Source organism: Allorhizobium borbori (assembly GCF_014196535.1).
Taxonomy (GTDB): Bacteria; Pseudomonadota; Alphaproteobacteria; order Rhizobiales; family Rhizobiaceae; genus Ectorhizobium; species Ectorhizobium borbori.
In genome coordinates, this window is sequence record NZ_JACIDU010000004.1 from 1 (window position 1) to 111,723 (window position 111,723).

At 61.9% G+C, this 111,723-nt stretch carries 113 protein-coding genes, 1 tRNA gene and 1 pseudogene (1 of these 115 only partly in view); 51 read left to right on the forward strand and 64 right to left on the reverse strand.

Annotation, left to right across the window (positions count from 1 at the left end; translation table 11 throughout):
- Positions 1-286: 286 nt before the first annotated feature.
- Positions 287-377, reverse strand: a tRNA-Ser gene (locus tag GGQ66_RS05725).
- Positions 378-931: 554 nt separating this feature from the next.
- Here GGQ66_RS05725 and GGQ66_RS05730 point away from each other — a divergent pair.
- Positions 932-1,924, forward strand: coding sequence for a porin (locus GGQ66_RS05730; RefSeq protein WP_183790372.1), 993 nt, complete (start codon positions 932-934; stop codon positions 1,922-1,924).
- A 485-nt stretch (positions 1,925-2,409) separates the two neighbouring features.
- Positions 2,410-3,402, forward strand: coding sequence for a porin (locus tag GGQ66_RS05735; protein WP_183790374.1), 993 nt, complete (start codon positions 2,410-2,412; stop codon positions 3,400-3,402).
- Positions 3,403-3,664: 262 nt separating this feature from the next.
- On the opposite strand, the gene GGQ66_RS05740 is transcribed toward GGQ66_RS05735, so the two are convergent.
- The gene (locus tag GGQ66_RS05740) at positions 3,665-5,719 is read right to left on the reverse strand and encodes a lytic transglycosylase domain-containing protein (protein WP_183790375.1); all 2,055 of its coding nucleotides are present in this window, start codon (positions 5,717-5,719) and stop codon (positions 3,665-3,667) included.
- Positions 5,720-5,932: 213 nt separating this feature from the next.
- Between GGQ66_RS05740 and dapA the strand changes: the two genes are divergently transcribed.
- The 4 genes from dapA to GGQ66_RS05760 all read left to right on the forward strand — a co-directional run bounded on the left by dapA (position 5,933) and on the right by GGQ66_RS05760 (position 8,479).
- On the forward strand, positions 5,933-6,820 hold the full coding sequence (gene dapA, locus GGQ66_RS05745) for a 4-hydroxy-tetrahydrodipicolinate synthase (RefSeq protein ID WP_183790376.1): 888 nt from the start codon (positions 5,933-5,935) through the stop codon (positions 6,818-6,820).
- A gap of 89 nt (positions 6,821-6,909) precedes the next feature.
- Positions 6,910-7,389 (forward strand): SsrA-binding protein SmpB, encoded by a 480-nt coding sequence (gene smpB / locus GGQ66_RS05750; RefSeq protein ID WP_183790379.1) that lies wholly within the window; start codon positions 6,910-6,912, stop codon positions 7,387-7,389.
- 132 nt (positions 7,390-7,521) lie between these two features.
- Complete coding sequence (locus GGQ66_RS05755; protein ID WP_183790380.1) at positions 7,522-7,938, forward strand: DUF3830 family protein; 417 nt, start codon at positions 7,522-7,524, stop codon at positions 7,936-7,938.
- Between the two features lie 163 nt (positions 7,939-8,101).
- Positions 8,102-8,479 (forward strand): VOC family protein, encoded by a 378-nt coding sequence (locus GGQ66_RS05760; RefSeq protein WP_183790381.1) that lies wholly within the window; start codon positions 8,102-8,104, stop codon positions 8,477-8,479.
- A gap of 71 nt (positions 8,480-8,550) precedes the next feature.
- Here GGQ66_RS05760 and GGQ66_RS05765 read toward each other — a convergent pair whose 3' ends face one another.
- A complete protein-coding gene (locus GGQ66_RS05765; RefSeq protein ID WP_183790382.1) occupies positions 8,551-9,117 on the reverse strand; it encodes a LabA-like NYN domain-containing protein in 567 nt (188 codons plus the stop codon).
- 276 nt (positions 9,118-9,393) lie between these two features.
- Between GGQ66_RS05765 and rpoZ the strand changes: the two genes are divergently transcribed.
- The 7 genes from rpoZ (at position 9,394) to recO (ending at position 16,048) form a co-directional block, all read left to right on the forward strand.
- The gene (gene rpoZ, locus GGQ66_RS05770; RefSeq protein ID WP_183790384.1) at positions 9,394-9,798 is read left to right on the forward strand and encodes a DNA-directed RNA polymerase subunit omega; all 405 of its coding nucleotides are present in this window, start codon (positions 9,394-9,396) and stop codon (positions 9,796-9,798) included.
- Between the two features lie 228 nt (positions 9,799-10,026).
- Positions 10,027-12,270, forward strand: a complete 2,244-nt coding sequence (locus GGQ66_RS05775; protein WP_183790386.1) for a RelA/SpoT family protein — start codon at positions 10,027-10,029, stop codon at positions 12,268-12,270.
- Positions 12,271-12,301: 31 nt separating this feature from the next.
- Positions 12,302-12,721, forward strand: a complete 420-nt coding sequence (gene acpS / locus GGQ66_RS05780; protein WP_183790388.1) for a holo-ACP synthase — start codon at positions 12,302-12,304, stop codon at positions 12,719-12,721.
- Between the two features lie 81 nt (positions 12,722-12,802).
- Positions 12,803-13,546, forward strand: coding sequence for a signal peptidase I (gene lepB / locus GGQ66_RS05785; RefSeq protein ID WP_183790390.1), 744 nt, complete (start codon positions 12,803-12,805; stop codon positions 13,544-13,546).
- On the forward strand, positions 13,543-14,262 hold the full coding sequence (rnc, locus tag GGQ66_RS05790) for a ribonuclease III (protein WP_183790392.1): 720 nt from the start codon (positions 13,543-13,545) through the stop codon (positions 14,260-14,262). The genes lepB and rnc overlap by 4 nt, the downstream gene beginning before the upstream one ends.
- 7 nt (positions 14,263-14,269) lie before the next feature.
- A complete protein-coding gene (gene era / locus GGQ66_RS05795; protein WP_183790395.1) occupies positions 14,270-15,232 on the forward strand; it encodes a GTPase Era in 963 nt (320 codons plus the stop codon).
- A gap of 54 nt (positions 15,233-15,286) precedes the next feature.
- Positions 15,287-16,048, forward strand: a complete 762-nt coding sequence (gene recO / locus GGQ66_RS05800; RefSeq protein ID WP_183790397.1) for a DNA repair protein RecO — start codon at positions 15,287-15,289, stop codon at positions 16,046-16,048.
- Here recO and GGQ66_RS05805 read toward each other — a convergent pair whose 3' ends face one another.
- From GGQ66_RS05805 to GGQ66_RS05820, 4 genes are all read right to left on the reverse strand, one after another.
- A complete protein-coding gene (locus GGQ66_RS05805) occupies positions 16,049-17,269 on the reverse strand; it encodes an MFS transporter (protein WP_183790399.1) in 1,221 nt (406 codons plus the stop codon).
- Positions 17,270-17,344: 75 nt separating this feature from the next.
- The gene (locus GGQ66_RS05810; protein WP_183790401.1) at positions 17,345-18,475 is read right to left on the reverse strand and encodes an MFS transporter; all 1,131 of its coding nucleotides are present in this window, start codon (positions 18,473-18,475) and stop codon (positions 17,345-17,347) included.
- Between the two features lie 87 nt (positions 18,476-18,562).
- Complete coding sequence (locus GGQ66_RS05815) at positions 18,563-19,408, reverse strand: MOSC domain-containing protein (RefSeq protein WP_183790403.1); 846 nt, start codon at positions 19,406-19,408, stop codon at positions 18,563-18,565.
- 19 nt (positions 19,409-19,427) lie between these two features.
- Positions 19,428-20,081, reverse strand: a complete 654-nt coding sequence (locus GGQ66_RS05820; RefSeq protein WP_183790405.1) for an HD domain-containing protein — start codon at positions 20,079-20,081, stop codon at positions 19,428-19,430.
- Positions 20,082-20,284: 203 nt separating this feature from the next.
- Here GGQ66_RS05820 and nadA point away from each other — a divergent pair, with 203 nt between their 5' ends.
- The 7 genes from nadA (at position 20,285) to GGQ66_RS05855 (ending at position 27,987) form a co-directional block, all read left to right on the forward strand.
- On the forward strand, positions 20,285-21,358 hold the full coding sequence (nadA, locus tag GGQ66_RS05825) for a quinolinate synthase NadA (RefSeq protein WP_183790408.1): 1,074 nt from the start codon (positions 20,285-20,287) through the stop codon (positions 21,356-21,358).
- A gap of 41 nt (positions 21,359-21,399) precedes the next feature.
- A complete protein-coding gene (locus GGQ66_RS05830; protein WP_183790410.1) occupies positions 21,400-22,995 on the forward strand; it encodes an L-aspartate oxidase in 1,596 nt (531 codons plus the stop codon).
- Positions 22,996-23,191: 196 nt separating this feature from the next.
- The gene (gene nadC / locus GGQ66_RS05835; protein WP_183790412.1) at positions 23,192-24,100 is read left to right on the forward strand and encodes a carboxylating nicotinate-nucleotide diphosphorylase; all 909 of its coding nucleotides are present in this window, start codon (positions 23,192-23,194) and stop codon (positions 24,098-24,100) included.
- A gap of 164 nt (positions 24,101-24,264) precedes the next feature.
- Positions 24,265-25,305 carry an ABC transporter substrate-binding protein gene (locus GGQ66_RS05840; RefSeq protein ID WP_183790414.1) on the forward strand — a complete coding sequence of 347 codons (1,041 nt, stop codon included), beginning with the start codon at positions 24,265-24,267 and terminating at the stop codon, positions 25,303-25,305.
- 92 nt (positions 25,306-25,397) lie between these two features.
- Positions 25,398-26,186, forward strand: coding sequence for an ABC transporter ATP-binding protein (locus GGQ66_RS05845; RefSeq protein WP_370686299.1), 789 nt, complete (start codon positions 25,398-25,400; stop codon positions 26,184-26,186).
- Entirely contained in the window at positions 26,183-27,049 is an 867-nt protein-coding gene (locus GGQ66_RS05850) for an ABC transporter permease (protein ID WP_183790416.1), read from the forward strand. Before GGQ66_RS05845 ends, GGQ66_RS05850 begins: the two co-directional genes overlap by 4 nt.
- 320 nt (positions 27,050-27,369) lie before the next feature.
- Positions 27,370-27,987 carry an EF-hand domain-containing protein gene (locus GGQ66_RS05855; RefSeq protein WP_183790418.1) on the forward strand — a complete coding sequence of 206 codons (618 nt, stop codon included), beginning with the start codon at positions 27,370-27,372 and terminating at the stop codon, positions 27,985-27,987.
- Positions 27,988-28,096: 109 nt separating this feature from the next.
- On the opposite strand, the gene GGQ66_RS05860 is transcribed toward GGQ66_RS05855, so the two are convergent.
- From GGQ66_RS05860 to GGQ66_RS05895, 8 genes are all read right to left on the reverse strand, one after another.
- Positions 28,097-29,059: an NUDIX hydrolase gene (locus GGQ66_RS05860; RefSeq protein WP_183790420.1), complete on the reverse strand. Its 963-nt coding sequence runs from the start codon at positions 29,057-29,059 to the stop codon at positions 28,097-28,099.
- Positions 29,052-29,588 carry a tyrosine phosphatase family protein gene (locus tag GGQ66_RS05865; protein ID WP_183790422.1) on the reverse strand — a complete coding sequence of 179 codons (537 nt, stop codon included), beginning with the start codon at positions 29,586-29,588 and terminating at the stop codon, positions 29,052-29,054. The genes GGQ66_RS05860 and GGQ66_RS05865 overlap by 8 nt, the downstream gene beginning before the upstream one ends.
- Positions 29,585-30,193: an HD domain-containing protein gene (locus GGQ66_RS05870; RefSeq protein WP_183790424.1), complete on the reverse strand. Its 609-nt coding sequence runs from the start codon at positions 30,191-30,193 to the stop codon at positions 29,585-29,587. The genes GGQ66_RS05865 and GGQ66_RS05870 overlap by 4 nt, the downstream gene beginning before the upstream one ends.
- Positions 30,194-30,195: 2 nt before the next feature.
- Positions 30,196-31,032, reverse strand: coding sequence for a CAF17-like 4Fe-4S cluster assembly/insertion protein YgfZ (gene ygfZ, locus GGQ66_RS05875; RefSeq protein WP_183790426.1), 837 nt, complete (start codon positions 31,030-31,032; stop codon positions 30,196-30,198).
- Positions 31,033-31,068: 36 nt separating this feature from the next.
- Positions 31,069-31,782, reverse strand: coding sequence for a hypothetical protein (locus GGQ66_RS05880; RefSeq protein WP_183790428.1), 714 nt, complete (start codon positions 31,780-31,782; stop codon positions 31,069-31,071).
- Between the two features lie 16 nt (positions 31,783-31,798).
- Positions 31,799-32,056, reverse strand: a complete 258-nt coding sequence (locus tag GGQ66_RS05885) for a hypothetical protein (RefSeq protein WP_183790958.1) — start codon at positions 32,054-32,056, stop codon at positions 31,799-31,801.
- Between the two features lie 106 nt (positions 32,057-32,162).
- Positions 32,163-32,573, reverse strand: coding sequence for a TIGR02301 family protein (locus GGQ66_RS05890; protein WP_237358811.1), 411 nt, complete (start codon positions 32,571-32,573; stop codon positions 32,163-32,165).
- Positions 32,574-32,575: 2 nt separating this feature from the next.
- Positions 32,576-33,004, reverse strand: coding sequence for an NUDIX hydrolase (locus GGQ66_RS05895; protein WP_183790431.1), 429 nt, complete (start codon positions 33,002-33,004; stop codon positions 32,576-32,578).
- A gap of 90 nt (positions 33,005-33,094) precedes the next feature.
- On the opposite strand from GGQ66_RS05895, the gene GGQ66_RS05900 reads away from it, so the two are divergent.
- Both GGQ66_RS05900 and GGQ66_RS05905 read left to right on the forward strand, forming a co-directional pair.
- Complete coding sequence (locus GGQ66_RS05900) at positions 33,095-33,421, forward strand: YnfA family protein (protein WP_183790433.1); 327 nt, start codon at positions 33,095-33,097, stop codon at positions 33,419-33,421.
- 6 nt (positions 33,422-33,427) lie between these two features.
- Complete coding sequence (locus GGQ66_RS05905) at positions 33,428-34,189, forward strand: SOS response-associated peptidase (protein ID WP_183790435.1); 762 nt, start codon at positions 33,428-33,430, stop codon at positions 34,187-34,189.
- A 79-nt stretch (positions 34,190-34,268) separates the two neighbouring features.
- On the opposite strand, the gene GGQ66_RS05910 is transcribed toward GGQ66_RS05905, so the two are convergent.
- The 6 genes and pseudogenes from GGQ66_RS05910 to GGQ66_RS05935 form a co-directional block, all read right to left on the reverse strand.
- Positions 34,269-34,418 carry a hypothetical protein gene (locus tag GGQ66_RS05910; RefSeq protein WP_183790437.1) on the reverse strand — a complete coding sequence of 50 codons (150 nt, stop codon included), beginning with the start codon at positions 34,416-34,418 and terminating at the stop codon, positions 34,269-34,271.
- Between the two features lie 181 nt (positions 34,419-34,599).
- The gene (gene pssA, locus GGQ66_RS05915; RefSeq protein WP_183790438.1) at positions 34,600-35,463 is read right to left on the reverse strand and encodes a CDP-diacylglycerol--serine O-phosphatidyltransferase; all 864 of its coding nucleotides are present in this window, start codon (positions 35,461-35,463) and stop codon (positions 34,600-34,602) included.
- 3 nt (positions 35,464-35,466) lie between these two features.
- Positions 35,467-36,177 (reverse strand): annotated as a pseudogene (locus tag GGQ66_RS05920) (phosphatidylserine decarboxylase); the annotation flags it as partial.
- Positions 36,178-36,260: 83 nt separating this feature from the next.
- Positions 36,261-36,848, reverse strand: coding sequence for an NAD(P)H-dependent oxidoreductase (locus GGQ66_RS05925; RefSeq protein WP_183790442.1), 588 nt, complete (start codon positions 36,846-36,848; stop codon positions 36,261-36,263).
- A gap of 79 nt (positions 36,849-36,927) precedes the next feature.
- On the reverse strand, positions 36,928-38,814 hold the full coding sequence (locus GGQ66_RS05930; protein ID WP_183790444.1) for an ABCB family ABC transporter ATP-binding protein/permease: 1,887 nt from the start codon (positions 38,812-38,814) through the stop codon (positions 36,928-36,930).
- Between the two features lie 84 nt (positions 38,815-38,898).
- On the reverse strand, positions 38,899-40,884 hold the full coding sequence (locus tag GGQ66_RS05935; RefSeq protein WP_183790446.1) for a LysM peptidoglycan-binding domain-containing protein: 1,986 nt from the start codon (positions 40,882-40,884) through the stop codon (positions 38,899-38,901).
- Positions 40,885-41,028: 144 nt separating this feature from the next.
- Here GGQ66_RS05935 and GGQ66_RS05940 point away from each other — a divergent pair, with 144 nt between their 5' ends.
- Positions 41,029-41,649, forward strand: a complete 621-nt coding sequence (locus GGQ66_RS05940) for an LOG family protein (protein ID WP_183790448.1) — start codon at positions 41,029-41,031, stop codon at positions 41,647-41,649.
- A 28-nt stretch (positions 41,650-41,677) separates the two neighbouring features.
- On the opposite strand, the gene rarD is transcribed toward GGQ66_RS05940, so the two are convergent.
- From rarD to radA, 10 genes are all read right to left on the reverse strand, one after another.
- Positions 41,678-42,583, reverse strand: coding sequence for an EamA family transporter RarD (rarD, locus tag GGQ66_RS05945; protein WP_183790450.1), 906 nt, complete (start codon positions 42,581-42,583; stop codon positions 41,678-41,680).
- A 197-nt stretch (positions 42,584-42,780) separates the two neighbouring features.
- Positions 42,781-44,391 carry a citramalate synthase gene (gene cimA, locus GGQ66_RS05950; RefSeq protein WP_183790452.1) on the reverse strand — a complete coding sequence of 537 codons (1,611 nt, stop codon included), beginning with the start codon at positions 44,389-44,391 and terminating at the stop codon, positions 42,781-42,783.
- Positions 44,392-44,435: 44 nt separating this feature from the next.
- Complete coding sequence (gene pip, locus GGQ66_RS05955; RefSeq protein WP_183790454.1) at positions 44,436-45,392, reverse strand: prolyl aminopeptidase; 957 nt, start codon at positions 45,390-45,392, stop codon at positions 44,436-44,438.
- Positions 45,385-45,852, reverse strand: a complete 468-nt coding sequence (locus tag GGQ66_RS05960) for a GFA family protein (protein WP_183790456.1) — start codon at positions 45,850-45,852, stop codon at positions 45,385-45,387. Before GGQ66_RS05960 ends, pip begins: the two co-directional genes overlap by 8 nt.
- 124 nt (positions 45,853-45,976) lie before the next feature.
- Positions 45,977-46,453, reverse strand: coding sequence for a GFA family protein (locus GGQ66_RS05965; RefSeq protein ID WP_183790458.1), 477 nt, complete (start codon positions 46,451-46,453; stop codon positions 45,977-45,979).
- Complete coding sequence (gene cysS / locus GGQ66_RS05970) at positions 46,450-47,835, reverse strand: cysteine--tRNA ligase (RefSeq protein WP_183790460.1); 1,386 nt, start codon at positions 47,833-47,835, stop codon at positions 46,450-46,452. The genes GGQ66_RS05965 and cysS overlap by 4 nt, the downstream gene beginning before the upstream one ends.
- Before the next feature lie 221 nt (positions 47,836-48,056).
- Positions 48,057-48,803, reverse strand: coding sequence for an SDR family NAD(P)-dependent oxidoreductase (locus GGQ66_RS05975; RefSeq protein ID WP_183790462.1), 747 nt, complete (start codon positions 48,801-48,803; stop codon positions 48,057-48,059).
- 117 nt (positions 48,804-48,920) lie between these two features.
- Positions 48,921-50,411, reverse strand: a complete 1,491-nt coding sequence (gene purF, locus GGQ66_RS05980; protein ID WP_183790465.1) for an amidophosphoribosyltransferase — start codon at positions 50,409-50,411, stop codon at positions 48,921-48,923.
- 124 nt (positions 50,412-50,535) lie between these two features.
- Positions 50,536-51,120 carry a CvpA family protein gene (locus tag GGQ66_RS05985; RefSeq protein WP_183790467.1) on the reverse strand — a complete coding sequence of 195 codons (585 nt, stop codon included), beginning with the start codon at positions 51,118-51,120 and terminating at the stop codon, positions 50,536-50,538.
- A gap of 91 nt (positions 51,121-51,211) precedes the next feature.
- The gene (radA, locus tag GGQ66_RS05990; RefSeq protein ID WP_183790469.1) at positions 51,212-52,615 is read right to left on the reverse strand and encodes a DNA repair protein RadA; all 1,404 of its coding nucleotides are present in this window, start codon (positions 52,613-52,615) and stop codon (positions 51,212-51,214) included.
- A gap of 281 nt (positions 52,616-52,896) precedes the next feature.
- On the opposite strand from radA, the gene GGQ66_RS05995 reads away from it, so the two are divergent.
- Positions 52,897-53,658, forward strand: a complete 762-nt coding sequence (locus GGQ66_RS05995) for a hypothetical protein (RefSeq protein WP_183790471.1) — start codon at positions 52,897-52,899, stop codon at positions 53,656-53,658.
- Between the two features lie 11 nt (positions 53,659-53,669).
- Here GGQ66_RS05995 and alr read toward each other — a convergent pair whose 3' ends face one another.
- Complete coding sequence (alr, locus tag GGQ66_RS06000; protein WP_183790473.1) at positions 53,670-54,848, reverse strand: alanine racemase; 1,179 nt, start codon at positions 54,846-54,848, stop codon at positions 53,670-53,672.
- An 87-nt stretch (positions 54,849-54,935) separates the two neighbouring features.
- On the opposite strand from alr, the gene GGQ66_RS06005 reads away from it, so the two are divergent.
- The 3 genes from GGQ66_RS06005 to GGQ66_RS06015 all read left to right on the forward strand — a co-directional run bounded on the left by GGQ66_RS06005 (position 54,936) and on the right by GGQ66_RS06015 (position 56,908).
- On the forward strand, positions 54,936-55,796 hold the full coding sequence (locus GGQ66_RS06005; RefSeq protein ID WP_183790476.1) for an AraC family transcriptional regulator: 861 nt from the start codon (positions 54,936-54,938) through the stop codon (positions 55,794-55,796).
- Positions 55,797-55,889: 93 nt separating this feature from the next.
- Entirely contained in the window at positions 55,890-56,609 is a 720-nt protein-coding gene (locus GGQ66_RS06010; RefSeq protein WP_183790478.1) for an AzlC family ABC transporter permease, read from the forward strand.
- The gene (locus tag GGQ66_RS06015) at positions 56,606-56,908 is read left to right on the forward strand and encodes an AzlD family protein (protein ID WP_183790480.1); all 303 of its coding nucleotides are present in this window, start codon (positions 56,606-56,608) and stop codon (positions 56,906-56,908) included. The genes GGQ66_RS06010 and GGQ66_RS06015 overlap by 4 nt, the downstream gene beginning before the upstream one ends.
- On the opposite strand, the gene ftrA is transcribed toward GGQ66_RS06015, so the two are convergent.
- Positions 56,905-57,891: a transcriptional regulator FtrA gene (ftrA, locus tag GGQ66_RS06020; RefSeq protein WP_183790482.1), complete on the reverse strand. Its 987-nt coding sequence runs from the start codon at positions 57,889-57,891 to the stop codon at positions 56,905-56,907. The two genes, GGQ66_RS06015 and ftrA, sit on opposite strands and share 4 nt — an antisense overlap.
- A gap of 85 nt (positions 57,892-57,976) precedes the next feature.
- Here ftrA and GGQ66_RS06025 point away from each other — a divergent pair, with 85 nt between their 5' ends.
- Positions 57,977-58,378 (forward strand): rhodanese-like domain-containing protein, encoded by a 402-nt coding sequence (locus GGQ66_RS06025; protein ID WP_183790484.1) that lies wholly within the window; start codon positions 57,977-57,979, stop codon positions 58,376-58,378.
- Between the two features lie 3 nt (positions 58,379-58,381).
- On the opposite strand, the gene GGQ66_RS06030 is transcribed toward GGQ66_RS06025, so the two are convergent.
- Positions 58,382-58,876: a 2-thiouracil desulfurase family protein gene (locus GGQ66_RS06030; RefSeq protein WP_183790486.1), complete on the reverse strand. Its 495-nt coding sequence runs from the start codon at positions 58,874-58,876 to the stop codon at positions 58,382-58,384.
- Between the two features lie 156 nt (positions 58,877-59,032).
- Between GGQ66_RS06030 and GGQ66_RS06035 the strand changes: the two genes are divergently transcribed.
- Positions 59,033-59,611 (forward strand): hypothetical protein, encoded by a 579-nt coding sequence (locus tag GGQ66_RS06035; protein WP_183790488.1) that lies wholly within the window; start codon positions 59,033-59,035, stop codon positions 59,609-59,611.
- 33 nt (positions 59,612-59,644) lie between these two features.
- Here GGQ66_RS06035 and GGQ66_RS06040 read toward each other — a convergent pair whose 3' ends face one another.
- The 7 genes from GGQ66_RS06040 to GGQ66_RS06070 form a co-directional block, all read right to left on the reverse strand.
- Positions 59,645-61,144 carry a replicative DNA helicase gene (locus GGQ66_RS06040; protein WP_183790490.1) on the reverse strand — a complete coding sequence of 500 codons (1,500 nt, stop codon included), beginning with the start codon at positions 61,142-61,144 and terminating at the stop codon, positions 59,645-59,647.
- Positions 61,145-61,347: 203 nt separating this feature from the next.
- A complete protein-coding gene (gene rplI, locus GGQ66_RS06045; RefSeq protein WP_183790492.1) occupies positions 61,348-61,923 on the reverse strand; it encodes a 50S ribosomal protein L9 in 576 nt (191 codons plus the stop codon).
- 29 nt (positions 61,924-61,952) lie between these two features.
- Entirely contained in the window at positions 61,953-62,918 is a 966-nt protein-coding gene (locus tag GGQ66_RS06050) for a DUF2232 domain-containing protein (protein WP_183790494.1), read from the reverse strand.
- A gap of 150 nt (positions 62,919-63,068) precedes the next feature.
- Entirely contained in the window at positions 63,069-63,317 is a 249-nt protein-coding gene (rpsR, locus tag GGQ66_RS06055) for a 30S ribosomal protein S18 (protein WP_183790496.1), read from the reverse strand.
- 23 nt (positions 63,318-63,340) lie between these two features.
- Entirely contained in the window at positions 63,341-63,775 is a 435-nt protein-coding gene (gene rpsF / locus GGQ66_RS06060; protein ID WP_183790498.1) for a 30S ribosomal protein S6, read from the reverse strand.
- Between the two features lie 301 nt (positions 63,776-64,076).
- Positions 64,077-65,090: a hypothetical protein gene (locus tag GGQ66_RS06065; RefSeq protein ID WP_183790500.1), complete on the reverse strand. Its 1,014-nt coding sequence runs from the start codon at positions 65,088-65,090 to the stop codon at positions 64,077-64,079.
- A 116-nt stretch (positions 65,091-65,206) separates the two neighbouring features.
- The gene (locus GGQ66_RS06070) at positions 65,207-66,250 is read right to left on the reverse strand and encodes an aldo/keto reductase (protein WP_183790502.1); all 1,044 of its coding nucleotides are present in this window, start codon (positions 66,248-66,250) and stop codon (positions 65,207-65,209) included.
- A gap of 211 nt (positions 66,251-66,461) precedes the next feature.
- Here GGQ66_RS06070 and fabD point away from each other — a divergent pair, with 211 nt between their 5' ends.
- From fabD to gmk, 7 genes are all read left to right on the forward strand, one after another.
- Positions 66,462-67,406, forward strand: a complete 945-nt coding sequence (gene fabD / locus GGQ66_RS06075) for an ACP S-malonyltransferase (RefSeq protein ID WP_183790504.1) — start codon at positions 66,462-66,464, stop codon at positions 67,404-67,406.
- Between the two features lie 28 nt (positions 67,407-67,434).
- A complete protein-coding gene (gene fabG, locus GGQ66_RS06080; RefSeq protein ID WP_183790506.1) occupies positions 67,435-68,172 on the forward strand; it encodes a 3-oxoacyl-[acyl-carrier-protein] reductase in 738 nt (245 codons plus the stop codon).
- A gap of 281 nt (positions 68,173-68,453) precedes the next feature.
- Positions 68,454-68,690, forward strand: a complete 237-nt coding sequence (locus GGQ66_RS06085) for an acyl carrier protein (RefSeq protein WP_003502080.1) — start codon at positions 68,454-68,456, stop codon at positions 68,688-68,690.
- A 206-nt stretch (positions 68,691-68,896) separates the two neighbouring features.
- A complete protein-coding gene (gene fabF, locus GGQ66_RS06090; RefSeq protein WP_183790508.1) occupies positions 68,897-70,159 on the forward strand; it encodes a beta-ketoacyl-ACP synthase II in 1,263 nt (420 codons plus the stop codon).
- A 238-nt stretch (positions 70,160-70,397) separates the two neighbouring features.
- Positions 70,398-71,567: an endolytic transglycosylase MltG gene (gene mltG, locus GGQ66_RS06095; protein ID WP_183790510.1), complete on the forward strand. Its 1,170-nt coding sequence runs from the start codon at positions 70,398-70,400 to the stop codon at positions 71,565-71,567.
- A gap of 75 nt (positions 71,568-71,642) precedes the next feature.
- Entirely contained in the window at positions 71,643-72,530 is an 888-nt protein-coding gene (locus tag GGQ66_RS06100; protein ID WP_183790512.1) for a YicC/YloC family endoribonuclease, read from the forward strand.
- A 3-nt stretch (positions 72,531-72,533) separates the two neighbouring features.
- Positions 72,534-73,196, forward strand: coding sequence for a guanylate kinase (gene gmk, locus GGQ66_RS06105; RefSeq protein WP_183790515.1), 663 nt, complete (start codon positions 72,534-72,536; stop codon positions 73,194-73,196).
- A 75-nt stretch (positions 73,197-73,271) separates the two neighbouring features.
- Here the strand turns inward: gmk and GGQ66_RS06110 are convergent, their stop codons facing one another.
- The 7 genes from GGQ66_RS06110 to GGQ66_RS06140 all read right to left on the reverse strand — a co-directional run bounded on the left by GGQ66_RS06110 (position 73,272) and on the right by GGQ66_RS06140 (position 81,359).
- Positions 73,272-73,682 (reverse strand): DUF6636 domain-containing protein, encoded by a 411-nt coding sequence (locus tag GGQ66_RS06110; protein WP_183790516.1) that lies wholly within the window; start codon positions 73,680-73,682, stop codon positions 73,272-73,274.
- Positions 73,683-73,726: 44 nt separating this feature from the next.
- Complete coding sequence (gene rsmA / locus GGQ66_RS06115) at positions 73,727-74,560, reverse strand: 16S rRNA (adenine(1518)-N(6)/adenine(1519)-N(6))-dimethyltransferase RsmA (protein WP_183790518.1); 834 nt, start codon at positions 74,558-74,560, stop codon at positions 73,727-73,729.
- Positions 74,560-75,591, reverse strand: a complete 1,032-nt coding sequence (pdxA, locus tag GGQ66_RS06120; protein ID WP_183790520.1) for a 4-hydroxythreonine-4-phosphate dehydrogenase PdxA — start codon at positions 75,589-75,591, stop codon at positions 74,560-74,562. Before pdxA ends, rsmA begins: the two co-directional genes overlap by 1 nt.
- A 20-nt stretch (positions 75,592-75,611) precedes the next feature.
- Complete coding sequence (locus GGQ66_RS06125; protein ID WP_183790522.1) at positions 75,612-76,571, reverse strand: SurA N-terminal domain-containing protein; 960 nt, start codon at positions 76,569-76,571, stop codon at positions 75,612-75,614.
- A 221-nt stretch (positions 76,572-76,792) separates the two neighbouring features.
- Positions 76,793-79,105: an LPS-assembly protein LptD gene (locus GGQ66_RS06130; protein WP_183790524.1), complete on the reverse strand. Its 2,313-nt coding sequence runs from the start codon at positions 79,103-79,105 to the stop codon at positions 76,793-76,795.
- Entirely contained in the window at positions 79,105-80,187 is a 1,083-nt protein-coding gene (gene lptG, locus GGQ66_RS06135) for an LPS export ABC transporter permease LptG (protein ID WP_183790526.1), read from the reverse strand. The genes GGQ66_RS06130 and lptG overlap by 1 nt, the downstream gene beginning before the upstream one ends.
- Positions 80,184-81,359: an LptF/LptG family permease gene (locus tag GGQ66_RS06140; protein WP_183790528.1), complete on the reverse strand. Its 1,176-nt coding sequence runs from the start codon at positions 81,357-81,359 to the stop codon at positions 80,184-80,186. The genes lptG and GGQ66_RS06140 overlap by 4 nt, the downstream gene beginning before the upstream one ends.
- A gap of 259 nt (positions 81,360-81,618) precedes the next feature.
- Between GGQ66_RS06140 and GGQ66_RS06145 the strand changes: the two genes are divergently transcribed.
- Positions 81,619-83,136, forward strand: a complete 1,518-nt coding sequence (locus GGQ66_RS06145; protein WP_183790530.1) for a leucyl aminopeptidase — start codon at positions 81,619-81,621, stop codon at positions 83,134-83,136.
- A gap of 8 nt (positions 83,137-83,144) precedes the next feature.
- Positions 83,145-83,594, forward strand: coding sequence for a DNA polymerase III subunit chi (locus tag GGQ66_RS06150; RefSeq protein ID WP_183790532.1), 450 nt, complete (start codon positions 83,145-83,147; stop codon positions 83,592-83,594).
- Between the two features lie 34 nt (positions 83,595-83,628).
- On the opposite strand, the gene GGQ66_RS06155 is transcribed toward GGQ66_RS06150, so the two are convergent.
- Positions 83,629-84,483, reverse strand: coding sequence for a polysaccharide deacetylase family protein (locus GGQ66_RS06155; RefSeq protein WP_183790534.1), 855 nt, complete (start codon positions 84,481-84,483; stop codon positions 83,629-83,631).
- Positions 84,484-84,568: 85 nt separating this feature from the next.
- Complete coding sequence (locus GGQ66_RS06160) at positions 84,569-86,455, reverse strand: ABC-F family ATP-binding cassette domain-containing protein (protein ID WP_183790536.1); 1,887 nt, start codon at positions 86,453-86,455, stop codon at positions 84,569-84,571.
- 131 nt (positions 86,456-86,586) lie between these two features.
- Between GGQ66_RS06160 and GGQ66_RS06165 the strand changes: the two genes are divergently transcribed.
- On the forward strand, positions 86,587-87,345 hold the full coding sequence (locus GGQ66_RS06165; protein WP_183790538.1) for a class I SAM-dependent methyltransferase: 759 nt from the start codon (positions 86,587-86,589) through the stop codon (positions 87,343-87,345).
- A 9-nt stretch (positions 87,346-87,354) separates the two neighbouring features.
- Here the strand turns inward: GGQ66_RS06165 and GGQ66_RS06170 are convergent, their stop codons facing one another.
- Positions 87,355-87,864 (reverse strand): DinB family protein, encoded by a 510-nt coding sequence (locus tag GGQ66_RS06170; protein ID WP_183790540.1) that lies wholly within the window; start codon positions 87,862-87,864, stop codon positions 87,355-87,357.
- Positions 87,865-88,011: 147 nt separating this feature from the next.
- Between GGQ66_RS06170 and GGQ66_RS06175 the strand changes: the two genes are divergently transcribed.
- A complete protein-coding gene (locus GGQ66_RS06175; RefSeq protein WP_183790542.1) occupies positions 88,012-88,701 on the forward strand; it encodes a glutathione S-transferase family protein in 690 nt (229 codons plus the stop codon).
- A gap of 78 nt (positions 88,702-88,779) precedes the next feature.
- Positions 88,780-89,202: a nucleoside-diphosphate kinase gene (ndk, locus tag GGQ66_RS06180; protein ID WP_183790544.1), complete on the forward strand. Its 423-nt coding sequence runs from the start codon at positions 88,780-88,782 to the stop codon at positions 89,200-89,202.
- An 81-nt stretch (positions 89,203-89,283) separates the two neighbouring features.
- Here ndk and GGQ66_RS06185 read toward each other — a convergent pair whose 3' ends face one another.
- Positions 89,284-89,799 carry a hypothetical protein gene (locus GGQ66_RS06185; RefSeq protein WP_183790546.1) on the reverse strand — a complete coding sequence of 172 codons (516 nt, stop codon included), beginning with the start codon at positions 89,797-89,799 and terminating at the stop codon, positions 89,284-89,286.
- Positions 89,796-90,344 (reverse strand): CGNR zinc finger domain-containing protein, encoded by a 549-nt coding sequence (locus GGQ66_RS06190; RefSeq protein WP_183790548.1) that lies wholly within the window; start codon positions 90,342-90,344, stop codon positions 89,796-89,798. Before GGQ66_RS06190 ends, GGQ66_RS06185 begins: the two co-directional genes overlap by 4 nt.
- 46 nt (positions 90,345-90,390) lie before the next feature.
- Here GGQ66_RS06190 and GGQ66_RS06195 point away from each other — a divergent pair, with 46 nt between their 5' ends.
- Positions 90,391-91,290, forward strand: coding sequence for an ABC transporter permease subunit (locus GGQ66_RS06195; RefSeq protein ID WP_183790550.1), 900 nt, complete (start codon positions 90,391-90,393; stop codon positions 91,288-91,290).
- On the opposite strand, the gene GGQ66_RS06200 is transcribed toward GGQ66_RS06195, so the two are convergent.
- The 5 genes from GGQ66_RS06200 to GGQ66_RS06220 form a co-directional block, all read right to left on the reverse strand.
- A complete protein-coding gene (locus tag GGQ66_RS06200; protein WP_183790552.1) occupies positions 91,262-91,747 on the reverse strand; it encodes a molybdenum cofactor biosynthesis protein MoaE in 486 nt (161 codons plus the stop codon). The two genes, GGQ66_RS06195 and GGQ66_RS06200, sit on opposite strands and share 29 nt — an antisense overlap.
- A gap of 3 nt (positions 91,748-91,750) precedes the next feature.
- Positions 91,751-92,008 carry a molybdopterin converting factor subunit 1 gene (gene moaD / locus GGQ66_RS06205; RefSeq protein ID WP_183790554.1) on the reverse strand — a complete coding sequence of 86 codons (258 nt, stop codon included), beginning with the start codon at positions 92,006-92,008 and terminating at the stop codon, positions 91,751-91,753.
- A complete protein-coding gene (pgsA, locus tag GGQ66_RS06210) occupies positions 92,008-92,592 on the reverse strand; it encodes a CDP-diacylglycerol--glycerol-3-phosphate 3-phosphatidyltransferase (protein WP_183790557.1) in 585 nt (194 codons plus the stop codon). Before pgsA ends, moaD begins: the two co-directional genes overlap by 1 nt.
- Before the next feature lie 98 nt (positions 92,593-92,690).
- A complete protein-coding gene (gene uvrC / locus GGQ66_RS06215; RefSeq protein ID WP_183790559.1) occupies positions 92,691-94,721 on the reverse strand; it encodes an excinuclease ABC subunit UvrC in 2,031 nt (676 codons plus the stop codon).
- The gene (locus GGQ66_RS06220) at positions 94,718-95,485 is read right to left on the reverse strand and encodes an SDR family oxidoreductase (RefSeq protein ID WP_183790561.1); all 768 of its coding nucleotides are present in this window, start codon (positions 95,483-95,485) and stop codon (positions 94,718-94,720) included. The genes uvrC and GGQ66_RS06220 overlap by 4 nt, the downstream gene beginning before the upstream one ends.
- Positions 95,486-95,859: 374 nt before the next feature.
- Here GGQ66_RS06220 and GGQ66_RS06225 point away from each other — a divergent pair, with 374 nt between their 5' ends.
- Positions 95,860-96,507 (forward strand): outer membrane protein, encoded by a 648-nt coding sequence (locus tag GGQ66_RS06225; RefSeq protein ID WP_183790563.1) that lies wholly within the window; start codon positions 95,860-95,862, stop codon positions 96,505-96,507.
- Positions 96,508-96,611: 104 nt separating this feature from the next.
- On the opposite strand, the gene GGQ66_RS06230 is transcribed toward GGQ66_RS06225, so the two are convergent.
- Together GGQ66_RS06230 and GGQ66_RS06235 are read right to left on the reverse strand one after the other, a co-directional pair.
- A complete protein-coding gene (locus GGQ66_RS06230; RefSeq protein WP_183790565.1) occupies positions 96,612-97,208 on the reverse strand; it encodes a glutathione S-transferase family protein in 597 nt (198 codons plus the stop codon).
- Between the two features lie 12 nt (positions 97,209-97,220).
- Positions 97,221-97,979 carry a ribonuclease T2 family protein gene (locus tag GGQ66_RS06235; RefSeq protein WP_237358807.1) on the reverse strand — a complete coding sequence of 253 codons (759 nt, stop codon included), beginning with the start codon at positions 97,977-97,979 and terminating at the stop codon, positions 97,221-97,223.
- A 223-nt stretch (positions 97,980-98,202) separates the two neighbouring features.
- Between GGQ66_RS06235 and GGQ66_RS06240 the strand changes: the two genes are divergently transcribed.
- Complete coding sequence (locus GGQ66_RS06240; protein ID WP_183790569.1) at positions 98,203-99,138, forward strand: putative bifunctional lysylphosphatidylglycerol flippase/synthetase; 936 nt, start codon at positions 98,203-98,205, stop codon at positions 99,136-99,138.
- Positions 99,139-99,142: 4 nt separating this feature from the next.
- Here the strand turns inward: GGQ66_RS06240 and GGQ66_RS06245 are convergent, their stop codons facing one another.
- Positions 99,143-99,994: a 23S rRNA (adenine(2030)-N(6))-methyltransferase RlmJ gene (locus tag GGQ66_RS06245; protein ID WP_183790571.1), complete on the reverse strand. Its 852-nt coding sequence runs from the start codon at positions 99,992-99,994 to the stop codon at positions 99,143-99,145.
- 79 nt (positions 99,995-100,073) lie between these two features.
- On the opposite strand from GGQ66_RS06245, the gene GGQ66_RS06250 reads away from it, so the two are divergent.
- From GGQ66_RS06250 to GGQ66_RS06260, 3 genes are read left to right on the forward strand one after another with little or no spacing between them, the layout of a single operon-like run.
- Positions 100,074-102,188, forward strand: coding sequence for a molybdopterin-containing oxidoreductase family protein (locus GGQ66_RS06250; RefSeq protein WP_183790573.1), 2,115 nt, complete (start codon positions 100,074-100,076; stop codon positions 102,186-102,188).
- Positions 102,189-102,192: 4 nt separating this feature from the next.
- A complete protein-coding gene (locus GGQ66_RS06255) occupies positions 102,193-102,801 on the forward strand; it encodes an NUDIX domain-containing protein (RefSeq protein WP_183790575.1) in 609 nt (202 codons plus the stop codon).
- Complete coding sequence (locus tag GGQ66_RS06260; RefSeq protein ID WP_370686302.1) at positions 102,798-103,178, forward strand: glyoxalase superfamily protein; 381 nt, start codon at positions 102,798-102,800, stop codon at positions 103,176-103,178. Before GGQ66_RS06255 ends, GGQ66_RS06260 begins: the two co-directional genes overlap by 4 nt.
- Positions 103,179-103,198: 20 nt before the next feature.
- Here GGQ66_RS06260 and purN read toward each other — a convergent pair whose 3' ends face one another.
- Both purN and purM read right to left on the reverse strand, forming a co-directional pair.
- Positions 103,199-103,858 (reverse strand): phosphoribosylglycinamide formyltransferase, encoded by a 660-nt coding sequence (gene purN, locus GGQ66_RS06265; RefSeq protein WP_183790577.1) that lies wholly within the window; start codon positions 103,856-103,858, stop codon positions 103,199-103,201.
- The gene (gene purM, locus GGQ66_RS06270) at positions 103,855-104,928 is read right to left on the reverse strand and encodes a phosphoribosylformylglycinamidine cyclo-ligase (RefSeq protein ID WP_183790579.1); all 1,074 of its coding nucleotides are present in this window, start codon (positions 104,926-104,928) and stop codon (positions 103,855-103,857) included. Before purM ends, purN begins: the two co-directional genes overlap by 4 nt.
- Before the next feature lie 196 nt (positions 104,929-105,124).
- Between purM and GGQ66_RS06275 the strand changes: the two genes are divergently transcribed.
- The 4 genes from GGQ66_RS06275 to ppx all read left to right on the forward strand — a co-directional run bounded on the left by GGQ66_RS06275 (position 105,125) and on the right by ppx (position 110,771).
- Positions 105,125-106,252, forward strand: a complete 1,128-nt coding sequence (locus GGQ66_RS06275) for an AI-2E family transporter (RefSeq protein WP_183790581.1) — start codon at positions 105,125-105,127, stop codon at positions 106,250-106,252.
- Positions 106,253-106,271: 19 nt separating this feature from the next.
- Positions 106,272-106,985, forward strand: a complete 714-nt coding sequence (gene hdaA / locus GGQ66_RS06280) for a DnaA regulatory inactivator HdaA (protein WP_183790583.1) — start codon at positions 106,272-106,274, stop codon at positions 106,983-106,985.
- Positions 106,986-107,046: 61 nt separating this feature from the next.
- Positions 107,047-109,239 (forward strand): RNA degradosome polyphosphate kinase, encoded by a 2,193-nt coding sequence (locus GGQ66_RS06285; RefSeq protein WP_183790585.1) that lies wholly within the window; start codon positions 107,047-107,049, stop codon positions 109,237-109,239.
- Positions 109,240-109,250: 11 nt separating this feature from the next.
- Positions 109,251-110,771, forward strand: coding sequence for an exopolyphosphatase (ppx, locus tag GGQ66_RS06290; protein ID WP_183790587.1), 1,521 nt, complete (start codon positions 109,251-109,253; stop codon positions 110,769-110,771).
- Between the two features lie 71 nt (positions 110,772-110,842).
- Here ppx and GGQ66_RS06295 read toward each other — a convergent pair whose 3' ends face one another.
- Positions 110,843-111,723 carry the 3' portion of a GGDEF domain-containing protein gene (locus GGQ66_RS06295; RefSeq protein WP_183790589.1) on the reverse strand. Its footprint extends 478 nt past the window's final position, so the window shows 881 of its 1,359 coding nt (coding positions 479-1,359); its start codon lies beyond the right edge, outside the window — the gene reads right to left on this strand; the stop codon is at positions 110,843-110,845.

The window sequence follows — 111,723 nt, forward strand, 5'->3', positions numbered from 1 at the left end:
CGGAGAAGGATGGCCGTCCTCTCCGGCGCTTCTTTATCTCATGAAGAAGCACGGAAATCATAAGACAAGCATTTCCAGCCGAAGCATGCTCGCTTCGGCGTCGGACAATGCGGAGAAAACAAAAGGATAGAGCATTTCCGGTGACCCGTGATTACCAGAAATACTCTGGCGCCTGCGCGGCAAACGCCGCTCTCCCGACGCCGGATCAAACCGGTGTTGGCCGACAATAAAGCACACAGCCGGAACATTCCAGAGCTGCCTGATATCGATTTTGGAATTGCTTTAATGGCGGAGAGGATGGGATTCGAACCCACGATACGCTTTTGACGTATACTCCCTTAGCAGGGGAGCGCCTTCGACCACTCGGCCACCTCTCCGGTGCGGCCTGATTATGTGAGTTTGCGTTGGCGATCAAGCGTAAATTCGGGGAACGGATGCTTTTCCAGATTTTCCCGCAGCGATTCTCCGGGCGCAGACGCGTGAGACATATTCATAGGGTGAGCTGGGGGCCACCGACGCTGAACGGCTGACTTCGCAGCTGCGTGGAGCGACCGTACTGTACTCGGCAAGCCTGCGAAACCGTGCCCTGCCGGGACCTGGATCGCAAAAAGATGCTGTATATCATGTTGCGACGCACACGGTTTCCCTTCGTCAAGTTATTGTCACAAAAGGACTTTTAAGCACTTGTTAATAAGTTGGGCCGTCGCCCGCATTTTGTGCTGAATTTGCAACAGTGGGAATTGAAGCGCTACTAGGGATCGTGGAAAGCGAACGATTTGGGATTGCGCCTTGTCTCCGCATTCGTATCTTCAACCCCGGAAGCGAGGCGGTGGATCGTCCAACTTCTGAAAAACCTTTTGGGGATGGGGCAGGGAATGCTGTCCTTCAGCTAAGAACCCAACCCTTTGTGAAACTTGACTGGAGGTCAACAATGAACATCAAGAGCCTTCTCATTGGCTCCGTGGCTGCTCTGGCAGCCGTTTCCGGCGCTCAGGCTGCAGACGCTATCGTCGCTGCTGAACCGGAAGCTGTGGAATACGTTCGCGTTTGCGACGCTTTCGGCACCGGCTTCTTCTACATCCCGGGCACCGAAACCTGCCTCAAGATCGGCGGCTATGTTCGCGTTCAGTTGGATGTTGGTAAGGGCACGTCGGAATTCTCTGACTATGACCTCTTCGCTCGTGCACGTCTGAACGTTGATGCCCGCAACGATACTGAGCTCGGCACGCTGACGAGCTTCATTCAGTTCCGTGCCAACGCTTCGAAGAAGCGCGGCGCTGACTTCGATGAGGCCAACTACTTTGAACTTGAGCAGGGCTACATTGATCTGGCCGGCGTTCGCGTTGGTAAGTTCTACAGCTGGTGGGACGATGGCATTGCCGGTGAAACCGACGTGCTCGGTACCGACACGCTGTTCGCTTCGGCTCGTTATGTCTACTCGGCTGACGCTTTCTCGGCTGGCCTTTCGGTTGACGAGCTGACCTACACGACCCGTGATGCCAACGTCGGCATTGCAGGCATGATCTCCGGCGCTTTCGGTCCGGTCAAGGCAACCGTCATCGGTGGTTATGACACCGACAACGAAGCTGGCGCAGTCCGTGGCATCATCACGGCTGAAGTCGGTCCGGGTAGCTTCGAACTGGCTGGTGTATACGCCAGCGACCCGAACGCTTACTACCGCGAATCGGAGTGGGCTGTTGCTGGTGCCTACGCTTTCAAGGCTACCGACAAGCTGACGATCACCCCGGCCGCTCAGTACTTCGGTGATTACAAGTTCTCCAACGACGACGCTTGGAAGGTTGGTCTGACGGCTGAGTACAAGATCGTTTCCGGTCTGACGGCTCTCGCCACGGTCAACTACCTCGATATCGACAATGGCGACGATACGACCTCTGGCTTCCTGCGTCTGCAGCGCAACTTCTAATTCGATCTGATCGAATTGCGAAAAGCCCGGCCTTGGCCGGGCTTTTTGTGTTTAAATATGAGGTCGGGCGTCGTTCGAAGGCTTCCGGGTATTATCAGGCGCGCACATTACAGTCCGATCGAAGAGCGTTCTGGACCAGGGGGCAATTGGCAGAATCGTTCGCTTGTAGCGAAATGGCGCATTTTTTCGCTCATATGAAGCTTTGACCGGGCGGTCGTACTACGGTCAGACCTGTTGATTTCCTTAACAAAATCTAAATTTTTGCCATCTCTGCGACGGAAATGTGTCTCTCATGCAACACGCTCTCATGATGACGATCGGTGAGTTCAGGAAAAACGCTGGCCGGCATTGCGCATAATCAGTCTGGCTGTATCTTGGGAATCATGAAGCGAGGCGGTGGATCGTCCGTCTTCAGAGTAGCGGGTTCGTCGGGGTCAATCCCAAGAGGTCCCCGAATCCTTGTTAAACTTGACTGGAGGTCAACAATGAACATCAAGAGCCTTCTCATCGGCTCCGCGGCTGCTCTGGCCGCTGTTTCTGGCGCACAGGCTGCCGACGCTATCGTTGCTGCTGAACCGGAAGCTGTGGAATACGTTCGCGTTTGCGACGCTTTCGGCACGGGCTTCTTCTACATCCCGGGCACCGAAACCTGCCTCAAGATCGGTGGCTACGTTCGTGTTCAGCTCGATATCGGTCGTGGTACGTCTGAATTCTCCGACTACGACGTGTTTGCTCGCGGCCGTCTGAACATCGACGCCCGTAACGACACTGAACTCGGCACGCTCACGAGCTTTATTCAGTTCCGTGCGAATGCTTCGAAGAACCGTGATGGTGTCTACGACGAAGCTAACTACTTCGAACTTGAACAGGCCTACATCGATCTGGCTGGCGTTCGCGTTGGTAAGTTCTACAGCTGGTGGGATGACGATCTGCTCGGCGAAACCGACGAACTGTCCACCAACTCGCTGTTTGCTTCGGCTCGTTACGTGTATTCGACCGACGCTTTCACCGCTGGCCTGTCGGTTGACGAACTCCCGACCACCCACGATGCAAACGTAGGTATTGCTGGTTACCTCGCTGGCGCCTTCGGCCCGGTCAAGGCTAACCTGCTTGGTGCCTATGATACCGACGCTGAAGAATTCGCTGTTCGCGGTATTGTTTCTGCCGACGTTGGTCCGGGCACCTTCGAACTGGCCGCTGCCTACGCTTCCGGCGACAACGCTTACTATGCAGTGTCTGAGTGGACCGTTGCTGCCGACTACGCCTTCAAGGCTACCGACAAGCTCACGATCACCCCGGCTGCCCAGTACTTCTGGGATTACAACCTGGTGTCCGGTAACGACGCCTGGAAGGTTGGTCTGACGGCTGAATATCAGATTGTTTCCGGTCTGACGGCTCTTGCCACGGTCAACTACATCGACTTCGACAAGGGTGGCGACGATACGTCTGGCTTCCTGCGTCTGCAGCGCAACTTCTAATTCGATCTGATCGAATTGCGGAAAGCCCGGCTTCGGTCGGGCTTTTCTGCGTTTGAGCACCTGTCCAGAGACACCTTGCATCGAAGCGACGACGCTTGGCGTCGACCACCTTGAACGGTCTTCGGGGGAGGAGTGCAAGCTCATACGCCAACCGGTGGCGCGGCGTGTACGGACGTTAAGCGCGTCGCGATCTTTCAGATTCGCTCCCACGCTTTATATTCTTGATTTTTCGCATGTCGTTGGCGCAAGACTGCAGCACACTTTAGCGCCCGAAGCGCAGGTCTTTCTCGATGTCGGCGGTTTGGCCGAGGCGAACCTTGTAGACCTGATAGTTCTCCATCACGCGCTGAACGTAGTTGCGCGTTTCCTGGAACGGAATTCGCTCGATCCAGTCCACCACATCGTCAATCGGTTTGCCGCGTGGGTCGCCGTAGCGCGACAGCCAGTCGGGAACACGGCCGGGACCGGCATTGTAGGCGACGAAGGTGAGAATATAGGAGCCGTTGAAGGCGTCGATCTGTTCGCCGAGATAATGCGCACCGATCGTTGCGTTATAGCCGGGGTCGGTTGTCAGCTTGGCGGGGGCAAAGGCAATGCCATGGCGCGCGGCCACCATCTTGGCGGTACCGGGCAAGATCTGAAGCAGTCCCTGCGCATTTGCGGAGGAAACAGCCGAAGGATTGAACGCGCTTTCCTGGCGGGCGATCGAGTAGGCGAGGGCCTTGCCGGAGCCTGCGATATTGGCGGAAGCGGGGATTACCCCGACCGGGAAAGCGAGCGCCGGGACGTCGATACCCCGTCCATAGGCAACCTTGCCGATTTGCAGCGAAAGCTGGTGGTTGCCGGCGCGTTCAGCCTGGGATGCGAGGATGGCGAGTTCGCCGGGGCTTGTGAGTTCAGCAGCAAGGCTGTGATAAAGCAGCACAGCACGATTGGCATGGCCGGCCGCTGTCAGGCGCTCTATGGCGCGAACGGCTTCGCGATTGTTGAAGCGAGCCCGGTCCTCTGTCGTAACGGTGGGATAGGCGATGGTGAGGCGTGACTGCTTCAGGCGCGCGCCAGCCAGTTGCCCGTAAAACGTGCTCGAATGCTGGGCGGCCTTCGCATAGAACTCCTCCGCTTTGCCCTTTGCTCCCGCATCCGCCGCACGGCCGAGCCAATACCATGCGCGCGATGCCGAAAGCGGGCGGGCCGAGGCGGTAAGTATCCGGCGAAAGTGGGTTGCCGCCAGCTCCGGCTTCTGCAGCGCGCGCAGCGCATACCACCCGGCGTGAAATTCGGCCTCTGCGACATCGACGGCACTCGCTGCCGAATGGTTGGCGGCGATGTCGTAGGCGGCCTGAAACTTTCCGGCATCGAGCAACCCGCGGCTGATGATCCGCTCCTCGATCCACCACTCACCGGGATTGACGAGGTCTGCCTTGTCGCGCGGTGCCTGCGTGAGCAGCGCGGCGGCGGCCTCGAACTTATCCTGTTGTTGCAGGCGCTTGATGCGGGCAAAGAGCAGGCCAGGATCGTTCTTCCAGCGCGCGTCGACGGCGGCGATCAGGCTGTCGGCCTTGGGTGAACGCTGGATAACGGCGGCGCGGGCAGCATGAAGCGATTGCGCTTTGCCGAGTACACCGAAGCGTTTCGCCTGGGCTGCCTGGCCGAGATAGAGCAGATAGTCCATCCGCGCCTTGTGCGTTTCGGCGGAGATCAGGTTGGGGAAAGCGTTGAGAACGAGGTCTTCTCCCGCCACGTCCAGCCGGTTGGTGGTCCAGAACCGCGCCAACATGCGGGTGGCGTCGGTCTGCTTGCCGTTTTCGGAAAGCGCCCGGGCAAGAACCGCTGCGCCTTCCGCCGTTTCCGGCGGATCGTCGCGAAGCTGCGCCAGAACCACCGCTGTCGGCGCGTTTTCGCGGTAAAGCGCCTGTTCCAGATAGCGCCGGAGATTGGAAAGGCCGGGCCAGCCCTGAAGCTCCTGCCGCGCCTCGATGATCTCGCGAGAAGGCACCTGCGACTGGCCCGAGACGGCGATGGCCCAGGTCAGGATGTGCCGGTCGAGCGTGTTGGGGTCCATCGCGTCGCGAATAGCAAGCGCCTGCAATGCCTGACGCGTGGCCAGTGCATCGAGTGCCGTCTTGAGTTGCGGGTTGACGGTCGTCGACGTGACCATGGGGCGGGGAATAGCGCCGGTGATATTGCCACGGTCGGGTGTAACCTCGGCCTTCTCGACGGGCGCAGCAACGCTGACGCTGGCCGAGGCGGACAACGCTGTGCCGGTGCCTGCAAGAAGCGCACCCGTAACGATGATGCCCGTAACGCGATCGCGCATGGCTTAATTCCGTATCAGACCCTTATCATTCCATTAACGGAGCTTATTGTTAACAGAATACTATCAAAAGGCTGAAAATTCCGGCCTTTCTGTGATTTAGCACGGAGTTGGCGTCGGCTCTTCGCTTGAAGCGGAAGGCGACGCGATTTAAGGTGCGCCAGTTTTAACGCCGAATGCGGTCGAGACCTTCACGTCCCGGCCAAGGAGTATTGCATGTTCAAGGGATCCATTCCCGCCCTGATCACTCCGTTCACTGAAGCGGGCGCTGTCGATGAAGATGCTTTCGTCAGCCATGTCGAATGGCAGATTGCCGAAGGCAGCCACGGCCTCGTTCCGGTCGGCACGACGGGTGAATCGCCGACGCTTTCGCATGACGAGCACAAGCGCGTCATTGAACTGTGCGTCGAGGCGGCGAAAAAACGGGTTCCGGTCATAGCGGGTGCAGGCTCCAACAATACGGTGGAAGCGATCGATTTCGCCCTTCACGCCGAAAAGGCCGGCGCGGATGCGCTGCTCGTGGTGACGCCCTATTACAACAAGCCGACCCAGAAGGGTCTTTACGCGCATTTCGCCGCGATTGCCGAAGCATCGACGCTGCCGATCATCATCTATAATATCCCGCCGCGCTCGGTGGTGGATATGTCGCCGGAAACGATGGGTGCGCTTGCCAAGGCTTACAAGAATATCGTTGGCGTCAAGGATGCGACGGGCAAGATCGAGCGCGTTTCCGATCAGCGCATCACCTGCGGCAAGGATTTCATCCAGCTTTCGGGCGAGGATGGCACGGCGCTCGGGCACTATGCCCATGGCGGTGTCGGCTGTATTTCGGTCACGGCCAATGTCGCGCCGCGTCTCTGTGCGGAGTTCCAGAATGCACTGGCGGCTGGCGATTATGCCAAGGCGCTGGAGTATCAGGATCGACTGATGCCGTTGCACAAGGCGATCTTTCTGGAGCCAGGTGTCTGCGGCGCGAAATACGGTCTGTCGCGCATTGGCCGCAAGGTCACGCGCACGGTGCGTTCGCCGCTCATGACGGCACTGGAACCGGCAACGGAAAGCGCAATGGATGCCGCGCTTATCCATGCGGGCCTCCTGAACTGAGGCTTCACGCGGGGCCAAACCGCACTATATAAGAGAAAAGTTGCGCCTTCCCGCATCAGGGAGGGCGCTTTTATGAAACGGAAATGGTCATGGCCCCCAAAGGCAGTCAGCGCGTCGTCAAGAAAATCGTGGCGGAAAACCGCAAGGCGCGCTTCAACTACGAAATCGTCGATACCTATGAAGCGGGCCTCGTTCTCATGGGCACGGAGGTCAAGTCCCTGCGCGAGGGCAAGGCCAATATCGCCGAATCCTATGCCTCGGATGAGGATGGCGAACTGTGGCTGATTAATTCCTACCTGCCGGAATATCTGCAGGCCAACCGCTTCAACCACGAGCCGCGCCGTCGCCGCAAGCTGTTGATGTCCAAGCGCGAAATCAACCGCCTGCGCGTCGCCATCAGCCGTGAAGGTATGACGCTCATCCCGCTGAAGATCTATTTCAACGATCAGGGCCGCGCCAAGATGGAGCTTGCTCTCGGCAAGGGCAAGAAGTTGCACGACAAACGTGAGACTGAAAAGGCCCGCGACTGGAACCGCGAAAAATCCCGCCTCATGAAAAACAGGGGGTGAGGAGCGGTTGGACCGTCAGGTCTAAGCAATCGATCCAGTGAATCGATTGCAGCGACGAACGCCCGGAGCGTGAGCGCAGGGCCGGCAGAGCGGTTGCCGCGCGGGGTCGGGGAAGAAACAAAAGGAAGCAGCATGTCGAAACTGAAGATTACCGCCGGCGCCTATTCTTTTATCGCGAAGATGGAAGAAGAGCGCGCACCGGAAACCTGCAGGGCCTTCCGTCGTTTTCTGCCATTTTCCAATCAGGTCATCCATTCGCGCTGGAGCGGCGAGGCGGTCTGGGTGCCGCTCGGCGAATTCGATTTCGGCGTGGGCTTCGAGAATCACACCTGCCATCCGTCGCGGGGGGATATTCTGCTTTATCCCGGCGGCCACAGCGAAACCGAACTTCTCTTTGCCTATGGTTCCTCCTCTTTCGCGTCCAAGATGGGCGCGCTCGCCGGCAACCATTTTCTCACCGTGATCGACGGCATGGAAAGCCTTGAAGCCATGGGCAAGACGGTGCTGTGGAAGGGCGCGCAGCCGGTGATATTCGAGGCGCTGGACTGATCGTTAGTCGGTCAAGGCATCTTGCCGGCTCGCGATCCCTCGCATAGGTTGGTGTCGGGTATCTGCGACCCGGTACGCACCGCCGTGCCAACTTTTGATACGGAAAGCATGGTTCACGGCACCGACCGGAAGACGCACTGCTTGTCCGCAACCGGCAACTCATATGAACGACATTTCCGATCACGGCGTCCGCTTTGGGCGCATTGCGCCTATGATTCCAGTCAAGGATATCGGCAAGGCGCATGATTTCTACACGACCGTCCTGGGTTTCAGGAAGGTGTTCGAGAATGGCTCTCCCGTCGGGTTCATGATCTTGAAGCGCGATGCGGGGGAATTGCATCTGACCTTGCAGCCCGACCATAAGGCAACCCGTTTCAATCTAGCGCATCTGATGGTCGATAATGCCGATGCGCTTTATGCTGTCTGCGAGCGGCACGGCATACGCATCATAAAGCGCCTTCAGGACAAGGATTACGGTCTCAGAGCCTTTGTTTTCGAAGATCCCGACGGCAACCGTATCGACGTTGGTCAGGCGATCTGAACCTCCCGCCTTTTTGCCAGCCCTCTCTTCACGGGAGGGCTGGTGAAGGTTTGCAGGCGTGGGTTTCAGCCTTAATCGTCAGCCGGTTCCGCCGCCCGCACCGGGCGCTCGGAGGCATCACGGCCGATTTCCGCCTTGAGTGTGGAGAGGTCGATGAAGTGGTCGGCCTGGCGGCGCAGGTCGTCGGCAATCATCGGCGGCTGGGTGGCCATGGTAGAGACGACCGAAACCTTGCGGCCTTTGCGCTGAAGGGCTTCCACCAGGGTGGTGAAATCGCCGTCGCCGGAAAAGATCACGAGATGATCGACGGTTTCGGACTGTTCCATCGCATCGATGGCCAGTTCGATGTCCATGTTGCCCTTGATCTTGCGGCGTCCCATGCTGTCGGTGAATTCCTTCGCTGGCTTGGTCACGACCTTGTAGCCGTTGTAGTCCAGCCAGTCGATCAGCGGGCGGATGGAGGAGTATTCCTGATCCTCGATCAGCGCCGTATAATAATAGGCGCGCAACAGATAGCCGCGCTTCTGGAAGGCTTTCAGAAGCTTGCGATAATCAATGTCGAAGCCGATGCTTTTGGATGCTGCGTAAAGATTGGCGCCATCGATAAACAGCGCGATTTTTTCCCTTGGGTCGAACATGGCGTTTTTATCCTTATTATTTGAAATGACGAAACTTCGGAAAGGGTAGGTCATTCGAAAATGGTGACAGCTCTCCTCCAAGTCTGCCCATGTCGGCGGATTTAGGGCAGTTCTCCGTGCTTTCCAAGCATGCACAGGTTGATAAGAAAAATAATCCCATTTTTAGGGTTTCTGGTGGCGCAATGGTCAGGAAGTGAGGAAAAACTTGAATTCGCCGCGTTTTGAATGTATCGGCCTCAGTTAATTCCAGGAAATTCAGACCGCAAAGGACTGGCTATGGCCCGCGTCACCGTTGAAGATTGCATTGACAAAGTCGATAACCGCTTCGAGCTTGTGCTGCTCGCCGGTCATCGCGCCCGCCAGATCTCCCAGGGTGCGCAGATCACGGTTGATCGCGACAACGACAAGAACCCGGTAGTCGCCCTTCGCGAAATCGCCGACGAAACGCTTTCGCCCGACGACCTCAAGGAAGACCTGATCCACTCGCTGCAGAAGCATGTGGAAGTGGACGAGCCGGAACACGATCCGTCGAGCCTCATTTCCGCCGGCGGTGTTGCGGCTGCAAGCGATAGCGAGGAAGACGAACTGCCGGAAACGCTGACCTTCGACCAGATGTCGGAAGAAGAGCTTCTCGCCGGCATCGAAGGTCTCGTGCCGCCGGAAAAGAGCGACGACTACTGATTTTCGTCTATTGCCCCGAAACGGTGCGTTTCGGGGCAATTTTCGTCTTTCCGGTTCGCAAAATGACCGGAGGCGCCAAGTCTTGCCTGGAACTGGGCCAAATTCTTCTTTCGTAAGCGATTTTCGGCTTGCCAGCCTGCGTTCGCAGCGGCACTTTGCAAGGTGACATGATTTGATGTGCGTCAGCCCTTCGCTGGCGCCCTTTTTCTTTGCGGAGAGCCCGAGGGAATGATGCGGCAATACGAACTCGTCGAGCGGGTTCAGAAATACAAGCCAGATGCGAACGAAGCCCTTCTGAACAAAGCCTATGTCTATGCCATGCAGAAGCATGGCCAGCAGAAACGGGCCAGCGGCGATCCCTATATTTCGCATCCGCTTGAAGTTGCCGCCATTCTCACCGAACTGCACATGGACGAATCGACCATCGCGGTCGCGCTTCTCCACGATACCATCGAGGATACGACGGCCACCCGCGCCGAGATCGATGAACTGTTCGGCGAGGAAATCGGCCGGCTGGTCGAGGGCCTGACCAAGATCAAGAAGCTCGACCTTGTGTCGAAAAAGGCCAAGCAGGCCGAAAACCTGCGCAAGCTTCTGCTCGCCATTTCGGATGATGTCCGCGTCCTGCTTGTCAAGCTGGCCGACCGCCTGCACAACATGCGCACCATGGAGCATATGCCGGCCGATAAGCGTGCCCGCATTTCCGAGGAGACCATGGATATCTATGCGCCGCTGGCCGGCCGCATGGGTATGCAGGACATGCGCGAGGAACTGGAGGAACTGTCCTTCCAGCATCTGAACCCCGATGCCTACCAGACGGTGACGAAGCGCCTGCGCGAGTTGTCCGAACGCAACGAAGGCCTCATTCACAAGATCGAGGACGAATTGCGCGATCTGCTGGTCGCCAACGGCCTGCTGGGCACCGAGGTCAAGGGACGCCAGAAGAAGGCCTATTCGGTCTTCCGCAAGATGCAGTCGAAGTCACTCTCCTTCGAACAGCTTTCGGACGTCTACGGTTTCCGCATTCTCGTGAACAAGCTGGAAGAGTGCTATCGCGCACTCGGCATCGTTCACACCCGCTGGCGCGTCGTGCCGGGCCGCTTCAAGGACTACATCTCGACGCCAAAGCAGAACGATTACCGCTCGCTGCACACCACCATCGTCGGCCCGTCGCGCCAGCGTATCGAACTGCAGATCCGCACCTTCCAGATGCACGAGATCGCGGAATTCGGCATCGCGGCGCATACGCTCTACAAGGATGGCGAAAACACCGGTGGCGGCGATGATGTTCTTTCGCGCGAATCCAACGCCTATTCCTGGTTGCGCCACACCATCGAGGCGCTGGCCGATGGTGATAATGCCGAGGAGTTTCTGGAGCACACCAAGCTCGAACTGTTCCAGGATCAGGTCTTCTGCTTCACGCCCAAAGGCAAGCTGATTGCTCTGCCGCGTGGCGCGACCCCCATCGATTTCGCCTATGCGGTGCACACCAATGTCGGCGATACCTGCGTCGGCGCAAAGATCAACGGCCGTATGATGCCGCTTGTCACGCGGCTCGCCAATGGCGACGAGGTGGAGATCATCCGCTCCGGCGTGCAGGTGCCGCCGGCCGCGTGGGAAGAGATCGTCGTGACCGGCAAGGCCCGCGCCGCCATCCGCCGCGCCACGCGTCTGGCCATCCGCAAGCAGTATTCAGGTCTTGGTCACCGCATTCTGGAGCGCACCTTCGAGCGCACGGGCAAGGTCTTTTCGCGCGATGCGCTGAAGCCGGTGCTGCACCGTCTGGGCCACAAGGAAGTGGAGGATGCGGTTGCCGCCGTCGGTCGTGGCGAACTCTCCTCGCTCGATGTGCTGCGCGCCGTCTATCCCGATTTCAAGGACGAACGCGTCACCGTGAAGCAGTCGAGCGACGATGGCTGGTTCAACGTCCGTTCGGCCTCCGGCATGGTGTTCCGCATTCCCGACAAGGGCAAGGCCGGCGAAACCATTGCCGCGCCGACGGAGGAGGGACCGGATGGTCCCGAGCCCGTGCCGATCCGCGGTCTTTCCGCCAGCGTGCAGGTGCAGTTCGCGCCGTCGGGTGCCGTGCCGGGCGATCGCATCATCGGCATCGTTGAAAAAGAAAACATCATCACCATCTATCCGATCCAGGCCGCTGCGCTCCAGAAGTTCGACAACGAACCCGAACGCTGGATCGACGTGCGCTGGGATCTGGACGGAGGAAACAAGGCCCGCTTTTCCGCCCGTATCCTGATCAACGCGATCAACGAGCCCGGCGCGCTGGCCGTCATCTCGCGGATCATCGCCGATCTCGACGTCAACATCCGCACACTTTCCATGGTGCGTGTGGCCACCGACTTCACGGAGATGGCCGTGGACGTGGAGGTCTGGGATCTGCGCCAGCTTGGCCAGCTCATTTCCCGGCTGAAGGAACAGGATTGCGTTTCGACGATCAAGCGGGTTTACGACTGACGGCCTGTCCTCAGGCCCAAAGGAGAATGGCATGATCATCGGCATCGGCAGCGATCTCATCGACATCCGCCGCGTCGAGCAGTCGCTCGAACGTTTCGGCGAGCGTTTCGTCAAGCGCTGCTTCACCGAAATCGAGCAGGCAAAGTCCGAGCGCCGCAAGAACCGTGCGGCCTCCTATGCCAAGCGTTTCGCCGCCAAGGAGGCCTGCTCCAAGGCGCTGGGCACGGGCCTTGCGAACGGCGTGTTCTGGAAGGACATGGGCGTCGTCAACCTGCCCGGCGGCAAGCCCACCATGGTGCTGACCGGCGGTGCGGCGGAAAAGCTGGCCGAACTGATGCCGGCGGGCCACGAGGCCTTCATTCATCTGACAATCACCGATGAACACCCTTATGCTCAGGCTTTCGTGATCATAGAGGCCCGTCCGCTTGCCGCCGGGCCCGTGAAGGGCTAGAGAAGTCCGGAAAACGCCGTTACCGTCGCGTCCATTGGGCGCACGATGTCCAGGTGCCAGAACTATAGGAATGGAACCCCCGTGTCCGATAAAACCGAACCAAAGCAGACCGCGTTGTGGGAAAACATCAAGGTCGTCATTCAGGCGCTCTTGCTGGCCATGGTCATCCGCACGGTCCTCTTCCAGCCGTTCACCATCCCCTCCGGCTCGATGATGCCGACGCTGCTGGTCGGTGACTATCTCTTCGTCAACAAGTTCTCCTACGGCTATTCTAAATATTCGCTGCCGTTCTCGCCGAACCTGTTTTCGGGCCGCATCTTCGCCTCCGAGCCGGCGCGCGGCGATATCGTCGTCTTCCGCCTGCCGTCCGACACCAGCATCGACTACATCAAGCGTGTCGTCGGCCTGCCGGGTGATCGTATCCAGGTGACGAATGGCGTGTTGTTCATCAACGGCAAGCCGGTTCCGAAGGTCGAGGACGGCAAGTTCACCTCCGATTACGGCCAGGAGCCGGGCTCTGACATCCCGGTTTACCGCGAGACGATGGACAATGGCGTGACCTATGACACGCTGGATCAGTCGCCGGTTTCGCTGGGCGACAACACCCGCGAGTTCATCGTGCCGGAAGGCCACTACTTCATGATGGGCGACAACCGTGACAACTCGCTCGACAGCCGCTTCACCGTCGGTTTCGTGCCGGCCGAAAACCTCATCGGCAAGGCAAGCGTCATCTTCTTCTCGCTGGGTAACGACACCTCGTTCCGCGAAGTCTGGAAGTGGCCGACCAACATGCGTTGGGACCGCCTGTTCAAGAGCGTCCAATGAGCAAGAAGAAGTCCTTCCTGACGGAAAACCGGGGCCGTCTCGAGACGGCCATCGGTCACAGTTTCACGGACTGGGGGCGCGTCGAACGGGCGCTCACCCATTCCAGTGCGCTGAATGGTCGTGAAGGCAATTATGAGCGACTTGAATTTCTGGGCGACCGGGTGCTGGGCCTCTGCGTTGCCGAGCTTCTCTTCCGCAGCTATCGCGCCGCCAGTGAAGGCGAGCTTTCGGTGCGCCTCAACCAGCTTGTAAGCGCCCAGACCTGTGCCGCCGTTTCCGACGAGATGGAGTTGCATCTCTTCATCCGCACCGGCGCTGATGTGCAGAAGCTGACGGGCAAACGCATGATGAATGTGCGCGCTGACGTGGTGGAAAGCCTGATTGCCGCGATCTATCTCGATGGCGGCCTGGAGGCCGCCCGCAAGTTCATTCAGCGTTACTGGGAAAAGCGCGCGATCGGTTCTGCCGAACTGCGCCGCGATGCCAAGACCGAATTGCAGGAATGGGCGCACGCAAAATTCGCGGTAACGCCGAGCTATCGCATTGACGACCGCTCCGGTCCGGATCACGATCCCCGCTTCACCGTGACGGTGGAAGTGCAGGGGGTTGCGCCGGAAACCGGTTCGGACCGATCCCGCCGCGCCGCCGAACAGGTCGCGGCCACACGTATGCTGGAGCGCGAAGGCGTCTGGCAAAAACAGAATTCCGACAAGTGAAGGTAATATGACCGGACAGGAAGAGGATTTCACCGCCGAGAGCGGTGCAGACGGTGCATCGCCGGTGGAGGCAGGCCCGACCCATTCGGGTTTTGTGGCGCTGATCGGCCCGACGAATGCGGGCAAGTCGACGCTGCTCAACCGTCTGGTGGGCGCCAAGGTGTCCATCGTCAGCCATAAGGTGCAGACGACGCGCGCCGTTGTGCGCGGCATTGCCATCCATAACAACGCCCAGATCGTGTTCATGGATACGCCCGGTATCTTCAAGCCCCGACGCAGGCTCGATCGCGCCATGGTGACGTCGGCCTGGGGTGGGGCGAAGGACGCCGATTTCGTCATGCTGCTGATCGACAGCGAGCGCGGGCTGCGCGGCGATGCCGAGGCCATTCTGGAAGGCCTGAAAGAGGTTCACCAGCCGAAGATCCTCGTCCTGAACAAGATCGACCGCGTGCAGCACGAGCAATTGCTGAAGCTTGCTTCCGATGCCAACGCCGTGGTGCCCTTCGAGCGGACCTTCATGATCTCGGCCACGACCGGTTCCGGCTGCGATGACCTTATGAATTATCTGGCCGGCACGCTGCCGGAAGGTCCGTGGTATTATCCGGAAGACCAGATTTCCGACTTGCCGATGCGCCAGCTTGCTGCGGAAATCACCCGCGAAAAGGTGTTTTTGCGCCTGCATCAGGAACTTCCCTATGCCTCGCATGTCGAGACGGAAAAGTGGGAGGAGCGCAAGGACGGCTCGGTTCGCATCGAACAGGTCATCTATGTCCAGCGCGACAGCCAGAAGAAGATCGCACTCGGCAAGAACGGTGAAACGATCAAGGCGATTTCCACGGCATCCCGCAAGGAATTGTCGGAAATCCTCGAACAGCCGGTGCATCTCTTCCTCTTCGTGAAGGTGCGCGAAAACTGGGGCGACGATCCCGAGCGCTTCCGCGAAATGGGCCTCGAATTCCCCCGGGAATGACAGAACGGGGCGGATGCGGTAAGTTCGAATCGAACTTCCGGAGCGTTTGACCCTATGGAATGGCAGGATGAGGCAATCGTGCTTGGCGTGCGCCGGCACGGCGAGACGAGTGTGGTCGCCGAACTGATGACGCGCCGCCATGGCCGCCACATGGGCCTCGTCCGTTCCGGGCGCTCGCGCGCCATGCAGCCGGTGCTGCAACCCGGCAACGCCGTCGATGCCACCTGGCGGGCGAGGCTTTCCGAACATCTCGGCGATTTCCGTCTGGAGCCGACGCGACTGCGCGCCGCCGGTCTGATGGAAAAGGCGCTTTCCGTCTATGGCGTGCAGGCGCTTGCCGCCCTCCTGCGGCTGTTGCCGGAGCGCGATCCGCATCCCCATCTCTATGAGGGGCTGAGCGTCGTTCTCGATCACTTGAGCGAACCGGCGGTGGCGGGCGAACTGTTCGTGCGCTTTGAACTCGCGGTGCTCAACGATCTCGGCTTCGGGCTCGACCTCACCGAATGCGCTGCGACCGGCGGGCGGGACGAACTGGTCTATGTCTCGCCGAAATCGGGCCGCGCCGTCTGCCGGGCGGCCGGCGAACCCTATGCGCCACGGCTTCTGGCTTTGCCGGACTTCCTGAACGGTGCCCAGAACGAGGTCCGCCCCGCCACGGGTGCGGCGCTCGCAGATGCCTTCCGTCTGACAGGCTTCTTCCTCACCCGAAACGTTTACGAGCCGCGCGGGGCGACCGGCGGCTCGGTGAGGGACAGTTTCATTCAGGCCGTGCTGAAGGGCTGTGATGCCGCCGGGGCCTCTGCCGCGGCGGAATAATCACGTGGTCTGGGGTGTCAGCCGCGCCACGCCGGTTTCACGGATCGGCAGGTGCACGAGGCCGGCCGCAATGCCCAGCAGGACGCCGAACCACCAAACCAGATCATAGGAGCCCAGGCGGTCATAGAGCACGCCGCCCATGTAGACGCCAAGGAACGAGCCTACCTGATGCGACAGGAAGACGAGGCCACCGAGCAGGCCGAGATGGCGCGTGCCGAACATGATGGCGACGAGCGCGTTTGTCGGCGGTACGGTGGAGAGCCATAAGACGCCCATGACGGCAGAGAAGATCACGACGGAGGTCGGGTTCTGCGGCAGAAGCAGGAAGGCCGTGACGGCAATGGAACGCCCGAAATAGATCCAGGCGAGAATCCAGCGCTTGGAATAGCGCTGGCCGAGATAGCCGGCGCCGAGCGAGCCGATGATGTTGAAGAAGCCGATCAGCGCCATGGCGATCACCGGCCAGGGGGCCAGCATGCCGAGATCGTTGAGGTAGGCCGGGAAATGCGCGGTGATGAAGGCCACCTGAAAGCCGCAGACAAAAAAGCCCATGGTCAACAGCACATAGCTTTTGTGACCATAGGCCTCCACCAGCGCCTGGCGGGCGGTCTGCTCGCTATGGGCCATCTTCTGCGAGCCGGATTGCGCGTTGCCCCGCAGCGGCCAGGCGAGCACCGGAATGAGCAGCGTCATGAAGCCGATCCACACCAAACCGTCCGACCAGCCGACCTCGGCGATCAGAGCCTGCGAGATCGGCGCGAACAGGAACATGCCGGCGGAACCGGCGGCGGTGCCGATACCAAAGGCAAAGGACCGCTGCTCCGGCGTCACATTGCGCGCAAAGGCCGAGAGGATGATGCCGAAGGAGCCGGCAGCGACACCAAGCCCGACCAGCACGCCGCCGCCGGCATAGAGCGTGGCAGGCGAGTGGCCGAGCGCCATCAGCGTAAGGCCGGCGGCATAGAACAGGCCCGACATGACGAGCACGCGGCCCGTGCCGTATTTGTCGGCCACCGCGCCGAACAGCGGTTGTCCGAGCCCCCAGGCAAGGTTCTGGAGTGCCATGGCCAGCCCGAAAGTGGCGCGGTCCCAGCCGGTATCGGTGAGCAGCGGAATCTGGAAGAAGCCCATGGCCGAACGCGGCCCGATGGACAGGATGGCGATCAATGAGCCGCTGATGATGATCAGCCACGGCAGGGATGGGCGCTGGGCGGGCGACATGAGGATTCCTCCGATTTTAGAAAAGCATTACCGGCGGAGACCCATTCCGGAAAGCGATTTTTCCTGATCGACCCGTCAACGCGTTTGATGAGTGCCACGATGCGCGGCGGCGTAACCGAGCGCCAGGGCAAGCGCCAGGCCAAACGCACTCTCGAAGGCCCTGTCGTAATTCCCCCACCAGCCATAGGTATCCACCGCGAAAAGAACGGCGGCGTAGGCGCCCGCCTGCCAGCCGCAGACGAGGATGCCAGTCATGAAGCCGATGGAGCGGGTGCCGTAGAGCCCGCTGATTGCCGCTATGGCAAGCGGCAGGGCTGCGAACCAGACAAGCCCGGCCGCGGACGCCGCGCCAAGCACGACGACGGGCGTGAGCGGAAGCCACAGCAGGGCGGCAAAGGCTATGGCGCGCAGCAGGAAGACGAGGCTCAACCGCCTGAGCGGCGCGCCGGTTGCGGTCAGCGCCGCACCCGCCACATTGAACAGGTTGAGCAGAAGCAGCGCTGTGACGATGACCTCCACGGCAAGCCCGTGGTCGGACAGGGTGACACCGAGTGTCGCGGAGAAAAGGCCGGTCTGGAAGCCGCTAACCGCCGCGCCGACCACGAGGATCGCCAGAATCAGGCTGCGCCCTTTGATCGTTTCGGGCGCGGGCGGATGACTGGAGGGTGGCGGCAGAAGCAGCGCCAGCGGCGCGATGAGCGCTACGCCGGCGGCAAGCGTCAGCAATGTTGCCCGCGCACCGGCCTCGATCAGCACGCCTTGCACGGCAGGCGTGACGAAAAGCGCGGAAAGTGCTGCGGCAGCGGTGACGATGGCCAGGCGTCGGCGGACGGGGCCGCCCGCAAGCGCCGCGAAGACAACCGGAAAAGTCGTGCCACCGAGACCGATGCCAGCGAGAACGCCGCCGCCGAGAATGACGGCGGACGAATGCGACGCGGTGGCCAGCAGAACCAGCCCGCTCGCATAAAGAAGGGCGGCAAGAGCAGCCACAAGCCGTGCATGGCCGCGATCGGCAAGCAGGCCGGCGAGGATGGCAGAGACGCCCCAGACGAGAAGCTGGACATTCTGCATGAGCGCGAAGCTTTCCCGCTCGATACCGACGGCCATGAGATAGGGCGGCAGAAGATAGGGCATCGCCGCGCGTGGCGCGAAGGCGAGAAAAAGCATCAGCGCTCCGGCTGTCACCGCAAGGGGTTTGCCGCCCATGGTCCCTTTCGCTTCTCCGCCTTCGATCCCGCGTGCCTTCCTATCCATACAGGATGAAAAGATGAAGTGTCAGGCTGTCGCACCGGTTCACCGGCGCTTGAACGCCCAACCCTCCGGCCGGGTTTCCAGCACGGTCACGGCATCGCCCAGTTTCAGCACGCCTTCGCCGCGCGGCACGGCATTCCAGCCGAACAACGGGCCGGGAACGCGCCGGTCGGCGGACATGCGGATGCGGCCCATGGCCTTCATCGGGCTTGCGCCTTCGCGCGAACCGGTCTGCTGGTCCTGTGTGGTCATGATGCAGCGGGCACAGGGCTTGACGAGATCGAAGCGCATACCGCCGATTTCAAGGGCGGCCCAATGGTCTTCGGCAAAGGCTTCCGCGCCATCGATGACGACGTTGGGGCGGAAGCGGTCCATGCCTACGGGTTCCTCGCCATGCGCTGCCATGTCGGCGTTGAGCGCCGCCAGCGAGGCGGTGTTCGTGATCAGGATCTGAAACCCGTCGGCGAAGGTCACGGGCGTTTCTTCGCCTGCCCATTCACGGCTCGCCGTGCGCCGGGCATCGCCATCGAAGTAGACGAGGATGGCGTCGCGGCCGAGCCATGAGGAAAGCGCGGCATTGGTGGCATCGTCGGCCAGCGCGGCGCTGACGATGTTCTTCCACACCGCCACATCCTTGCGGGTGGCAAAACCCGAGAGGGGAGCCTCATGCCGCGCAGCGCCCATCGCCAGATGCAGTACGCCGCCCGCAACGTGCGCTTCCACCTGCGCCAGCGCCGGCAGCTCGCGCTGTGTGATGAAGTGGCCGGAGGGATCGGCCAGCATGAAGCGACGGTCACCGGCGAGACCGAAGGCATCCACCGGGCTTTCGGGAAGCGCAATGCCGCGTCCGCTTTTCAAGGGATAGATCGAGAGGTTTGAGACCTGCATGGGCGTGCCCCTTGTTGTGTCAGATTTCGTCGAGAAACTGCTCGTAGATCGTCACGAGCCGTGCGTGCCTTTCCTTCGCCATAGCCTGTCCGGTCGCCGTTTTGAACCCCTCGGCCAGCGTGAACAGCTTGGCGGGGAAATGGTCTATGGCAAAGGCGCGGTCATCGAGCGCGCGGTCTTTCGCCAGCGGATCGGCGGCATCGTACAGGGAGGAGCCCATGCGCCCGGCGGTATAGAAACAGCGCGCCGCCCCCACAGCGCCGATGGCATCCAGCCGGTCGGCATCCTGAAGGATCTTCGCCTCCAGCGTTTCCGGCTCACGGCCCGCCGAAAAACTGTGGGTGAGGATGGCGTGGTAGACGCCGGCGCAATCCACGCCCCGCCAGCCAAGCCGGTCGAGAATGCCGGCGGCCTTCTCGGCGGCAAGGCGCGAGGCTTCGGCCCTTAGCGGTGAATTCTTCTCCACAGCCACGCAATCATGCAGAAGAACGGCGGCGGCCAGAATAAGCCCGTTGCCGCCTTCCTGTTCGTGGATGCGCAGCGCATTGCGGAAGACGCGGGCGATGTGGGCAAGATCGTGCGAGCCGTCCGTGGTGCCGTCGAGATGCGGCAGCAGGACTTCCGCGAGGTCTGCATGGGGTGCGAAACGGGCGGCGTCAGTGGCGTGGGACATTGGGCTTTCCTTCCTGCACTGACCGGGTTTAGCGATGTGGACCAGGGAGGGCAAACGAATATCCGCGTGAATGCACCTTGCAAACCGTCACAAAACTTTCTAAATCAATGCGACCGGCCCCTGCCGGTTTTCTTTGGGTACACTTATACTCACATTGAGCATAAGTGTTGAGGTCGCGGGGAGCGACCTGGAGGGAGACGGAAATGGCTGGTCATTCGGCAGTGCGCGCCGCAGTGGGCGTTGATCTTTCGGCAGCGGAGCGGTTCGGCATTTTGCCTCGCCCCGATCTCGCCTTCACGCCGGCGGTGGCGAAGGAAACGGCGCCGCTTTACGAGCGGGTGAAGCATTTCATTCCCGAAATCGAATGGCCGGTCTACGCCCCCTATGTTCACGCCATCAACCGGCTGAAGAAGGAGCGCAATGCGGTCATCCTCGCTCATAACTACCAGACGCCGGATATCTTCCATTGCGTCTCCGACATCGTGGGCGATTCGCTCCAGCTTGCCCGTGACGCCACGAAGGTCGAGGCCGAGATCATCATCCAGTGCGGCGTGCATTTCATGGCCGAAACCTCGAAGCTGCTGAATCCGGAGAAGACCATCCTCATTCCCGATAGCCGCGCCGGCTGCTCGCTGTCGGAATCGATCACGGGCGCGGATGTGCGCGAACTGAAGCGCCGCTATCCCGGCGTTCCGGTGGTGACCTATGTCAACACCTCTGCCGATGTGAAGGCGGAAACGGACATTTGCTGCACCTCGGCCAATGCCGTGGATGTGGTGGAAAGCCTGGACTCCGATACGGTGCTGTGCATTCCCGACGAGTATCTGGCGATGAATGTCGCGCGCCGCACCAACAAGAAGATCCTTACCTGGGCGGGCCATTGCGAAGTGCACGAGCGCTTTACCGCGGATGAGCTTCTGGCCTACCGCGAAGCCGATCCGACCATCGAGATTGTCGCGCACCCCGAATGCCATCCGAGCGTGCTCGACGTTTCCGACTATTCCGGCTCGACGGCGGGCATGATCAACTACGTCAAGACGAAGAAGCCGGCGCGTGTGCTGCTCGTCACGGAATGCTCCATGGCTTCCAACATCCAGTCGGAGGTGGAGGGCGTCGATTTCGTCAAACCGTGCAATCTCTGTCCGCACATGAAGCGCATCACGCTGCCGAAGATCCTCGACAGCCTGCTGTTCATGACGGAGGAGGTGAAGGTCGATCCCGCGATTGCAGGCCCCGCGCGGCTTGCCGTTGAGCGCATGATCAACCTCAAGGCCTGACGAAATCGAGTGAAAAGACCCGCGCGTTCGAGGAGGATGGCATGGCAATTTCAAACAGAGTGGCGACCCCGCAAAGCCTTGGCGGCATCGATGATGTCGTGATCGTCGGTGGCGGGCTTGCCGGGCTTTTCTGCGCCTTGCGGCTTAGCCCGATGCCGGTCACCGTGCTGGCGGCGGCACCCATCGGGCAGGGGGCCTCGTCCGCCTGGGCACAGGGCGGCATTGCCGCCGCCATGAGCGAGGGCGACACCTTCGGCAAGCATCTGGCCGATACGCTGGCCGCCGGTGCCGGCATTGTCGATCCGAAGATCGCCATGCTGACGATTTCGGAAGGGCCGGATCGCATCCGTGATCTTCTGGCCTATGGCGTGCCTTTCGACCGCGATCTGGAAGGTCATCTCGTGCTGTCGCGGGAGGCGGCCCATTCCGAACGCCGCATCGTGCGTGTCAAGGGTGACATGGCCGGCCGCGCCATCATGGAAGCGCTGATTGCCGCCGTGCGTAACACGCCGACCATCCGCGTGATGGAAGGCTATGTCGTGGAAGACCTGGTGCGCGAGGGCAAGGTGGTGACGGGCGTCATCGCAAGACCCGATGCCGGCCAGTCCAAGGCGCGCATCGTGTTTCCCGCCCGCTCCGTCGTGCTTTGTTCCGGCGGCGTCGGTCATCTCTATGCCGTCACCACCAATCCGGCGGAAGCCAAGGGGCAGGGACTCGGCATGGCGGCCCGCGCCGGCGCGGTCATTGCCGATCCTGAATTCGTGCAGTTCCATCCGACCGCCATCGATATCGGCCGCGATCCCGCGCCGCTTGCCACCGAGGCGCTGCGCGGCGATGGCGCGACGCTGATTAACAACGCCGGCGAACGGTTCATGACGGCGATCCACGCGGATGCGGAACTGGCGCCGCGCGACATTGTTGCCCGCGGTGTCTTCGCCGAGGTCAAGGCCGGGCGCGGTGCGTTTCTCGATTGCCGCAAGGCGGTGGGCAAGCACTTCCCCGAGGCCTTCCCCACGGTCTATGCCTCCTGCATGGCGGCTGGCATTGATCCGGTCACGCAGCCGATTCCCGTGGTTCCGGCTGTGCACTATCACATGGGCGGGCTGATGGTGGATGCGGATGGCCGCACTTCGCTCGATGGTCTTTGGGCGGCAGGCGAAGTCGCCTCGACCGGCCTGCACGGCGCCAATCGCCTTGCCTCCAACTCATTGCTGGAAGCCGTGGTCTTTGCCGCCCGCATCGCCGAAAGCATCAAGGGGCTCATTCCGCAGAACGGTCTTCGCGCCTGGCCGAAGAATGCCGACGAGAACGACGAACTGGTGACGCTGGAAGACAGCCACGAGCTGAAGCAGCTTCGCAAGGTCATGAGCAACGATGTCGGTGTGATCCGCGATGCCGCAAGCCTCACGCACGCGCTGCGCGAAATCCGCCGGCTGGAGCATGAAAATCCGCGCCTGCGCTTCATGAACATCGTCGCCGCCGCCAAGCTCATTGCCGTGGCGGCCCATGACCGGCTGGAAAGCCGGGGCGGTCATTTCCGCTCCGACCACCCCGAGCCGCAGGAGGTTCTGCGCCGCCGCACGTTCCTGACACTTTCGCAGGCGGAAAAACGGGCGGCGGAAATCGCGGCGTTGTGAGGGGGCGTGCCACAGGGTTTTCTCCGCCTTTGTGACAAAGCAAGCGCCCGGGAATTTGAGCGAATTCGGCTTCGTCCCTTCTGCCCGAGGGAGAGGGGACGAAACGGCAAAGTCCTGCCATGTTCGAATGCCCCGTTTCGGGGTGGCGGCAGGCCGGAGGAAGCCTGCCCAAACGTGATCAGAAGAGGAATGCACCATGACCGTCACACCGCTTCGCCCGACGCTGCTCGCCATCATGGTGGAGGATCAGGTGCGTGCCGCCCTTCAGGAGGATCTGGGCCGCGCCGGCGACATTACCACCTATGCCACCATCGCCCCGTCGCTGATGGCCGAGGCGCGGGTCAATACGCGGCAGGAGGGCATCGTCGCCGGCATGGAGCTTGCCCGCACCGCCTTCCGGCTGGTCGATCCCGCCGTGGTTTTTGACGCGCATATGGAGGATGGCGATCGGGTAAAGCCGGGCGACGCGCTGATTACGGTGAACGGCCCGGCGCGTTCGGTGCTTTCGGCCGAGCGGGTGGCGCTGAACTTCCTCATGCACCTTTCCGGCATTGCCACGCTGACGGCGCGCTACGCTGCGGAGATTGCCCATACACCCGCGAAAGTCACCTGCACGCGCAAGACGCTGCCCGGCCTGCGTGCGCTGGCGAAATACGCCGTGCGTCTCGGCGGTGCGTCGAACCACCGCTACGGGCTGGATGATGCCGTGCTCATCAAGGACAACCACATTGCCGTTTCGGGCGGCGTGGCCAGTGCGGTTCGTGCGGCGCGCGCCTATTGCGGCCACCTTGTCAAGATTGAGGTGGAGGTCGACGGTCTCGACCAGATGCGCGAGGCGCTGACGGCTTCCCCGGACGTGATCCTGCTCGACAATATGGGGCCGGAGCGCCTGCGCGAGGCCGTCGAGATCAACCGCCTTGCCGCCGGCCTCTCGCCGGAAGCCTATCGGAATGCACCGAACCGGGTGAAGCTGGAAGCCTCCGGCAATGTGGATTTGACGACAATCAAGGCAATCGCCGAAAGCGGAATCGACTACATCTCGACCTCGAAGATAACCATGGCCGCGCCGACGCTTGATGTCGGTCTGGATGTCGTTACGCGGTGATGCAATTTTTGGCTGCGTATGCGTAAAATGTGGAATATTAGCTTATAAAATAGCCATAACGAATAAATGACTAGTTTATATGCAATTTTGTCTTGCGTGTACGGTCCAACCTGTCTTGAATGGTCCTCATCAGATCAAACAATCCGACAGGGGGATTTCAGACAATGTTGAAGCGCAGAACCTTCACGGGGATGGTTGCGGCGGCGGCCATGGGGCTTGCCGGTGGCCTTTTCACCGCGGCCGCCCCGGCGCACGCCGAAACGGCGATCAAGTTCACGCTTGACTGGAAGTTCGAAGGTCCGGCTGCCGGTTTCCTGCTGGCGCTCGACAAGGGGTACTTCAAGGCCGAGGGGCTCGACGTCACCATCGACAGCGGCAACGGCTCGGTTGAGGCCATTCCGCGCGTCGCCACCGGGGCCTATCAACTCGGCTTCGGTGATATCAACTCGGTGATCCAGTTCCTCGACAAGGACCCGAGCCAGAAGGTCAAGGCCGTGATGATGGTCTATGAGCGCCCGACCTTCGCCGTCGTCGGTCGCAAGTCGCTTGGCATCACCACTGATCCGAAGTCGTTGGAAGGCAAGAAGCTCGGCGCGCCGCCGCCGGATGGCGCCTTCGCCCAGTGGAAGGCCTTCAAGCAGGTTGCCGGTATCGATGACAGCAAGATCACCATCGAATCCATCGGCTTCCCGGTGCGCGAGCCGATGCTGGCCAAGGGCGATGTGGATGCCGTGTTCGGCTTCTCCTTTTCGGTCGTCTTGAACCTCAAGAAGCAGGGCATCAAGGATGAGGATATCTCGACCATCCTGATGGCCGAGCATGGCCTGAACCTCTATGGCAACTCGGTTCTGGTGAACACGGACTTCGCCGAAAAGAACCCGGAAGCCGTCAAGGGCTTCCTCAAGGCGCTCGCCAAGGGCTTCGCCGATGCTGTCGCCGACCCGAAGGCCGGTGCCGAGGCCGTTCTCAAGCGCAACGAAACGCTGAACGCTGGTGTCGAGGAAGAGCGGCTGAAGATGGCCATCGCCCAGAACATCAAGACGCCTTACGTCGTTGAGAACGGCTTCGGCGGCGTCGACCCGGCGCGTCTCGCCGCTTCGCTGGAAACCCTGAAGATTTCCATGGGTCTCAAGGGCAATGTCACGGCGGACCGCGTCTTTGATGCGAGCTACCTGCCGCCCAAGGCGGAGCGGATGCTTCCCTGATCCCTCGACTGAACGAGCCCCGGCCCTGGCCGGGGCTTTTCTCAAAGAGCGAAGTCCGCATGATGCGGCCGCTGTTTCAGGGAGAATTGCCTGTGGCAAACCTGGTTTCCATTGAAAATGTCGATATGCGCTATGGCGGCGCGGCGGGCACGCTGGCCGTTTCCGGCCTGAACCTGACCGTGGCGAAGGGCGAGTTCGCCGCCGTCGTCGGCCCGTCGGGCTGCGGCAAGTCCACGCTGATGAAGCTGGTCACCGGCCTGCACATTCCCCAGAAGGGCAATGTCATCGTTGCAGAGAAGCAGGTCACGGAACCCGTTTCCATCGTCGGAATGGCATTCCAGAACCCGACCATGCTGCCGTGGCGCACGACGCTCGAAAACATCCTCCTGCCGCTCGAAATCGTGGAGAAGCACCGCAAGCGCCTGCGCACCCACAAGAAGGAGTATATCGAAAAGGCCGAGCGGTTGCTTGAGATCGTCGGTCTCAAGGGCTTCGGATCGAAATTCCCGTGGCAGCTTTCCGGTGGCATGCAGCAGCGCGCCAATCTTTGCCGCGCGCTGATCCACGAGCCGGAACTCCTGATGCTGGACGAGCCCTTCGGCGCGCTTGATGCCTTCACCCGCGAGGAACTGTGGTGCGTCATCCGCGACCTGCACGCTGCACAGGGGGTGACGATCATCCTCGTCACCCACGATCTGCGCGAAGCCGTGTTCCTGGCCGACAAGATTTTCGTCATGTCCTCGCGTCCGGGCCGGGTTCTGGCGGAACATCAGGTGCCGTTCGCGCGTCCGCGGGACATCAACCTCACCTATGAAACGGCCTTCAACGACATGGTGCACAAACTGCACGCCGAAATCGCCAATGCGAGGGTTGCCGCATGACCGTCTTCGTCGAACCCGTCGATCCCGAAATCCTCGCCCGTGTCGAGGAAAACGACCGCCGCATTGCCGAGGCACTGGCAGGCAAGCGCCCGCTGCTCGAGCGCATCGACTGGGTGCGGGCGGCACCCGTGCTGTACACGCTGGCGCTCTTCGCCTTCTGGGAACTGTTCGTTCTGGCGCTCGACATGCCGGAAACCATCCTGCCGTCGCCGATGAAGGTGTTTCAGGCAATTGGCGAATACTGGTCACCGATCTGGAAGAACTCGCTCCAGACGCTCTACACCACCACTTTCGGCTTCATCATCGCTGTCATTGCCGGCCTGCTGCTGGGCCTGTTCATCGGCTGGTCGAAGACGATCTATGCGGGGCTTTATCCGCTGATGATCGGCTTCAACGCCATTCCGAAGGTGGCGCTGGTTCCGATCCTCGTCATCTGGTTCGGCATCGGCACCATTCCGGCGGTTCTGACGGCCTTCCTCATCTCCTTCTTCCCCATTGTCGTGAACGTCGCGACAGGTCTCGCCACCATCGAGCCTGAAACCGAGGACGTGCTGCGGGCGCTGGGTGCGAAGAAGATGGACATCATGCTGAAGGTCGGCATTCCGCGCTCCATGCCCTATTTCTTCGGCTCGCTGAAGATCGCTATCACGCTCGCCTTCGTCGGCTCCGTGGTGTCGGAAACGGTCGCCTCGAATTATGGTCTCGGCAACATGATGAGTTCGGCCCAGAGCCAGTTCAACGTGCCGCTGGTCTTCGCCGGCCTTCTCATGCTCGCCATCGAAGGCATCGCCATGTATGCGCTCATGGCCTGGCTCGAACGCCGCATGACGGGCTGGGCGCATCGCTCCACCATGGGGCAGTAAGCTTCCCGCATCGCGATGAAAGCAGGGCGGCGTCCTTCGGGACGTCGCCTTTTTCGTGGGCTGGCTTTCGCGGAAAACGTAAACGAACACTTAAATCTGATTCGTGGGAAAATTTCACACGTAAATATCACCCATGATTCCTGCTCTTTGACGGAGGCAGGAAGGTGGCCTAGCGTGTTCCTGCCGCGGTCAGAGCGGCCCGACGTTCGATTGAGCGAGATGTCGGTTCCGGTCCGGGCCGATCTGCTTTCCGCCCCTCTGGATGTGTTTTCGCCAGCGTACTGCGTTTCCCAAAACACCTTGAAAACAGGGAGCCCTGTATGACTAGCGTCACATCGCTTTCCGGATACAGTTACAGCACAAGCTACAAGTCCAGCCTCGACAAGAACGGCGATGGTGTCGTTTCCGCCGATGAACTGGCCTCCGGCCAGACCTCTTCCGGCAGCAGTTCGGCGTCCACCGCATCGACGTCCTCCAGCTCATCGGTCCTGTCGACCGGCGAGGTTGCCGGCACCTCCGCCCTCGACAAGCTGTCTACGCTCATCAATTCCATCCTGATGCAGATGACGAGCGGCGAGAGCCAGCCGCAGCCCGGTGATAAGGGTGACTTCTTCACCAGCCTCGATGCCGATGGCGACGGGATGCTGACGGAAGCCGAATTCTCTGCCGGCAAACCCGAAGAGGTGAGCGACGACCAATCCGCTTCGCTCTTTACCAAGCTGGATGCCGATGGTGATGGTTCGGTGAGCACGCAAGAGCTTGCCGCCATGCGCCCGGAGGGGCCGCCACCCCCGCCACCCGGTCGTGAAACCGCCACCGGCGATGACAGTGAAACGAGCCTGACGGATCTTCTCGAACAGTTGAAGAGCGTCATCGCCAACTATCTTGAAAACCTCGAAGATACCGGGGAAGAACAGACGGTTCTGCTGACGGCCTGAAGCCGATCCATCCGGTGCTCATCACGCTCCGGCCCGGATGGTGAAGTCCTTGCCGCACAGGCGTCAGCCCGCGCCGCTCCCTCCGGGGGCGGCGCTTTCCGTTCGGGATTTAGCGCGCGCCGAACTTCAGGCCCGGGGCGGAGCGCTCCTCCAAAATCTGGCGGCGGAAACGGAAGAGGGCAGCGGGCCGCCCGCCGGTTGCCGCTGTCGCTTCGCCGGTCGGCTCCACCAGCTCGGCGCCTTCCACCAGTCGGCGGAAATTCTGCTTGTGCAGGTGACGGCCGGAAATGGCTTCCACGGTTGCCTGCAACTCGGTGAGGGTGAAATCCGGCGGCATCAACTCGAAGATCACCGGACGATATTTGATCTTGGCGCGCAGCCTCGCCAGCGCGGTGGCGGCGATCCGGCGGTGATCGAAGCGCATGGCGACGCCGAGCGGAGCCGCAAGGCCGGTTGTCTCGACACGCCCGTCCGCCACCGCTTCCTCGACCAGCCCGGCCTCGTAGAGCAGCTCGTAGCGCTCCAGCGCCCGCTCCTCGTCAAAGGGCAGGTCCGCTTCGCCAAAGGCGAGCTTGAGCCGCAGGCGCCGCGCGGAAACCTCACCGGCAGGAGCATGTGCCACCCAGTGCTGAAGCGCAGGCAGCAACACGCGGTCGATCAGCACCGGCCGCCCGCCGCGCCAGTCTTCCCAAGGCAGAAATCCATACCAGTCGCGCCAGTGCGCGCCGCTCGCTTCCAGCCGGGCCGCGCCATCGCGGTCGGTGCGGGTCAGCGCCAGATAGCCGACGGAAACGAGATGCGGCCCCTTTTCACCGGGAACGCGCTGCCGTCCCCGGTCGCCGAAGGTGTAGAGTTGCTCGATATAGCCGAGGCCGAGCGCCGCCTGTCGCTCGACGGTGTCACGTAGCGACATCTCCATGGTGCGATGAACCGTGGGGTCGAAGGGGCCGTAGGGCAGGCCCTCCGGCTCGTCCGGCGTTTCGCGCACGACGAGAATGCGCGGTGTGTGATCCGACACGGCGACAATCGCCGCATTGAGGCCGATCTCGACGGAGGTCGGGCGATCACCCATGCGCGTCTCCGCTCGCGGTCAGCGGCAGCACGAAAGGCGCATCGCCATCGGCATCCACGCCACGGCCGATCAGCTTGACGGCGGCGGTCAGCCGCCCGCCGCGCTGAAGCAGGGCATCACCCAGGGCAACGATCCGCTGGTTGGGCGAAGCGTGCGGCGAGGCCTTGCGCAGCCTGAGTGCCAGTTCCTTCTCGTCGGTTTCGGGCGCAATGGCGAGTGCGGCAATCAGCGCTGCCGCCGGCGACCGCGACACTCCCATCCAGCAATGGATGAGCAGCGGTGTCTCCCCGTTCCACGCGCGGGCAAATCCGATCAGCTTTTCCACCTGCGCCTCCTGGGGGCCAATCATGTTGCCGGCCGTGGAGCAGCCGATATCGTGCATGCGCAGAACGAGGTGGCGCTCGGGCGTGATCACGCCTGGCCGATGAAAGTCATGGCCTTCGGAAAGCAACGTCACCATGTCCCGTGCACGGTGGCGGACGGCCATTTCCGCAATGCGCGTCAGTGGCGAAACGACGATGAAGCTCATGAATCAACTCCTGCACGTTCCGCTTCAAGCGCATGGAAACGTTCCAGAAAAAGTCGCTGCGCCTCCTTCGGCGGCAGGGGCGCCATCGGCAATGTCTCGCGGGTAAAGCCGCGCGGCACGCCGAAAAGCCGGCGTGCTTCCTCCACCGTGAAGCCGGCGAGTTCCGTCGCCTCGAAGAAGGCGGAGACGGTATCGGCTTTCTTGATTCGGTCCTTCAACGCCCGGTCGGGATGGGCCGGTAGGCCGAAACGCAGATGGATCGCTGCCTCCAGCCGCTTTTCCACGACCTTGTAGCCGCCGCCGACCACGGCCTTGAAGGGGGAGATCATGTCGCCGATCACGTATTCCGGCGCATCGTGCAGCAGCGCCATCTGGCATTCCAGCGGTGTGGCCTTGCCCAGCCGGCGGAAAATGTCCTCGACGATCAGACTGTGCTGCGCCACGGAAAAGGGATGATCGCCGAAGGTCTGGCCATTCCAGCGGGATACGCGGGCAAGGCCATGGGCAATATCGGAGATTTCTACATCGAGCGGCGAGGGGTCGAGCAGGTCAAGCCGCCTGCCGGAAATCATCCGTTGCCACGCACGCACCACCTTATCGGCCATCGTCAACTCTCGGCGTTGGCGCTGTCGGGAAAGGTCAGGCCGCTCCAGGCGGGGAGTGAAAGCGTCACGGGCACATCACCGGCCAGAATGAGCGCGCCGGAGGCCATGGCTTCGCCGACCCGGTCGATGCGTACGATGGCAAGCGCCTGTGGGCCGATAACGGTGCCGAGCGTGCCGATGGGCTTGCCGCCGGCGGTCAGTTCCGTCCCCGTGGGGGGCAGGGGCGCCGCGGCGGAAACGATAACGGGCCGCTTGCGCGCCGTGCCGCGATGCTTCATGCGCGACACCACTTCCTGTCCGATGAAGCAGCCCTTGCGGAAGCCGACACCCTCGTTCACGTCCATCAACACGTCATGCGGGAAGGCGTCCTGCAGGGCGTAATCGAAACCGGACATGACGATGCCGTGGGCAATGCGCTGGGCGCGATAGGCGCTTTCGGGTCCGTCGCCATGGTGGCCGGGCTTGCGCAGCACGCGCACGCCGGCGGTCAGGAACCGTCCGTCAACGACTGCGCCGTCAACGTCGCCTTCATCCCAGAACACGGTGACGCCTTCTGTGGGCAGGGCTTCGATCGTCACGGCGGCGCGCAGCTTGTAGAGGCTGAGCCGTTTGACGAAGGCTTCGACGTTGGCGTCGTCGATATCGATGAGGAAACTGTCGCCATCCCGCCAGATCAGGAAATCGAAAAGAATCTTGCCCTGTGGCGTGAGCAGTGCGGCGGGGCGCGCCGTGTCGGTTAGCGTGGCGACATCGGTGGTAATCAGGCCCTGCAGAAAATCGGCGCTGTCCTTGCCGGAAACGCGAATCAGTCGGCGGTTGCCGAGAAAGGCTGCGGGCATGTCGGTCATCCTCAATGCTTCGGCTGAGACCGGCGGTCAGTCGCCTGCGGTCAGGAATTTCCAGCGTCCATCGGGCGTCAGGCCGATCTGGAAGAAATTATAGCTTCCATAATCCTGCATGCCCATCAGGTCGCCCGCCGTAACGATACGCAGCAGCTCCACCTTTTCAGGCGCGCTCAGGGACTGGATGTTTTTCTCCGCGAAATACGGCCAGACAAAGACCTCGTCGGGTTCGCCCGGATTGACGTGGGCATAGCCTGCCGTAATCAGGTCGAGGAGGATGGCAAGGATTTCAAGTCCATCGGCGTCGCCGGAAATTGATTTCAGCGCCTCGATCGGATCATCACCGGCTTCCGCCGCAGGGATCTGGGTGCGCTTCTCACCCGTGCCGATCAGGGCGCGCAGTCGCTCGGGATCGCCCGAAACGGCAGCCTCGATGATCTGCTCGCGCATTTTGCGAACCGGCTCGGGAAGCTTGGAAACGTCGTGGGAATATTCGATGGTGGCCGGCGGCTCGTCCTTCTTGGCGTCGCCGCTGGTGGTATTGCCCTTGCCGGGCAATGTGGTCGAGCCGTTCAGGTCAAGACCTGGCGGGTTGCCGGCAGCCTGACCCGGCGTCACCGGATCACCGCCTATCGTCTTCAACTCGGAAAGCGCCAGCGCCGGGCTGGTGGCCAGAACAAGAGCGCCGGTGGCAAAAAGCGCGGCCCTCAGACGGCCCCGCAGGGCAGATGCAGGCACATTCGGCATAAGGATATTCCGGACTTTACTGGATGATGCGTTGTGGCGAGAATTCTCCCGCCAGCATGCGTTCGCGCAGGCTTTCAAGGATGGCTTCCACGCCTTCCTCGCCATGAATGCGGATGCTTTCGCGCATCGCGAGCGCAAAGGCTGCGTCGGCAATGATTTCCGGTTCGATTCCATCTGCCATGCCATCAGCCCAAGCCTCGTTCTGGTACTCCAGCGCAGCCTGCATCTTCTCATGAACAATCATGTCGTCAATGTCGTTGCGGCGTGCTTCCATTACTCGGCCCTCAGGTAATCCACTCATCTCTTACCCATCCGTTAACAAGATTACCAGCCTTTTCCGGAAACGACACGCGCCCCTCGCAAAAGAGGTTAACAAAGCCTTAATTTCCGAAGCGGCTTGTTATTTCTGCAACAAGTGTTGCCGCTTCGGCACGGTAGCGGACCTCCATGGCAAGGGCCGCGGGGGTGCAGGCGGTGTGCACGGCGGCAAAGGCCCGGTAACCGCGGTTGAAGGCGGCGGTCATACGGGCCCGACGTGCCGGCTCTCGCGCGGTATCGGCGTCCAGAATCGATTGCATGTCCGTTCGCCAGGATTCGTCCCTGGCGCCACATAGCGGCCGCAAGTAGGAAAGCGCGCCGATGATCTCCGCAAACCGGGCCAGCGGCCCGTCATAGGGGGCCTCGATATCCTCCACCGCGGGTGGCGCGGTCACAGCCGTAGTGGACCGGCCCTGCGAGTGGGCGGGTGCGCTGACGAGAACGGCCGTGAGGAGAAGGGGCAAGGGGCGCATCATCACCCTTGCCCGTTCAGAAAGGCATCCAGCCGTTCGGCGCATTCCAGCACGCTTGCCGGCACGGGCAGGTCGCGGATTTCCGCCGGCGTGAACCATCCGGCCTCGCCGGCGTCATCCGCCGCCACCGCTTCCTGGTCGGGTGCGGCATCGATCAGGAACACGGACAGGAAGAAATGCGTGCGTCGCGCGGGGGCATCGTTTTCGCCCTTCAGGTCATAGGTGGCGAAGAGGCGGGGATTTCCCGCCCGAATACCGGTTTCCTCGTGAAATTCACGCAGGGCCGTCTGTTCCGGCGTCTCGCCCGGCTCGGCGCGACCGCCCGGAAAGGCGTATAGATCGGCGGCGGGCGGGTTGAGGCGACGGATGAGCAGCAGCTTGCCGTCGCGGATCAGAATGGCGGATGAGGCAGGTTGCGGCTGTAACGACATCGGATTCCACAATTGGTTTGCAGGTGCAAAATGCCCTTGCATTGGTCCCCCTGTCCAGTAACAACAAAAGAGGAACAAGGGAAATCCATCATGCTGAAAACCTACGCCGTGTATGCCGTGGCGGCATTGGGCGAAATTGGCGGTTGCTTCGCCTTCTGGGCCGTGTGGCGCCTCGGCAAGCCGGTCTGGTGGGTAGCGCCTGGCATGGTGGCGCTGGCGATCTTTGCCTATGCGCTGACGCTTGTCGAAAGCGATGCGGCGGGCCGCGCCTATGCAGCCTATGGCGGCATCTATATCGTCGCCTCCCTGCTTTGGCTGCAGTTCGTGGAAGGTCAAACGCCCGACCGGTTCGACGTGATGGGTGGACTCGTCTGTCTCGCGGGCACGGCCATCATCCTGTTTTCGCCGCGCGGTTAGCCTGCCATGTGTGGACGTTTCGCACTCACCGAAAAGCCGGAAGCCGTGGCCGAAACCTTCGGCCTGGCAGAGCTTGAGGGTTTTCCGCCGCGCTACAACATCGCGCCCTCCCAGCCCATCCTGGTCGTCGCCGATGGCGAAGCGCCGGTGCGCGGATCGAACGAAACGGGCCGCAAGGCGCTGCTGGTGCGCTGGGGCTTCGTGCCCGGCTGGGTCAAGGACCCGCGCGAATTCCCGATGCTCATCAATGCCCGTGCCGAAACGGCGGCGGAAAAGCCGTCCTTTCGCGCAGCGATGCGTCATCGCCGCATCCTTGTGCCGGCCAGCGGCTTTTATGAATGGTACAGGAGCGGCGGCAAGGGTGAAAAGAGTGAGCCCTTCTGGCTGCGCCCGCGCTCAGGCGGCCCCGTTGCCTTCGCCGGCCTGATGGAAACCTGGGCTGCGCCGGACGGATCGGAATTCGATTCGGCGGTCATCGTCACCACATCGGCCAACGCCGATCTCAAGCCCATTCACGACCGTATGCCGGTCGTCATCCAGCCGGAAGATTTCTCCCGCTGGCTGGATTGCCGCACGCAGGAACCGCGCGATGTGGCCGATCTGATGCGACCCGCGCCGGAAGGGTTCTTCGAGGCCATTCCCGTGTCCGACAAGGTGAACCGCGTGGCCAATACCGGGCCGGACCTTCTCGAGCGGGTCGAGCGTGAACCGCCGAAGAAGCCGGAAAAGCCCAGGTCCGATGGCGGTGGCCAGCTTTCCTTTTTCTGAAGCGATACCGGCAAAAGAAAACCCCGCGCGGAACACCGGCGCGGGGCTTTGAAACGGGGCGCGCTGAAAGCGGAGAGCCTCAGGCGGCCTTCTTCGGCTTGGCGCCGGCGACCGAGCGCTTCATCATCAAGGCGGCGGCAACAACCGCCTTCAGAGCGACCGGCTGGTAGCTGGGCGCAACGGCCTTGTCTTCGTTAGCCGCGCGAACGGTTTCGTTGGTGGTGGTCATTGGGTGCTTCCTTAGTCGTAGGTCTTTGGTCTGTTGAGGAAGCCTATTGCGCCCAATCGTGACAAAACGGAGGCGGAAAAACACTAAAATCGGTTCGCATAACGGGCGCAAATCACGGGATTTTCCGTCCCGTTGCCTGCGGGAAAACCATTTGTCGCGTCAGGAAAAAAGGAAGAACCGCTCAGAGCGAGCGGTCCATGTCGTTCTCGCCGGCCTGCGGCGCCTCGTCGTGGTCGATCTCGACGGTCAGCGTGCCATATGTCTTATGCCACGAGCGCGCCGAAAACGGCAGAAAGACGAGATAGGCGAGAACCGTGACGACCAGCACCTGCCAGGTATAGCTCATCAACAGTGCCACATAGAGCACGACGGCCAGAAGGCCGGGCAGGACCAGATCGCGACGAATGCGGCTGCCGGACTTGCCGGACCAGACCGGCAGGCGGCTGATGAGCAGGAAGCCGATGAGCACGGTATAGGCGGCGGCGGCATAGCCGAAGGTTGCCGTCTGCGGTACGCCGAGAAAACCGAGATAGACCGGCAGCATAACCAACATTGCGCCCATGGGGGCGGGCACGCCGACGAAATAGGCGGACTGCCATGGCGCTTTAATGTCGCGATCGGCCATCACGTTGAAGCGGGCGAGGCGCAGCGACGCGGCGATGGCGTAGATGAGCGCCGAAATCCAGCCCAGCGAATGGGCCTGGTCAAGCATGAACACATAGACGACGAGGGCAGGGGCGACGCCGAAATTGATGATGTCGGCGAGCGAATCCATCTGCACGCCGAATTTCGACGTGGCCTTGAGCAGACGGGCGACGCGCCCGTCGATGCCATCGAGGAACGCCGCCAGCAGCACCATGCCCACGGCCAGTTCGTAGCGGCTTTCGAAGGCGAGGCGAATACCCGTCAGGCCGGCGCAGATCGCCAGCACGGTAATCATGTTGGGAATGATCAGACGTAGCGGAATTTCGCGAAGGCGGGGGCCACGCGCGCCGTCATCCGCGCCGTTGCCATTGTGCTCCTTGGACGTGACAGGGCTTTCCATGGATCAGTTCCGGCGGCTGATGACCGGGCCCTTGGCCGAGCCGAACTCGGCAATCACGGTCTCGCCGGCAATCGCCGTCTGGCCCACGGACACACGCGGCTGTGCGCTGGCGGGCAGGTAGACGTCGAGGCGCGAGCCGAAGCGGATGAGGCCGAAGCGTTCGCCGGCATCGAGCGGTTCGCTCGGATGCACCCAGCAGACGATGCGGCGCGCCACGAGGCCGGCGATCTGCACCACGCCCACCTTGCCATGGCGGCTGTCGATGACGACGCTGTTGCGTTCGTTGTCGGTCGAGGCCTTGTCCAGTTCGGCGTTGAGAAACAGGCCGTCCTTGTGCTGCACGGAAATGACGCTGCCGCGAACCGGGGCGCGGTTCACATGGCAGTTGAACACGTTCATGAACACGGAAATGCGCAACAGCGGCTCGGAACCGAGATCGAGTTCGGCCGGCGGCACCATGAGTTGCACGGCGGAAACACGGCCATCGGCGGGCGAGATGACGAGATCGTCATCCTGCGGCGTGGCGCGCTGCGGGTCGCGGAAGAAATAGGCGCACCACAGCGTCAGCACGATGCCGACCCAGAACAGCGGTTCTGCGATCCAGCCGATGACGAAGGAGCCGACGAAGAACGCCGCAATGAAGGGGTATCCCTCCTTGTGCACGGGCACCAGCGTATTCTTCACACTGTCGATCAGGCTCATCGATGTCTCCTTCGGTTCGTCCGTTGGACTGTCTGACTATAGAAAAAGCGACGCGCGGGCAATGGATCATCCCGCCACGTCCCCAGAAGCAAGGTTCAAAGGCCGCGGGCGCCGAGCTTTCGCATCGTGTCGAGCCAGTCCCGCCGCTTTGTGTCGCTGGTCGTCTTGATCATGCCGAACAGCGTTTGCCGAACCGGGCCGATGCCCACGAAGCGGAGAATGTTGCGCGTCAGCGTGGCGATTCCGTGGTTCAGGAACCACACACGATAAAGCAGACCGGGCATGCCCATGGTGACGACGACGCGGGCGGAGCGACCCTTGAGCAGCATTTTTCCCCGGTCGTCGCCACTCGGATAGGTGAAGGCAACGCCGGGCCGGATGACCTGTTCGAGAAAACCCTTGAGCAGCGCCGGCATGGTGCCGAGCCACAGCGGAAAGACGATGACGATGTGGCTCGCCCATGAAACCGCCTCTGCCGCTTCGGCCAGCGAGGGGGGAAGTGGCCCGGCCTCGAACTCAGCCTGACTGCGCAGCAGAGGAAAATCGAGGCTGGCGATGTCGATCACCCTCACTTCATGCCCGGCTGTTCTCGCGCCCTCGACATAAGCGGAGGCGAGTGCCCGGCAGAAACGGGCGGGGTCCGGATCGGGATGGCCGATAATCACAAGAATCTGGCGGGGCATGGCAAACCTCCGGAAGCTTCAAGCATTCTATCCGCCGACGGGCGCACGACCTTGACCGGAATCAAGTCCTGTCGCCCGCTCAGGTGGCCGGCGGCAGGCGCATGATGATACCCATGTCGTCGCTTTCGCGCACCTGGCGCAGATGCTCTTCGGCAAGCGTCGCCTCGCGCTGGCGGTTCCACATGGAGGCGTAGAGACCATTCTGATCCAGAAGCGCCTGATGTGTGCCACGCTCGGCAATCGTGCCGTCCTTGACCACGATGATCTCGTCGGCATTGATGACGGTCGACAAGCGGTGGGCGATGACCAGCGTCGTACGGTTCTTCGAAACCACATCGAGTGCTGCCTGGATTTCCCGCTCGGTCGTCGTGTCGAGCGCTGACGTCGCCTCGTCGAGAATGAGGATGGGCGGGGCCTTGAGGATGGTGCGCGCAATGGCCACGCGCTGCTTTTCACCGCCGGAAAGCTTCAGGCCGCGTTCGCCCACCATCGTCTTGAACCCGTCCGGCAGGTTGCGGATGAAGGTGCCGATCTGGGCGATCTCGGCAGCCGCTTCCACGTCGCGATCGGTGGCTTCGAGGCGACCGTAGCGGATGTTATAGGCGATGGTGTCGTTGAACAGGACCGTGTCCTGCGGCACCATCCCGATGGCATTGCGCAACGATTTCTGAGTCACATCCCGAATGTTCTGACCATCGATCAGGATCTCGCCCTGCTGAACGTCGTAGAACCGGTAGAGCAGGCGGGAAATGGTGGATTTGCCCGCCCCTGACGGCCCGACCACGGCCACCGTCTTGCCCGCCGGAACCTCGAAGCTGAGGCCCTTGAGGATCGGCCGGTTGGCATCATAGGCGAAGTGAACATCCTTGAAGGTGATGGAACCGTTGGCGATGGCGAGATCCTTCGCGCTGTCCGTGTCCTTCACCTCGGCGTCGATTTCCAGAAGATCGAACATCTGCTCGATGTCCGTCAGGCCCTGGCGGATTTCGCGATAGACGAAGCCGATGAAGTTGAGTGGCATGGAAAGCTGCATCAGCAGCGCGTTGACGAACACGAAATCGCCGATCGTCTGCTCGCCGCGCTGGACGGCGAGGCCGGACATGACCATCATCACCGCCATGCCGATACCGAAGATCACCGCCTGACCGAAGTTCAGCCAGCCGAGCGAGGTCCAGATGCGGGTCGCCGAGATTTCGTAGCGCGCCATCGCATCGTCAAAGCGGCGAGCCTCCATCTCCTCATTGCCGAAATACTTGACCGTTTCGTAGTTGAGCAGCGAGTCGATGGCCTTCGTGTTGGCCTCGGTGTCGCTGTTGTTCATGTCGCGGCGAATGGAGATGCGCCAGTCGCTGGCCTTGACCGTGAACCACAGGTAGAGACCGACGGTGACGGCCGTCACGAAGAGATAGGAGAAGCCGTAACCCCACCAGAAGATCGCTGCCGTCAGTGCAAATTCGAGCAGGGTGGGAACGGAGTTCAGAATGGTGAAGCGGACGATGGTTTCAATGCCCTTCGTGCCGCGCTCGATGATACGGGAAAGCCCGCCCGTCTTGCGCTCCAGATGGAAGCGCAGGGAAAGCCGGTGCATGTGCACGAAGGTCTTGAAGGCAAGCTGGCGCACTGCATGCTGCCCGACGCTGGCAAACAAGGCGTCGCGAAGCTGGTTAAGCCCTGCCTGCACGATACGCACGAGGTTGTAGGCAATGATGAGGGCGACGGCCCCGAGCAGGAAGGCCGGCAGCAGACCGACAGCGTCCATCTTGCCATTCAGCGCATCGGTGCTCCACTTGAAGAAGTAGGGCACGCCCAGCAGAACGAACTTGGCCAGAACGAGATAGAAAGTTGCCCAGACAACCCGCCGCTTCAGATCGGAACGGCCATGCGGCCACATATAGGGCCAGAGATTGACGAGCGTGCCGAGTGGATTGCCCTCATCGGCAGAGACGGTCTTCTTCTTGTCGGTCATGAAGTTTCTTCAAGCGGAGGGAAACGGAAATACGGCGGTTCCTGCTCGGACCGCCGTCCCGTAACACATAGGAAGGGCAATGCCTTATTGCAACGGTTTGCCGGAGAGACGCTTGCGATGTAACTCCTCGGCATTCGGCAGGGCATCCTTCGGCACGGTGAATACCTGACCGGGCTCGATCAGGTCCGGATTGTTGATCTCCGTGCGATTGGCCAGATAGATCGTGGTGTAACGCACGCCCTGACCGTAGAGCCGGCGGGAAATCTGCCACAGCGTATCGCCCCGGCGGATGATGACGGCGCTGTCAGACGGCGTGAGCGGCGCTTGCGAAATTGCCCTGGGATCGGTGGCTGAAGCCGGCGTTGCCGTCGCCGGCGTCATGGCCGCGTCCATCACGCCGGAGAGGCTGTCGATAACCTTCGCAAGGCTCGCAGCATCCTTCGGAAGGGCATCAAGCGCGGCAAGCGCCTTGCCGGCAGCGGTGGCGGCCTCAGCTCCCTGCGCCTTGATGTCGCCGGAAGCGCCGATGTCCGGAACGAAGTCGCCAAGGGCCCTGAGAGCGAATTCCGTAGCCGAACGGGCGGCGGCCAGTTCTTCCTTGCCTGGCACCTTGCCATCGGCAAACAGGGATTTCAGCAGGGTGTAGGCCTTGGTCAAGTTGGCGCGCAGGCTCGCCAGCGCCTTGCTGTCAGGAGTTTCGGCTACGCTCGCAGAGGACGGACCGGCATCGCCGGCGACGGCGGAAACCTGATTGCCCTCGGGCCGGTTGAACGGCACCGAAACCTTCATGGCCACATTGCCCTTCTCATCCAGCATTTCCACCACGATGAGGTGGTCGCCGGGCGCAAGCGGTAAGGTTCCATCCACGACAAAATGACCGGAGGGATCGACCGTGACCTCGCCGATCCGGTCATTGCCGGCAAAAGCGCGGATGGTGGCGCCAGCCTTGGCGGAGCCGGCGACGAAGATGCGATCGTTCTCGATCTCGACGGCGCTGACACGCACGGGTGCGACGGCTGTACTTGCCGGTGCGGACCCATCCGGTGCGGTTGCCGCAGGCTGCGTGCCGGCGGGTGTCGTGGCCTCGGTGGCAGGGCTGGCCGGTACGGCGGCAGAGGTGTCGGCGGGCTTGGTCGGCTCACTGCCCTGCGTGGAAGGAATGGTCAGCAGGCGGCTTGCCTGCCCGGGTGTGGAAATCATCGCCAGAAGCTGACCGTCCTTGTCCTTGGGAACGGATACGGTAGCGACTTCGCCGGACAGGGTCACGGAGCCATCGGCGCCAGCGGCCCGCAATGCAAGCTGGTGATCGCCCGGCGGCAGGGGATTGTCGAGAACGGCAGCGAATTCACCACCGGGGCCGGTCACGGCCTTGGTCAGCACCGTTTCGCCGCTCACGATCTCGATTGTTACGCCCGGCGCCGCGCGCCCGGCAATCACGGTCGAGCCGTCGGGCTCGACACGCAACACGTCGAACGAGGGCAGCGCGCTGACCGGAGCGGTGTCCGGCGCCTTTGCGGCTTCCGTCTTCGGGGTTTCGGGCTCGCTCTTGAATGCGAAGGGGAAAAGCTCCTTGGCCTTGCCGATGACGGCGGCAGCGGCGGCGGGATCGGAAGGCAGGCCCTTCAACCATTCGATGGCCTTCACGGCATCGTCGCGCATCTTCTGCGCGTTTGCCCGCAGGTCGCCGCCGATTCCTTCCGGCAGTTCGATTGCCGCGAGGTCTGTCAGCGCCGTTTCGGCCTTCTGGCGGGCTGCGGCGAATTCCTCGGCCGTCGGCAGGCGCCCCTTGTCGAACAATGCGGAGAGCGATGCGACCGCCTCGCTGGCACCGCCGCCGATCCGGTCCATCTTCTCAAGGGTGGCTGTCGCCTTTTCCTTGATCTGGGCCACGGCCTGGGGGGCCGTTTCCGCGGCTTTTTCGGCAGTCTGCTTGACGGCTTCGGTGGCCTTGTCGGCAGCCTTCTGCAGACTGTCCTTGTCGCCCGAGAGTTGTGGAAGCACCACGAACAGCATCAGAAGCGTCGCGATGGCGAGCACGATGAGGGCCAAAAGGGCGGCGCGGTTCTTCATTTCCATCAATCTCCGGCAATGCTCCAGAATTGCTATCGATTTTACGCCTCTTTCACAAGCGAAACGGCATGGATAGCGCCATCAAAGGCCAGTTTTTTCACGCATTTCCTTGACGCGGTTCCGCAGCCGTTGTTCCCTTGGACCATGAGTGAAAACAGTTCTTCGATTCGAACCATCTGCGTTTATTGCGGTTCCCAGCCCGGACGCTCGGCTGCCTTTGTCGAGGCCGGGCGTCAATTGGGGGCCTCCATCGCCGCCCACGGCCTGCGTCTCGTTTATGGCGGCGGCACCAAGGGCATCATGGGCGCCGTTGCCAGCGGCGTGCTTTCCTCCGGCGGGCAAGTGACGGGGATCATTCCCGAATTTCTCGTGGACATGGAGGCGACCCGTCATTCTCTCGGTCAGCTTGATGAGTTGGTCATTACCGAGAACATGCATGAGCGCAAGCACATGATGTTCGAGCGTGCCGATGCCTTCGTCACGCTGCCGGGCGGTATCGGGACGCTGGAAGAGATTGTCGAGATCATGACCTGGGCCCAGCTCGGCCGCCATGAAAAGCCGATGGTCTTCGCCAATATAGAAGGCTTCTGGAACCCGATGCTCGACCTGATCGATCACATGCGTGATCAGGGCTTCATCCACCGCGCCCATCTGGTGCGGCCCATGGTCATCGACCGGGTGGAAGACATCGTCCCCGCCATTCTCGACCGTGCCGCCGAACGCGACGCCCCGACAGGCGAAGAGGCGATCATCTCCCGCCTTTGATAACAGCCAAGGCCAGGCGCGCCGGGTCTCAGGCCTTGGCGCGCATCATCATCGACCAGCTATAGACGATCAGCGCCGCCCAGATGAAGATGAATGCGGAAAGCTTCAGCGGGTTCATCGGCTCGTTGAAGGCGAAGACCGCTACGAGAAACAACAGGCTCGGCGTGATGTACTGCATGATCGCGATGGTCGAAAGCCGCAGCAATTTGGCGCCGTTGGCATAGAGCATCAGCGGAATGGCCGTAGCGAGACCCGCCGAACCGAGCAGCACGGAATCGAGCGGCACCCCCTGCATGAAATGGCCCTGGCCGGTGGCGGTAAGCCAGAGGATGTAACCCAGCGCGAAGGGGGAGAGCAGCGCCACTTCCAGAAAGAAGCCCTGATTGGCGCCGATGGGCAGGGCCTTGCGCAGGAAGGCGTAGGCACCCCACGAGAGCGTCAGGATGAGGCCGATCCACGGCAAAGCGCCAGTGGCATAGGTCATGATTGCAACGCCGATGGCGGCAAGCCCGAGGGCGGCAATCTGTGCCGGCGCCAGCTTTTCCTTCAGGAGAACCGCACCGAGAAAGATCGAAAACAGGGGGTTGATGAAATAGCCGAGCGCCGCATCCAGCGTGCGGTCGATGCTGATCGCCCAGACATAGACACCCCAGTTGATGCTGACGAGCGATGCGGTGATGAACGCCATGCCGAGCATGCGCGGCGAACGCAGGGCGACCTTCAACTCGCCGAGCTGACCGAGGGCGGCCAGAATGACGCCGGCAATCGGTACCGACCAGAATACCCGGTGGGAGATCACCTCGAATGGCGAGAGATGGCCGAGCGCTTTCAGGTAGAACGGCAATGCGCCCCACAGAAGATAGGCCGCGGCGGCCAGGACGAACCCCTTGCGGCTGTCTTCGTTCTTCGGTGCGGCGGGCGCGTCAGTCGCCATGCGGGACTCCATCGACAGCGCCACACGCCGGTTGGCGTGCAAACAAAGGCTGTCTCGTCTTGAAATTGCGGGCTGAATCCCCCGGCTCTCCGGGAAACGGCAAAGGTTAGCCTCCCGAATACCTGAACCGGGAGGCTAGTGCCAATTCATTTCTGTGAACCATGTATCAGGCGAAATGAAGTCCCGCCGCTGCAAACCTATTCCGCCGGGCCCGCCAGACCCCGGTTCTTCATCAGCTTGTAGAGGATGGAATCGTAAAGCGCCTGGAACGAGGCGTCGATGATGTTTTCCGAAACGCCGACCGTCGTCCAGCGGCGGCCGTCATCATCCCCGGATTCGATCAGGACGCGGGTCACGGCCCCGGTGCCGCCATTGAGGATACGCACCTTGTAGTCCGTGAGTTCCAGATCGGCTATATCCTGCTGATAGCAGCCGAAATCCTTGCGCAGCGCAAGGTCGAGCGCGTTGACCGGCCCATCGCCTTCCGCCACCGAAAGGATGGTCTTGCCCTCGATCTCAAGCTTTACCACCGCTTCCGAAACGGTCTTCAACTGGCCAAGCGCATCGAAGCGGCGTTCCACCATCACGCGGAAACCATCGACCCGGAAGAAATCCGGAATGGCGGAGAAGGTGCGACGCGCCAGAAGTTCGAAGCTGGCATCCGCGCCCTCATAGGCATAGCCCTCCGCCTCGCGTTCCTTGACGGTCGAGATCAGCCGGTCGAGACGCGGGTCGTCCTTGGCAACATCGATGCCGCGTCGCTTCAGCGCGTTGAGGAAGTTCGATTTGCCGCCCTGATCCGACACCATGACGTTGCGGAAATTGCCGACGGATTCCGGCGTCACATGCTCATAGGTGCGCGGGTCCTTCATCAGCGCCGAAGCGTGAATACCGGCCTTGGTGGCAAAGGCGGATGCGCCGACATAGGGCGACTGGTGGTAGGGTGCGCGGTTCAGGATTTCGTCGAAGGCGCGGGAGAGTTCCGTCAGGCCCGCCAGCTTTTCCGCAGTCACGCCGGTTTCGAAGCGCGAGGTGTAGACCTCCTTCAGTGCAAGCGTCGGGATGAGCGTTACCAGATTGGCATTGCCGCAACGCTCGCCGATGCCGTTCAGCGTGCCCTGGATCTGGCGTGCGCCAGCCTCGATGGCGGCCAGCGAGTTGGCGACGGCCTGTCCGGTGTCGTTATGGGCATGGATGCCCAGAGAGGTTCCCGGAACGCCGGAAGCGATGACCTCCAGAACGATGCGCTCCACTTCCGAAGGCTGCGAACCGCCATTGGTGTCGCACAGCACCACCCAGCGCGCGCCGGCTTCATAGGCGGTTTTCACGCAGGCAAGGGCATAGTCCGGATTGGCCTTGTAGCCGTCAAAGAAATGCTCGCAGTCGATCATCGCCTGCTTGCCGCTTTTGAGGATTGCCGCCACGCTGTCGGATATGGCGGCGAGGTTTTCTTCCAGCGTCGTGCCAAGCGCGACCTTCACATGGTAATCCCAGCTTTTCGCCACCAGACAGAGCGCATCGCCGGCCGACTGGATGAGGCTTGCGAGACCCGGATCGTTGGAGGCCGAAACGCCCGGCCGCCGCGTCATGCCGAAGGCGACGAAACCCGCCTTCTTCGTGCGCTTCTTCTCGAAGAAAGCGGTATCGGTCGGGTTTGCGCCGGGATAGCCGCCCTCGACATAATCGAGACCGAACTCGTCCAGCATGGCGGCAATCGCAACCTTGTCATCGACGGAAAAGTCGATGCCCGGCGTCTGCTGCCCATCCCGCAGCGTGGTGTCGAATAGGTAGATGCGTTCGCGTGTCATGGTTTCCTCCCGGACGGTTCCCGCCGCCGTTATTCTTGTCGTATTCAGGCCTTGCCGGCAAAGCGGTCGGTGGCGCGGATCAATCGGTCGAGAATGCCGGGTTCGGCCAGCGAATGGCCCGCACCCTCGACGATGTTGATCTCTGACGAGCCCCAGGCCTTGTGAAGCTGCCACGCGTAGCGCAGCGGGCAGGGCATGTCGTAACGGCCATGAACGATGACGCCGGGAATGTGGGCGATCCTCGTTACGTCACGCAGCAATTGCTGGTCCTCAAGCCATGCGCCATTCATGAAATAATGGTTCTCGATGCGCGCGAAGGCGAGCGCGTAATCGTCTTCCTCGAAATGGGCGGCATAATCCGGGTTTGGCAAAAGCGTCACCGTCTCGCCTTCCCAGATGCTCCAGGCCTTGGCGCATTCCATCTGCTTGGCCCGGTCGTCGCCGGTCAACCGCCTGTGATAGGCGGCCATCATCTCGTGGCGCTCGTCTTCGGGAATGGGCGCGATGAAGCGCTCCCACTTGTCCGGAAACATTTCCGAGACGCCGTGCTGGTAGAACCAGTCGAGTTCCGGCTTGGTGCAGGTGTAGATGCCGCGCAGCACGATTTCCGTCACGCGCTCCGGATGCGTCTCACAATAGGCGAGCGCCAGCGTGGAGCCCCAGGAGCCGCCGAACACCAGCCATTTCTCGATGCCGAATTTTTCGCGCAGCCGCTCGATGTCGGCCACGAGATGCCATGTTGTGTTGGCCTCGAGATTGGCATGCGGCGTGGATTTGCCGCAGCCGCGCTGGTCGAACAGAACCACATCATAAAGCGCCGGATCGAACACGCGGCGCTGGCTCGGATTGGTGCCGCCGCCTGGACCGCCATGCAGGAAGACGGCGGGTTTTGCGCCCGGCGTGCCCACGCGTTCCCAATAGATGGTGTGGCCATCGCCCACATCGAGAAAACCGGTCTCGTAGGGTTCGATTTCGGGGTAAAGCGTGCGCAACTCAGTCATGGGTAAATACCTCCGGCGGCCAGTGGGCCGTCTCGTGGTCGGGGTGTTGATAGGAAACGACGTTGCTCTCATCCAGCCCCTGTCGAACCATTGGCTTGTCGAACAGGCTGTCGATCCACGGCAGGGCGCGGTCGTGGTTCACCTGAACCTGCGGTTCGATGGCAGCCGGATGGTCAAAGGCGCCGATGGTGATTTCGAGTCCGTTCGGGTGCTCGTAGGCGAGCGGCGTACCGCATTTGTGGCAGAAGCCGCGGCGGATCTGTGCCGATGAATTGAACCAGTGCGGCGTCCCCCGCGTCCACTGGAAATCGCCGGGATAGACCGTCACGAGCGGCGCGAAGAAATTGCCGGTTGCCTTCTGGCACATGCGACAGTGACAGATGCTTGGTCGGCCGAGCTTCGTGCCGTGAAAACGGATGGCGCCACACTGGCAGCCGCCGGAAAATTCCCCTTCGTGCATGCTTCCCCCCTTCAGAGATAAACGTAGGCCAGAACGCCGAGAACGATGATGACGGCGATCACGCCCTTGGCAATCAGGCTGTAAAGCAGCCATTTCGGCATCTGCAGTTCGGGCTTCTTGTCGGTCATGGCGTATCCTTCACCGTCCAGGTGTCGGTGTCGTGGTCCGGATGCTGAAAGGATACGATATCGAGCAGGAATGGTGCCGCCTCGATGTCGTCCAGCGTGTGATGTTCCGGCAGGCTGTGCAGCGCATCGACAAATGGCAGCTTGCCCTCGACGCCATATTGCACCACTGGCGGCAAGGCAGCCGGATCATCGAAGGCACCGGCGGCAATCGCGATGCCGTCAGGCGCTTCATAGGTCAGCGGCGTACCGCAGTTCTCGCAAAAGCCGCGCAGCACGAAATTGGACGAACGGAAATGTTTCAGTGTCCCCCGCGTCCATTCCAGCGAGGCGCCGCGCGTGGAAACGAGCGGGGCATAATAGGCCCCGAACGCCTTCTGGCATATGCGACAGTGACAGATGGAGCTGTCTCTCAACTCCCCCGCCACGCGAAACCGCACCGCCCCGCACTGGCACCCGCCGGAATAGCTGGTCACCGCTTCAGCTCCCACGTCGTCACACGCTCGCCGGTGTCCTTGTCCTTGCCATCCTTGAGGCTGACACCCTGCGCAGCCAGTTCGTCGCGAACGCGGTCGGCCTCGGCAAAGTTCTTGGCTTTGAGGAAGGCGAGGCGTTCGGCAACCCTGGCCTCAATAGCGGCGCTCTCGCCGGCATCCACCGCCACCTTTTCCGGCAGGAGCCCCATCAGGGCCGCACTTGCGGCAAAGACCGGCAGCTTTGCCGGATCGGCATTGGCAGCCTGCGCCAGTTGATGCAGCGCCTGCACCGCCGCGACCGTGTTGAGGTCGTCGGAAAGCGCATCGAGAACGCTGGCATCGGGTGCCACATCGGCCTTGTCGGCGGCAGGCCACCTGGCCAGCAGCCGTTCGGCCTCTTCCAGCCGCTTCACGGAGAAGTCGATGGGCTCGCGGTAATGCGTCATCAGCATGGCAAGGCGCAGGACCGGACCCGGCCAGGCGCGTCCCCCGAGCTTGTCCGTTGCCAGAAGCTCGTGGATGGTGACGAAATTGCCTTCCGACTTCGACATCTTGCGGCCTTCCACCTGCACGAAGCCGTTGTGCAGCCAGTAATTCGCCATGACCTGCGTGCCGTGGGCGCAACGCGATTGCGCGATCTCGTTTTCATGGTGGGGGAAGATCAGATCCAGTCCGCCGCCGTGAATATCGAAGACCTCGCCGAGATAACGCTGGCTCATGGCCGAGCATTCGATGTGCCAGCCCGGACGGCCGCGCCCCCAGGGCGAGGGCCAGCCCGGTTCATTGTCGTCGGAAAGCTTCCACAGCACGAAATCGGCCGGGTGCTTCTTGTGACGTTCGACGGCAATTCGCGCGCCGGCCTGCTGCTCGTCCAGCGGGCGCTTCGAAAGCTGGCCGTAATCGGCCATCGACGTGGTGTCGAAAAGCACCTCGCCGGAGGCAACATAGGCGTGGCCCTTGGCGATCAGCGTTTCGATGATGGCGATCATTTGCGCGATGTTGTCGGTAGCGCGTGGCTCGACGGTCGGCGGTTCGCATCCGAGTGCAGCCACATCCGAATGATACTGGGCCGCCGTCTTTTCCGTCACCCGCGCAATGGCGTCGTTGAGCGGCAGATCGGGATAGTCGCGCAGGGCGCGCGCATTGATCTTGTCATCCACGTCGGTGATGTTGCGGGCATAGGTGACGTGGCTTGCGCCGTAAACATGCTTTAACAGCCGGAACAGCACGTCGAAGACGATGACCGGGCGGGCATTGCCGATATGGGCGAAATCATAGACCGTCGGGCCGCAGACATACATGCGGACATTCTTCGGGTCGAGCGGTATAAACTCGCTCTTTTCGCGCGTCAGTGTGTTGTAAAGCTTGAGCTTTTCGCCCATTCCCGATCTCCGTTCATGCACCTCCGGCCTCGGCCGGGGCGTCTTCATCCGGAGTTTGTGAAAGGACGAGAACGGCCAGGCCAGCGAACCGCTAGCGAATAATGATCCCGCAAATAATGCAGAGTGCCGTTTTCATGCTGACCTTATGGCGTGCGCCGCTGGTTTGGTCAAGGCCACCCCACACGCAAGAATGTCGCGCAGGGGTGGTGCCTCACGAATTTTTATTCCGGAGCGCGGAAGCTCTTGAAGGCCTTCTCACGCACCACATAAAGCTTGCCGGTTTCCGTCTGGGCGGGAGCAACCAGCGGTGCGATGACGGCGGCGACTTCGCGCGGGTGCGGAATGCTTTCCGGGTCTTCGCCGGGTGCGGCCTTGGCGCGCATCTGGGTGCGGGTGACGCCGGGGTCGACGGCCAGAACCTTGACGTTGGAGAGGTTCTCGATCTCGCCGGCCCAGGTTCGCACCAGCGCTTCCACGGCGGCCTTGGAGGCGGAATAGGCGCCCCAGAATGGGCGGCAGCGATGCGCGGCGGCGGATGACAGCACAACGGCCCGGCCCGCATCCGAAAGCTTCAGCAGCGGCTCGACCGAGCGGATCATCCGCCAGGTGGAAACCACGTTGATGCGCATGACCTTTTCGAAATCCTTGGGGTCGATATGGCCGATGGGCGAGATGGTGCCGAGAATGCCGGCATTGGCGACGAGAATATCGAGCTTGCCCCAGCGTTCGAAGATCGAGGCGCCGAGCCGATCGATGGCGTCCATGTCGTCCAGATCGAAGGGAACCAGCGTTGCCGGCTGGCCGCCTGCCGCCTGAATGGCGTCGTCCAGATCCTCGAGGCCGCCGACCGTGCGGGCGCATGCAATGACATGCGCGCCGGCCTTGGCGAGTTCGAGCGCGGTGAAATAACCGATGCCGCGCGAGGCGCCGGTCACGACCGCGATGCGGCCCGTCAGGTCGAGGCTCATGAAATCCTCCCGAGAAATCCGTTGAATTGAGCGTTGCGCCTCCTAGCCAGCGGGCGCGCGCCTGTCCTTGATCAGGAACAAGTCGGGGCCGTCAGCAAAGCTGCGGCCCCGGTGAAATCAGCCGTTCGAAGCGAGCAGGGAAATCTTGTTGCCGGTCTTCTCGCTTTCCTTGTCGAGAAGGCGGGTCGGATATTCGCCCGTGAAATAGTGATCGGTGAACTGCGGATTGGCCGCATCGCGATCCTTGCCGCCGACAGCGCGGTAAAGCCCGTTGATCGACAGGAACTCGAGCGAATCGGCGCCGATATATTTGCCCATGGCTTCCAGTGTCGAATACTGGTTGGCGAGCAGCTTGTGGGCGTCGGGCGTATCGATGCCGTAGAAATCCGGGTAGAAGATCATCGGGCTTGCCACGCGGATATGCACTTCCCTGGCGCCGGCATCGCGGATCATCTGCACGATCTTGAGCGACGTTGTGCCACGCACGATGGAATCGTCCACCAGCACCACGCGCTTGCCCTCGATCACCGCACGGTTGGCTGAATGCTTCAGCTTCACCCCGAAGGCGCGGATCTGCTGCGTCGGCTCGATGAAGGTGCGGCCGACATAGTGGTTGCGGATGATGCCATATTCGAAGGGAATGCCGCTGGCCTGCGCATAGCCGAGGGCAGCAGGCGTGCCGCCATCCGGCACAGGCACGATCACGTCGGCCTCGACCGGGGCTTCCTTGGCGAGGTTGATGCCCATGTTCTTGCGCGCCACGTAAACGCTGCGACCGCCAACCATCGAATCCGGGCGGGCGAAATAGACATATTCAAACAGGCAGAGGCGTTCCGGCTTCTGGTTGCCAGCCTTGCGTGCGTCGATGGAAATCGAACCGTCCGGCTGGATTTCACAGATGATGACTTCGCCGTTTTCCACGTCGCGGACGAATTTGGCGCCGATGATGTCGAGCGCACAGGTCTCGGAAGCGAAGATCGGCTTGCCGTCCAGCTCGCCCATGACCAGCGGACGGATGCCCGTGGGATCGCGCGCCGCGATCAGCTTGGTCCGGGTGATGGCCAGCATGGAGTAGCCGCCTTCCATCTGCCGGATCGCATCGATGAAGCGGTCGGCGGTGGAGGTGTAGCGCGAGCGGGCGATAAGATGCAGCACAACCTCGGTATCCGAGGTAGACTGACAGATGGCGCCGCCGGCAATCAACTGGCGACGAAGCGTCAGCCCGTTGGTGAAGTTGCCGTTGTGGGCAATGGCGATGCCGCCGACTTCCAGTTCCGCAAACAGCGGCTGCACGTTGCGCAGCGCCACTTCGCCGGTGGTGGAATAGCGCACATGGCCGATGGCGATGTTGCCGGGCAGCTTCGCCAGCGTCACCGGATCGGTGTAATGATCGCCAACGAGGCCCATGCGGCGTTCCGAATGGAAGCGCTGGCCATCGAAGGAGACGATGCCCGCCGCTTCCTGCCCACGGTGTTGCAGGGCGTGCAGGCCGAGCGCCGTCAGCGTGGCTGCATCCGGGTGCCCTAGAATGCCGAAGACGCCGCATTCTTCGTGCAGCGTATCGCCGTCGATATCGAATTCGTGGTCAAGCGATGAAAACGCATTCATGGCAGGGTACCTTCGCGCGCTCGTGGGGAGCAGCCGGGGTTGAGAGCTTCGGTTTAAAAAATCTGGAAGCCCGGAATGGCGTCCGGGCTTCAAGGGTGTCAAATCGTATGTCGTGCCTGCCTTTTCAAGGCTTCGGAGCGGTGCCCGCAGGGGCTTCGTCTGCCGGGGCGGCCTGCTGGTCTGCGCCATCGACGGCGCTGCCATGCATGCGTTCCTTCACCCAGGGCTCGATATCCGTCGGCAGCACGGCCTCAAGGCGGGCGACCAGCGTGTCGAGGAAAGGCTTGGACTTGGCTTCCTTGATCCACACCGGGCTCTGGTCCGCGCCGACCAGCCAGTTCCAGAAGGCAACGGCGACGACCAGAAGCAGCACGCCGCGCGCCACGCCGAACAGGAAGCCGAGCGTGCGGTCCAGCGCGCCGATGCTGCTGTCGATGATGAAATCGGCAATGCGCGAGGTGATGAAGGAAATGACGATCAGGGCGACGAGGAAGACGATGCCGATGGAACCGGCAAGCGCGATCTTCGCGTCGCTCGTGTACTTCGACACGAAAGGCTGGACCAGCGGGTGCAGGTACCAGGCGGCCGCGACCGACCCGATCCAGCTTGCAATCGACAGAACTTCACGGGAGAAGCCGCGCACCATCGCGAGAACCGCGGAAAAGAGCACGACGCCGAGAACTACACCGTCGAAAATCGTAATGGGCATATATCGAAACTCCGTGGAGGACAGCGGGCACCCACTGCCGGCGGCGGCAATTCGCGATCCTCTTACACCAGCGTTTCGCCGGGGGAAAGGATCAAGTCTCGTCTTCGGTGCGCTGCAAACGGTTTTTCGATCCCGCAATCAGCGCCACCAGATCCGGCAGGCTGCCGATCTCCTTCAGCCGTGTCGGCAAACCCTTGGGTTTTTCGACGGAAGCCTCCGGCAGAACGGCGGCGGAAAAGCCAAGCTTGTCCGCTTCCTTCAGTCTCTGGGCGGTGTGGGCCACAGGCCGCACGGCCCCCGAAAGGCTGATTTCGCCGAAATAGACGCAATCGGCGGGCAGGGCAAGACCGGCAAGCGACGAAACCAGTGCAGAGGCCACCGCAAGGTCGGCCGCTGGCTCCGAAATCCGGTAACCGCCGGCAATGTTGAGATAGACGTCGTGCTGACCGAGACGCACGCCGCAATGGGCTTCGAGCACCGCGAGGATCATCGCAAGCCGTGAACTGTCCCAGCCGACGATGGCCCGGCGCGGCGTGCCGAGCGATGTGGGCGCGACCAAGGCCTGCACTTCGACCAGAACCGGGCGCGTGCCCTCGACCCCGGCAAAGACGGCGGCCCCCGGCGATTTCTCATTGCGTTCGGAGAGGAAAAGGGCGGAGGGGTTGGTGACTTCGCGAAGGCCCGAGCCGCCCATTTCGAACACGCCGATCTCGTCGGTCGGGCCGAAGCGGTTCTTCACCGTGCGCAGGATGCGATAGTGATGGCCGCGGTCGCCCTCGAAATAAAGTACCGCATCGACCATGTGCTCGACCACGCGCGGCCCGGCGATCTGCCCGTCCTTGGTGACGTGGCCGACCAGAACCATGGCCGTGCCCGTCTGCTTCGCAAACCGGATGAGGGCCTGAACTCCGGCACGCACCTGCGTGACGGTTCCCGGTGCCGATTCGGCCATGTCACTCCACAGCGTCTGGATGGAATCGATGATGACGAGATCGGGACGCTTGCCTTCGGCCAGCGTCGCCAGAATATCTTCCACATGGGTCTCGGCGGCGAGCGCAACAGATGTATCCGCTGCCCCCAGACGCTGGGCCCTGAGGCGCACCTGCGCCACGGCCTCTTCACCCGAGACATAGATGATGCGGTGGCCGCGCCGCGAAAGGGCTGCTGCCGCCTGCATGAGAAGAGTGGACTTGCCAATGCCGGGATCGCCGCCGATCAGCACGGCGGAGCCGCGCACGAAGCCGCCGCCGGTTGCCCGGTCCAGCTCGGAAATGCCGGTTTCGATGCGTGGCGCTTCCTCGATGTCGCCCGACAGGGAGGTGAGCGCCACGGGCCGGCCCTTTTTGGCCACGCGGCCCGGTCCGCCGCCGATGCCGCCGGTCGGGTCTTCCTCGAAGATGGTGTTCCACTCGCCGCAGCTTTCGCACTTGCCCACCCAGCGGTTATGCACAGCGCCGCAGGATTGACAGATGAATTGGGTGCGGGCTTTGGCCATCACGTTTCACTTTCTCGTATCGTTCACACGGACATAAATGAGAACAAAACAAGAATCAAGGCCGTTCCCCTTGACGGAGTCTGCCGGCGCAAACATAGTGTCGGCAACAATATAAATGACCGGCTTGGCCGGCGTGTGATTCGCAAAGCAGCATTGGGTGGGCGTCATCAGGACGCCAGGGCGCTGAATATTCCAAACAATTTGTCCTTATCTTCCTGCAACCTCGCGGTTTTTGGGGCGCGGCGCCGTTCGTTCAGGATCGAACCTGAAAGTCTTTCTCAATGCACAAGAACAGCATCAATGTGTTCATCGCGACCCCTTGCTATGGTGGGGTCGTGTACAAGGATTACATGCAGTCGGTCATCGCGACGATGCATGAGGCCGGCAAATATGGCGTGCAACTGACGCTTGCCCTTCTCGGCAATGATGCGCTCATCACCCGTAGCCGGAATTCTCTGGTGTCGTCTTTCTTGAACGATACCGACGCAACCCATCTTCTGTTCATCGATGCCGATATCAGCTTCGAGGCAGAGCAGATCATCCGCCTGTTGCGGGCTGACAAGGATGTCGTGGCAGGCATGTATCCGATCAAGGATTACGACTGGGACAATGCCGGACACCGGCTGGAGAGTGGCGAGACCTTTGCCCAGTCCGGCATGCATTATGTCGGCACGCCGATGCCGGGTGACAAGGCGGAGTGGGATGGTGAATTCGTCACGGCCATCTATGCCGGGACAGGCATGTTGATGATCAAGCGCGCAGCCCTTGAGCGGATGGTCAATGCCTATCCGGATCTGCGTTACAGCGGCGTTCATGCCTTTCCGCGACCGAAGAAATCGCCCTCCACAAAGTATGCGCTGTTCGAGTGCATGATCGAGGAGGACACCGGCCTTTATCTCAGTGAGGACTACGCCTTCTGCCATCGTTGGCGCCAGCTTGGCGGCAAGGTCTGGCTGGATACGGCTGGCCGGTTGACCCATACCGGCTCCCACCACTTCGTCGGCAATCCGGCGGTCCGCCATTCGGTGTCGATGCAGGCCTGAGCGGGGAGGCGTCAGGCTTGCTCGAGCACCAGCCTTTCGTAACGCAGGCCCATGGAGGTGAGGAGTTCGTAGCCGATCGTTCCGGCGGAGCGGGCGACCTCATCCAATGGCACGTTGCGGCCGAAAAGTTCGATATAGTCGCCGGCGCGCACCGCGTTTGCGGGCACGTCGGTCACGTCGAAAATGGTCAGGTCCATGGTGACCCGGCCTGCCACGGGCACCTTGTGGCCGTTGACGAAGCCATAGGCGCCGCCGCGTCCCATTTCGCGCAACGGAATGCCGGAGCCCGACAGCGAACGCTGGTAGCCGTCGGCATAACCGACGGCGGCAATCGCCAGCCGGCTGGCGCGCTTCAACTGATAGGTGCCGCCATAGCTCACCGTCTGGCCTTCGCCGGCCTCGCGGATCATCACGATGCGCGCCTCCGCCGTGGCGACCGGGCGCATGGGGTTCGGCGCATCGTTTACCGCCTCGCCACCGTAAAGGGCGATGCCGGGACGGGTGAGGTCGAAGTGATACTCGGGACCGAGGAAGATGCCGGCCGAGGCTGAAAGCGATGATTCGACGCCTTCATAAGCCGCCGCAACCTTTTGAAACGACTCAAGCTGTACCCGGTTCATGGCAGCCGATGGCGTGTCGCCGCAGGCGAGATGCGACAGAACCAGAACCGGATCGAAACTTGCCGGGCGGCAGGGATCGTCTGCAAGGTACAGCGCGTCGTCAACGGTAAGACCGAGGCGGTTGAAGCCGGTATCGACCTGCAGCGCGCAGGGATGTTCGCCGCCCTGCGCACACACCGCCGTCCAGTGCGAAAGCTGTTCTTCCGATGCAAGAACCGGCACGAGATCGGAGCCGATGACGTCCGCTTCCTGCCCCGGCCACACGCCGGAGAGCACGAAAATGCGGGCTTGCGGTACGTAGGGACGGAGCGTGACGCCTTCGGAAACCGTGGCGACGAAGAAGTCCCGTGCGCCGGCGCGATAGAAGGTCTGGCCGGCATCCTCGATGCCGAGCCCGTAGGCATCGGCCTTCACCACGGCAGCGGCGCGCGCCTTGCCGGAACGCTTTGCCATGTCGCGCCAGTTATCGGCCATCGCGCCGAGGTCGACGGTTAGTCGCAACGGCGCATGGTCGAAACTCGAAGCAAGAGCGGAATCGTCTTCGGAAAGCATATCTTCGAAATCGGTCATGGAAGGCACCCGGCGGGATAAAGGTCTCGGGCGAGATTATCACTTTTGTTCAAGACCGGCAGGTGAAACTGCTTTATCTTTCCCGCCATGCACAGTGTATCGCAGGAACAGGCCACCAGCGCCATGCCCACGGATCGGGTCGAGCGGACGCGCTTCTGGCGCGATAGCCGCTTCCTCGGCATGGAATGCATGACGGCGACCTTCATAACCCACGAATTCTCGCCGCACTCCCACGATACGTTTTCCATCGGCGCCATCGAGGCCGGGTGCCAGGTGGCGATGATCCGCGGCGAGCGGGAAGTCACCGGGCCGGGGGCGCTCTATCTCATCAATCCCGGCGAGACCCATGACGGCCAGCCGGGGGCGGAGGAGGGCTATCGCTACCGCATGATCTATCCGGACACGCAGGTCTTGACCGACATGCTGGAGGAAACCACGGGCCGCACCTTCCAGGGCACGCCGAGTTTCGGCCGCCAGCTTCTCACCGACCCGCAACTGGCGACCGCCTTCAACCGGGCGCATGCGCGGCTGGAGGATGGTACGAGCGCGCTGGAAAGCGAGGAAAGCATGTATTCCGTTCTGGCCGCGATGTTTGCCCGCCACGGCAGCAGCATCGTCGTGCCGCGCGATTACCGCGAGCCGGCCGGCGTGCGCCGCGCGCGCGATTACATTGCCAGCCATTTCGATGCGGAGATCGGACTGGAGGATCTGGCGAAGGCGTCCGGCCTCAGCCGTGCCCATCTCATTCGCGCCTTCCGAAAGCATTATTTCATCACCCCGCACGCCTACCAGACGGACCTGCGCATTCGCCATGCCCGCCGTCTGCTCAGCGCCGGCGGCACACCCTCCGATGTGGCGCTGGCCTGCGGCTTTGCCGATCAGGCGCATCTGACGCGCCACTTCAAGGCGCGCACCGGCCTGACGCCGGCGAAGTATCGCGCCGCCTGATCACTTTCCTACAAGATGCCGATGCGCGGGCAGGCTATGCCGGGCGTAATCGGGTGGAATCACCGTCTGAAAAGGCAGGAATAGAGGTTTGAAATGACAGTGAATAACGGCGTGGCCGGTTCTGCCGCGGCAGATGGCTTGGTGGCTGGCATCCGTGCGGCCTTGCCGCTCATCGTCGCCGTGGTGCCGGTCGGTCTGGTGTTCGGGGCGGTCTCCGCCGGCAAGGGGCTTTCGGCGCTGGAGGCAACGCTGATGAGTGCGCTTGTCTTCGCGGGCGGCTCGCAATTCGTTGCCATGGATATATGGACGCACCCGGCAAGCTGGGCGGGCGTCGGTTTCGCCGCGCTTCTCGTCAATGTGCGCCATGTCCTGCTCTCGGCCTCGATCGGGCCGAAGATGGGGGCTTTCTCCAGCCTGCAGAAATATGTCTCCATGCTGTTTCTTGCCGATGAAATCTGGGCGCTGGCCGAAATGAAGGCGCGCGCCGCACGGCTGACGCCGGCCTGGTTTGCCGGCATCGTCGTGCCCTTCTATGCGGCCTGGGTCCTGTCCTCGCTGCTCGGCGCCATGGCAGGGGCCTTCATGGGTGATCCCGCGCTGCTCGGCCTCGATTTTGCCTTTCCGGCGGTCTTCATCGTGCTCATCATGAATTTCTGGCAGGGCAGGCGCACCGGTGCCGTGCTGCTGGCGAGCGCGGTTGCAGCGGTCGCGGTGAAATCCCTTTTCGGTGGGGCGTGGTACATCGCCGCCGGCGCACTGGCCGGGCTTGCTGTCGCCGCCGTTGCCGGCGCGCGGGAGGAGAAGGCGCAATGACCCTCGATCTCTCAACCCTTCTCGCCATCCTCGCGATGGCGGCGGCCACCATTTTAACCCGCATCAGCGGGCTGGTTCTCATTCAGCGGGTGAAGCTTTCCGATCGTGCCCGTCAGGCACTGGAGGCCATTCCGCCCGCCGTGCTGATGGCCGTCGTGGCGCCTACCGCGCTGATGACGGGTGCGGCGGAAACCATTGCCTGTGTCGTCACGGCGCTTGCCGCCCTTCGCCTGCCGCTTCTCGCCGCGACGGCGGTGGGGGTCGTCTGCGTCGCGCTTCTGAGAGCCGTCGGGCTTTAGGCCGCCCGGTTTTCGTCCAGGAACCGGGCGCGAAACTCCGTCGGGCTGATGCCCAGCTTGCGGCGGAAATGATGGCGCAGCGTGTGGGCGGAACCGAAGCCGACGGCCTGCGCAATCGCCTCCATCTGGCCCGACCCCTGACACAGCAGTCGCTTGGCGTCAGCAACGCGCTCCGTCACCAGCCATTCACCGGGCGTCGTGCCGGTCGCTTCCGAAAAGCGGCGCAGGAAGGTGCGGTCGCTCATGCGGACGATCCGCGCCATGCCAGCAATCGTCCAGTTGCGGGAAAGATCGCTACGCACGGCATCCAGCAGCGGCGCGATTTCCGTGCCCTCCCTGAACGCCACCGGACGCTCCAGAAATTGCGCCTGTCCTCCAGAGCGGTGCGCGGGCATGACCAGCCGCCGCGCCACCGAATTGGCCGCCGCCGCACCGAAATCCTGCCGCACGATCTCGATGAGAAGATCGATGCCGGCCGCACTTCCCGCCGCCGTGTAGATCCTGTCATGGGCGCGGTAGAGCGAGGTTTCGTCCACCGCGATATCCGGATGGTGCGCCCTGAGCGCCTCGGCATAGCGCCAATGGGTGGTGGCAATGCCGCCATCGAGCAGGCCGGTCGCGGCGAGAACGAAAGCACCGGAACAGAGCGAAACCAGCCGTGCGCTGCGCCCGTGGGCGGTCCTGAGTGCCGCGCGTAATACCTCCGGCACGGGCGCGCCGGCACCCTTCCAGCCGGGGGCGACGATGATGTCGGCCCGCTCCAGCAGGTCCATGCCGCCATCCGCCATCACCGTCAGCCCGCCGGCGGCGCGCAAGGGGCCGTCCTCGATGGCAGCGCTCGCGAAGCGATACCAGCCCGGCCCCATTTCCGGGCGAGACAGGCCGAAGATTTCGGTGACGATGCCGAATTCGAAGGTGCAGAGGCCATCATAGACGAGGGCGACGACGAGAGGGCCGGTGAGGGAGGGTATAATGTCTGTCATGATATTTACGCTTATTGTCAATCCTGCCAATTTTCAAGGACGCGGTTTCGAGCGATCTTCTCTCCACGCAACAGGAGATCCCCCCATGACCACTGCCGTTACCGCCATTCCCGCCGCGCCGAGCGATCAGGCCCGCGAACATTTTGCCGCCGAGTTCACTTTTGAAACCGATTGCTGGGATGTGCATGATGCGCTCGCGAAAGGCGCGGATTTCGTGCTGCTCGATGTGCGCGGCCCGGCGCTTTATGCACGGGGGCATGTGCCCGGCGCCATCAGCCTGCCCCATGGCAAGATTACCCGCAACCGCATGTCGGGATGGCCGGAGGATACGCTGTTCGTGACCTATTGCGCCGGACCGCATTGCAACGGCGCGGCGCGCGGTGCGCTCAGGCTTGCCGAACTCGGCCGCCCGGTGAAGATCATGGCCGGCGGCATCACCGGCTGGCTGGATGAGGAGTTTGCGCTGAAAGCCGGCGGTGAACCGTAAAGCCTAGTCGTCGAGGCGCGTTTCCAGCGCTTCGATTTCCCGGTCGGAGAAGACTTCGATACCGTTTGCGCGCAAGAAGGTGGCGGTGACGCCGGCACCCGGATGTCTGATGCCGGAAAAGGAACCGTCATGGATGAGGCCGCTGCCGCAGGAAGGGCTGCCGTCGATCAGCAGCGCGAAGCGGCAATCGTGCCGACGGGCCAGATCAAGCGCGATGCGCGCGCCTTCGATGAACTGAGCGGTCACGTCTGCTCCGGTCGTGTCGACGACTTTCCCGGCTCCTTCAAGAACTGCGGCTCCGTTGGCGCCGTTCGCGATTTCGGCGGGCGGGCGCGGAATGGCAAAGCCCGCCATCACCTCGGGACAGATGGGGACAACGCGACCCTCTTCCTGCCAGCGGGCAAGGGCCGGGTGCGCCAGCGGCTTGCCCGCGCCGTTATAGCGCACCGGCTGGCCGAGCAGGCAGGCGCTGACCAGAATTTTCGCCCTGTCCGTCATGTCATCCCTCACGCGCTGGCTTGTGTCGAAGGCGGTTGATTAGGTCAATCTTAACCACGTTTCCATAAAAAGAGGCAGTTATACACGCGACGCCGCATGAAGCCGTCCAGAATTCACCGCCATCGCCATGACGGGGAGGAGGCGCGGGGGAAAAGCATGACCGTCCTTCCGCCGCTTCGCAGTGCCGCCCTTGTTCTTATGTCGCAAAACCTCGCCACCAACGCCTCGCAACTGGCCGAGCATGGTCCGACGGATGCCATTCTCGCGGCCATGACCGAGAGCGAACCGAAGGCCGGCGTCAGCGCCCAGCCGGGACAAGTGGAGGCGGCTCTTTCCGAATCCATCTTCAGCGTCAACCACAAGGGGGTGACGGAGATGAAGTTCGACCTCGTCAAGCGAACTGGCGAGGAACTGGGCGTCAATATCGATGACTACGACAGCGCACAGGCCTATGGCGCGGCATTGCAAAAGGTCGTCCGGGAACTTCGCCTTCAACCGGGTGGCGAGATGGCGTTGCGGGCCATCGAGCGCAAACTTGGGCTGGACGATCTCGGCCTGAGCCTTGATGACGCCATCAACGCAGCATCTGACCCGAACGGCGAAGCCGGCAACAAGGTGGAAAAGGCGCTGGCCGCCTATTACGGTATCGAGGAAGACGGCGCAGCCAATGAGGAACAGGCCCCGCTTCTGGTGCTGACCGATGAGGCCGGTCTTTACGGCCTGATCGCGGGCTGAACCTTCGTGGAAAAGAGGAGCGCCAAGCGCTCCTCAATGCTCTTCGTACTGGATGAAGGAGGGATCGGCGAGATCGGCGAAGCGGGTGAATTCCGCCTGGAAGGCCAGTTTCACCGTGCCGGTCGGTCCGTGACGCTGCTTGGCGATGATGACATCGGCCGTGCCCTTCACCTTGTCGAACGTGGCTTCCCATTCCGCATATTTCGGATCGTCGGGATCGCGCGGCTCCTGGTTCTTCACATAGTATTCTTCGCGGAACACGAAGAGCACCACGTCGGCGTCCTGCTCGATCGAACCTGATTCGCGAAGGTCGGAAAGCTGCGGACGCTTGTCATCGCGGCTTTCCACCTGACGCGAAAGCTGGGACAGCGCGATGATCGGAACGTTGAGTTCCTTGCCCAGCGCCTTCAGGCCCGTGGTGATTTCGGTCACTTCCTGAACGCGGTTTTCGCCCGCCTTCTTGGAGCCGGTCATAAGCTGAACGTAGTCGACCACCAGAACGTCAAGGCCGCGCTGGCGTTTCAGACGGCGCGCACGGGCGGCGAGCTGGGCGATGGAGATACCACCGGTCTGGTCGATATAGAGCGGCACCTTCTGCATCATCTGCGAGCAGGCGACGAGCTTCTCGAAATCGGCCTCGGTAATGTCACCTCGGCGGATCTTGGACGAAGACACTTCCGTCTGCTCGGAAATGATACGGGTGGCAAGCTGCTCGGACGACATTTCGAGCGAGTAGAAGCCGACGACGCCGCCGTTCTTCGCCTTCACCGAACCATCCGGCAGATATTCCGGATCATAGGAAGCGGCGATGTTATAGGCGATGTTGGTGGCGAGCGAGGTCTTGCCCATGCCCGGACGTCCGGCGAGGATGATCAAGTCCGAGCGCTGCAATCCACCCATCTTGTTGTCGAGCGACTGGATGCCGGTGGAAATGCCCGAAAGATGGCCGTCGCGCTCGAAAGCCGCGCCGGCCATGTCGATAGCAAGCGCCACGGCGTCGTTGAATGACTGGAAGCCGCCGTCGTAACGACCGGTTTCCGCCAGTTCGAACAGGCGGCGCTCGGTATCCTCGATCTGCGTCTGCGGCGGCATGTCGAGCGGCGCGTCATAGGCGATGTTCACCATGTCCTCGCCGATGGTGATCAGCGCACGGCGCAGCGCCAGATCGTAGATGGCGCGGCCAAAGTCCTCGGCGTTGATGATGGTGACGGCCTGGGCGGCAAGCCGCGCGAGGTACTGCGCGACGGTGAGTTCGCCTACCTTCTGGTCGGCGGGCAGAAAGGTCTTGAGCGTGATCGTGTTGGCGATCTTGCCCATGCGGATGATGTCGCCCGCGACTTCGAAAATCTTCCGGTGCAGCGGCTCATAGAAATGAACCGGCTTCAGAAAGTCGGAAACGCGGTAAAAGGCATCGTTGTTGACGAGCATGGCGCCCAGCAATGCCTGCTCGGCCTCGATGTTGTTCGGCGCTTCGCGCTGGAAGCCCTCGGCTCCCCGTGCGGGGTCGGTGAGTTTGCGTGCCGCGTCGTTCATGGTTCCGTCCCGTTACGATCGTGAGATACTAATCCGTAAGGCCTGCCGGGCCTATGGCCGAAGACCCCGTCCACAGCGATTCACAGGCGCTGCGAAAATATCTTTCGCGCCTGTTGACGGCGAATCACAGCGAACGCCCATTCTACAAAAAGAAAACGCCCGGCGAACCGGGCGTTTCCGCAATCCCGCGAAGGGATGCCTGATCAGGCGTCTTCTTCTTCGTCCAGAGCGTCCGGGTCGAAGAAGTTTTCCGGCTTCAGGGCGTCTTCGTCTACGCCGTAGATGGCGTCGACGGACGTCAGGTCTTCACCCTTCGACTGACGCTCGGCTTCTTCGGCCGAACGGGCAACGTTCAGTTCGACGGCGATTTCGACTTCGGCGTGCAGGTGGATGGTCACCTTGTGGATGCCGATGGCCTTGATCGGGTGGTTCAGCTCGACCTGGTTACGGGCAACGTTGAAGCCTTCGGCAGCGAGGATTTCAGCAACGTCGCGGGCAGCAACGGAGCCGTACATCTGGCCGGTTTCGCCAGCGGCGCGCACGACGATGAAGGACTTGCCGTCGAGCTTTTCGGCAACGGCCTGGGCTTCGGACTTGCGTTCCAGGTTGCGGGCTTCGAGAACCGTGCGTTCAGCTTCGAAGCGCTTCTTGTTGGCTTCGTTGGCGCGCAGCGCCTTGCCGAGCGGCAGCAGGTAGTTACGGGCGTAGCCGTCGCGAACCTTGACGGTTTCGCCCATCTGGCCGAGCTTGGCGATGCGTTCCAGGAGAATAACGTCCATGGGAGTTTCCTTTCGTTTGTTCGATTGTCTCAGGATTCAGGGGTATTTCCAGCCTTGACCGGGGTCAGGGCGAAGGCGCGGCGCGTATCGGAAAGACCGATCGCGAGAATGACGAGGGCCGGCAGCAGCAGCACCGACGAGAGGTAGGCGAGCACCAGCAGCGGCGTGCGGAAATCCTTGCCGCGCGTGCGAAAGTGAAGTGAGGCAAAGCCGGCGATCAGGAAGCCGGCACCGAACGCGCCGGTCACGGTCGCGCCGATCATGGCGGGAGCGCCGCCGAGAAAGGTCAGCGCCACGCCACCCAGCATGATGAAGATCGCGTTGCGGTGCATGCGCAGCGAAGAGGGCATGTCCTCACGCGGACGAACGCCGCGGCCGGACTGGGACACAACGCGTGTTGCGAAGTAATAGGCGGCAAACAGCATGATGAGCCACATGCCGGCCTGCATCATCGGCAGGGTGATGAGCAGCGTCTTCTGCGTGCTGAGCAGAACGGCGGGATCGAGCATCATGCCGTTCGGCTGATCGGCGAAGGTCTTCGCCATGGCCTCGACGAGTCGTTCGATGAAGTCCGGGCCGAAGCCGATCATTGTGCCGAGAATGATGACGGCCGCCGTTACCAGAGCGCACAGGTGCAGCAGGATGTCGGGCAGGGGGTACCAGGCAAGCTGGTCGTCCGGGCCGCCGATTTCGGAAGCCGGGCGCGCCAGGTTGGCGAGATGGCTGATCCAGCAGGCCGGGACGGTAGTGAAGATGCCCATGGTCAGCGCGAACATCGGCGAAATCAGAAGGCTGCCAACGATGGCGGCGACGCCGACGGCAACGGCCGCAGCGCGCAGGCCCCAACCGAGGCCGGCAATCAGAACCGGCAGGGCGGACGCGGCATAGAGAACGAAGGAAAGGGACGAACGAACGCCTGCGCCGTAGCCCAGAAGGGCGGCGGTCACGCCGGCGAGAAAGCCGGTCAGCAGCACTGTCCTGTTCAGTCCGTTCACGTTCGCTGTCCTGCATCTTGGCAGTTAGGGGCGTTACCGGCCATTGGCCGCGCCTCAACATGGGGTTTTCAGGGGATGTCCCCCGGGTTCCGATCCGCGCCCAACACGGAAGGGATGCAAGGCCGCCCGGAGGCGACCTTGCAAGTCAAATCAGGACATCACGTAGGGCAGCAGGCCGAGGAAGCGGGCGCGCTTGATGGCCTTGGCCAGTTCGCGCTGCTTCTTCTGCGAAACAGCCGTGATGCGGGAAGGAACGATCTTGCCACGCTCGGAAATGTAGCGCTGCAGAAGACGGATGTCCTTGTAGTCGATCTTCGGTGCGTTGGCGCCGGAGAAGGGGCAGGTCTTGCGACGGCGGTGGAACGGGCGACGAACCGGTGCGGAGGAAACTTCAGCCATTGTCTTTAACTCCTCTTGTCAGTTCACGCGCGGTCTTCGCGCGGACGGCGCGGACCACGATCTTCGCGGGGGCCGCGGTCTTCGCGCGGGCCACGGTCCGGACGGTCGCCGTCGCGGCGCGGACGGTCGTCACGGTCGCGCTTCTGAAGCATGGCCGACTGGCCTTCTTCGTGGGCTTCGACAGAAACCGTCAGGTAGCGCAGGACGTCTTCGTTGATGCGCTGCTGGCGCTCCAGTTCGAAGATGGCCGCAGCCGGGGCATCGAGGTCGAGCAGGGCGTAGTGAGCCTTGCGGTTCTTCTTGATGCGGTAGGTCAGGGACTTGAGGCCCCAGTTCTCGATACGGCCAACCTTGCCGCCGAAGGATTCGACGACGCCCTTGTACTGTTCGATGAGCGCATCGACCTGCTGGGCGGACATGTCCTGCCGAGCAAGGAAAACGTGTTCGTAGAGAGCCATTACAGCTTGCCTTTCTTGCGTTTGAAACACCGGACTGTCCGGTATCCGTTCGCGCAACCCGATTACGGCGCCAAGCCTCAACGACTGCTCCTGGGGCTTCTGAAGGCCCGGCAAGAAAAGCGTTTTGTCCGAGACGGTCGAGAGCGGAGACACGGGAGGCCGAACCCTTTTGGTCCTGCGGTTTCTCTTTCCGAGGAAGGAAAAACCGGCCCTCCGTTCAGCCACCAGCCGGATGACCGGGTGTTGCGAACAGCGCGCTTATACGCATTTTCAGCGTAAAGGCAAGGGGAACCGGCAATAATCAGGCGCTTTGCGGTCGCGTGAACGACGTCACGAAGGTCGTGAGGTCCGATGCGGGTGTGGCTGCATCATGAATCATCAGCGAGCCGATGGCTGCGTTATAGGTGAAGGCATACTGCTCGGCCTCCGCCATGGCCCCGGTAAACTCGATCCTCAGGCTGTCATTGTCGTTTCCGAAGGAAAGGGTGACGACATTGCCGTCGCGCTCGATCCGCGCATCGGCGATGTTGTAGCGTGCGGTGCCGGTTTCGGAGAAGGCGTGGATTTCGATGGCGGCATTGGTGGATAGTGTGTCCTGCCCATCGCCTATGGCGTAATAGTAGCTGGCGGCCCACTTGCCTTGATTGTCGATGATGACGGTGTCGTCGCCCTTGCCACCGGAAACGGCGTGGATCGTTCCCCGCGCGCTCAGATTGATGTGGTCGTTTCCATCGCCGCCATTGAGGGCGACCACGCTGCCCGTGTCCAGCCGGATCATGTCGTGCCCGTCTCCCCCGTCGATCGCCAAGGCATGGTAGCGGGCGGTGATGACCATCGCATCATCGCCGTTGCCGCCGGACACGCTTTTGACGGTGCCATCGCTCGAAAGCAGGATCGTGTCGTTGCCATCTCCCCCGGAAACACTGCTGATTCCTTCCCAGTAGGGCGCGCTATAGGCTTCGCTACCGCCCTCGGCGGTGGCATTGATATAGTCGTTGCCGTCACCCGCCTCGATCCCCGTGATCTTTGAAACGCTCATGCGGATCGTATCGTTGCCGTCGCCGGTCCGGGCGCTGGCCGTACTGTCGCCACCGGTGGCGGCGATGGTCAGCAGCGTGTTGCCCTTCGCATCCATGATCAGCTTGATGATCGAGGCGACGAGGGCGCCGGTATCGTTGGCCGAACTGACCTGCAAACTGCCGTTTGCGGTATAGGTGTGCTCTCCATCCGACTGGACCGCCCGGGCATTTTCCAGCAATTGCAGCGCATGCTTGCCGGAAACGCTGACGGCGGATGAAGATGTGATGTCGATCATGGTGCAATCCCGAAAAGATAATTGTCTTGAGATGCAATCTTTTCGGGAATTATGATTTCTCTGGGTTGATGAAGAATTAATGGGCAACCCTGAGGATTGCCCATCATTTCAAGCTGTCAGATTGTCAGCGGGTGTTCGCGGTGGATCTTGGCGATCCCGGCGAGAACCTCGGCCGATAGCGTGATGTCTGCGGCACCGATATCGGTCTTCAACTGTTCCATCGTCGTGGCGCCGATGATGGTGGAGGTGTTGAACGGACGCGTCAGGCAGAAGGCCAGCGCCATCTGTGTGAGGTCGAGGCCGTGCTGCTTCGCCAGCGCCGCATACAGCGCCACCGCCGGTTCCTGCAACGGCTGGAGGCGTCCACCGAGATCGCCGTTGATCGTTGCGCGTGAACCGGCCGGCTTCGCGCCGTTCAGGTATTTGCCGGTGAGAATGCCGGCGGCGAGCGGCGAGTAGGGCAGGAGGCCGACATCCTCATGATGGGCGACTTCGGCGAGGTCGAGATCGAAGGTACGGTAGAGGAGGTTGTATTCGTTCTGGATGGAGGCGACGCGCGGCAGGCCCTTTTCTTCCGCAAGGCGCAGATATTGCAGCGTGCCCCAGGCGCTTTCATTCGACAGGCCGATATGGCGGATCTTGCCGGCCTTCACCGCTTCGCCGAGCGTCGTCAGCACGATCTCGATATCGAGCTTTGCCTTTTCCTTGTCCTGCTTGAAGGCGTCGAAATTCCAGGAGTTGCGGAAATGGTAGGTGCCACGGTTCGGCCAGTGGACCTGATAGAGGTCGATATAATCGGTCTTGAGGCGCTTCAGGCTGGCATCGAGCGCCGCGCGGATGCCGTCCGGGTCCATTGGGCGACCGTCGCGGATATAGGCGCGGCCCGGACCGGCAACCTTGGAAGCCAGAATGACCTCGCTGCGGTTGTTGCGGGCCTTGAACCAGTTGCCGATGATGGTTTCCGTATCGCCATAGGTATCGAGTGAAAGCGGCGTCGTGGGGTAGAGTTCGGCCGTATCGAAGAAGTTGACGCCGTGTGCCAGCGCGTAATCCATCTGTTCGAAGGCTTCCGCCTCGGTGTTCTGGGTACCCCAGGTCATCGTGCCCAGGCAGATTTCGGACACGGTAAGGCCTGTGCGGCCAAGCGGGTGGTATTTCATGGGAAAGGCTCCGGGGGAAAGCAGAGGGGTTTTGCAGTGCCGCAAATTTAATGCGGAATCGCCGGGGCGCAAGCAGGATTGCCCCAAATTTATCAACCATCGAAAAATGCCTGTTTCCCGTGCTTCTTGCAGCCTTTACCGGCCTTTCTATTGACTTGACGCTTGAGAATGTGAATGGAAAGAAAAAATTAACGGGAAGGGACGAACCCCAATGAGCGTGGCATTCACATTTCCTGGGCAGGGCAGTCAGGCCGTCGGCATGGGCCGCGAACTGGCCGACAACTTCGCCGAGGCGCGAGCCGTATTCGATGAAGTGGACGAGGCGCTTGGCGAAAAGCTCTCGGACACGATGTGGAACGGGCCGGAAGACGAGCTGACGCTGACGGCCAACGCCCAGCCGGCGCTGATGGCCGTTTCGGTTGCGACCATCCGTGTGCTCGAGGCGCGCGGCTTCAGCCTCAATGACAAGGTGTCCTTCGTTGCCGGTCACTCGCTTGGCGAGTATTCCGCGCTCTGTGCCGCCGGCACCTTCTCGCTGGCCGATACGGCCCGGTTGCTGCGCATTCGCGGCAATGCCATGCAGGCTGCCGTTCCGGTGGGTGAAGGCGCCATGGCCGCCATCATCGGCCTTGAGGCGGATGTGGTCGAAGCCGTCTGCGCCGAAGCCGCAGAACTCGGCGCTGCCCAGATCGCCAATGATAATGGCGGCGGCCAGCTCGTGATCTCCGGCTCGAAGGCCGCGATTGAAAAGGCCGCGGCCCTTGCTTCCGAAAAGGGCGCCAAGCGCGCGCTGATGCTGCCGGTTTCCGCTCCCTTCCATTCCGCCCTGATGGGCCCAGCTGCCGAAGCCATGGCCGAAGCGCTGGCCAAGGTCGAGGCGAAGAACCCGGTCGTGCCGGTCGTCGCCAATGTGCGGGCGGCGCCGGTCAGCGACGCAGAGACCATCGTCAAGCTTCTGGTCGAGCAGGTCACGGGCCGCGTCCGCTGGCGCGAAACCGTTGAATGGTTCGCAGAAAACGGTGTGACCACGCTTTATGAAATCGGCACCGGCAAGGTGCTGACCGGCCTTGCCAAGCGCATCGACAAGCGCGTCGCCGGCGTCGCCGTAAACACGGCCGCCGACATTGATGCGGCGCTCGCTGCGCTGAACGGCTGAACCCGAATTTAAAGGAAGGAACAGGACAATGTTCGATTTGACCGGCCGCAAGGCACTGGTGACGGGCGCAACCGGCGGCATCGGCGAGGAAATCGCCCGGGCGCTGCACGCTCGCGGCGCAACCGTCGGCCTGCACGGCACACGCAAGGAAAAGCTGGAGGCGCTGGCCGCCGAACTCGGCGAGCGCGTCTTTATCTTTCCCGCGAACCTTTCGGATCGTGATGAGGTCAAGGCGCTCGGTCAGAAGGCCGAGGCCGAAATGGGCGGTGTCGACATTCTCGTCAACAATGCCGGCATCACCAGGGACGGTCTTTTCGTGCGCATGAGCGACGAGGACTGGGATGCGGTGATCGAGGTCAACCTGACGGCGGTGTTCCGCCTGACGCGCGAACTGACGCACGCCATGATGAGGCGCCGCTATGGCCGCATCATCAACATCACCTCGGTGGTCGGCGTTACCGGCAATCCCGGCCAGGCCAACTACTGCGCATCCAAGGCGGGCATGATCGGCTTCTCGAAGTCGCTGGCGCAGGAAATCGCCAGCCGCAACGTGACCGTCAACTGCGTCGCCCCCGGCTTTATCGAGTCGGCCATGACTGGCAAGCTGAACGACAAGCAGAAGGATGGCATTCTCGGCTCCATCCCGATGAAGCGCATGGGCACCGGCGCGGAGATTGCTTCCGCCGTTCTCTATCTCGCCTCCTCGGAAGCAAGCTACGTCACCGGACAGACGCTGCATGTCAACGGCGGCATGGCGATGATCTGATTGGTTGAAGGGCGTTTGACCTGTGTTCAACCGCCCTTCACCAGTGTTCAGGGCGATTTTCAGGCTTTGCGGCGGGCTTAAACCATGTTAAGCGGGCCGAGACTGACATCAGTCGCCCCTGAAAAAGAGGGAGGGTACGCCTCGACGGCGGTCCCGTTCTTGCAGCGGGGTTGAGCGGGGGGTACCTGTGGAAAGGACGACTGTTCTTTTCTCGGTTCAACCAGGGTCCGGGGTGACTGTGTGTCTCCCGGGGAATGAAGTTAACGGTCGAGGAAACCGACATGAGCGATATCGCAGAACGCGTTAAGAAAATTGTTATTGACCATCTTGGTGTGGACGCCGACAAGGTTGTCGAAGGCGCGAGCTTCATCGACGATCTGGGCGCGGACTCGCTCGACACCGTCGAACTGGTCATGGCCTTCGAAGAAGAGTTCGGCGTTGAAATCCCGGACGACGCTGCTGACTCGATCCTCACGGTTGGCGACGCCGTGAAGTTCATCGAAAAGGCTCAGGCCTGATTCCCATCAGGTTCGTTTTCGAGTGTGAACCGGCGGGCGGCCATAGCTGCTTCGCCGCGTTCCTCGGAAAATCTTATCACGTTGAAAATTCAGCCTGCCAGTCCGCTTGTGAGTGTGACTGGCGTGCCAATATGTCAAATTCCCTGTGGCGCGCGGTGGCGTGAAACAGAGCAATAGCCAAGAAAAGTTTCGGGAGGTCGCGGACGATGAGACGTGTCGTTATCACCGGTATCGGCATGGTGTCCCCGCTTGGGGCAGGCGCCGAGATTACCTGGTCCCGTTTGCTGGCAGGTGGCAATGCCGCCCGCCGCGTTACCGAATTCGAAGTCGATGACCTCCCCGCCAAGATCGCCTGCCGCCTGCCGTTCGGCGATGGCACGGACGGCACCTTCAATGCCGACCAGTGGGTCGATCCCAAGGAACAGCGCAAGGTCGATCCGTTCATCGTTTATGGCATGGCCGCTGCCGACATGGCGCTGGCCGATGCCGACTGGCACCCCAAGACGGATGAGGACCAGATCGCCACGGGCGTGATGATCGGTTCGGGTATCGGTGGTCTGGAAGGTATCGTCGAGGCCGGCTACACGCTGCGCGACAAGGGCCCGCGCCGCATTTCGCCCTTCTTCATTCCGGGACGTCTCATCAACCTTGTTTCCGGGCAGGTGTCGATCCGTCACAAGCTGCGCGGTCCGAACCATGCCGTCGTTACGGCCTGTTCGACGGGCGCGCACGCCATTGGCGATGCCAGCCGCCTGATCGCGCTTGGCGACGCCGATGTGATGGTCGCCGGCGGTGCAGAATCGCCGATCTGCCGCATCTCGCTCGCCGGCTTTGCCGCCTGCAAGGCGCTCTCCACCCAGCACAACGACAATCCGCAGATGGCGTCGCGTCCCTATGATCGCGACCGTGATGGTTTCGTCATGGGCGAAGGTGCTGGCATCGTCGTTCTCGAAGAGCTTGAGCATGCCAAGGCGCGCGGCGCGAAGATCTATGCCGAAGTGGTCGGTTACGGTCTGTCCGGCGATGCGCACCACATCACCGCTCCGAGCGAGGATGGCGACGGTGCCTATCGCTGCATGGCTATGGCGCTGAAGCGCGCTGGCCTTGGCGCATCCGATGTCGATTACGTCAACGCGCATGGCACATCGACCATGGCAGACACGATCGAACTCGGTGCGGTCGAGCGGCTTGTTGGCGAATCCGCATCGCGGGTGTCCATGTCGTCCACCAAGTCGGCCATCGGTCACCTGCTCGGTGCAGCGGGCGCGGTCGAAGCGATCTTCGCGACACTCGCCATCCGTGACAACATCGTGCCGCCGACGCTGAACCTCGACAATCCCGACGTCGACACCAGGATCGACCTCGTGCCCCACGTTGCCCGCAAGCGGGAAGTCAATGTGGCGGTGTCGAACTCCTTCGGCTTCGGGGGCACCAATGCTTCCGTGGTCATGAAGCGCTACGAAGGCTGAAAGCCCGATCGTGCCGGTCGGGAACCCGGCCGGCATCTGCATGCCCGGCTGTCCCGGCAGGACTGTCGGCGTCATGATTGGAAAGGTGCTCGCCGTGCGAGGCCCCCCGGCTGACGTCAGACCCGCCGCGCAACCCGTTCCGGAGCGGTTTCTCCGGAATGACGGTTTCGTCCTCGACTAGTTTTCGCCGCATTGCTCCAGCATTTCGTTGAGCTTGCCCAAAGGAAAAGATTCGCCGGTGAACGAAACATCTGATCTGAACAGCAATGAACCGGTCCGCGAGCCCTCGCGCGCACCGAAGGGACCGATCATTCCGAAGTCGCCCAACGAAGCGCTGCGCCCTGAAAAGGTTCCGGAGCCGCCAAAGCGTTCGCGCAAGGCCCGCAGCCAGTTCGTTGTCTTTCTGAATTTTGTGATGACGATGGTCGTGCTGGCCGCTGGCGTCGCTGTCGGCGTGTTCTTCTACGTGAACAAGGCCTTCCGTGAACCGGGTCCGCTCGCGGTCACGACCCATGTCATCGTCCGTCCGGGGTCGGGCACAGGCGAGATCGCGACCAATCTGGAGCGCAATGGTGCGATCAGCGATGCACGCATCTTCCAGTACATGTCGAAGATCTATCTCGGCGACCGCACGGTGAAGGCTGGTGAATACGAGGTGAAGGCAGGCGCCTCCATGCAGGAGATCGTCGATCTGCTCGAGTCCGGCAAGTCGATCCTCTATTCCATCACGTTCCCGGAAGGTCTGACCGTTGCGCAGATTTTCCGCCGTCTCTCGGACGATCCGGTGCTGGAGGGCGATCTGCCCAAGGTCATCCCGGCGGAAGGATCGCTCAGCCCCGATACCTACAAGTTCTCGCGTGGCACCAAGCGGGAAGAGATCATCAGCCAGATGCGGGCGCAGCATGACAGGCTTCTTGACCAGATCTGGCTGCGTCGTGATCCCGAACTGCCGCTGAAGTCGAAGGAGGAACTGGTTACGCTGGCCTCCATCGTGGAGAAGGAAACCGGCAAGGCCGATGAACGGGCCCATGTCGCCTCGGTGTTCTATAACCGCCTTTCCAAGGGCATGCGCCTTCAGTCCGACCCGACCGTGCTGTACGGGATTTTCGGCGGTGAGGGGCGTCCATCCGACCGTCCGATCTATCAGTCGGATCTCGACAAGGACACGCCTTACAACACCTACAAGATCAAAGGTCTGCCGCCAGGGCCGATCGCCAATCCGGGTCGCGATGCGCTGGAAGCGACAGCGCTTCCATGGAAGACCAAGGATCTCTATTTCGTGGCCGATGGCACGGGTGGGCACGTTTTTGCCACCACGCTTGACGAGCACAATGCGAATGTCCGGCGCTGGCGCAAGCTGCAGGCCGATCAGGCGGCAACACCCGCCGAGACGCCCAAGACGCCGTGACAGGCCAGAACATGCATTCGCGCCGGGGCGGTGGAGAAACCATCGCCCCGGTCTTTTCAATGGAAAGGAAACCTGATGGCTCTGCGCTCGATGACCGGCTTTGCACGCAGCGAAGGCGAAAGCGGTCGTTACCGCTTCTCCTGGGAATTGCGCGCCGTCAACGGCAAGGGTCTGGATCTGCGGCTGCGCCTGCCGCCGGGGCTGGAGCGTATCGAGGCCGATCTTCGCAAGCTCGCAGGTTCCGTGCTGAACCGCGGCAATATCCAGGCCGGGTTGACGCTTGCCGTGGCGGAAAACCGTATCGAGGCGGTGGTGAACCATGATGCGCTGAACGCGGTTCTGGCGCTCAAGGCCGAACTCGGCGCAACCATCGATCCAGCACCGCTGCGTTTCGACAGCCTGCTCGGCATTCGGGGGCTGATCGATTTCCGCGAAGCTGAAGATGAGCCGGAAGCGGTCGCCGTGCGCGATGCCGCCGTGCTCGACGCCTTCCAGGCGGCGCTTGATGGCTTGAATAGCATGCGCGAGCGCGAAGGGGCGGCTCTTGGCGACGTCCTCTCAAGCCAGGTCGATCAGATCGCGGCCATCGCCGATCGCATTGAGGCCGACCCCTCCCGCCAGCCGGCGGAGATCGTCAAGCGTATCGCAGCCCAGGTCAACCAGTTGCTGGACGCGAATTCATCGCTCGATCAAGACCGACTGCATGTTGAAGCCGCGCTTCTCGCCACTCGTGCCGATATTCGCGAGGAACTGGACCGCTTGCGCGCCCACTGTTCCGCCGTGCGCGAATTGCTGGTCGCCGGTGGGCCTGTCGGTCGCAAGCTCGATTTTCTTGCACAGGAATTTAACCGGGAATCGAATACGATCTGTTCGAAGTCGAATGCGGTCGCCGTAACCTCGGCGGGCATCGAACTAAAAGTCGTGATCGACCAGTTCCGGGAACAGGTTCAAAATCTGGAGTAACCGATGACTACGGCCAAAAAGCCGCTCACCAAGATCAATCGCCGCGGCCTCATGCTGGTCATTTCCTCGCCGTCGGGGGCCGGGAAGTCGACCATTTCCCGCGCGCTGATGGAAGCCGACCCGACGCTTGGCATGTCGGTGAGCGTGACAACCCGCCAACGCCGCCCGAGCGAGATCGCCGGCCGTCACTATCACTTCATTTCGGTGCGTGAGTTCGAGCGCCTGCGTGACAGCGATGCGCTGCTGGAGTGGGCCGAGGTTCACGGCAATTTCTATGGCACGCCGCGTGAGCCGGTTGAGATCGCCATGGCCGAGGGCCGCGACATGCTGTTCGACATCGACTGGCAGGGTGCGCGTCAGTTGCAGGAAAAGATGGCCGCCGATGTCGTCTCCATCTTCGTTCTGCCGCCGACCATGACCGAACTGCAATCGCGCCTGCACCGCCGCGCCGAGGACACGGAAGAGGTCATTCGCACGCGTCTTCTGAATTCCCGTTCGGAAATCGAGCACTGGCGCGAGTACGACTACATCATTGTCAATGAAGACCTGGATACCGCCTTCGATTCGGTTCAGTCCATCGTCAAGGCCGAGCGCCTGCGCCGCGACCGCCGTCACGGCCTGTTCGATTTCGTGCGTGTGCTGCTCGAGGAAGAGCCGAAGCTCTGAGAGTGTCAGCATCCGGACAATAAAAGGCGCCCCGCAACGGGCGCCCTTTTATTTTGGTAGCAAGGATGACCGGGGTCAGAACACGCGCTGTTTTGCCTTTGCAACCGAAAAGCCGTGGCCCTGACCGTTGGTGCAGGTCATGCCCGTGGTTTCTGAAGTGCAGGTAACGGTGCCAAGCGTGACGGACTTGCCGTAATCGAGCGTGAAGGCATCGGGCGAAACGACAGCATCGCCCACACAGCCGACATACCCCTTGCCCCGGGTATCGACGGAGAAGGAAGAGCCCCAATCCAGTTCGCAGTCCGTAGGCGGTTTGCGGAAGGTCTTCGTCAACTCCAGCAGATCGCACCGTGCGCCCGCGAATTCCCCGGTTGCAAGCATGCAGGCGATGTTGCCGGTTGGCGAACGGAAGAAGAGCATGTCATCCGCCAGCGCGGACGAGGCGGGAATGAGGGCGCAGGCAAGGACGAGACGGCTCAGTTTCATGGCGATGTCCACGTCGAAGGGCAAGCCGGTATAGCCGGCCGAAACTACAGGCAGTTGGCCAGTGTGACGAACTCCTCCACCGAAAGCGTTTCCGCCCGCCGGGTGGGGTCGATGCCGGCCTTGGCCAGCAGGGCCTCGCCGCCCAGCGCCTTCACGCTCTGGCGCAGCATTTTGCGGCGCTGGCCGAAGGCGGCCTCGGTGACGCGTTCGAGCTTTTTCACGTCGCAGGGCAGGGGATTGTCGCGGGGTGTGAGATGCACGACAGTCGACGTCACTTTCGGCGGCGGAGTGAATGCCTGTGGCGGCACGTCGAATGCCATGTGCGCCTGCGTGCGCCAGCCCGCCAGCACGCCGAGACGGCCATAATGGTCGTCTTCCTCGTCGGCGACGATCCGCAGGCCGACCTCGCGCTGGAACATCAGCGTCAGCGATTCCCAATAAGGCGGCCAGACGGGCGGTAACAGCCAGTTGATGAGCAACTGCGTGCCGACATTATAGGGCAGGTTGGCGATGATCTTCACCTTGCCGCCTTGGGCTTCGGCCAGAGCAGCGAAATCCACCTTCAGCGCATCGCCCTCGATGACTTCGAGACGACCGGGATAGTGATCGGAGATTTCGGCGAGCGCCGGCAGGCAGCGACTGTCGCGCTCTATGACGATGAGTTTCTTCACGCCGAGCGAGAGAATGGCGCGCGTGAGCCCGCCGGGGCCCGGGCCGACCTCGATGACAGTCGCGCCCTCCAGCGAACCGGCGGTGCGTGCGATCTTCTGCGTCAGATTGAGGTCTAGCAGGAAGTTCTGGCCAAGTGCCTTGCGGGCATCGAGACCATGGGTGGCAATGACCTCCCTCAGTGGCGGGAGGTCGTCGATAGCAGCCATCAGTTCGTCTTTCCGGCGTGTCCGGCAAGCTCGCTGGCTAGCTTCAGAGCCGTCACGAGGCTCGTTTCGCGGGCCACGCCCTGACCGGCAAGACCGAAGGCCGTGCCGTGATCCGGCGAGGTGCGGATGAAGGGCAGGCCGAGCGTGACATTGACGGTATCATCGAACCCGAGCGCCTTGGCCGGGATCAATGCCTGATCGTGATACATGCACACTGCGAGATCGTAGCGGGCACGGGCATCGTCGTGGAACATCGTATCGGCCGGCAGCGGCCCGAAGGCGTCGATACCTTCCGCGCGCAGGCGGCTCACGGCCGGTGCGATGATGTCTTCGTCTTCCTTGCCGATGGCGCCACCTTCGCCGGCATGCGGATTGAGACCGGCAACGGCCAGACGCGGCGAAGCCATGCCGAAACGTTCACGCAGATCCTTGGCGGCAATGCGGCAGGTCTCGAATATCAGGTTTTCGCTCAGTCGCGATGCCACATCCTTCAGCGGAATATGGATGGTGACCGGCACGGCACGCAGTTTCGGCCCGGCCAGCATCATCACCGGCATGTCGCGCTTGCCCGTGGCTCGGGCGGCGAGTTCCGCGAGGAATTCGGTATGGCCCGGAAACTTGAAGCCGGCTTGATAGAGCACGGACTTGGCGATGGGGTTGGTCACGACCGCACTGGCCTTGCCGGAGGTGGCGAGTTCCACGGCCTTTTCGATGGAGGCAATGGTACCGCCCGCCGTGCCGACATGCGGCTCACCGGCCACCACGTCGATGCCGGCGGGGACGGGCAGAACCGGCAGTGCCGTTGCGAAGATCGATGCGGCAGCTTCCGGTGTCGATGTCTTCAGCGGCACGTCAAGATCGAGCAGACGGGCGCGGATCGCCAGAACGTCGGGATCGCCGACATAGATGAACGGCGCAAGCCCGTATTCCTCCCGCTTCGTCCAGGCGACCAGCGCCAGATCAGGGCCGATGCCCGCAGGGTCTCCCTGTGTCAGGGCGAGGGGAAGCTGGCTCGAAACGGCATTCGGCATGGGGCGATCCTTGGGCGTGCTCAGCGATAGGTGATCTGCGTCTTGGCGCGCAGCTCATCGAGGAATTTCTTCTCGTTCGGGTTGGCTTCCGATTGTTTGCCGGCATTGGCAAGGTCTTCGGCCCGGAACACGATTTCGGCGGCCAGATCGTCGTTGACCTGACGCTGGCTGCAGATGGCGAGGAACTCGGCGCCCTTGTCGGTGATGAGCACGCCGGTCGTCTGGCCCTTGGCCGCCTCCACCAGCGGCTTCCATTCATCGGGAATTTGCTGAACCATCATGCGGCCGAGATCGCGTACGGTCACGTCGTGATAGGCCTTGGCAAACTGCTTGCCCTGCGCGCAACCGGGGTAGGAGGCGCGGGCGGCTTCGGCCTCGGCCTTGCGCTTGGGGGCGATGGCCTTCTTTGCGGCAGGCACGACGAAGATGACCTGCTGGAATATGTACTCGGTGGTCACAGGCTTCTTGCCTGCCTCAGCCATGCGCTTGACGATGTCCTGATTGGAAAGCTTGCCGGCGCTGCCATATTTCGCGTTCAGCAGGCGCGGCCAGCTCATTTGCACGGCAATGAAAGCCTTGAAATGCTCCGGCCCGACGCCGGCCTGGTTGAGAATCTGCGAAAGCTGCTGCGGCGAAAGCTTGTTGCCGGCTGCAAAGCGGGCAAAGGACTTGTCCACGTCATCCTGACTGACGGATGCACCAACGCGGGCGATTTCCTGACGCTTCAGCGTTTCGTCAACGAGTTGCTCGCGCGCCATCTTGCGGTCGGCCTTCTGGCGCTGCAATTTCAGGAAGGCCATGCGGCGGGAGACGTCGTTATTGGTGATCGCGGTACGACCGACGATGACTTCCACTGTGGAACTCGACTGTGCATTTGCCGGCGTTGCCGCCAGAAACGCAACAGGCACGACCGCAGCAGACAATGAAGATGCGACGACACCCGCCATCAGGGCGCGCACAGCCTTTTTCCCAACAGCCATCGGCATTTCCTTTCCCTCGCCGGGTCTAGCGCCCGCGTATTCCTCTTGCGTCACCGGTCTGCCGGGGAACGGTCGGGAGTCGTTCCGGACGTGCCTGATCGATTCCGCTCATACTGTCCCGGCCTCCGAAACCGGAGACTGTTTTGTATAATACGCCCGTCCAGTTGCACAATCCTTGCGGCGAAACAAAGGCTCCGCCGCAGGCAAGGGGCGCCAAGGCCTTATTCGGTGAACGTATCGAACGTATCGGCACCAAGATCCACATCGCCCAGCGTGCGGAAACTCAACCGGGCGCCGATTGACCAGTCGTTCGCCTTTTCGTTGCCAACGTCACGCGTGTCCGTGAAGGCCATCGAGAAGATCATGCACTCGTCGGTATAGCTGAAGCCCAGACCACGACGGGTGAGCACATCGGCGTTGATATCCCAGGTCACGGCACCGAACACCGACCAGTTGTCGTTCAGGCGAACGGACGTGCTGTTCTGGATGATGTCGTTGTCGTTCTTGTCGCCATACTCCGGCTGCGCGTTGATACGCGTATAGGTCAGGCTGGTCTGCAGCGCCCGGGCGGTGTAGGCGACAGTCGTATCGGCGCGGTTCAGATCGTAATCGTCCTTGTCGATCCGCACGCTGCCGCTCAGCGAAATGCCGTTCGGCATGTCGAGACCGGCCATTGCCACATAATCGGACACGTTGTCTTCAAGACCGGAATTGGCCCCGGCATTGACCAGATCGTCGGTGGCAAACGAGTTCAGGCCGGCAATCTGGTAGGACTGGCCGGCGATGGCCTTCAGCGTGAAGCCGTTGTCCAGCGAGCCGGTATAACGGAAGCCGACATTGGCGCGCGTGCCGCCCTCGATACGGTCGTAGCCCGAGAACTTGTCGCGATCGAAAAGGTTGGTCGCGTCGAAGACGAAGCTTTGTGCGTCCTCGTTCGGCAAGCCGCCGGCGTTCACCTCATTCGGGCGCGCGAAAATCTGCGCAATCGGCTCGAAGATATGGCTGCCGTAGCCGGTGGCGACGAGAAGCGGATAGCGTGCTTCAAGGCCAGCCGTCAGCATATAGCGCGTGGCAAAGCCGTCATTCTCGAATGAGCCGGTGTAGCCGACCGGCGCGTTGACATCGAGACCGTGCAGATCGCCGCGTGCCGCAAGGATTGGTGTGAAAAGCAGACCCTGCGGTGTAGCATAGGTCCGTTTCCACTCGACCTCACTGGTCAGGCGGGCGTTCACGCCGGAAAGGCCACGATAGCCGTTCTTGCTCAGCGCCGCATTGATGTCGGCATCCGTGCGGGAGATATTCGTGAAGTTGACGTTGGCGGACAGTTCGCCGCCTGCCACGGCTTCCGGTGCCACGTAGTGATAGTCGATGACCGGCGCGGCAATCGCCTGCTGCTTTTCGGCCGTGTTCTTCGTATCGGCATCCTGCACGTCGAAGTAATAGCCGCGCACATCGAAATAGTTTCGCTTGCCGATACCCGTGAGGTAGGCCTGATTGGTGTGAACCGTCTGGTTCAGGCCCTGAATGTCATATGTGCGGGCGAAGTTGTTGTCGCTCTGCACCATCGCATCCCAGCCGAAAGCCCAGCGGGGATTGATGTGGAAATCGGCCTTTGAGGAGGCAAGGACGCGGAGATCCTTTTCAGAGTCGCTGGTGTTGGCGGTGAACTGGTCTTTGTTCAACTGGCTGATGCCCGCTACGCGGAACGTATGCTCACCCATGTCGAAACGCTGGCGCACTTCACCTTCCAGCAAGGCGCCCTGCGTCGAATAGCCGGTGACGGTGAACGTTGCATCGGCGGTATTCGAAAAGGCCCAGTAATAGGGGATCGACGCGCCGAAACCGAGATTTTCGGTCATGCTCATGCGCGGGAACAGGAAGCCGGACTTGCGCTTGACCGTCTGGTCGGGAACTTCCAGAACCGGCACGAAGGCGATCGGCACGCCGAACACTTCAATACGCGCCTTCTCGAGGCGAATCGTCTGTTCCTTGCCGTTCTGAATGACGCGCTCGGCCTTGACCTGCCACAGCGGCGCCCGCTGCGGATTGGTCGCGCAGGGCAGACAGGCAGTGTAGGTGCCGTTGTTCAGTACCATCGTGTCCGCATCGATCCGCTCGCCGCTTTCGGCAGCAATGCGTGTGTTGTCCGTGGTTTCGACGCGCAGGCTGTTGAGGAAGCCATTGGCGAAATTGTCGGTCACGTCGAGATTTTCGGCGTAGACGCGATTGCCGTCGGGCTCGACCATTTCGATGTGACCGCTCGCGGAAACGCGCCCGGTCTTCTGATTGTAATCGACCCGCTGGGCCACCATGCGGTAGCCATTGTAATGAATCTGGACGGCACCGGTCGCGGTCACGATTTCCGCGTCGCGGTTATAAACGACTTCATCCGCCGACAGCAGCAACTTCTCGCCGGATTTCACATCCTGAGCAAGCGCGGCGCCCGAGGCGACCAGAAGATAGGAGCACAAAGCCGCCCCGGACATGAGGCGAGCCATACGCATGCTGATACTCTTGCGGTCTTTTGCCGCCACTAGCCGTCCTCCTGATGAAGCAGAATCGTCGCGCCGAGTGCAGTCGCCACGATCACGGGAATCCAGACCGCGACAACCGGAGGCACGACACCGCTGCTCCCGAATGCTTTGACAAGCACAGTCACGACATAAAGCACGAAGCCGGAGAGGATTCCACCCAGAATCACTGAGCGGGATTGGTTCATCCGACTGAATTTTAAAGAGACAGTCGCCGCGATCATCGTCATGGCGACGAGCAGGAAGGGCAACGACAACAACGAGTGGAACTGCGTCTCGAGTGCTCGCGTCGGAATGCCGTAACTGCGGGCAATCTCGATTTTTCTCGAAATCTCATAAAAAGCAACGCTTTCCGGTTGGGTCAGTCGCTCTTCCATATATTCGGGCTTGAGATTTGTCGGAAGTTTCAGTTCGTCATGATGCTGAGGGATTTCGCCCGGCCGGGTTTCGCTGACATCCTTAAGAAGCCAGTAACCATTTTCCAATTTTGCCGAGGCCGCATCCTGTCTCAGGATGATATTTCCGGCCGTGTCGAAGTGGAAAAGTGCGACATCCACCATCAGCGTGCCGCCTTCGAGCGTTGTTTTGGCGCCGATGATGACATCGTCATTCTTGGTGATCTGGCGAATCCACGGCAGGAAGGTGGCCCGGCTCGAATCGGTCTTGCGCCAGCCGTTTTCAAGCGTGAGCGCCTGCCGCTGGCCCCAGGCCGAAAGCGGGTTCAGAACAAGAACGGTGGCAAGGCCGACGAGAAAGGCGCCCGTGAGAAAGGGTGTCATGAACTGCCAGACCGAAATGCCGGCCGCGCGTGTCACAACGAGTTCATACTTGCGGTTCAGCGCAATCAGCACGGTCATGCCACCGAACAGTACGATAAAGGGTACCGTCTGCATCAGGATCTGTGGAACACGCAGGCCGGTCAGGTAGACCGCTCCCAGCACCGAATAGCCGTCGAGGTCCGAGAACCGTCGTGCGGTTTCGCTGAAATCAGCAAGAAAAATGATGCCTGTGACGCCCAGGAAAAACCACATGATGGTCGTGGCATAGCGTCGGACGAAGTAGCCCCCGAGGATGGAAGTGATCATGCCGGGCCACCGCTTGAATTGCGCCGGAACGGCAACCGGCCTTCGACAAACAGCCATATGGAACGAAGACGGTCGCGTGCGAAGGTGGGTAGCCTCGGCTTTCTGCCACTTATGATAATGGCGGTTGCGACCGCGCCGGCAGCTAGGGGGATGGCATAGACGACAAGCGCCATTTGCGGCTGCGATTCGGTGGCATTGGCAGCCGAAAATGACATCCAGCGCAGAAGGAAGGCGATGAGCATTGAAGAGACCAATGGATGAACGCGCGCTTCCCGATGAGAGCGTGCATCACCAGCAATGACGAAAGCGATCAACCCGTAGACGAAGGGGAACAACCATTCCGAAAGACGCTTGTGCAATTCCGCTCTGTAGGAATCAGCGCGCTTCTGGAAGCTTTTGTCAGCAGGATCGGGGTTCATGAGAAACGCGAGCGATCTCTGGCTGGCCGCCTGAAACGGTGTTTCCTCCGATTTCGTCATGTCCGAGAGGTCGAAACCGTAGGAATCGAAACGGATGATCGAAATCTTGCCGTCCGGAGTTTTGCGGTGAACCTCGCCATCCTTCATGGTCAGCGACGTGCCGTTGGCATCGACTGCGCCTTCGCGGGCATAATAGACGAGGTCGAAGGCCGGATCGCGCTGGTCTACGATGAAGATGCCGCGCAGCACGCGGCCGGAATGACGCTCGGAAATTTCCACCATCAACCCGTCCTGGATGGAACGGAAATTCTTCTCCTCGATGACGGACGACAGCAGATCCGCATAGGCGGCCGCCACCATGGTGCGGGCTGCACCACGCACCTGAGGTTCCACGAAGTTCGAGACGGTAAAGGAGAAGACGCTCATCAGGGCAGCGAAGAACAGGACAGGCTTCAGCAGCGTGCTGCGCGGGGCAGCGGCTGCGTCGATCACCGCCAGCTCCGAATCGTTGTTCATGGCCGTCAGCGTCTGCGCGATACCGATGACCACGGCAAATGGCAGGACGATGGGGATGATGGTCGGCAGGATGAGCGATGCCAGCGTCATGAACGAGCCGATGGACTGGCCCGAATCGGTCACCAGATTGATGCGTCCGAGAACCTGGATCGTCCAGATGATCGCCAGCACGGGCAGCAGCGCCGCCAGCGTCATCTGGGCAATCCTTCTGAGGATATAGGTTTCGATGAGCTTCATCCGGTCTCCGGTTAAAGATGCGTAAATTTTGCGACTATCTAAGCGGTTCGTGGGCGCTTGGCGACACCGCCTCCCTCATAAAAATGTGTCTGACCGCTTTTTTCCGGCGAGCGTGTTTTTCGGATGACGCTTTCAGGCGTTGGTTCTCTGGCCTTGAAAAATGGCAGGGAAGAGCCGACAAGAAGGAAAGATGCGGGCGCGCCACAGGTTCGCCCCCCGCCTTGCCGGTCTTTTTCGGCGTTTCCGATCTGGAGTGACCATGTCCGTGAGTTTCGATATTTCCTTTGCCGATGCGGCTGAGATCAACGGCGGCGTGGCCGTCCTGTTGAAAACGGCGGGCGATGGCCTGCCGGCGGGTGCCGCCATTGCCGATCCGCAAGGCGTCGTCGCAAGGGCGGCGGCTGTCGCAGCCTACAAAGCCAAGGCCTATACGACGCTGGACATTCTTGCCCCGCAGGGTTCGAAAGCCGACAGGTTGGCGATCGTGGGTCTCGGTGCTACCGCCAAGATCAAGCCGGAAACTTTTCTCAGCGCCGGCGGCGCCAGCCTGCCGGTTCTAAAGGGCGCCAAGACCGTCACCGTCTTTCTCGATCCGCCCGAAGTGGACGTGAGCGGCGAGAACGCAGCCGATTTCGCCCTCGGCATGCTGCTGCGCGCCTATACCTTCGACAGCTTCAAGACCAAGGCCGGCAAGAATGCCAAGAGCGGCGAGCGTGACGACGCGGATGAAAAGGAGCCGGAAAGCGTGCGGGTCACGATCGTGACCGCCGCTGCCGACGCCGCGAAGGTGGCCTTTGCCGAACGCCAGGCGATTGCCGGCGGCGTTCTTCTTGCCCGTGATCTCGTCAATCTGCCGCCGAACGTTCTCGGTCCGGTGGAATTTGCCGAAAAGGCCAAGGCGCTGGAGGCGGTGGGCGCCAAGGTTGAGATTTTGACGGAAAAGGAACTGACGGACATCGGCATGGGGGCCCTGCTGGGCGTGGCGCAGGGCTCCGCTCGCCCGGCGCGCGTAGCCGTGATTCGCTGGGATGGCGGCAGGAAGGATGAAGCGCCGCTCGCCTTTATTGGCAAGGGCGTTGTCTTCGATACCGGCGGTATTTCGCTGAAGCCCGGCGCGGGCATGGAGGACATGAAGGGAGACATGGGCGGCGCGGCCGCCGTGACCGGCCTTATGCATGTTCTCGCCGCGCGCAAGGCGAAGGTGAATGCCATCGGCCTGATCGGCCTTGTGGAAAACATGCCGGACGGCAATGCCCAGCGCCCCGGCGACATCGTGACCTCGCTCTCCGGCCAGACCATCGAGATCGTCAATACAGATGCCGAAGGCCGCCTCGTGCTCTGCGATGTGCTGTGGTACGCCAAGGAAACCTTCAAGCCGAAGCTGATGATCGATCTGGCAACGCTGACGGGCGCCATCGGCGTGGCGCTCGGCAAGCATCATGCCGGCCTGTTTTCCAACGACGACACACTCTCCGGCGAATTGACCGAATCGGGCCTTGCCACCGGCGAGAAGCTGTGGCGCCTGCCGCTCGGCCCTGAATATGACCGCATCATCGACAGTCGCTTTGCCGACATGAAGAACAGCGGCGGTCGTTATGCCGGTTCGATCACGGCGGCGCAGTTCCTGCAGCGCTTCGTGGGCGATACGCCCTGGGCGCATCTCGATATCGCCATGACGGCGATGGATTCGCTGAAAACCGAGATCAGCCAGAGCTGGGCGTCCGGCTTCGGCGTGCGCCTGCTGAATGAATTCGTCCGCGCCCACCACGAATCCTGAGCCTGCCTGTGATTGAAGTCCTGTTCTATCATCTGACGGAATCGAAGCTCGATGAGGCGCTGCCGGCGCTGATCGAGAAAAGTCTCGAGCGCAAATGGCGGGTCGCCGTGGAATTCACGGACCCCGACCTGCGCGACGAGTTGGACATCCATCTGTGGACCTATCGCGATGATGCGTTCCTGCCGCATGGTACGGATGACGGCGAGGAGCCCGAGCGTCAGCCGGTGCTGCTTACCGTTCTGAAGGAAAACATCAACAAGGCCAATATCCGCTTCTTCGTGAACGGGGCTACACCCGGTTCGCTCGAAGGTTACGACCGCGGCATCCTCATGTTCGACGGCTATAATCCTGAGGAAGTGGAGGCTGCGCGCGGCGAGTGGAAGCGCCTGAAGGCCGAAGGTCACGCGCTGACCTATTGGCAGCAGACACCGGAACGCCGCTGGGTGAAGAAGGCCTGAAAGCGAAGGGGACAGAGCGTCCCCTTCAGCCGCGTCAATCCGCGCTTGCGACCAGCAACGGCTCTGTCCTGGTGGAGCCATGCACCGGCTTCAGCGTCACGATCTTGTAACCCTCGGCCTTCATCTGGGCGAGGAGGGCGGGCAACATGGTGGCGGTGCGGGCGTGGATGTCGTGCATCAGGATGATACCGCCATTGTGCTTGCGCAGCGCGGCAAGCGTGCGGGCTGCGACCTCCGCCGGCGAAGAGCGGAAATAGTCCTTGGAATCGACATCGACATCGACAATCGCCGCACCCTTGGCAACGATCGCGCCGCGCAGGCGGCGACTGTCGGCAAGATAGGGGAAGCGGAAGATGCCGGGCGTCTCACCGGTCGCCTTGGCCACGGCCTTTTCGCCACGGGCAATATCGGCCATGGCCGCATCGAATCCGATGGCGGCGAGGTTCTTGTGGTCGAAGGTGTGGGTGCCGATCGTGTGGCCGCGCTCAGCCACGTCGCGGGCGATCTTCGGATAGGTCGCGGCCATCTGGCCGACCATCAGGAATGTCGCCTTAACGTGATACTGGTCCAGCGAGGCGAGAATGCGCTCGGTCTTGCCGGGCACCGGGCCGTCATCGAAGGTCAGTGCCACTTCCTTGGCGCGCAGCTTGATGGGTTGGCCGGGCGTAACGGTCACCGTGCGTCCGGCAAAGCTCGCCGGGTTTCCCGGATGCATCCATGCGGCCGGCGACAGCGGCACCGGATCGTCGGCATCCTTCGGCTTGGACAGCGAAGGCGAGGGGACGAAGGAGGTCCTGAGCGAGGACGAACCCTCGATTTCACGCTTGCCCGCGCAACCGGCAAGAAGAAGGCTGCTGGCGATGACAGCGGTAAAAATTCTGGAAAGCATGATGCAGAAAACCGGCGGGAGGATTCAATGCCCCCGACTTTCTGCGATTATGGTTAATGCTTGGTTTATGGACGGGTGAAATGTGTTAACCCGCCATCGCCTCTTCATATTCGGCGGAAAGCTCCAGCCATTGCTCTTCGGCCTGTGAAAGCTTGGCGGCGGCTTCGCCCCGCTGCCTGGCCTTTTCGGCGGCCTTGGCGGGGTTCTTTTCGTAGAGCTTGGGGTCCGCAAGTTCCGCATCAAGCGCCTGAATCAAAGTCTCCAGTTTCTTCGTCAGGGACTCGATTTCATTGATCTTTTTCTTGAGCGGGGCAAGTGAGGCGCGCTTGTCGGCTGCGGCCTTGCGCTGGTCGGCCCTGGAAACCGTTTCCTCGCCGGAAGCCTTGGCGGAACTGTCTTTTGACTTGCCGCTCTGCACGATCAGCGCGCGGTAATCCTCCAGATCGCCATCGAAGTTTGTGACGGTGCCGCCGTTCACGAGCCACAGCCGGTCCACCGTTGCCTCGATCAGATGGCGGTCGTGTGAGATGAGAATGACCGCGCCGGAATAGTCGTTCAGCGCCGTGATCAGCGCCTTGCGGCTGTCGATGTCGAGGTGGTTGGTCGGTTCATCGAGGATGAGCAGGTTCGGATTGTCGAACACCGCAAGGCCCATCAGCAAGCGAGCCTTCTCGCCGCCGGAGAGATCTTTTGCAGGTGTGTCCATCTTTTCCGTTGCAAGGCCCATCTGGGCCACACGGGCGCGCACCTTGGCTTCCGGCTGTTCCGGCATCAGGCGGCGCACATGCTCGACTGCGGATTGCTCCGGCATAAGATCGTCGAGCTGGTGCTGGGCGAAGAAGCCGATCTTGAGGTGTGGGGCAAGCTTCATCGCTCCGCTTTCAAGCTGAAGCCTTCCGGCGATGAGCTTGGCGAAGGTGGACTTGCCGTTACCGTTGGAACCGAGCAGGGCGATGCGGTCGTCGGTATCGATCCGCATGTTCAGGCGTTTGAGGATGGGTGCGCCGGGCGTGTAGCCCACCGCACCGCTTTCGATGGCGATGATCGGCGAGGCGGCCTTGCGCTCGGGCTCGGGAAAGATGATCGGCGCGACATTGTCCTCGATGACGGCGGCCACCGTGCCCATGCGCTCCAGCGCCTTGATGCGGCTCTGGGCCTGCCGGGCCTTGGTGGCCTTGGCGCGGAAGCGATCGATGAAGCTTTGCAGGTGCTTGCGCGCCGCGTCGTTCTTCACCTTGGCCTTCATCTGCAACTCGTCGGCCTCAGCCTTCTGGCGCTCGAACTGGTCGTAGGGGCCGCGATAGAAGGTCAGCTTCTTCTGGTCGAGGTGGACGATGGAGTTCACCGCCTCGTTCAACAGGTCGCGATCGTGGCTGATGATGATGACCGTGTGCGGATAGCGCTTCACATAGTCTTCCAGCCAGATCGTGCCTTCGAGATCGAGATAGTTGGTCGGTTCGTCAAGCAGCAGCAGGTCCGGCTCGGAAAACAGCACCGAGGCGAGCGCCACGCGCATGCGCCACCCGCCGGAGAAGGAAGAGGCCGGACGCTTCTGCGCCTCGTGGTCGAAGCCGAGGCCCGACAGGATGGCTGCGGCGCGCGCTTCCGCCGAGTGCGCACCGATATCGGCGAGCCGCGTCTGGATTTCGGCGATGCGATGCGGATCGGTGGCGGTTTCCGCCTCTGCCATCAGGCTGGCGCGCTCCTTGTCGGCGGCCAGAACGATGTCGATCAGCGCGTCTTCGGTGCCAGGCGCTTCCTGCGCTACCTGGCCGATGCGGGCATTTTTCGGGATGGAGATGATACCCGCTTCCGGTGAAAGCTCGCCGGTGATCGCCTTGAACAGCGTCGATTTGCCGGCACCGTTGCGCCCGACAAAGCCCGCCTTGGCACCTTCGGGCAGTGCAAGGTTGGCGTTTTCGATGAGGAGGCGCCCGGCAATGCGGACGGTGAGGCCGGAAATCGTGATCATGCCAGCCTTTTGGCCGAGTTTCGCCCTCTAGGCAAGATGGCTGGACGAGACAGACAAGCTCCGCACCATGATGCGCGCGCAAACACAAAGGTGAATGGCACGCCGTCCCACAAGCGCAGACGCAGGAATTCATGAGCCGCCTCAACCAGCATCTTCTGACCTTTGCCAAGGTTCTCGCGTCTCAGGCCATCGTCTTTGCGGGCTTCCTGCTGTTCTACAAGCTGGGTGGACGGTTGCCGCTCGGCGTGCCGATGTTGCTTCTCCTTCAGGGCGCGCTGGCCGCCATCATTGGTCGGCTTTTCGGCCTTTGGTCGTTCTGGATGCCGATCCAGCTCATTCTGCCGCTCGCCACTGTCTATAACGAGGTCGTGCCGGGCTGGGCCTATGCCGCCGCCTTTGTCGCCTCGGCGCTGGTGTTCTGGAACGGGACCGCCGAACAGGTGCCGTTCTACATGAGTAACCGCCGCACCTTTGCGGCGTTGAGCGGCCTTCTGGCCGAAACGAAGGCGACGCGGGCGGTTGATCTCGGCAGCGGCGTGAGCGGTGTCGTCACCTTTCTGGCCCGCAAGCATCCCCTGAGCCTGATCGATGGCGTCGAAACCGCGCCGCTTCTGGTCGCAATATCCAAGGCTCGGGTGTTCATCGGCCGTCTGGCGAATGCCCGCATCCTCTACCGCAGCCTGTGGGATGTGGATCTCGGCGGTTACGATCTCGTCTATTGCTTCCTGTCGCCGGTGCCGATGCCGCGTCTTTACGAAAAGGCGAAGGCCGAGATGCGGCCCGGAACGCTTCTCGTGTCCAACAGTTTCGCGGTGCCGGGCGTGGCGCCCGAGCGGGTTATCTCCGTGGATGACGCCCGCCAGACCCGGCTTTATCTCTACCGGATGTAACCGGCGGCCTTAGCCCCACTGCGCGCCGTCGGTGCGCTGGAAGTAGACGAGATCGAGAAGAAGCGACGGTTTGCCCAGCGCCGTCAGGATCGCATGGGCCTGTCCGCGATGGTGGGTCTGGTGGTTGAAGACATGGGCCAGTACCCGGTCACGTCTCTGAATGACGGGGGTGGGCGAAGTGATCGGTGTATATTCGACAAGGGCGGAAAGAGCATCATCATCCAGTGCACCGAGCCAGTCGATGATGCGGGCGTCCTCTGCCTCACGCGCTGCGCGCAACTCGGCAAAGGCGTCGAACAGGATTTCGTCCAGTGCCCTGGGGGCAGGGCCGGTGCCGGTCAGCCTTTTCATCCAGGCCCGGTCGCCAACCAGAATATGGTTCAGCGTGCGGTGAAGCGAACCGAAGAAGGCGCCCTTGTCGGCCCTGAATTCTGCATCGCTCAAGGTGGCGCAGGCATCGTAAAGCCGCTGGTTGGCCCAGCGATTATAGTCGGCGAACATGCGGTAATGGTGCAGCACGATAGGTTCTCCCGGTGTCGATCGATTGCCCTGCGGGCATCCTATCAGCCGATCGACGTTGTGGGGCTGATGGCATTCATGAATTTTGCTGATTTGATTTTGCGCCGCCGCCACGCTCCAATGGCGTGACATCGACAAGGAGCCCCGATGACCCGCATTCTCTACACGCTGTGTGGCCACGACGAGAGCCGTCCCTTTTCTCCTCATGCCTGGAAGGCCGTGATGGCGCTGGCCCATAAGGGGCTGGACTTCACGGAAAGTCCCACGCCCTTTACTGGAATTCCCGGGCTGGAGGACGGTGTTTCGAAGACCGTGCCGATCCTGCGTGACGGCGAGCGGGTCGTGGCCGACAGTTTCGCCATCGCCCGCTATCTGGAGGAGGTTTATCCGGATCGCCCCTCGCTGTTCGAAGGACCGGGCGGCGAAGCCATGGCGCGGTTCATCGAGGGGTGGTCGCAGACACAGATACACCCGGCGGTCACCGCGATCTCCATCAAGAAGATCCATGACATGCTTGGCGAGGCGGATCGGGCCTATTTCCGCCGCACCCGCGAGGCCTTGCTCGGCAAGACGCTGGAAGAGATGGATACGGCCGCCGAGGCCGCCATCGAAGCCTTCCCGGCGAAACTCCAGCCGCTGCGCCACATGCTGCGCTTCCAGCCTTTCATGGGCGGCGACGGGCCGCTTTTTGCGGATTACATCCTGTTCGGCGCACTGCAATGGCTGCGGGTCGTGACCGGAAGCGTGCCCTTCCTGCCCGACGATCCCGCCGCTGACTGGTTCGAACGCATGCTCGATCTGCACGGTGGTATCGGGCGAAGTGTGACGACGGCGTGAAATTGCCGGAAGCCCCTTGTTTTCCGGTGGGATGGCGGGTAATTAGCGCCCAACTTCCCACCGAAAGGACTGATTGACATGGCGATTGAACGCACCTTTTCGATGATCAAGCCGGATGCCACCAAGCGCAACCTGACCGGCGCCATCACCAAGGTTTTCGAAGAAAGCGGCCTGCGCGTCGTTGCTTCCAAGCGCGTCTGGATGAGCAAGCGCGAAGCCGAAGGCTTCTACGCCGTTCACAAGGAACGCCCCTTCTTCGGCGAACTGGTTGAATCCATGACCGCTGGCCCGACCATCGTTCAGGTTCTGGAAGGCGAAGGCGCCATCCTCAAGAACCGCGAAATCATGGGCGCAACCAACCCGGCCCAGGCTGCCGAAGGCACCATCCGCAAGCAGTTTGCGCTGTCCATCGGCGAAAACTCCGTTCACGGTTCGGATGCTCCGGAAACCGCCGCCCAGGAAATCGCCTACTGGTTCGCTGAAACCGAAATCGTCGGCTGAATCAGTCTCTGAGGTTCAGGCCTCAAGTGATTGAAACGAATCCAGAAACCGGAGCGGAAACGCTCCGGTTTTTTGTTGCGTTCAAGCGCCGGCTGACGGGCAGTTCCGATCGGGTGAGAAGTCCACGCTGCCATCCGGCTTGAAGACGTCCGGATTGGGTGCATAGACCGGACCGACCACCAGCGGATGGGCGGCAAGCACGGTCTGGTCCTGATTGGAGATGATCGACGTTTCAAGTGTTTGCAGCACCTTGTTCTGTCCGTCGACAATGCGAACGAAGACCGCATAGGGCCGGTCCTTGACGATGCAGTGTACAGCCGGGCTTTCCAGCGTCACCTTCTCCCAGAAGGGAAAGATGCGTGAGCGAACCGTGATCGGCTCCCCGCCCGCCGGGTTTTCGTAGCGGGTCTCCGCATAGCTTTCCTCGGGAAGCGGCGCATTGCGGGCGAGGACGAGCATATAGGCGGCGGTCGAAACACGATAGTTGAAGACGAAGGTCTTCGCCTTGATCTTCAGTGGTTCCGCGTCTTCGCGCTGGCAGGTAGCCAGCAGCGGCGTCAGGCCGATCAGGCCAAGGGTCAGCAAGCGACGTATCATGGATCGGTCCCCTTTTTCTTGTGATAGTATCGGTTCGCCTTCACCCGGTTGCCGCACACGGCCATATCGCACCAGGTGCGGCTGCGGTTGCGGCTGCGGTCGAGAAAGAGCCAGCCGCAGTGAGCGCAGATTTTCATCGCCTCCGCCTGCGGGGCGGCAATCAACCGCAACGCGGAAAGCGCCGTCTGTGCTTCAAGTGCCTGCGGCGAAGGGGCCGCCCGCAGCATGGCCGCCGCAGTCTCCAGAAGCGTGGCCAGCGCCAACCGGTTCTCTTCGCCCTCGATGCGCCGGCGAAAATAGTGGTCGATGGCTTCCCGCAGGCGCAGAAAGCCATTTGTGTTCTCCGGCGCGACGGGTTCAAGCGGTCCGAACAGGACATGTTCCGCTGAAAATGCCATCGCCGCTTCAGGGAAGGCGGCAAGCTGCTTGGGCTCGGCAAACCTGTCGATGCTACGGGGCGGGTCGATACGCAGGATGACGCTGTTGGCGACATCGAGCGCGAGAGCGCCGCCGGTGAAACGGTGAGGGGTCCATTGAAAATCCATGTTTCATTATAACTGGTAAAACGCGTTTTACCAGTTATAATGCGATATGATCTACTGGCTCCAGTTGCTGTTGAATGCCCTGCCGCTGGCCGCGCTTTATGCTGCGCTGGCCTTTGGCTATGCACTGATTTTCGGCATGGTGCGGCGGGTCGATATTACCTTCGGCGCGCTGTTCGCCTTTTCCGGGCAGGTTTTTGCGCTAGGCTTTGATGCAGGCTGGAACGCCTGGTATCTGGTTCTGCCGGCGGCGCTGGCAATGGCGGCGGTGTTGGCGCTTGCCTACACGATCGGCAGTGGCGTTCTCATTGCCCGCCATGTGCTGCGGCCGCTGGCCGCGATCTCGCCCAACGCGGTCATCGTTGCCTCGCTCGGTGTGCTGCTGGTCCTGATGGAAACGGCGCGTCTCGCTTCCGGCACGCGCGATCTCTGGCTGCCGCCGCTCATGAAGGAGCGGATGGTGGTGTTGGCGGATGCCCAAGGCGCATCCGCCGGACTGACCGTGCTTCAGGTCGTCAGTACGGCACTGATGATAAGTCTCGTCGCGGTCGGAATGCTCGTCCTTCGCCACAGCCGGTTCGGGCGTATCTGGCGGGCCGTGTGCGAAGACCCGCAGGCGGCACGCTTCTGCGGGGTCGATGCGGGTGCGGTCTTCATATGGACGGCCATTGCCGCTTCGGCTGTCGCCGCCGTTTGTGGCATGCTGGCAACCGCCTATTACGGATCGATGAGCTTCGGGTCCGGTCTGGTCTTCGGTGTGAAGGTGGCGCTGATCGCCGCCGTCGGCGGGCAGGACAGGCCATTCGCGGCGGCATTGGGAGCGGCGGGCATCGCTGTCGCGGAGACGTTCTGGAGTGGGTATGGCCCGATCCTGTGGCGCGATTTCGCCGTGACGGGAGGGCTCGTACTGCTTCTCGTGCTCAGCCGGAAGGAGCGTTCCCTGCCGTGACCGCATCCCACCGGTCGCGCTCGGCGTCGTCGCTGTCTTTGGCGGCAATCCATGCGCCTTCGCCAGCCGCCGCGTGTTCCTTCTTCCAGAAGGGTGCGTCGGTCTTCAGGTAGTCCATCACGAAATTCGCGGCCTCGAAAGCGGCCTTGCGGTGGCTGGCGGCGGCGATGACGAGGACGATGTTGCCGCCGGCGGGAATGACGCCGTGGCGGTGGATGACGGTAAGGGCAAGCAGGGGGAAGCGGGTGGCGGCATTGCTTGCGATGCGGCCCAGCGCCTTGTCCGCCATGCCGGGATAATGCTCCAGCTCCAGCGCGGTGAGCCGCCCGCCTTCATCGCGGCACAGGCCGGTGAAGGAAACGATGGCGCCCGCCGCAGGCGTCGCAACCCGCAACGCCTCATACTCGCCGGCGGCGTCGAAATCGGAGGGCTGGACGCGGGTTGTGATCACGGTCATGGCTCAGCCGCCCGTCATCGGCGGGAAGAGGCCGATCTCGCGGGCACCGGCTATCGGCTCGTCATGCTCCACCAGTTCCTCGTTGATCGCCGCACGGATCACCTTGGGCACTTCGAATGCGGCAGCGTATTCCTCGCCGAGCGATGACAGGTGGGCAATGAGGTCGCCGATGGTGACGATCGTCTCCGGCACATCGAGTTCCTCTCCGGCCTTGCCGATCCGCTCGCGAATCCAGGCGAAATAGACGAGCCGGACCCGCATCATTCTTCCACGATATGCTTGAGGCCGGCGCGGAAATAGTCGTAGCCGGTGTACATGGTCAGCGCGGCGGCGATCCACAGCAGCGCAATGCCGATCTCCAGGGTGTAGGGCAGTACGGTTTCACCGGCCGGACCTGCCAGCAGGAAGGCGATGGCGATCATCTGGATGGTCGTCTTCCACTTGGCGATGCGCGTCACCGGCACGGAGACTTTCAGCGCCGCGAGATATTCGCGCAGGCCGGACACGAGAATTTCACGGCACAGGATGATGATGGCGGCCCACAGCGACCAGCCGGCAATGGTGCCGTCCGCAGCCATCAGCAACAGCACGGACGCGACCAGAAGCTTGTCGGCAATGGGGTCGAGCATGCGGCCGATATTCGAAGTCTGGTTCCAGATGCGGGCCAGATAGCCATCGAAGAAATCGGTGATCGAGGCGATCACGAAGATCCACAGCGCCGTCCAGCGGGCAAAGTCGGTGCTGGCGAGCTTGCCTTCCACGAAGAAGCACAGGACAATCAACGGCACGGCGAGAATGCGGCCGTAGGTGAGCAGATTCGGGATGCTGTAAGCGCGGGATGCCATGATGTGCTCTATTCTCTCTGGGCCGGTAGGATGCATTGAACGGGCGAGGGCAATCAAGTGTCGTTATGCCTCGGAAATATGGAGGCATTACGGATTTTTCAAACCCTATCCGAGCCATTGTCGTTGAAGTGATTGTATATCTGACGTGCAACGGTTTCTGAAATACCTTCGACGGCCATAAGGTCGCCGAGCGCGGCGCGGGAAACCGCCTTCGCGGTGCCGAAATGCTGGAGGAGCGCCCGCTTGCGCGACGGGCCGATGCCGCCGATCTCGTCCAGCGGGTTCTTGATCATTTCCTTCTTGCGACGCGCCCGGTGCGAGCCGATGGCGAAGCGATGCGCCTCATCCCGCAGACGTTGGATAAAATACAGCACGGGATCGCGCGGCGGCAGCGAGAAATCCGGCCGGCCGGCGGCAAAGAAGCGCTCGCGCCCGGCCTCGCGGTCCGCACCCTTGGCAACGCCGATGGCCGTCACGGCTTCGGTAATGCCGAGATCGGCGAGAATGGCGCGCACGGCCGTCATCTGGCCCTGACCGCCGTCGATCAGGATCACATCCGGCCAGGCGGGGAAGCCTTCTTCCTCTACCGGCGGCTGGGCGCGGTCGGGAATACCTTCCTCCTTGATCAGCCGCTGGAAGCGCCGCGTCATCACCTCACGCATCATGCCGAAGTCATCGCCGGGCGTGATGTCTGTCGAGCGGATATTGAACTTGCGGTACTGGTTCTTGACGAAGCCTTCCGGCCCGGCGACGACCATGCCGCCCACCGCGTTCGTACCCATGATGTGGGAGTTATCGTAGATCTCGATACGGCGCGGCACATAAGGCAGGGCGAAGGTTTCGGCAAAGCCCTTCAGCAACCGTTCCTGCGAAGCGGTTTCGGCCAGCCGCCGCCCATGTGCCTCGCGGGCGTTCGCCTCGACATGACCGACGATGTCCTTCTTCTCGCCGCGCTGGGGAATGAGGATGTGAACCTTGTGGCCGCTCTTTTCCGAAAGGGCGAGCGCCAGCAACTCGCGCTCTTCCACTTCCTGCGAAAGCAGGATCTGGCGAGGCACAGGCTTGTCGTCATAGAACTGCGCAAGGAAGGCGCCGAGTACCTCGCCTTCGTTGAGCGAGGGGTCGGCCTTCGGGAAATAGGCACGGTTGCCCCAGTTCTGGCCGGTGCGGAAGAAGAAGACCTGGATACAGGTGAGCCCGCCTTCGTGATGAATGGCGAAGACGTCCGCCTCTTCGATGCCGGTCGGGTTGATGCCCTGATGGCTCTGGACGTGGGAGAGGGCGGCCAGACGGTCGCGGAACACGGCGGCGCGCTCGAAGTCGAGATCCTCCGCCGCGGCGTTCATCGATTTCGCCATCTCCTCCTTCACCTTCTGGCTCTTGCCGGAAAGGAAGTCCTTCGCCTCGGCCACGAGTTCCGCATAGTCCGCCTTGGAAATCTCGTGGGTGCAGGGCGCGGCGCAGCGCTTGATCTGATGAAGCAGGCAGGGGCGGGTGCGGGTTTCGAACACCGAATCGGTGCAGGTGCGGATGAGGAAGGCGCGTTGCAGCGAATTGATGGTGCGGCCCACGGCGCCGGCGGAGGCGAAGGGACCGAAATAATCGCCCTTGCGGGCGCGGGCGCCGCGATGCTTGTAGATGGCCGGCGCATCGGTATCGCCGGTGATGAGGATATAGGGAAACGACTTGTCGTCGCGCAGAAGCACGTTGAAGCGCGGGCGCAGCCGCTTGATGAGGTTGGCTTCGAGCAGCAGCGCTTCGGTTTCCGTGCGCGTCGTCACGAATTCCATGTGCGCGGTTTCCCGCACCATGCGCGACAGCCGGTTGGAATGGACGCGGCCCTGCGCATAATTGCTGACCCGCTTCTTCAGCGAGCGCGCCTTGCCGACATAAAGAACGTCGCCCGCCGCGTTCATCATGCGATAGACGCCCGGTGCGTTCGGCAGATGCTTCACGAACTCGGCGATGAGGTCGGCGCCCGTCAGTCCGGCCTCGTTCTTCCAGCCCTCGTTCCAGTCGAAATCGGCCGACAGCACCGACGGAATCGATTCGGCGGCGCCGATATCGTCGTCGTCATCGTCCTTTTCGTCATAGAGGATGCCCCCGTCGGGGACCTTGCCTGAAGTCATTCCGAAATTCCTGCCACGTCGGGCGTTTCCCAGGCCAGATGCTGGCCGCCATCGAGCGCAATCATCTGGCCGGTGATGGAAGGCGTGTCATAGAGAAAACGGACGGTGCGTGCAAACTCCGCGAGCGCAGGCCCGCGTTTCAGGATGACGCCATCCACCTGTGCCTGGAAGTCCGCCGGGTCCTGCCGGTCGCTTTTCATCGTCGGACCGGGGCCGATGGCGTTGACGCGGATGCGCGGTGCAAGGGCCTGCGCCAGCGTCTGGGTCGCGGTCCAGAGCGCGGCCTTGGAAAGCGTATAGGAATAAAAGCGCGGATTGAGCGCCCAGACGCGCTGGTCGATGATGTTGACGATCAGGCCGTGACGGTCTTCGGGCAGGGCGGCGGCAAAGGCGGCAGCGAGGATCGACGGCGCCCGCACATGAACGGCGAAATGGGCATCGAAGCTTTCCGCGTCGAAAGCGGTTGCCTCATCATTGCGGAATGTCGATGCATTGTTGACGAGGAGATCGATCGGGCCGACGAGATCGGTGGCACGGGCGATCAGGCTGGAGGTTTCCGCGAGATTCTGAAGATCGGCGCCAACGGCTGCCGCCCGATACCCGGCCCGGTTAAGCGTACCGGCCAGTTCTTGCGCTTCGTCAAACGACCCGTTGGCGTGGATGGCAACGGCAAAGCCTTGCGAGGCCAAACCCTCGACGATCGCCTTGCCGATACGCTTTGCGCCACCTGTTACCAGTGCTGCCGCCTGTCTATCCCCCGACAAATTCTTGACCCTTCCCGCCGCGTTACATCGTGGACAGGATATAATTCCTGAATCTCAGGATGGAATAGGGGAAGCGTCCAGTTGCTATGAAAATTTATACAGCGGATAGATTTGAATTTAATTTAGTAATGATCGACGAGTTATGAAGTTATTGTTGAATTAATACATTGTTATGGTTAATAAATACCCTGTGGCGGTGTAGCAACATCCATTTTTGAACACGGCTGCGCCACAATGAAATCATAATTTGGCTCTTTCATTTCCTCAATTTTAGTCAAAATACAAACTCGGAACGGACGGGATTTCCCGCCAGATTAGACGCATTGCTTGCATGTTCTGTGTAGCGAGCCTTGCGGACCGAAAAGGAGAAGACAATGCGTACCATTCTTGCAACCCTTCTGGCCTCGACCATTGCTGTCGCCGCATTCTCGGGCGCCCATGCTGCTGACGCCATCGACCAGGTTCCGGAAGCGCCGATCGCAAACGACCCTATCTCTGCCCCGAAGGGTAACTGGGAAGGCGCCTATGGCGGTGCTGCCGCCACCTACGAAATGGGCCGTTTCGGCAACAACAAGGACTACAACGCCCGCGCTTTCGGCGGCTCGCTCTACGGCGGTTACAACCTCCAGAGCGGCCAGATCGTCTACGGTCCGGAAGCTGACATCGGCTACTCGGGCAAGGACGGCAAGAGCTTCAGCGGCACCGTCAAGGGCTCGCAGGGCGTCAACGGCTCCATCCGTGGCCGCGTCGGCTACGACCTGAACCCGGTCATGATCTACGGCACCGCCGGTCTCGCCGCTTCGAACAACGAAGTGAAGGATGCCACGACCTCTGACAGCCGCACGGCTCTCGGCTACACCGTTGGCGCCGGCGTTGAAGGCTTCGTGACCGACAAGATCACGGCTCGCGTCGAATACCGTTACACCGACTACCAGGCCAAGAACTTCGACCTCGCGTCGGGCAACAAGAAGGTTGACCTCGACGAACATTCCGTCAAGGTCGGCGTCGGCTACAAGTTCTGATCCTGGGTTGATTTCAGGTACGCAGGAGCCGGGCGATGAGTCCGGCTTTTGTGTTTTCAGGCTGGCAGAAGCAAAAAGCCCGGATCGCTCCGGGCTTTTGCATGTCAGGTCCGCGGCTTCAGTTCGTCCCAGGCGGGGAAGCGCTCCTTGAAAGCATCCAGCCAGCCGAGCAGGGTCGGGTGGTCGGCTTCCCACTGACCCTCGAAGCGGATCAGGAGGTAGCCAAGGGCGGCGGCAAATGCGAAGTCGCCGGCGGTCAGCGTTTCGCCGAAGGCCGGCGGGTCGCGTTCGAGCAGGGCAAGCGCGCGCTTGGCCTTGGTCCACTGCTTGTCGATCCAGCCCTGATGAACCTTGTCGGCCGGGCGGGTCCGGTACTCGTACTGGATGGCCAGCAGGCAGTCGGCAAGCCCGTCGCCCAGTGCTTCCAGAACGTCGGTTTTCAACGCTGCCTCGGCATCCTTCGGATAGAGCTTGCCGCCCGAAATGCGGTCGAGATGGCGGTTGATCGCTACGCTGTCGTAAACCGGGCGGCCATCGTCCAGCAAAAGCGTCGGGATCTTGCCAAGCGGATTGTTATCGACCAGCACGGCCGGGCTGTCGGCGGTCACGACCGTTTCCGCTTCGAAGGCGATGCCGGCGTAACGGGCGGCCATTCGCACCTTGGCGGAGTAGGGCGAGGCGGAGGACTGGAGCAGTTTCATGGATGGCGATCCTTATCTTGCGGCGGGAATGGTGATGTTATCGATGCGGCAGGCCTGGCGGTCGACTTCGCCGCAGGTGCGGAACTGGAGATCCCTGGTCATGCAGATGCGCACCTCGTCCAGCCTGCGGCCATCACAGGTCACGGCGATGCCGGCGGGTGAGAGACCGGGATTGGCGGCGATGAAGGCATCCTCGATGTCCTTCGGCGAATCGTTCTGCATGCGCCGCCCGTCAGCATAGGCTTTCGGCATTGCCACACGGTTCCAGGCGGCGGCCAATACGGCGAAATAATCCGTCTGCGACAGGCCCGAGCAAGTGCCGTGCTTGCGCCACTGGTGTCCAATCAGCCCCATGGACGGCATGAACGCGGCGAGGTCGCGGCCGATGGCGGAGGGAACGCGCTCCGGTTCGCTGCTCTGGCAAAATTGCGGATAGCCGCTTTCGTTCTGCGGCCACAGGCCATGCACCACGAAGCCGCGCGGCGTGTCCTTCACGCATTGCGGATCGCCGTCGCGCGCTTGTCCGCTCTGGCAAAAGGTGGGCGACCAGGACAGCGAGAGAACGTAAAAATCAAAGCCGGTGCCGCGCGGTACCGCGTTTGACGGCTTCGGCGCGGCGGGGGCGGAGCTTTGCGGCGTGGTCTGCGCTGTTCCGATGGGCGTCGCCGGTGGTGCATCCCGGTCCGGCTTGCCGCGATCCTGAAGATAAATACCAAACGCCAGTGCGGCCAGAATCAGCAGCGGCAATGATTTTCTGAGCGTTACGGGCAAGGTGACCGTCCTTTCACGACCAACGACTGAATGCCACCGACTTTTGTGTCTTGACGTCCGGAAGGGTACAGCCGCTCGTATCATTCCGCCGCCGTGATTTGAAGCAAGCGTTGACGTTTTCGTGCAAGCCGCGCGGTTGAAATTGCCATGAGCCGGCGGGTAAGCTGTCATTCAGGCTTGAAAACGGTTCGCAAGCCCGAAAGGGAAGGAAAGCGTAAGCGGAATGGCATTCAGGAAATACCTCTGGCTCGTGGTCGGCCTCGCAACGATCGGATTTTCCGTATGGCTTCTTTATCACGAGCTGCGCGGCCTATCGTTTGCCGATCTCAAGGCGGGGTTCGCGGCCATTCCGCTCAAGGGCTGGCTTCTTTCGGGGGGCAGCACTGTCGTCGCCTATGCCGCGCTTGCCGGTTATGACCATATTGCCCTGCTGCACCTGAAGCGGAAGGTGCACTGGCTGTTCATCACCGTCTGCTCCTTCACCACCTATGCACTGTCGCACAATGTCGGTGCCTCGGTCGTCTCGGGTGCGGTGGTGCGCTACCGGGCCTATACGTCGCGCGGTCTTTCAGTGGCTGAAGTGGGCGTGCTGGTCGCGCTCTGCTCCGGCACTTTCGTGCTTGGGGTGATCCTGCTTGCGGGGCTCGTTCTGGTCGTCGAGCCGGATATTCTCGTGCGCTTCGCCGATGTGTTGCCCATGGAGTTTTCCAGGGCTTCAGGCATCGTATTGCTCGGCGTCGTGGCGCTCTATGTCGTCGGCAGCTTCCTCAAGCTCAGGCCGTTCCGCATCGGGCCGGTCTCTGTGGTTTACCCGCAGCCATCCATCGTCGCGCGGCAGCTCGTCATCGGCCCGCTTGAACTCATCGGCGCGGCCGGAATCATCTATTTCGCGCTGCCTGAAGCGGGAAATCCGGGCTTCGTCGTCGTGCTCGGTATTTTCCTGGTGTCCTTTTCCGCAGCCCTCATTTCGCATGCGCCCGGTGGTCTGGGCGTGCTGGAACTGGTCTTCGTCATGGGGTTGCCCGATATGGACCCGGCAAGCGTCGTCGTGGCGCTATTGGTCTTTCGCCTGTTTTATCTCATCGTGCCGTTCATCGGTGCGCTTTTCGTCATTCTGCTGTTCGAACGCGCCCAGTTTTTGGAGAGGCCGAAAGAATAGCGCTTCAGTCCTCGCCACGCAGCCAGAAGGCGCGGTGGGAGGCGAATCGGTCTTGCGCCAGCTTTTCCCTGAGCACCGGCAGAAGCACATGCAACTCGTCCTTCAACGTGTAAGGCGGGTTGACGATGATGAGACCCGAGCCGGTCAGTCCGGTCGTTTCGCGGTCGGAGCGCACGAGAAGTTCGGCGCACAGCATTTTCGGAATTTCCAGCGCCTGAAGCGCCTCGTGGAACTCGCGGATCGGCGCACCCTTCTTGATGGGATACCACAGGCAGAAGGTGCCGCCGGAAAAGCGGCGATAACCCTTGGCGAGCCCGTCCACCAGCCGCTCATATTCGCCCTCGATCTCGAAGGGCGGATCGACCAGCACGATGCCGCGCTTTTCCTTGGGCGGCAGATGCGCATTGAGCGACAGCCAGCCATCGAGTTCCGTCACGCGCACCTGATAATCGCCCTCGAACTGGCGGGCGAGGCGGCGGCAGTCTTCCGGATGCAGTTCCATGGCCGAGAGCCGGTCCTGCGGGCGCATGAGAATGCGGGCGAGCTTCGGCGAGCCGGGATAGTAGCGGATGCCGCCCTCCGGGTTCAGGCTGCGCACGGCATCGAAATAGGGCGCGAGAAGCGTTGCAACCTTCTCCGGCAGTTCGGCGTCGATCAACCGGCCGATGCCATCCACCCATTCGCCGGTCTTCTGCGCCTCTTCGGAGGTCAGATCGTAAAGCCCGATGCCGGCATGGGTGTCGAGAATGCGGAACGCCTTGTCCTTGTTCTGCATGTAGCGGATGAGGAGCGCGAGCACCGCGTGTTTCAGCACGTCGGCAAAATTGCCCGCGTGATAGATGTGCCGGTAATTCATGGGTGTCGCTCCGCGGAAAACTTTTGACCATGGGCAAATCGCCCTTCTGGCCGCTCGTCAAATGGCTTATACAAAACCAATGACAGTTGCGACCCCGATCAGCCCCAAATTCACCATCGCCCATACGGTTTGCCCGCATGATTGTCCCTCCGCCTGCGCGCTGGAGGTCGATCTCGATGCAGAAGGCCGCGCCGGGCGTTTTCGCGGATCCAATGCCAACACCTACACGGCTGGCGTCATCTGCGCCAAGGTGGCGCGTTACACCGAGCGGCTCTACAGCCCCGATCGCCTGATGACGCCGAAGCGTCGCCGGGGCGCCAAGGGCGCTGGCGACTGGCAGGAGATTTCCTGGGAAGCCGCGCTGGACGAGGTGGCGGAAGCCTTCGTGAAAGCGGAAGCCGCGCACGGCTCGGAAGCCGTCTGGCCCTATTTCTATGCGGGCACGATGGGGCAGGTGCAGCGCGATTCGATCGAGCGGCTGCGTCATGCCAAGAAATACTCCGGCTTCATGGGCACGATCTGCACCAACATGGCGTGGACCGGCTATGTGCTGGGCACCGGCGCGTTGCGTGGTCCCGACCCGCGCGAGATCGCGAAATCGGATTGCGTCGTGCTGTGGGGCACGAATGCGGTGGCGACGCAGGTCAATGTGATGACGCATGCCGTGCGTGCCCGCAAGGAACGCGGCGCGAAGATCGTCGTCATCGACATCTACGACAACCCGACGATGAAGCAGGCCGACCTGCCGCTGGTGCTGAAGCCCGGCACGGATGCGGCGCTCGCCTGCGCTGTCATGCACATTGCCTTTCGTGACGGTTACGCCGACCGGGATTATATGGCGAAGTTCGCAGACGACCCGGTAGGACTGGAAGCGCATCTCAAGACGAAGACACCGGAATGGGCCGCGGGTATCACCGGCCTTTCGGTGGAAGAAATCGAGACCTTCGCCCGCCTTGTCGGCGAAACGAAGAAAACATTCTTCCGCCTTGGCTACGGCTTCACCCGCCAGCGCAACGGCACGGTTGCCATGCATGCCGCACTGTCGCTGGCGACGGTGCTTGGCTCATGGCAATACGAGGGCGGCGGGGCCTTCCACAATAACGGCGAAATCTTCCGCTTCGACAAGGCGGCGCTGATGGGCACGGCCTATGCCGATCCGGACATCCGCATGCTCGACCAGTCGCAGATCGGCCGGGTGCTGACCGGAGACGCCGAAGCGCTCCGCCATCGCGGCCCGGTGACTGCACTGCTGATCCAGAACACCAATCCCATGAACATCGCGCCGGAGCAGCGACTGGTGAAGCGCGGTTTTGCCCGTGACGATCTCTTCGTTGCCGTGCATGAGCAGTTCATGACCGACACGGCGCAGATGGCCGACATCGTGCTGCCTGCGACCATGTTTGTGGAACATGACGACCTCTATCGCGGCGGTGGGCACAGCCATATTCTCATCGGCCCCAAGATCGTCGAGCCGCCGCCGACCGTGCGCACCAATCTCTTCGTGATCGAGGAACTGGCGAAGCGCCTCGGCGTCGATCACATGCCCGGCTTCGGGCTGACGGAGAAGGAGCACATCGCAAAGCTTCTCGGCCCCTCCGGCACCACGCTGGAGCGCATTACCGAAGAGCATTGGCTGGATTGCCAGCCGCCCTTCGAAGATGCGCATTATCTGAAGGGTTTCGGCCACAAGGACGGCAAGTTCCATTTCCGGCCGGACTGGATCAATGGGGTCACACCCAACCGCCCGCCGAAAAGCGTCGGCCTGTTGGGACCGGTCGCGGCCTTGCCGGCGTTTCCCGATCACGTCGAAACCATCGAAATGACGGATGCGGAGCATCCCTTCCGTCTGGCGACGTCACCGGCCCGCAATTTCCTGAACTCCAGCTTTGCCGAGACGAAGACCTCGCGGCAGAAGGAGGGCAGGCCGGAAGTGATGGTGAACCCCAGGGATGCGGAGGCTCTCGGCATCGTCCACGGCGATCTCGTGCGCATCGGCAATCCTCGTGGCGATCTGCGTATTCATGCCAGCGTGACCGAAAGCGTGCGCCCCGGCGTACTCGTCGCCGAAGGGCTCTGGCCCAACAAGGCACATCTGGACGGCGAAGGCATCAACATATTGACCGGCGCGGACCCGGTCGCGCCCCATGGCGGCGCGGCGGTTCACGATAACAAGGTCTGGCTTCAGAAGGCGTAACGACATGAACGACAAGACCAGCGGCATCACCCTGATCGGGCGTGAGCCCCTTTCGCAGGGCTTTGTCAGCCTGGAGCGGTTGACGGTGGAGCAGACCGTGCCCGACGGGCGCACCGTCACGCTGCAGCGCGAGGTGCACGACCACGGTCATGGCGCTGCCATCCTGCTTTACGATGCCGCCCGCCGGATCGTCGTTCTCGTGCGTCAGTTCCGGGCCGGTGCCTTCGCCGCCGGCGAACCGCCGTTCCTGCTGGAAGTGCCGGCCGGGCTTCTCGAAGGCGATCATCCCGAAGAAGCGATCCGCCGCGAAGCGATCGAGGAAACCGGCTTCTTCGTGGAGCAGGCGCATTATCTGTTTGATGCCTTTGCCAGCCCCGGCACGCTGACGGAAAAGATCGCCTTCTTCGTCGCCTTCGTCAGTGCCACCGACCGGGTGACGAATGGCGGCGGACTGGATGATGAGCACGAATTCATCGAAGTGGTGGAAGTGCCGCTGGACGAAGCCTTCGCAATGATCCGCAGCGGCGGCATCCGTGATTTGAAGACCGTGACGCTCCTGCAATGGGCCATGCTGAACCGCGCGGCACTCGATACTTGCAAGGTGCCGGAGTGAGCGAAACGAAGATCCTGTTTGAGCGGGCCGTTCCCATCATCCGCATTTTCGATATCGCCAAGGCCCACGAATTCTATCTGGGCTTCCTTGGCTTCAGCGTGGACTGGGAGCATCGTTATGGCGAGAATTTCCCGCTCTATACGCAGGTGTCTCGCGGCGGCCTTGCGCTCCATCTTTCCGAACATGCGGGTGACGCCACGCCGGGGGGCACGACGGTCGTGTACATGAAAGGTATCCGCGCGCTTCATGCCGAACTGGCCGCGCACCGTTACCGCTACATGAAGCCGGGCCTGGAGGATGAGGGAACGCGGCTTGAGGTGCAGGTCACCGATCCGTTCGGCAACCGCATCCGTTTCATGGAAATAAAGGAAAACTGAAAGCCTCGTGGCGGCAAGCGTCAGACGGAAACGATGGACTGTTCCGGCTTCCCGCCGGAGGCGAGGGCGAAAACGGCCTTACCGCCTTCCATCCGCACCTTGCCCTCGGCAAAGAGCTTCAGCGCTTCCGGATAGACCCTGTGTTCCACGGTCAAGATGCGCGCGGCCAGCGTTTCCGCCGTATCATCAGTCAGAACCGGAACAGCCGCCTGAGCGATGATCGGGCCCTCATCCATGCCCTCGGTAACGAAATGCACCGTGCAGCCGGCAATCCGCATGCCGGCGTCGATGGCGCGCTGATGCGTGTGCAGGCCGGCGAAGAGCGGCAGCAGGGCAGGGTGGATATTGATGATCCGCCCCTCATAGGCGCGGATGAACTCGGCACTCAGCAGGCGCATGTACCCGGCGAGGCAGATGATGTCCGGCGAAAGCCGCGCAAGCTCGGCAAGGATCGCCGCCTCGTGCTCGGCCTTGCCGGCGTAATCCTTGCGGACATGCGCGAAAGTGGGAATGCCGAGCGTATCGGCCTTTACCAGCCCGCCCGCATCCGCCTTGTCGGAGATGACGCCGACGATCTCGGCCGGAAAGTCAGGACGCGCCGCCGCTTTGGCGAGCGCCATCATGTTCGATCCGCCGCCGGAGATGAGGACGGCGACCCGCTTGCGCGCCGCGCCGCTCATAGACCAAGCGTGCCCTTGTAGACGACGCCCGGTGCGTCTTCGCCGCGCGCGATCATGCGGCCGAGCGAAATGACCTTCTCGCCGCCGGCTTCAAGGGCGGCGGTCACAGCGCGCTCGGCATCGGCCGGAACGACGACGATCATGCCCACGCCGCAGTTGAAGGTGCGCAGCATTTCCTTCGGCTCCACGCCGCCCGTCTTGGCGAGCCAGGAGAAGACCGGCGGCACGGCGATCGCCGAAAGGTCGATCTCGGCGGCCAGATGCCTGGGAAGGACACGCGGAATGTTTTCGGGGAAGCCGCCGCCTGTGATGTGGGCGAGCGCCTTGATGCTGCCCGTCTCGCGGATGGCCCTGAGAATCGGTTTCACATAGATGCGCGTCGGCGTCAGCAGCGCTTCGCCCAGCGTCTTGCCATCGGCAAACGGGGCCGGGGCATCCCAGGCGAGACCGGAGAGGCCGACGATCTTGCGCACCAGCGAATAGCCGTTGGAGTGAACACCCGACGAGGTGAGGCCGATGATGACGTCACCCTCGGCGATATCGCCGGCCGGCAGCAGAGCGCCGCGTTCAGCCGCACCCACGGCAAACCCTGCGAGGTCGTAATCGCCGCCCTGATACATGCCGGGCATTTCGGCGGTCTCGCCGCCGATCAGCGCGCAGCCTGCCTCACGGCAGCCGGCGGCGATGCCGGAGACGATCTCCGCGCCCTGATCCGGGTCGAGCTTGCCGGTGGCGAAATAGTCGAGGAAGAAGAGCGGCTCGGCGCCCTGCACCACGAGGTCGTTGACACACATGGCCACGAGGTCGATGCCGACCGTCGAATGGAAGTTGGCGTCGATGGCGATCTTCAGCTTGGTGCCGACGCCGTCATTGGCCGCCACCAGAACCGGGTCCTTGAAACCTGCGGCCTTCAGGTCGAAGAGACCGCCGAAGCCGCCGATCTCGCCGTCCGCGCCGGGGCGGCGCGTCGAGCGGACGGCGGGCTTGATCTTCTCCACGAGAAGATTGCCGGCGTCGATATCCACGCCTGCGTCGCTGTAAGTGAGGCCGTTCTTGCCCGGCTTGGTCATGGGGCTCTCCGCTCTTGAATAGGGGTCCACGGGGGCTTTTCCGAGGCAATTCGCACGGGCGGGGGCGATATGCAAGGGCAATGCTTGCAATGGCGGGGTTTTTTCACCGCTGTGCGGGCCGATCCACCGCCGGTCCTTGACCCGCTTTACCCCTGCGCCCTATCTCTTGGGACATTGCCTCGGGAAGGACCGGAGAATGACGACATCCATCGACAGTGCCAGCCTGAAGCGTCAGGCTCTGTTCTGGGGCTTTGCCCTCCTGCTTTTCATCGCTTTTCTCATGGTGTTCAGTTCCATTCTCCTGCCCTTCGTGGCGGGCATGGCGCTTGCCTATTTCCTCGATCCGGTCGCCGACCGGCTGGAGCGGCTCGGCCTGTCGCGCATGTGGGCAACCGTCGTCATCCTGATCGCCTTCGTCATCGTCTTCGTTCTGGCGCTCGTCATCATCATTCCGGTCCTCGCCAACCAGACGTCGGAATTCATCGCCCGCCTGCCGGGTTACGTGTCCCAGCTTCAGGCGCTGATTGCCTCGTCCGGCGATACGTTCCTGCCGGACTGGGTGAGCGGCCAGGTCGCGGCGATCAAGGAGAACTTTTCCAAATATCTGGCCGAAGGCGCCGGCTTTCTCGGCACGCTGTTCGGCCAGATCTGGAATTCCGGCAAGGCGCTGGTCGACATCATCTCGCTCTTCGTGCTGACGCCGGTCGTCGCCTTCTATCTGCTGCTCGACTGGGATCGCATGGTCGCCAAGGTCGATAGCTGGATCCCGCGCGACAGCGTGCACACAGTGCGCGCTATCGCCGGCGAAATGGATTCCACCATATCCGGCTTCGTGCGCGGGCAGGGGTCGCTTTGCATCATTCTCGGCCTCTATTACGGCATCGGCCTGTCGCTGGCGGGGCTGAACTTCGGCTTGCTGATCGGTCTTTTCGCCGGCGCCATCAGTTTCATTCCCTATATCGGTTCCATCCTTGGCCTCATTCTCGCGGTCGGCGTGGCGCTGGTGCAGTTCTGGCCGGATTATCCGATGATCGCACTGGTGCTCGCCATCTTCTTCACCGGTCAATTCCTGGAGGGCAACATTCTCCAGCCGAAGCTGGTGGGCAACAGTGTCGGCCTGCACCCGGTCTGGCTCATGTTCGCACTGGTCGCCTTCGGCGCGCTGTTCGGCTTCGTGGGGTTGATGGTGGCGGTGCCGGCGGCTGCGGTGGTCGGCGTGCTCGTGCGCTTCGCGCTCAGGCGCTATCTTGACAGCGACCTCTATCACGGCCATGCCGCGCTTTCGCAGAAAGATGGCCCGGACGCCTCCGGACCGTATAGCTGAGTTGATTGTTTCAGTAGCAATGAGTGACGACAAGAAAGCCCATACGAAGCGCCCGGCGGCAGAGCAGTTGCCGTTGGCCTTTGCCCATGATCCGGCAACGGGCCGGGAGGATCTGCTGGTTTCCGATCCGCTGACGGCGGCGGTATCGATCGTCGATGCCTGGCCGCACTGGCCGTCTCCCGTGGTGGTTCTGACCGGCCCCGCGGGCTCCGGCAAGTCGCACCTCGCTGCGATCTGGCGGGAAAAGAGCGGTTCTGCAATCATCAGGCCGACGATGGGAAGCGATGCTGCGGCGCTGGCGGCGCAAGGCCCCGTCCTGTTCGAGGATGCCGACCGCGCCGGTTTCGACGACACGGAACTCTTCCACGTCATCAACAGCGTGCGCCAGCACGGCACGAGCCTTCTGATGACGGCACGGCTGTGGCCAATGGGCTGGAACGTGGCGCTGCCGGACCTGAAGTCGCGTCTCAAGGCGGCGACGGTTGTGGAAATCGGGGAACCTGACGAGGACCTGCTCGGCCAGATCATCATCAAGCTCTTTGCCGACCGCCAGCTCGCCATAGACGAGAAGGTGGTGGCCTATATCGTGCGGCGCATGGAGCGCTCTCTGGCGGCGGCAAACGATATCGTTGACAGGCTGGATCTTCTGGCGCTTTCGCGCGGTACGCGCATTACCCGCGCGCTGGCCGCCGAGGTTCTGGAACGAAGGGAGGAGGCCTCCGGGACAGATTGACTGTCATGTTTCCATCGCAAACCTGCTATAGTCCGGGATGGTCAGGTTCGGAGGACAAGTGATGGATTCGGTACAGCAGGGCGTCGATACGGTTGAAACGGAGGCGGCCAAGGTCGTCGAGGATCTGCTGAACAGCCCGGAACGCTTTATCAACCGGGAGTTTTCATGGCTTCAGTTCAATCGTCGTGTGCTTGAGGAAACCCTGAATACGGCGCATCCACTTTTGGAGCGCGTGCGCTTCCTCTCCATTTCCGCCACCAATCTCGATGAATTCTTCATGGTCCGCGTCGCCGGCCTCGAAGGTCAGGTGCGTCAGGGCGTGACGTTGAAGAGCCCCGATGGCAAAACGCCGGCAGAACAGCTCGACGACATTCTCAAGGAAATCGACAATCTGCAGATGGAGCAGCAGGCGTCCTTCGCCGTTCTCCAGCAATATCTGTCTCGCGAGGGCATCCTCATCGTGCGCCCGGCGGCATTGTCGCCGGAAGATCGCACCTGGCTCGAAAACGAATTCGAGGAATCGATCTTCCCGGTTCTGACGCCGCTCTCCATCGACCCGGCCCATCCGTTCCCTTTCATTCCCAATCTCGGCTTCTCGCTCGGCCTGCAGCTCAAGAGCCGCAAGTCGCAGGAGCCGATGACCGGTCTTCTGCGACTGCCGACGACGCTCGCCCGCTTCGTGCGCCTGCCCGATCACGAGGGCACGATCCGCTACATGACGCTGGAGGATGTGGTGGGTCTCTTCATCCATCGCCTCTATCCCGGTTATGAAGTCACCGGCTTCGGTACGTTCCGCATCATCCGCGACAGCGATATCGAAGTGGAGGAAGAAGCCGAAGATCTGGTGCGGGTGTTCGAAACGGCCCTGAAGCGCCGCCGCCGTGGCTCGGTGATCCGCATCGAGGCCGATTCGGAAATGCCGCCGGCGCTGCGCCAGTTCGTCGTGCACGAGCTTGGCGTGCCGGAAAACCGCGTTGCGGTTCTGCCGGGCCTGCTGGCGCTCAACACGCTGTCCGAAATCACCAAGGCGCCGCGCGACGATCTGAAATTCGAGGCTTACAATGCCCGATTTCCCGAACGCGTCCGAGAACACGCCGGAGATTGCTTCGCCGCCATCCGCGAAAAGGACATGGTGGTTCACCACCCCTATGAAAGCTTCGACATCGTCGTCCAGTTTCTTCTCCAGGCTGCGCGCGATCCTGACGTTCTGGCGATAAAGCAGACGCTTTACCGCACTTCAAACGACAGCCCCATCGTGCGCGCGCTGATCGATGCCGCCGATGCCGGCAAGTCGGTGACGGCGCTGGTGGAGTTGAAGGCGCGCTTCGACGAGGAGGCCAATATCCGCTGGGCGCGCGATCTGGAACGCGCCGGCGTGCAGGTGGTGTTCGGCTTCATCGAACTCAAGACGCATGCCAAGATGTCGATGGTCGTGCGCCGGGAAGACGGCAAGCTGCGCACCTATTGCCACCTTGGCACCGGCAACTATCACCCGATCACGGCGAAGATTTACACCGACCTGTCCTTCTTCACCTGCAATCCCAAGATTGGCCACGACATGGCCAATGTCTTCAACTTCATCACCGGCTATTCCGAGCCAGCGGAAAGCATGAAGCTGGCCATTTCGCCCTATACGCTGCGTCCGCGCATTCTCCGCCATATCGAGGAGGAGATTGCCCATGCCAAGGCCGGCCGTCCCGCGGCAATCTGGATGAAGATGAACTCGCTGGTCGATCCCGACATCATCGATGCGCTTTACCGCGCTTCGATTTCCGGCGTGGAAATCGATCTCGTCGTGCGCGGTATCTGCTGCCTGCGGCCGCAGGTGCCTGGTCTTTCGGAACGCATCCGCGTGAAATCCATCGTCGGGCGCTTCCTTGAACACAGCCGCATCTTCTGTTTCGGCAATGGTTACGGCCTGCCGTCCGACAAGGCGCTCGTCTATATCGGCTCGGCCGACATGATGCCGCGCAACCTCGACCGCCGCGTCGAAACGCTGGTGCCGCTGCTCAATCCGACTGTGCATGAGCAGGTCCTCTCGCAGATCATGCTGGGCAACCTGATTGACAACCAGCAGAGCTACGAGATACTTGCCGACGGAACGTCCAGGCGCATGGAGGTGCGCAAGGGCGAGGAACCGTTCAATGCGCAGCATTATTTCATGACCAATCCGAGCCTGTCGGGGCGTGGTGAGGCTTTGAAATCCAGTGCGCCGAAGCTCATCGCCGGCGTCTTGTCCGGCCGCAAGAACTGAACTGGATTTGCATGGTCTTGAGTGAAGCGCAGGGGCGGCTGCCTGGCATTGCCCCTGTTTCCGTTATCGACATCGGATCGAACTCGGTTCGTCTCGTGATTTACGAGGGTTTGACGCGCGCGCCGGCCGTGCTCTTCAACGAAAAGGTCATGTGCGGGCTGGGCAAGGGGCTTGCAACGACCGGCAGCATGGATGCGGAAGCCGTATCCCGAGCACTTTCGGCCCTTGTGCGTTTCCGCGCGCTTTCCACGCAGGCCAAGGCCGGTTCGCTTTATGTGCTGGCGACCGCTGCTGCACGCGAAGCGCTGAACGGCCCCGCCTTCATCCATCAGGCCGAAACCATTCTCGGCGCGAAAATCCGCCTGCTGTCCGGTGAGGAAGAGGCACGCTATTCCGCCTTCGGTATTCTCTCCGGTTTCCATGCGCCGGATGGCATCGCTGGCGATTTGGGCGGTGGTTCGCTCGAACTGATCGATATTCGCGGCAAGAGTTTTTCTACCGGCATCACGTTGCCGCTCGGCGGCATACGGCTTTCCGAGCAGAGCGAGGGGTCGCTGCCCAAGGCGCGCAATTTCGCCCGTAAGCATATTCGCGCCCACCGGTTCCTGGAGGACGGGCAGGGGCGCACCTTCTATGCCGTGGGCGGCACCTGGCGCAACATCGCCAAGCTGCACATGGAAATGACCAAGTACCCGCTGCACATGATGCAGGGTTACGAACTGGATTTCGACACGGTCCGCCTGTTCCTTGAGGACATTATCGGCAATCGCAACAGCAAGGACCCGTCCTGGGCGTCGATCTCCAAGAGCCGCCGCCAGCTTTTGCCTTTCGGCGCCATCGCCATGGCGGAAGTTCTGGATGCGATGCGCCCCGCACGCATCGCCTTCTCGGCGCAGGGCGTGCGCGAGGGCTATCTCTACACATTGCTTTCGGAAGCCGAACAGGAGAGCGATCCGCTGATTGCCGCGGCCGATGAACTGGCCATCCTGCGTGCCCGGTCACCTGAGCACGCCCGCGAACTGGCCGATTGGTCAGGCCGCATGATGCCCTTCTTCGATATTCGCGAGACGGCGGAGGAAGAGCGCTACCGTCAGGCCGCTTGCCTGCTGGCCGATATAAGCTGGCGCGCGCATCCGGATTATCGTGGCCTTCAGGCCCTCAACATCATCGCGCATTCCTCCTTCATCGGCATTACCCATCCCGGCCGCGCCTTCATCGCGCTGGCCAATTACTATCGTTACGAGGGGTTGGCCGACGATGGTGCCACGGGGCCGCTGGCGGCCATCGCTTCACCGCGTTTCATCGAACGCGCCAAGCTTCTGGGCGGCCTGTTGCGCGTGGTCTATCTGTTCTCGGCCTCGATGCCGGGCGTGATCGACGCGCTGACCTTCCGCCGTTCCTCGACGTCGGATGTGGATCTGGAATTCGTCGTACCCGGTACCTGCCGCGCATTCGCCGGCGAACGGCTCGATGGCCGTTTGCAACAGTTGGGTCGCTTGACGGGCAAGCGGCTTGCCTTCCGCTACGAGTAAACCGCTTCCGGCAAACGCGCAAAATGCGAGACAGCGGACCATCGCCCTGAACGATGATCTGCTTTCGTCTTTCAGGCCGGAACGCTTTTGTCCGGCAGCGCGCTGAAATCGACCGTCCGGTTCCGCCCGGTGGACTTGGCGTGGTAGAGCGCCTGATCGGCGTAGTGGATGAGGCGCTGATAGTCCGGATGGCCGTCATAGGTGGCGACACCGATGCTGACGGTTACGGAAATTGGCGGCTGATCCATAAGGTCGATCGGCTGTCTTTCGATCTCCTTGCGGATACGCTCGGCCAGCAGGCCCGCCCTGTGGGCGTCGAATTCGGCGCACACGATCAGGAATTCCTCACCGCCATAACGGAACAGGAAGTCGCCGCTGCCGGTCATGCGACCAAGTGTCTGCGCCACCTGTTGCAGCGTGCGGTCGCCGGTGTCGTGGCCAAAGCGGTCGTTGATGGCCTTGAAGTGATCGATATCGAGCAGCAGGACCGAGAAGGTGATGCCCTTCGACCGCGCAAGGTTGATCTCGCGCCCGAGAACACTCGGCAGAAAGCGGCGGTTCAGAAGATGCGTGAGAGCATCGCTACCGGACTCCATGCGCACCATGTGATCGAAGAGGGCATCAAGCAGGTGCCTTGCCTGTTCGATCTCGGTCATCACCAGCCGTGTCGCGCGACGGATACCGACGGTATCCTCACGGGACAGCGAGTCCTCGATGGCTGGCAGATACCGGCTGTCGATCGTTTCGAGACAGTTCCGGATTGCGTCGAGTTCCGAGGGGCCGGTGAAGATCGCCGGACCCTTGTGCCTGAGCCACAAGCCAAAGGGCGATTGGCTGATGGGCGAGAGCGGTACGTCGATGCCGCCGATCATCACATCCTGTAACAGGCGGCTCGACCAGTCGGACAGGGCGGTGCGCTGATATTCGCGTTCCAGCGACATGTTCATCGTTG

Bases quoted from the DNA above. Each gene is read 5' to 3' on its own strand.
- GGQ66_RS05730 (WP_183790372.1), top strand. From the start codon at position 932: ATGAACATCAAGAGCCTTCTCATTGGCTCCGTGGCTGCTCTGGCAGCC.
- GGQ66_RS05735 (WP_183790374.1), top strand. From the start codon at position 2,410: ATGAACATCAAGAGCCTTCTCATCGGCTCCGCGGCTGCTCTGGCCGCT.
- GGQ66_RS05740 (WP_183790375.1), bottom strand. From the start codon at position 5,719: ATGCGCGATCGCGTTACGGGCATCATCGTTACGGGTGCGCTTCTTGCA.
- dapA (WP_183790376.1), top strand. From the start codon at position 5,933: ATGTTCAAGGGATCCATTCCCGCCCTGATCACTCCGTTCACTGAAGCG.
- smpB (WP_183790379.1), top strand. From the start codon at position 6,910: ATGGCCCCCAAAGGCAGTCAGCGCGTCGTCAAGAAAATCGTGGCGGAA.
- GGQ66_RS05755 (WP_183790380.1), top strand. From the start codon at position 7,522: ATGTCGAAACTGAAGATTACCGCCGGCGCCTATTCTTTTATCGCGAAG.
- GGQ66_RS05760 (WP_183790381.1), top strand. From the start codon at position 8,102: ATGAACGACATTTCCGATCACGGCGTCCGCTTTGGGCGCATTGCGCCT.
- GGQ66_RS05765 (WP_183790382.1), bottom strand. From the start codon at position 9,117: ATGTTCGACCCAAGGGAAAAAATCGCGCTGTTTATCGATGGCGCCAAT.
- rpoZ (WP_183790384.1), top strand. From the start codon at position 9,394: ATGGCCCGCGTCACCGTTGAAGATTGCATTGACAAAGTCGATAACCGC.
- GGQ66_RS05775 (WP_183790386.1), top strand. From the start codon at position 10,027: ATGATGCGGCAATACGAACTCGTCGAGCGGGTTCAGAAATACAAGCCA.
- acpS (WP_183790388.1), top strand. From the start codon at position 12,302: ATGATCATCGGCATCGGCAGCGATCTCATCGACATCCGCCGCGTCGAG.
- rnc (WP_183790392.1), top strand. From the start codon at position 13,543: ATGAGCAAGAAGAAGTCCTTCCTGACGGAAAACCGGGGCCGTCTCGAG.
- era (WP_183790395.1), top strand. From the start codon at position 14,270: ATGACCGGACAGGAAGAGGATTTCACCGCCGAGAGCGGTGCAGACGGT.
- recO (WP_183790397.1), top strand. From the start codon at position 15,287: ATGGAATGGCAGGATGAGGCAATCGTGCTTGGCGTGCGCCGGCACGGC.
- GGQ66_RS05805 (WP_183790399.1), bottom strand. From the start codon at position 17,269: ATGTCGCCCGCCCAGCGCCCATCCCTGCCGTGGCTGATCATCATCAGC.
- GGQ66_RS05810 (WP_183790401.1), bottom strand. From the start codon at position 18,475: ATGGGCGGCAAACCCCTTGCGGTGACAGCCGGAGCGCTGATGCTTTTT.
- GGQ66_RS05815 (WP_183790403.1), bottom strand. From the start codon at position 19,408: ATGCAGGTCTCAAACCTCTCGATCTATCCCTTGAAAAGCGGACGCGGC.
- GGQ66_RS05820 (WP_183790405.1), bottom strand. From the start codon at position 20,081: ATGTCCCACGCCACTGACGCCGCCCGTTTCGCACCCCATGCAGACCTC.
- nadA (WP_183790408.1), top strand. From the start codon at position 20,285: ATGGCTGGTCATTCGGCAGTGCGCGCCGCAGTGGGCGTTGATCTTTCG.
- GGQ66_RS05830 (WP_183790410.1), top strand. From the start codon at position 21,400: ATGGCAATTTCAAACAGAGTGGCGACCCCGCAAAGCCTTGGCGGCATC.
- nadC (WP_183790412.1), top strand. From the start codon at position 23,192: ATGACCGTCACACCGCTTCGCCCGACGCTGCTCGCCATCATGGTGGAG.
- GGQ66_RS05840 (WP_183790414.1), top strand. From the start codon at position 24,265: ATGTTGAAGCGCAGAACCTTCACGGGGATGGTTGCGGCGGCGGCCATG.
- GGQ66_RS05850 (WP_183790416.1), top strand. From the start codon at position 26,183: ATGACCGTCTTCGTCGAACCCGTCGATCCCGAAATCCTCGCCCGTGTC.
- GGQ66_RS05855 (WP_183790418.1), top strand. From the start codon at position 27,370: ATGACTAGCGTCACATCGCTTTCCGGATACAGTTACAGCACAAGCTAC.
- GGQ66_RS05860 (WP_183790420.1), bottom strand. From the start codon at position 29,059: ATGGGTGATCGCCCGACCTCCGTCGAGATCGGCCTCAATGCGGCGATT.
- GGQ66_RS05865 (WP_183790422.1), bottom strand. From the start codon at position 29,588: ATGAGCTTCATCGTCGTTTCGCCACTGACGCGCATTGCGGAAATGGCC.
- GGQ66_RS05870 (WP_183790424.1), bottom strand. From the start codon at position 30,193: ATGGCCGATAAGGTGGTGCGTGCGTGGCAACGGATGATTTCCGGCAGG.
- ygfZ (WP_183790426.1), bottom strand. From the start codon at position 31,032: ATGCCCGCAGCCTTTCTCGGCAACCGCCGACTGATTCGCGTTTCCGGC.
- GGQ66_RS05880 (WP_183790428.1), bottom strand. From the start codon at position 31,782: ATGCCGAATGTGCCTGCATCTGCCCTGCGGGGCCGTCTGAGGGCCGCG.
- GGQ66_RS05885 (WP_183790958.1), bottom strand. From the start codon at position 32,056: ATGGAAGCACGCCGCAACGACATTGACGACATGATTGTTCATGAGAAG.
- GGQ66_RS05890 (WP_237358811.1), bottom strand. From the start codon at position 32,573: ATGCGCCCCTTGCCCCTTCTCCTCACGGCCGTTCTCGTCAGCGCACCC.
- GGQ66_RS05895 (WP_183790431.1), bottom strand. From the start codon at position 33,004: ATGTCGTTACAGCCGCAACCTGCCTCATCCGCCATTCTGATCCGCGAC.
- GGQ66_RS05900 (WP_183790433.1), top strand. From the start codon at position 33,095: ATGCTGAAAACCTACGCCGTGTATGCCGTGGCGGCATTGGGCGAAATT.
- GGQ66_RS05905 (WP_183790435.1), top strand. From the start codon at position 33,428: ATGTGTGGACGTTTCGCACTCACCGAAAAGCCGGAAGCCGTGGCCGAA.
- GGQ66_RS05910 (WP_183790437.1), bottom strand. From the start codon at position 34,418: ATGACCACCACCAACGAAACCGTTCGCGCGGCTAACGAAGACAAGGCC.
- pssA (WP_183790438.1), bottom strand. From the start codon at position 35,463: ATGGAAAGCCCTGTCACGTCCAAGGAGCACAATGGCAACGGCGCGGAT.
- GGQ66_RS05925 (WP_183790442.1), bottom strand. From the start codon at position 36,848: ATGCCCCGCCAGATTCTTGTGATTATCGGCCATCCCGATCCGGACCCC.
- GGQ66_RS05930 (WP_183790444.1), bottom strand. From the start codon at position 38,814: ATGACCGACAAGAAGAAGACCGTCTCTGCCGATGAGGGCAATCCACTC.
- GGQ66_RS05935 (WP_183790446.1), bottom strand. From the start codon at position 40,884: ATGAAGAACCGCGCCGCCCTTTTGGCCCTCATCGTGCTCGCCATCGCG.
- GGQ66_RS05940 (WP_183790448.1), top strand. From the start codon at position 41,029: ATGAGTGAAAACAGTTCTTCGATTCGAACCATCTGCGTTTATTGCGGT.
- rarD (WP_183790450.1), bottom strand. From the start codon at position 42,583: ATGGCGACTGACGCGCCCGCCGCACCGAAGAACGAAGACAGCCGCAAG.
- cimA (WP_183790452.1), bottom strand. From the start codon at position 44,391: ATGACACGCGAACGCATCTACCTATTCGACACCACGCTGCGGGATGGG.
- pip (WP_183790454.1), bottom strand. From the start codon at position 45,392: ATGACTGAGTTGCGCACGCTTTACCCCGAAATCGAACCCTACGAGACC.
- GGQ66_RS05960 (WP_183790456.1), bottom strand. From the start codon at position 45,852: ATGCACGAAGGGGAATTTTCCGGCGGCTGCCAGTGTGGCGCCATCCGT.
- cysS (WP_183790460.1), bottom strand. From the start codon at position 47,835: ATGGGCGAAAAGCTCAAGCTTTACAACACACTGACGCGCGAAAAGAGC.
- GGQ66_RS05975 (WP_183790462.1), bottom strand. From the start codon at position 48,803: ATGAGCCTCGACCTGACGGGCCGCATCGCGGTCGTGACCGGCGCCTCG.
- purF (WP_183790465.1), bottom strand. From the start codon at position 50,411: ATGAATGCGTTTTCATCGCTTGACCACGAATTCGATATCGACGGCGAT.
- GGQ66_RS05985 (WP_183790467.1), bottom strand. From the start codon at position 51,120: ATGCCCATTACGATTTTCGACGGTGTAGTTCTCGGCGTCGTGCTCTTT.
- radA (WP_183790469.1), bottom strand. From the start codon at position 52,615: ATGGCCAAAGCCCGCACCCAATTCATCTGTCAATCCTGCGGCGCTGTG.
- GGQ66_RS05995 (WP_183790471.1), top strand. From the start codon at position 52,897: ATGCACAAGAACAGCATCAATGTGTTCATCGCGACCCCTTGCTATGGT.
- alr (WP_183790473.1), bottom strand. From the start codon at position 54,848: ATGACCGATTTCGAAGATATGCTTTCCGAAGACGATTCCGCTCTTGCT.
- GGQ66_RS06005 (WP_183790476.1), top strand. From the start codon at position 54,936: ATGCACAGTGTATCGCAGGAACAGGCCACCAGCGCCATGCCCACGGAT.
- GGQ66_RS06010 (WP_183790478.1), top strand. From the start codon at position 55,890: ATGACAGTGAATAACGGCGTGGCCGGTTCTGCCGCGGCAGATGGCTTG.
- GGQ66_RS06015 (WP_183790480.1), top strand. From the start codon at position 56,606: ATGACCCTCGATCTCTCAACCCTTCTCGCCATCCTCGCGATGGCGGCG.
- ftrA (WP_183790482.1), bottom strand. From the start codon at position 57,891: ATGACAGACATTATACCCTCCCTCACCGGCCCTCTCGTCGTCGCCCTC.
- GGQ66_RS06025 (WP_183790484.1), top strand. From the start codon at position 57,977: ATGACCACTGCCGTTACCGCCATTCCCGCCGCGCCGAGCGATCAGGCC.
- GGQ66_RS06030 (WP_183790486.1), bottom strand. From the start codon at position 58,876: ATGACGGACAGGGCGAAAATTCTGGTCAGCGCCTGCCTGCTCGGCCAG.
- GGQ66_RS06035 (WP_183790488.1), top strand. From the start codon at position 59,033: ATGACCGTCCTTCCGCCGCTTCGCAGTGCCGCCCTTGTTCTTATGTCG.
- GGQ66_RS06040 (WP_183790490.1), bottom strand. From the start codon at position 61,144: ATGAACGACGCGGCACGCAAACTCACCGACCCCGCACGGGGAGCCGAG.
- rplI (WP_183790492.1), bottom strand. From the start codon at position 61,923: ATGGACGTTATTCTCCTGGAACGCATCGCCAAGCTCGGCCAGATGGGC.
- rpsR (WP_183790496.1), bottom strand. From the start codon at position 63,317: ATGGCTGAAGTTTCCTCCGCACCGGTTCGTCGCCCGTTCCACCGCCGT.
- rpsF (WP_183790498.1), bottom strand. From the start codon at position 63,775: ATGGCTCTCTACGAACACGTTTTCCTTGCTCGGCAGGACATGTCCGCC.
- GGQ66_RS06065 (WP_183790500.1), bottom strand. From the start codon at position 65,090: ATGATCGACATCACATCTTCATCCGCCGTCAGCGTTTCCGGCAAGCAT.
- GGQ66_RS06070 (WP_183790502.1), bottom strand. From the start codon at position 66,250: ATGAAATACCACCCGCTTGGCCGCACAGGCCTTACCGTGTCCGAAATC.
- fabD (WP_183790504.1), top strand. From the start codon at position 66,462: ATGAGCGTGGCATTCACATTTCCTGGGCAGGGCAGTCAGGCCGTCGGC.
- fabG (WP_183790506.1), top strand. From the start codon at position 67,435: ATGTTCGATTTGACCGGCCGCAAGGCACTGGTGACGGGCGCAACCGGC.
- GGQ66_RS06085 (WP_003502080.1), top strand. From the start codon at position 68,454: ATGAGCGATATCGCAGAACGCGTTAAGAAAATTGTTATTGACCATCTT.
- fabF (WP_183790508.1), top strand. From the start codon at position 68,897: ATGAGACGTGTCGTTATCACCGGTATCGGCATGGTGTCCCCGCTTGGG.
- GGQ66_RS06100 (WP_183790512.1), top strand. From the start codon at position 71,643: ATGGCTCTGCGCTCGATGACCGGCTTTGCACGCAGCGAAGGCGAAAGC.
- gmk (WP_183790515.1), top strand. From the start codon at position 72,534: ATGACTACGGCCAAAAAGCCGCTCACCAAGATCAATCGCCGCGGCCTC.
- GGQ66_RS06110 (WP_183790516.1), bottom strand. From the start codon at position 73,682: ATGAAACTGAGCCGTCTCGTCCTTGCCTGCGCCCTCATTCCCGCCTCG.
- rsmA (WP_183790518.1), bottom strand. From the start codon at position 74,560: ATGGCTGCTATCGACGACCTCCCGCCACTGAGGGAGGTCATTGCCACC.
- pdxA (WP_183790520.1), bottom strand. From the start codon at position 75,591: ATGCCGAATGCCGTTTCGAGCCAGCTTCCCCTCGCCCTGACACAGGGA.
- GGQ66_RS06125 (WP_183790522.1), bottom strand. From the start codon at position 76,571: ATGGCTGTTGGGAAAAAGGCTGTGCGCGCCCTGATGGCGGGTGTCGTC.
- lptG (WP_183790526.1), bottom strand. From the start codon at position 80,187: ATGATCACTTCCATCCTCGGGGGCTACTTCGTCCGACGCTATGCCACG.
- GGQ66_RS06140 (WP_183790528.1), bottom strand. From the start codon at position 81,359: ATGAAGCTCATCGAAACCTATATCCTCAGAAGGATTGCCCAGATGACG.
- GGQ66_RS06145 (WP_183790530.1), top strand. From the start codon at position 81,619: ATGTCCGTGAGTTTCGATATTTCCTTTGCCGATGCGGCTGAGATCAAC.
- GGQ66_RS06155 (WP_183790534.1), bottom strand. From the start codon at position 84,483: ATGCTTTCCAGAATTTTTACCGCTGTCATCGCCAGCAGCCTTCTTCTT.
- GGQ66_RS06160 (WP_183790536.1), bottom strand. From the start codon at position 86,455: ATGATCACGATTTCCGGCCTCACCGTCCGCATTGCCGGGCGCCTCCTC.
- GGQ66_RS06165 (WP_183790538.1), top strand. From the start codon at position 86,587: ATGAGCCGCCTCAACCAGCATCTTCTGACCTTTGCCAAGGTTCTCGCG.
- GGQ66_RS06175 (WP_183790542.1), top strand. From the start codon at position 88,012: ATGACCCGCATTCTCTACACGCTGTGTGGCCACGACGAGAGCCGTCCC.
- ndk (WP_183790544.1), top strand. From the start codon at position 88,780: ATGGCGATTGAACGCACCTTTTCGATGATCAAGCCGGATGCCACCAAG.
- GGQ66_RS06185 (WP_183790546.1), bottom strand. From the start codon at position 89,799: ATGATACGTCGCTTGCTGACCCTTGGCCTGATCGGCCTGACGCCGCTG.
- GGQ66_RS06190 (WP_183790548.1), bottom strand. From the start codon at position 90,344: ATGGATTTTCAATGGACCCCTCACCGTTTCACCGGCGGCGCTCTCGCG.
- GGQ66_RS06195 (WP_183790550.1), top strand. From the start codon at position 90,391: ATGATCTACTGGCTCCAGTTGCTGTTGAATGCCCTGCCGCTGGCCGCG.
- GGQ66_RS06200 (WP_183790552.1), bottom strand. From the start codon at position 91,747: ATGACCGTGATCACAACCCGCGTCCAGCCCTCCGATTTCGACGCCGCC.
- moaD (WP_183790554.1), bottom strand. From the start codon at position 92,008: ATGCGGGTCCGGCTCGTCTATTTCGCCTGGATTCGCGAGCGGATCGGC.
- pgsA (WP_183790557.1), bottom strand. From the start codon at position 92,592: ATGGCATCCCGCGCTTACAGCATCCCGAATCTGCTCACCTACGGCCGC.
- uvrC (WP_183790559.1), bottom strand. From the start codon at position 94,721: ATGACTTCAGGCAAGGTCCCCGACGGGGGCATCCTCTATGACGAAAAG.
- GGQ66_RS06225 (WP_183790563.1), top strand. From the start codon at position 95,860: ATGCGTACCATTCTTGCAACCCTTCTGGCCTCGACCATTGCTGTCGCC.
- GGQ66_RS06230 (WP_183790565.1), bottom strand. From the start codon at position 97,208: ATGAAACTGCTCCAGTCCTCCGCCTCGCCCTACTCCGCCAAGGTGCGA.
- GGQ66_RS06240 (WP_183790569.1), top strand. From the start codon at position 98,203: ATGGCATTCAGGAAATACCTCTGGCTCGTGGTCGGCCTCGCAACGATC.
- GGQ66_RS06245 (WP_183790571.1), bottom strand. From the start codon at position 99,994: ATGAATTACCGGCACATCTATCACGCGGGCAATTTTGCCGACGTGCTG.
- GGQ66_RS06250 (WP_183790573.1), top strand. From the start codon at position 100,074: ATGACAGTTGCGACCCCGATCAGCCCCAAATTCACCATCGCCCATACG.
- GGQ66_RS06255 (WP_183790575.1), top strand. From the start codon at position 102,193: ATGAACGACAAGACCAGCGGCATCACCCTGATCGGGCGTGAGCCCCTT.
- purN (WP_183790577.1), bottom strand. From the start codon at position 103,858: ATGAGCGGCGCGGCGCGCAAGCGGGTCGCCGTCCTCATCTCCGGCGGC.
- purM (WP_183790579.1), bottom strand. From the start codon at position 104,928: ATGACCAAGCCGGGCAAGAACGGCCTCACTTACAGCGACGCAGGCGTG.
- GGQ66_RS06275 (WP_183790581.1), top strand. From the start codon at position 105,125: ATGACGACATCCATCGACAGTGCCAGCCTGAAGCGTCAGGCTCTGTTC.
- hdaA (WP_183790583.1), top strand. From the start codon at position 106,272: ATGAGTGACGACAAGAAAGCCCATACGAAGCGCCCGGCGGCAGAGCAG.
- GGQ66_RS06285 (WP_183790585.1), top strand. From the start codon at position 107,047: ATGGATTCGGTACAGCAGGGCGTCGATACGGTTGAAACGGAGGCGGCC.
- ppx (WP_183790587.1), top strand. From the start codon at position 109,251: ATGGTCTTGAGTGAAGCGCAGGGGCGGCTGCCTGGCATTGCCCCTGTT.